The organism is Pseudovibrio sp. FO-BEG1, assembly GCF_000236645.1.
Classification (GTDB): domain Bacteria; phylum Pseudomonadota; class Alphaproteobacteria; order Rhizobiales; family Stappiaceae; genus Pseudovibrio.
The window spans coordinates 4,140,306-4,253,732 of the sequence record NC_016642.1 but is presented as its reverse complement, the minus strand read 5'-3'; the positions used below and the strand labels follow the sequence as shown (position 1 = coordinate 4,253,732).

The window sequence follows — 113,427 nt, the reverse complement described above, 5'->3', positions numbered from 1 at the left end:
CAAGGATATAAAGCAGTTGCAGGCGGTTGCTGCCAGATTTACCGAGGAATTGGGAGTTCCTACAAAGGTAGAGCTGGTTGACCCAGAGTTGCCAGACAAGTTCCAACGTGCGGCTTCAACTGGTGATGGTCCAGACCTGGTGATGTGGGCCCATGATCGCTTTGGTGAATGGGCTGCCAGTGGCCTACTGCAACCAGTAGAGCCGACATCGGAGTTTAAGGCAGGCGTCCTACCAACCGCGTGGGATGCGGTGAGCTTTAACGGTAAGGTGTGGGGATATCCGATTGCGATTGAAGCGATAGGTCTGGTTTACAATAAAGACCTGATTTCAGAACCTCCTAAAGACTTTTCTGAGTTTGCACATTTGGAACTACCTGAAGGCGTAAAACCTATCCTCTGGGATTACACCAACACCTACTTCACGATGCCAATGCTGATGGCAAATGGAGGCTACTCCTTTAAAAAAGTCGATGGTGTTTACAACGGTAAAGAGACTGGCGTGAACAATCAGGGTGCGATTGAAGGCGCAGAAGTGCTGGCGAAGCTCTTTGCTGATGGCATCATACCAGACGGTGTTGATTACGGTGTGATGGATGCTGCCATGGCCCGCGGTGAAGTGGCGATGGTCATTAATGGGCCGTGGAGCTGGAAAGCTTATGAAGAGGCAGGCCTGAATATCGGCGTCGCACCTATTCCGCAAGTCAACGGAAATGTTTCACCTCCATTCATTGGCGTTTATTCTGTAGCTCTCAATAGCGCTTCTCCAAATGCTGACCTGGCAAGTGAGTTTATTGAGAACTACATGCTGACTGACGAAGGCCTTGCTGTATGGAACAAAAACCGCGCTCTAGGTGCGCTCGCGGATATCTCAGCAAGTGAAGCATTGCACAGTGACAAAATCTCAGCCACTTTGAAGAACGCTTCAACCGGTGTCCCGATGCCGTCAAACCCTGAAATGGGCGCATTTTGGGCGGCTATGGCACCGGCGCTTAGTAACATCACAACAGGCAAACAAACTCCAGAAGAAGCTCTTAAAGACGCGGCTTCCCGTATTCTTGGAGAATAAGCAAGACTTTGTCGCACCGGGATACTCACTCGGTGCGACGTAGCTTGATTGCAAAGAAAGTTGCCTCTGATGACCTCTCTTAGCTCTGAAGACACAAACCAGATATCAGGCTTCAAATTGCGACGTCTTTTACCTGTTGGTTTGTTGATCACTGTTTTCACAACGCTGTTCTATTCGGCATTCCTTTTGTTTCTTGGAAACCAGCCAGTCGTCGGCCTTCTCGTGCTGGTTGTTGCCGTATGTTTTGGGATAGTGTTCTCAACCAAGCGGCTTTATGCGCATCGTTTCATTCTCCCAGGAATTGCTGCGGTGCTACTCTTTATTGCCTTCCCGGTTGGATACACAGTTTATCTCGGGTTCACGAACTTCAGTTCGTTCAACTTGCTCAGCCATGAACGTGTCCGTGAAATCCACCTTGCCAAGAAAATAGTCGATAAGGAAACCTCGAGAGATTTTAGTGTATGGCAGCAAGGCGATACGTATCGCCTTTACATTACCGGTAAAGAAAACGGCTACCTGAGTGAACCGTTCGAGAAAAATGTAACGCAGCACACCATAAAAGCAGAAGCGGCTCCCATACCGAGCACCGAAAAGTTGAGCATGCGTGATACTATCAAGCTCCGCAAATCTCTTGGAGAGATTTCTGTTCAACTGCCAGACGGTGTCATTCTCAAAAACTCAGGTCTAAGAAAGTTCGCTGCCCAGATGCCGGAGTTCCGTGAGACGCCCGAAGGAGTGCTCATCTCAAATTTAGATGGTTCACGGTTATTTCCAAACTCTAAGACTGGATTTTACACCAATGAGATGACTGGGGAGCATGTCTCTCCAGGCTGGAGAGTTAACGTCGGACTTGCCAACTTTAAGCGGATCTTTCAGTCTGAGGGCATTCGTGCCCCCATGTTCTCTATCTTTCTCTGGACTTGCCTTTTCGCACTGCTTTCAGTTGGGTTGACGTTTATTTTAGGCTTGGCACTGGCTGTTACTTTGCAATGGCCCCATCTTCGCGGCAAAGCAGTCTACCGCATTCTTTTGATACTGCCCTATGCAGTTCCAGCTTTCATTTCGATCCTGATTTTCCGCGGTTTGTTCAACCAGAATTTTGGTGAGATCAACATGATCCTGAATGCGCTCTTTGGCGTTCGTCCAAGCTGGATGACAGATGGAGGCATGGCGAGAACAATGCTCGTTATTGTCAATGTCTGGCTCGGCTATCCTTATATGATGCTGCTCGCGATGGGCTTTTTGCAGTCAGTCCCTGAAGATCACAAAAAGGCAGCCACACTTGAAGGAGCAAGTGCTTTTCTAATTTTTCGCAAGATAACATTTCCGCAAATTCTACCACCGTTCCTTCCGCTTTTAGTCGCAAGCTTTGCCTTCAACTTCAACAATATCGTACTTGTTCTTCTCCTGACACGCGGACTACCTGATATTCCGGGCACAATCATCCCTGCAGGCCAGACGGATATTCTTGGATCGTTTACCTACCGCATCGCTTTCCAAAATGCAGGTCAGGAGTACGGCTTAGCAGGCGCAATCACACTCATCATTTTTGTTATCGTTGCTGCGTTGGCCTACGCCAATTTTGTTGCCATGCGTCGCCAAGCAGCTAAGAGGGCAGCGTAATGATCGTAGAGCATCCAAGAAAACTTCAGTTGCAGAAGATCTTTGCTCATACATTCCTTTTGAGTTTTCTGGCCCTTATCCTTTTTCCCTTTTTGATGGTCATATCAATTAGTTTTCGGGAGGGGAACTTTACAACAGGTTCGATTGTTCCAGAAAGCTTGACGCTCGAACACTGGGCACTGGCACTGGGGTTGGATTATACGCGAGCAGATGGAACAGTTGTTGAGCCTGCTTTTCCTGTTTTGTTATGGATGTGGAACTCGATCAAAATCGGATTGATTGCATCTATCGGCGTGGTCACTCTTTCTACGATCTCAGCTTACGCGTTCAGCCGCATTCGTTTCAGAGGTGCGGGGATAATGCTAGATTCAATGCTGATCATCCAGATGTTTCCAACCACACTGGCTTTGGTAGCTCTCTTCGCAATCTTTGATGGCCTCGGAGAGGTATCGCCTGTGCTCGGTATCGATAGTCATTGGTCGTTGGGCCTGGTGTATCTATCAGGCATCACACTACACGTTTGGACCATCAAGGGGTATTTCGATAATCTGGACCCAGCCATGGACAAGGCAGCGCAGGTTGATGGTGCAACACCATGGCAAACCTTCCGGTTCATCTTCCTGCCATTGGCAGTCCCAATCATCGCTGTCGTCTTTGTCCTGTCGTTCATTGGCATAATAAACGACTACCCCTTAGCATCTATTCTTCTACGCTCTGAGGAGAACCTGACACTTGCTGTGGGATCGCGGCTGTACCTTAATGAGTTCAAGTACCTCTGGGGAGACTTTGCCGCCGCTGCCATCTTATCAGGCCTCCCCATTACGGTAGTTTTTATGATTGCGCAGAAGTACCTTGTAGCAGGTCTCAGCGATGGAGCGGTAAAGGGGTAGGTGGCCTAGTTAAAGACAAACAGCAGATGGTGGCGAAATAGACAATGGTTGAGGGGGAACTCTAGTCGCTGAGTTTGTGATGATCGTTGATTGCCAGCTTATAGTCGTCAGGCTGAGTTGGTTTAGATCCCACAAGAGCTAATGGGAATTTTCGTAGTAGAAAATCTAGTTCCACTTGATGGAGCAGCCCATGCTTGGGATCTGATGCTCTGGACCACGGCCAGTTTTGGCAACCTGACGCATTGCATTGAGCAGCTCAGGCGTACGGTTGGTTGGGTCGTTGAACCCGGCATCATCTAAACGGCCACGATATTGCAGCTCGCCCTTGTTGTTGAAGCCGAAGAAGTCTGGCGTGCACACCGCATCGTAAGCGCGGCCTACCTCTTGCGTTTCATCCACCAGATACGGGAACTCAAAGCCAAATTCTTTGGCAACCTCTTTCATGAAGCGTGGCGCATCCGCAGGTACATAGCGGTAGTCGTTGGACATAACTGCCAAAACGCCAAAGCCTTCCGCTTTCAGCTGCTTGGTATCTTCTGCCAAACGATCCGCAATAGCCTGCACATATGGGCAGTGGTTGCAGATGAAAGCAATGAGCAGGCCATTTTCGCCAATGTGGTCAGACATGGTGAAGCTGGTGCCATCGGCATCTTTGAGCGTGAATTCTGGTGCTTTCCAGCCAAAGTCACAGATTGGTGTGTTCAAAAGCATGGGGGTCTCCCGAGGTATCTAATGGAATGAGTGAGTGTATGCGGCCTTACATATGCAACTGATGGACTGCGCCGAGCCCGTCAGTTACATCAGTTTTTGCGCAGCTTATTTGCCTGGAACCGGGAAGCGCATTACGTAGAACGGAGCCTCGGCACCATTTACACCTTGATTGAAGGCCGGGTGTTTGTGCAGCTGGTTTTGAGTGACATAGACATAACCGTCTTTGGCAACATCAAAGCCGTCAGGCCAGGACAGGCGCTTATCCTGAATGAGGACTTCGTACTTGCCTGCTGTGGTGAGGCCAATAGCAGCGTTCTCGATGTCAGAAACGATGAGGCCGCCATTTGGATTGAAGGTCATGCCATCGCTTGGCTTTTTCGGGCCGTATTCTTCAATAGACGCCGCCAGATCCTCAGACTTTGCTGAATGATCTGCCAGTTTCGCGGCTGAAATGCGGAAAATCTGTTCACCGTTTACAGTACCGAAGTAGACCCATTCGCTGTCATCAGAAATAGCGATTGGGTTCAGACCAAAGCGTAGTTTGTTGAGAGAGCCATCTTCGCCTTTGGCTGCCATCAGGCCACCATCAATCACCACATCGCGGTCTGGAGAGATGAGTTGCTCAGCAGCTTCCAGCAGGCGGTGGGCTTCACCGGTCTTCAGGTCCACAACCACGATAGCTGGTTTGGACGGACCTGCCAGATTGCCGAGGGTCATGTCTGCGATGTAGATCTGGCCGCGCTTTTCATCAATGGCAAAGTCCTGCAGAAAAGAGTTTGCAGCCAGAGCGGATTTGTCGATCTGCAGATCAGCGTGCAGGCTGTTGGTTTCAGAGTTCCAACCCAGCAGGCGCGGTGCAAAGGCTTCGCTGCCCATGTCGAGCATCCAGACAACGCCATTGGAATCGGTGTCGATGCCGATCACAGCGGAGAGGCCCAGTTCACCAGCTTCTGGACCATCTGCCCAGTCCTGCGTTGGGAAGGGCGCTTTGCTGCCGTCTTTCAGCACTTCAACCACTTTCAGCGCCGGGCCATCCAGTGGTTGCATGCTCACAATCATGCGGCCATTGGGAGTTACGGTGATGTTGCCCGGGCGAGTTTCGGTAAAACTTGCGACTTCTTCCAGCTGAAGTGGCTCGCCAGCCACCGCTGCCAGAGAAATAAGAGAAAGTGCAGATGCTGCGAGCACAGATTTCAGCATGAATAAAAATTCCTTATTGATTGTTGATGTTCTATGAGACATATGGCTAAATACGAGAAATTAGTAAAACTAGAAAAATAAATAGGTTCTATGAGTACTGCTAATAGATCTCCATTCCGGCTTGATACAGACCTGATTGTGTTGCGCTCTCTGGTAGCTGTGGCCGAAGAGGGAAGTTTCTCTGCTGCCGCTGAAAAAGTTGGCCGTACTCAATCGGCCATCAGTCTTCAAATCGCAAAACTGGAGGAGCGGCTAGGCGTGAAGCTGTTTGAGCGCACGAGCCGCTCTCTATCGCAAACCAGTGAGGGTGAGGTCTTTATTGGGTATGCCCGAAAGATTTTGGAGCTGGCGGATGAAGCTGTTTTGAGCGTTTCTGCGCCCAAGGAGCAAAGCATATTACGTGTGGGGTTTGCAGAGTACCTCGTGCCTCAGCATCTACATATTCATTTGGCTCGCTTTAAACGGGCACATCCCACTTGTGATCTCAACCTGATCCTCGGTGGGGGAGCTGACCTGATAAACTTGTTGAATGCCGGGGAACTTGATGTGGTGTTTGCAGGGCCAGAAGCTTCTGGTGGTAAGCAGCTGTGGCAAGAACCGCTCGTGTGGTGTGGGCAGTTACCTGCCTCCGATAAGCCTCTGGAGTTGATTTTGATGCAGGAGCCTTGCAGCTATCGATCCATAGCAATCTCTGCAATGGAAGCTGAGGTCTCTGACTGGAAGATCTCAATCACGGCAAATTCAATTCAGGCAGTGCAGTCTGCTATCAAGGCCGGACTTGGTGTTTCAGTTCTGCCGTATTCTGCATTACAGGAGGACATACCCGTGATTGAAGGAGTGTTACCTGAACTTCCAGCAACAAGCGTCTTAAGCTATCTCCCTGCTCAGGAGGAAAACCAATTGGCACAGCGTTTCATAGATTATTTGTTGTGCTATCTGGAAAAGACCGGTGCTCTACACGCTGCTTAGTTTAGTGAAGGTGATCAAAAAGCAGGATGCTTAATCCTTAAAACGCAAAAGAATGTCGCCCCAATATGCACCTTTGTCTGGGAGGATATGGCTGCGAAGGAGACTTTTTGCTTCCTGGACATCGCTGCTTTGAAGGGCTTTTAGTATACTCACATGCTGTTCATAGGAGCGTTGCATGTGCTGTTCGTTACTACCAGATAGTTTCGAGCTGTCGCCATTCGAGTAGCAATGAGTGCATATGCTTGAGCAAAATATGCGTTGTCGCAAAAATCAATCAGTACCTGGTGAAACTCGTTGTCCAGTCCCAGATATTCAAGCGTGCCGTTGCGTTCCATACACACGCTCATCTTATCCAGTATGTACCGAATGCTCTGGCACAGTGCTTTGTTATTCTTTTCAAAAGAAAGCTGCATGGCCTGAGATTCAATATAATACCGGAACTCGAGTAACTCATTAAACTCAGTTTGAGAAAGACTGAAAACGAACGTTCCGCTTTGAGGCTTGATCTGAACAAGCCCTTCGCTCTGAAGCCGTTTTACAGCATCGCGTATCGGAGCTTTTGTTGCTTCCAGACGTTTTGCTAAGACAGTTTCAGATAACTTGCTGCCCATTGGTAAAGTGCCATAGATGATCATTTCACGAATGCGCTTGTAAACAACATCTTTGAGCAAATCTTGGGCCATCGGAATCTCGGAAAACAGTTCAGAATAAAGAGTGATGGAAAGTAACTATCACCTTCCATCACCCAATTTGCCTTATAATACAGTTTGTTATTTTGGCAAAGTTTCCTGTCATCCGTCCTTAATTGAGTAAGGAAGGCAAGAACATCGTTACCTGCGGTAGGTAGGTGACAATCATCAACATCACGAACATCGAGAAGAGGAATGGTAAGATCGCCTTAACAAGGCTTTCTAGGGAGACCTCTGCTACACCAGTGGCAACAAATAAATTCGCTCCCAAGGGTGGCGTGCAGAACCCAATTGCAAGGTTCACTGTCATGATGACACCAAAATGGACCGGATCCACTCCCATGTGTTGAACAATCGGCAGCAGTATCGGCGTGAAAATAATAATCGATGCAATTGTTTCCATGAACATGCCAACGATCAGAAGCATGATGTTTATAAGGAGCAGAACGATAATTGGATTGTCTGAGAGCTGGATAATCATATCGGCGACTTCTACCGGGACACGTTCCAGTGTGAGCAAACGCCCGAAAGATGCAGCCATCACCACCATCACCAGCACTGTTGCAGATGTCAGGCCCGAGTTCAGGAACACAGAGCCAAGATCACTGAACTTCAAGTCTCGATAAACAATCAAGCTAACAAACAGAGCGTAGACGACCGCAACACCAGCTGCTTCTGTTGGGGTGAAAACTCCTCCGTAAATTCCTCCAAGGATGATTACTGGAATAATCAAAGCCCACAGCGAATGTTGACGCCACCCGGATCGCTTGGTTTTCGCAGTCTTTGTTACTCGATCCAGTTGCGACCCTGCATGTACTTTGGGTGTATAATTTTTAGAGATGATGCATCGTGCAACCACCATGTAACCCAAACCAAACAGTATTCCTGGAACAATGCCTGCAAGGAATAGCTTTCCGATCGATTGGTTTGCTGTGACGCCATAAATGATCAGTGGAATGCTTGGAGGAATCATAACACCAGTGATCCCAGCCGCCGCCGTAATCGCTGCTGAAAAGGATCTGCGGTATCCAAGACGTTCCATTTCCGGGATCATATTGGAACCAATTGCAGCAACAGTTGCAGGGGATGAACCCGAAATTGCTGCAAAGAACATACTTGCCAGGACGTTCACATAGGCCAGACCTGCTTTAAAATGGCCAACCAGCGTAAAGGCAGCGCCGACGATGCGGGTAGATAGACCGCCACGTTGCATGACCTCGCCAGCCAAGACAAATAATGGGATGGCAACTAAAGGGAAAGAGTTGCCACCCATGACAGCACTCTTTGCAAGTAGTGTAATGTTTGGCGTGCTTGGCAGATACTCCAATACTACAAGAGATGCAAAGCCAAGGCAGATTGCAACAGGTGCTCCAAGGAAGACCAGAAGAATGAATGTGCCGAAGAGGGTGAAGGAAACCATTTTCAGTTACCTCCTGCTTTGAGTTGAAGCGGACTTTTGATCTCGAGAGGAGTTTTGAGCGCAATCAGATCTTCGATGATGTTTTGGACGAGGCGAAGTGAGCTTAGCAGAGCGCCAACTGGGAGGGATGCATATAGCCATTGCATACCAACTCGTAGATCAGAGAGTGGCCAATAAAGTACGATGGATGATTGTCTGGTGATTATGGGACTTGAGACTTGCTGCCATCCGTAAAGGAACAGCTTTATCATGCACCATAAAACGAGAAGATTTGTAATGATACCAATCATCGTTTTGACTTTTGGTGGCAGGCCATTAATGAGTGCAGTTACGCAGATATGGCGACGTGTCTTGAAACCGTAGCTCACTCCTACCCAGATAAACCAGATGAAACACCATCTGACAAACTCCTCACTCCATGGCAATGAGCTTGAGAAGATGTAGCGCATAATGACTTGCACAAAGACCCAGAGTACGATGTTAAATAGTAAGAAGTTTATTAGATAAGCCTCTGCATTTTTTTCGACAAATCTTAGTAATGACATAGCCCACCTCTTGTCACCCGACAGGTGGGACCTGCCGGGTAGGTTTTATTTTCTTATTTCTTGAGAGCTTGGATGAGTTGGCTATCGACCAGTTCAAAATACTTGTCGCGAATTGGCGCGGTTACTTTCTGGAACTCACCGACCTCCGCATCATTCAAATGAGTTACATTTACGCCAGCTGCTTCAATTGCTTTCAGCTGGTCCAACTCTTCTGAAGCGATCACTTCCTGTTGGTAATCAATCGCACGCTTTAATGCAGAATCGACAAGTTTCCGGTTCTGCTCAGAGAGATTATTGTAGAAGTCCATGTTTGCCAGAACCATATGCGTTGAGTAAACGTGGCCAGACAAGGTCAAGAACTTCTGAACCTCGTAAAAACGCGAGGAGTAGATATGCCCGAGCGGATTCTCTTGCGCATCAACAACGCCTTGCTGAAGAGCGGAGTAAACCTCATTAAATGACATTGGGGTTGGGTTAGCACCCATGGCTGCAAAGGCATCCATATGGGCTTCGACCTGCATGGTGCGCAGCTTTATTCCTTCCAGATCTGCTGGCTTTTCAATCGGGCCAACATTGCTTGTGATGTTACGTATGCCGTTTTCCATCCATCCCAAGCCTTTGATGCCGTAGTCTTCCACACGGGCAAGTAGCATATTGCCAAACTCACCGTATAGAGCATCAAGGGCGTCGGCTCGGTTTGCAAAAGTGTAGGGAAGACCTGGAATTGAGAAAGCTGGATCCCAACCAGCCATCACTTCCACAACTGGCGCTGTCATATCAATGACACCAGACTGTACAGACTCGGTCAACTCCCGGTCACCACCAACCTGACCGTTAGGAAAGATGTCTACTCGCATCTCGCCTTTAGATTCAGTTTCGATGATTTTTTTGAACTCAACCCACGCTTTGTGCATGTGATAGGTGTCGGCTGCTCCGTGACCTACTCGAATTGTCGTCTCTGCATTGGCCATCCCAGCAAATGAAACGGAACATACTAAAGCAGCAAACATTGCTGTCTTATTCAGAAACATAACAACACTCCCAATTAACATTTCAGTTATGTGTTCTATATTTTTCTGAAATTTTAGATATTCAAGCGTAAATTTACGTATCTAAATATTATCCACAGTGAAAACGCGACGTAAATCGCATTATTTTTAGTGTGCTTTATTTTTTTCTTGCCATTTTTTCGATCTCAATCTTTCTTATATCCCATAACTAACATGTCACTTTTGGGGCAAATAATGAAAAAGATCGTGGTCATTGAGCCGGGTTACCTGAGCTATGAAGAAGAACAGACGGTGCTTCAGCGACACAATGCAAAGATTGTCGTGTTACCTATTGGAACTGCCCGATCCGAAATCGAGACTGAAATTGCTGATGCCAATGCAATTTTGGTACGTGAAGCACAGGTAGATGCTGAACTGATTTCACTTATGAAGTGCTGCCAGGTCGTAGTCCGTTATGGGGTGGGTGTAGATAACATCGACTTGGAAGCGGCGAAGAGCAAAGGGATCTACGTCGCCAACGTGCCCGACTATGGCTCTGAAGATGTTGCTGAGCACGCCGTCTCACTCATGCTTTCCGCAACCCGAAGAATTCCAAGCCGCGATCAAGATGTGCGTTCAGGCAAATGGGGGATTGGTCAAGCTGAACCAATGGTCCGTATGGCAGGAAAAACACTCGGGATCGTTGGGTTTGGCCGAATTGCCCGGTGCTTTGCTCAAAAGACCGAGGGGCTTGGTTTCTCACGCACGCTAGTTGCCGATCCTGCATTGTCACCAGAAGCAGCTTTGGAGGCAGGCGTAAATCTAGTCAGTCTCCAGACGCTTTGTGCAGAAGCCGACTTCATCTCACTCCATGCACCTTTGAACGCCAAAACCAGACACATGATTGATGCCAAGGTTTTGGACAAAATGAAGCCCAATGCGGTGCTCGTAAACACGGGCCGAGGAGGCTTGGTTGATGAAGATGCACTTCATGACGCACTGACTAAGAAAAAGATTTTTGCGGCGGCCATCGATGTTTTTGAGCAAGAGCCCGTGCGTAAGGACCACCCGCTGCTCACTCTGCCAAACACCATCTGCACAGACCATACCGCTTGGTTCACTGAAGAATCTGTCGTCGAACTCCAACACAAGGCAGCTGTTGAAGTGCTGCGCGTGTTCGACGGCGAGCAACCCAAGAATTGGGTCAACTCATAAGTTCCTCCAAACTGAAGGCTAGTTCCATGTACAGCAAAGAAATTATCGAAGGTTACCGTGCCATTTTCTCCACCGCATCCATCGCCGATGCTTGTGATCAACTCATTGGCGAAACGATGTTTCTGCCGTTCAGCATTAAAAATCGTATCAACGAGAAGAAAATCGTTGGTCCTGCTGTAACCATCCTTGAAGATGTAACAGAAGAGAAGCTTCCTCCTCAACATGCTCTAGATGCAATCGATGAGTCCGAGGAAGGGTCTGTTATTGTAATCACTGGCTGTGAAGCTCTGGAAACAGTTGCGGTCTGGGGTGGTTTGATGACCGCTGGCGCAGTCGCAAACAAGCACGAAGGTGCTGTGCTTGATGGTGGCTTGCGTGACATTGCAGAAATTCGCCGTGACTATGACTTCCCTGTCTACTCGAAAACCGTAACTCCAGGCACCACGCTTGGTCGCTTCAAAACAATTGACGCAAACAAACCTGTCCAGATTGGTGGCGTAACCATCACCCCCGGTGACCTAATCATTGGTGATGTTGATGGTGTTGTGTGCGTTCCGAAAGACAAAGTTGAAGCTGTCTTGGAGCTCTCTCAGTCCATTGATGAGCGAGAACTTGAGCAAGCCAAGTTGATCATCGACTCCGGCTCTCTACGCGACGGCTTGGCCAAGTACGGCCGCATCTAACTTTATAGCTTGTAGCGGTGGCTCCCTAAGGGCCGCCGCATTTTGGAGTACCTTATGTCCATCGATATTGTTTCTTTCGGTGAACCTCTTCTCGAGTTCAGTCAGCTTCCGGGGCAGGACAAACCAGTTTCCTATCTCAGTGGTTATGGTGGAGACACTTCTAACTTCGCGGTAAGTGCGGCACGTCAGGGCGCCAAAGTCGCGATGTTTGCCCACCTTGGTTCCGATGTGTTTGGTGACCAGTTTGTTGAGCTATGGAAGGCGGAAGGTGTCTATGTTGACTGGGTTCAACGCCACCCGAATGCCCCCACTGGCATCTACTTCATTTCACATGATGAGCATGGTCATCACTTTACCTTCTATCGCAAAGGTTCGGCTGCATCCCTCGTAACCCCAACAGACCTGCCAGAAGATCTAATTGCTGGCGCAAAACTCTTACATACTTCAGCGATCACTCATGCCATCAGTAATGGTTCTTGTGATACCGTATTTGAAGCGATTGATTTAGCGAAGAAGCATAAAACGCTGGTTTCATTCGACACTAACTTGCGCCTCAAGCTCTGGACATTGGATCGTGCAAGGGCAGTCATTCATGAAACAGTTCGTCATGTCGACTTCTGCATGCCGAGCCTTGATGAAGCTCAACAGCTTACAGGGCTCAATGACGCAAATGAAATCGCAGATTTCTACCTTTGCCTTGGTGCAAAAACTGTTGTGCTCAAGATGGGGCCTGAAGGTGCGATGGTCGCGACTGCCAGCGAACGCTTCACAGCAAAAGGCCACAAGGTTGAGACTGTTGACGCAACAGGTGCTGGAGACTGTTTTTCAGGTGCATTTCTCAGTCAGATTGTTGCGGGGAAATCCCTGCGTGAAGCGCTGGTTTATGCCAACTGCGCTGCAGCGCTGACCACAACAGGCTATGGCGCAGTTGTGCCAATTCCTACTGCGGCGCAAGTCGCAGCTTTTCAAGAAAAAATATCATAAAGCGGACTTCTACGGAAAGGGAGAACCCATGAAGATCGTCTCAAAGCTGCTTGGTGCAGCTGCACTTTCACTTGTTGCATCTACGGCATTGGCTGGTCCAAAACTGGAAATCGTTACTGAGTGGAACTCACTGCCTTACGAAGTGCAGGATGCAGAAGCAAAAGCGACCTGGGAGAACAGCAAGCTCTTCGGTAAGTCTCTTATGCAGGGCGTGAAGGTAGACAAGCAAAGCAACTTGTATGTTTCAACTGCTCGTTGGGGTGGCCCCGAGATTCCAGCAACGCTTTCTAAATTGAAAGATACCTCGGAAGGAAAAGTGCTTGTTCCATATCCCTCTGAGGAAATGAACAGCATGGATAATGCGAAGGGGTTAAAAGCTGTTCTTGGCTTTGAGATTGATCGCAACAACATCATGTGGATTCTGGATCAGGGACATGTTGCAGGTCAGCCAAGCAAAGCTGGTGATGAGAAGCTTGTTCTTTGGGACATTGATAAGAACCAAGAGGTTCAACGTTATGAGTTCAGTGAAAAAGACAGTAATCGTCGGTGCTCTTTCCTGAATGATCTTGTCATCGATAACGATAGCGGTTTTGCATACATCACCGATTCAGGAATCTTCTGTCAGCCCTTAGATGGCGGCTTGATTGTCTATGACAGCAATACAAACACAGCGCGTCGGGTTCTTGCAGGTACCAAGTTCACCAATAACGAGAAGAACTTCTTCTTCAACATCAATGGTGAACCAGTACTCTCCAAAAATCCTATGCTAACAGGTGCTGATGGTATCGCTCTGTCTGGTGATAAAAAGACCCTTTACTGGACTAATCTGACTGGCAACACGCTGTATGCTATCGAGACCGCATTGCTGCGAGATTTCAGCCGTTCTGAAGATGTGCTGCAAGCAAGTGTTCGTGTTGTGACTACTCTACCTTCCAACACTGATGGCATGACTGCCGACCGGGATGGAAACCTTTACATGACAGGCCTGACACTCAACGGGCTCATGCATCGTGATGCTGAAACCGGTGACGTCACTCGTCTAACCTATGACAAAACTATGGTTTGGCCAGATACACTGGCATGGGCCCCGAATGGTGATCTTTATATTGCATCCAACAATCTACACACTTGGGTTGATGGGAAAATGAATTTTGAGAACCCCGAAACCTCTAACTTCAAGATCTGGCGTTTGAAGGTTGGTAAAGCCTCTTACTTGCAGCCTTAAAGGGGACAAATGCCAGTAGGTTCAGGGGGATAACTTCCCCTGAACTTTCTCAACTCGATTTCTGGATTAAGCATGACCAACAATGTCCAAGTACTGGAAGCCTATAAGGTTGTCCCTGTTATTCAAATCTCATCCCTTGATCAAGTTAGGCCGCTGGCAGAGCAGCTGATCACTAATGACTTGCCTGTTGCCGAGATAACTTTAAGAACGAAACCATCTCTCACTTCACTTGAAGTCATTGCAAAAGAGTTTCCGGAGATTTTGCTGATTGCGGGAACTGTCCTGAATAATCAGCAGGCTCATTCTGCATTTAATGCAGGTGCATCGATGATCGTTTCTCCCGGTTTTAGTCCTCAAACCATACGTTTTTGCTTGGATAACGGTTTGGATATCATACCTGGAGCTATGACGCCTGGTGAGATGGAGCAGGCACTAGATTTTGGCTTGAAGACGATAAAGTTTTTTCCAGCAGAAGCCGCGGGCGGCACTAAAATGCTCAAGGCAGTCTCCGCTCCCTATAAAGAACTCCGCTTCATGCCAACTGGTGGCATTCATCCAGCAAATGTCAATGATTACCTTGCGCTATCTTCGGTTGTTTGTTGCGGGGGTTCATGGATGGTGGATCCCAAGTTGATGGCAGATAATGATTGGCCCGAAGTTGGCCGCCTGATCCGACATGCCCGTACCTTGACCTCTAACAACTCTAACTAGCTCCCACATTATAGCTGAGGATTTAAACTTTATGGATGTGGGGTTAGCCGCCAGCTTAACGGGTGCTTTCTGTCAGGCTGCAAACTACGTTCTGACGCAAAAGTGCCGCGATGTAGTCGATGTTTCTGGCATGCAGATGGTTATCGCCGTACATATCGGGATGGGTATTCTGGCAGCGGTTCCGTTTATTGGCTTCAAACTATGGAACACTGTGCGTTTTGATCATGTGATACCGCTGCTTATGGTCAACATTCCCTACATCAGTGCACAGATTTTGCTCTTAGCTGCAATCCAGAAAAGCGGAGCTTCCATAATCTCGCCGCTGCTTGCTCTAAAAATACCAATTCTAGCAGTACTCGGCTTCGTGTTGATGGATGACGTGTTAAATCTTCAGCAGTTGCTTGCAGTATTAAGCATTCTTGCTCTTGCAATCTGCCTTTCCAAAAGTGCCGGAAAGATTGCCTGGGTGCCACTGTTCCTGACCTCACTTGCATGTTTGGGATATGCTATTTCTGATTACTCAATCAACCACTATTCTAAATCTTTGCAGAACTTCTCTGAGTTTGATCAGGTATGGGTTACCGTTTCTATCAACTATCTGTTTTGCGGGTTAATCTGCCTTATTCCGGCATTTCCATACAGGGTTGGTCACCACCTTATCTTTGAATGTAAATGGATTTCCATCATTTGGTTGATGGCTGTTACACTATTGGTCTTGGGCTTTAAAAGTAGTGGTGTGCTGCAAGCCAATGTCGCGCAGTCTCTTCGAGGTGTTTTTGGTGTTATCCTTGCCTACATATTTCTCCGAACAACGTCTGCGTCATCCACGCTATCGGCCCCACGAAAACTATCAATTGCGGCAGGAATGGTCGGCGCAGTTGCTTTATTTTTCTCTTGAAACAAATAGATGAACCCAGAAAAAAGACGGTGATATTCATCTGATATCGCAGATAGAGAACTCTTTATACCGAAACTCAATAGTGAACGAATGACTGTTTTTCGTTCTCCGGCAAGCTGAGTTAGGCCATTTATAGTGGCATCGTAGAAGTCTTCGGATGAACCTGTCTAAAGCACAGTTGGTAGTATCTTGAAGACGGCTTAGTTCGTCCTTCAAAATTAAGCCTTCACCCACATCGTGCGGCGCTACAGCAAAGTTATTTTCAGCAGAACCTCTCCCCGGTTTGCGATAGGCTAACGAGATGTCCGTAATTATGAGGCTCTGAGATCTAATGGGGGAGATTATGGGGTGTGATCTGGCGCTTCTGGGAGAGCTTTGCTTCAAAGATGCTTTCTGCAGGTTTTTATTTGATCATGATGAAGTAAGCGATGCAATCTATCGCGCCAGTGAAGTTGCCTCTGTGTTTGATTGGACATTTGATGGCATTTGCTCCTACTTCGCTAAACCGTCACCTGGGTGCTGGCCTGTTGCGGCTAATCTTAAAGCCCTTACCAAGAGCCACAAAAAGCCTATCCGAGCAGAGTGTTTCAATGATGCATGGTTGATGGAACTTCTTGAGAGTGGCAAAGCTCCCCGAAAAGCCGAAGAAGAACTAGCCACCAAGCTGATCTTTCAAACGTATCTTTCTCTGATCTCTGGTTTGCAGAGTGGTGAGTTGATAGCCAAAGGACGTGAGAGTGCTTTGAGGACAGCTATCGATGTGCCAACTTCACTTTGGTTTTCTGAGTTTTCTTTTGTTTCTCTGCGAAGAAATGAGTTGTTACATGTTGATGGGGAGGTTTGGAAAGTGGTTGCAGAAGACCTGAGAGTTCATTCCGCTGATAGCTTTGTGACTGATGAGAAAGACCGCATAGTGTCGCCAGGAGGGCGCCCCCAGAAGTATCCGTGGCAAGAGGCTTTTGATCGACTCGTGGTACGTCTTGGGAATGAGGGGCATAGCGAAAAGGGTTCAGAACTTTCAGAGCGTTTCCTAGACTGTATGTCAGATGCTGGAGTGACTAATCTGCCGAACAGAAGCCAAGTATCTGAATGGCTTCGCAACAACTATCCGCGCCTTTGGGCAGCTTCAAAGCAATAGAGTCGAAAACCCTTTTCAACCCTTTTCGGTATAAAAAAATTCCATTCACCTCATCCTTTCCTCATCGCAATTGAGCGAAAGGGAACGCAATGAGGACGGAACTGAACAGCGCTGAGAACGCTTTGATTACGGAAGCGGCAGCAGCGGACTATCTCGGGATTTCTATTCGAACCATTCAGGCGTGGCGGGTGCGCGGTGGCGGGCCCAACTACGTCAAGCTTGGCAAGGCGGTGAGGTATCGGCCTTCCGATATTCAGGCCTGGATTGAAGCTCATTTGACCAGCTCCACGAGTGATGCGGAGGCCCGGTTATGAGACGTCGCTTTAAGCCAAAGCCTCGGATTGCCTTTCAGCGTGTTGCCAGATCAGCTTTGCTGCATGGGGATGCGATCTGTCGGCAATGGTTGCCTGGAGGCAAGCTTTCAGGCTCTGAGTATTCAGTTAAAAACCCGCGCCGGATGGATCGGCGGGCGGGCTCCTTCAAGATCAACATCGATACAGGCTTGTGGTGTGACTTTGCCACCGGCGAGGGTGGGCGCGACTTTATCAGCCTTGGGGCTTATCTGTTCTCGCTCTCTCAAAAGCAAGCGGCCTGTAATCTGGCAGATATGATTGGAGTGGATGCTTATGAATGATCCGTTTGCTCCAATCACAGCAGATCAAGCAACCAAATCTAAACGAACGCAACCGTGCAAGGTGATTGTAAACCCGGTGCCAGATGAGGCACCGGAACCACCTGCTTTTCATCCTAAGCTTGGAGTGCCGTCATATCGATGGACTTACCGAGATGCGAGCGGTGCAGTGCTTGGCTATATCTGCCGGTTTGATATCGAAGGTGAGGACAAAAGCTTTCGTCCTTTGTGTCTGTTTCGAGTTGAGAAGAAGCTTCGGTGGCGATGGGAGACATGGCCGCAGCCGAGGCCTCTTTATGGTTTGGATCTTCTAGCTAATGCTCCAGATGCACCTGTTGTCATCGTTGAAGGTGAGAAGGCTGCTGATGCTGCACGGCAATTGCTACTGCAACATGTTTGTATCAGCTCACCTGGTGGTTCCAATGCAGCTAGGAAAGCGGATTGGTCAACCCTTCATGGGCGAGATGTGGTTATCTGGCCGGATGCTGATGAAGCAGGAGAGAAGTTTGCAGGTGAGGTGAAATCCTGCCTTGAGGAGATGGGCGTTGCATCTGTTTTGGTGCTGGATGTACCGGAGGATACTTCAAAAGGCTGGGATGCTGCTGATGCTTTGAGTGATGGCTGGACCTGCGAGCAAGCCGATGCCTTTGTTTGCTCCGTGAGTGGGGCTAAGCCTTCAGATGGTGATGATCAAGAGGAGTTAGAACCAAAGCGGCCTGCATCTCGTTCAAGCTTGCTTGCTGTCGCGGAGGGGATTGAACTTTGGCATTCCCCGCAGAAGGAAGCTTTTGCCACGCTAAACATCAAAGGGCACCAAGAACATTGGGCCATTGGCAGCACACGTTTTAAGCATTGGCTTGTGGGGCGATACTATGAGGAAACAGGCGCTGCCGTTTCTTCTCAAGTGCTCAGTGATGCGCTGCGGGTGTTTGAAGTTCGCGCCATAGAGCAGGGGGCTTGTTATGAGCCCTTTTTGCGAACCGGTTGGGCGCAAGATGCGAGCTGGCTGGACTTAGGTGACGAAAGCTGGCGGGTAGTTTGTATCACGCGAGATGGTTGGGAGGTCGTGGATAGTCCGCCGGTGAAGTTTGTTCGCAAGCCAACCATGACTTCTCTGCCGGAACCGTGCAAAGGGCAGATGATTGAAGAGATGCGGCATCTCATCAATGCAGAGGATGAGGATTACAAACTTATCATTGCCTGGTTGATCGCCTCGCTGTGGGGGCGGAGCAATAGCTATCCAGTCCTGGCACTTGGGGGAGAGCAGGGCAGTGGTAAGAGCACGATGGCGCGGTTGCTGCGTTCTCTGAGTGATCCTTGTGCGGTGGCTGCATCGTCCTTGCCTAAGGATGAGCGGGACCTGATGGTGATGGCGCAGAATGGGCATGTTTTGAACTTCGATAATGTCTCCAAAATGGAAAACTGGCTTTCTGATGCGATCTGCCGGATGGCGACAGGAAGCGGGTTTATCTCTCGCAAGCTGCACACGGATGGGGATGCTTACTGGTTCCATGGCTCAAGGCCTGTTCTCTTGAATGGCATTCCCACGCTTACTGAGCGAGCTGACTTAGCTGAGCGCGCCCTTTCTGTTCGCCTCAAGAGGATTGATGAAGCGGGCCGTCAGCCGGAGGACCTGTTCTGGCACGAGTGGGAGTGTCTCAAACCGGGAATGCTGGGAGCTTTGCTGGATGGCTTGAGTGCTGCGATCCGCAACATCGATCAGGTGCATCTGGACCGGCATCCACGTATGGCGGACTTTGCGCGGTTGATGGTTGCTGCATCTTCAGGTCTGGGTTGGGAAGACGGGGAGTTTTTGGAGGCTTATGAGAGCAACCGGCGAGGCACGGCGGAGGCTGTGTTTGAGGGCGACCCGGTTGCGGTGACACTTCATGAGTTTCTAATGGTTCGGCAAGGTGGTGAGAGCTGGGTGGGCACTGCAACTGAGCTGTTGGCTGAACTCAATATGATTGTGAGTGACCAGATCAGATCTTCACGGTTCTGGCCGACAAAGGTGAATGCGTTTGGCAGTGCGGTAGATCGAGCTTCTCCGCTGTTGAGGCAAAAGCGTATTCAGGTGCTGAAGAAGGCGACGGGTTTCAAGCGGTTGATCTATCTGGATGTTATATGATGTTTTCTCGCGAGTGTTCGTTTGATCGAAGATCTGAGATCCAATGTATTGTTACCGGCGAGACTACAATCGTATAATTGCGATATGATCAAAGATTTTTTCGAAAAGCTAGAAAGATCAAAGTGGTCGCGTTGGATCGGCCTATCGATATTTGGGACTTTTTTGATACTCGGAGTTCTCAGTGGGGAGATCAAAGGAGTTTTAGGGTTGCTGGCTTTGCTTGGGAGTTTGTATGCGGGTCTTTTCGTTGGAGCTCATACGGGCGGTTTTCTGGCCGCTCGTGTTTTGCGTTTATCGACATCGTATTCAGATCGTTTCAAAGTAGGTTGTGCTGCCTTTGGTTTCTTATTCCTGCCGCCACTCGTGTCTTCCTTTATGATCGAACACTTTGCTTTTGAGATTGAGATGAGATCTTTACCAACACATTTTGTGGGGGCTTGCATAGGCGGGCTGATTTTCTTTTGTGTCTCACCTGAGCAACCCAAAAAATAGGTTGAGCAAGTAAGTTGTTGCATGAACGTAAAAATGCCTTAGCAACAGTCGCGTGTTTCTCCATTCACCAAGCTCATAGGTTACACGGGTCCTTCTTAGGTCTTTGCTTGCCTACGGGTAGTTCGAGACCACGGCGAAAGCGCCTATGTGGTTTTCGCGAGGGCTTGGTGTTTATGTTCATGTTGTTGTTCTCCCTTTACATCGTCTAGTTTGGCCCAGTTAATCCCATGGGTTTGTGGAGGAATTCAGTTTCCCTGCATTGACACCTTGCGTTGTTCATCGCATGGTCAGCTTGAGGCGTCAGAACCTCTTTTCAAGTAGCGGTCACCGCAGCCGTTAGTCAGCGGTCTTTTGTGTTTGAGGGTAGGTCTTCAAGCGCAAACTCTCGCTTATGGGCGGGAGGGCGGTGAATACAATACCCTTTGCGGGGGAATAAACCCGCCTGTCTACTTGCAGGTTCTGAACCTCCCGCTCACCAGTGGGCCGTCAGAAGCCTTCTGCTGAGTGGTTCTTCAAAACCCAAAGTAGAGGGCTTGAAATGACAGATACTGGTAAAGAGAAATGTGCCCATACGTCCCTTCGCAATGAAGTGGATCAGCTTCGCCTCTCCAGCAACCACCTTAAAAATTTGATGTACTCCATGAGCGTGGTGATGAGTGAGCGCATGGAGCACACACAGGAATATGAAGCGCTGCTGACACTGTTTGATACTGTGCGCAATCAAGTCGAAAACGTGGAAACCAGCGCAAACGCAATCTCTGAGTTTGTAGAGATCTGCGCCCCGGAAGCACCTGCTTCCAAATAAGCGGAATGAAGGGGCAATACGCCTCTGATGAAATGATATCTGGGCCTGAGAAGCGGTGTGCTTCTCAGGTCTTTTTTATGTCAGATGCTTGGTCGATAACCCACAATTATGTTTTGTTCATTGACGCTCTCGACACGAACGCGCAGCCAGTTTTCTACATCTGACAAGGCCCACTCCGCGATTTTGGGATCTACCCGTTCAGTTTTATCAAAACTTGGCAATCTTTCCCCTGTCTCTAGATCGGTGGCCTGAATTTTAATCTCTGGTCTTAATGCGACCAGTTTGTCAGTAATTTGTTGTAGAGTACTTCGTTTATCGACGTCGTCTGCAGGGAAGGTAGCTCTCATCCAAAGTGTCTGATGTAGGCATTCATTGTCATAGCCAGCGATTTTGATGCTTCGACCTACATTCTCAAGCCGCTTGTCTATGTAATGGGATCTTGCGAACGTTGGTGGTGGGCACTGAAATCCTATGCAAGATAAGTCTACTACAAGTGAATTAGAACATAGATCTTCAAGCCAGACATTTTGGGAAACTTTTGCAAGCTTGGATGCGGACGGTTTGACACCAAATATGATTGTGGGATCACTAGTTTCAAACTCAGCGGCTGTATTTCGTAAAACAGCCCCAACTATTTGATGATCATTATCTCTTATAGTCTCAACGAAGTATGCTTCTTCTAAAATGTTGTGCGCAATGGTAGCTGCATGTTTTGCAGTTTCTACCGTGCATTCCATATAGAAATCATAAAAACTTGAGGCGCCGCTTAAGTCCAACCAGCCGTTCTTACGCATTTCAGGAAGGCTTGGCATTGGTGGTTGCATGCCATTTATGGTTATTCCTGCAATGGAGCATAGTTGACCCAGTGACATCGCGCCGTGAAGTTTTGGTCCCAATCCTGCTGCAAGGATTAGGTGTCCATTGTTTAGTGGGTCTCCATCTGGTTCATTGCTTATCTCAACTGACAGATAGCCACCCCGGTACCTGCAGTAGATATTGTAGCCTTCCTGCGTTTTTCCTTCAAACTGTGATGGAGCCCAACCGCCACCATCCAAGCTTATGCAGTCCAAGTTCAGAGGTGTTACTTTGGGTGGAGTGTGAAATTGGTCAGGGTCGAAATCGGGCATGTTTTACCTGTCAGATCGGATCGTTAGCGCCAAATAGAACTGGAGTTGGAGCTTGTAACTCCATCTAATATCAAACGTCTCTGAACTCAGGCTAATATGTTTTGATCGGCCCGGCTTCTTGCGAGGTTTGAAAATGTCGAGGTTGTGCCTTTCATATCCTGATTGAATATCTCGCAAAGTAAGATTTGCGATCATAAATAAGGATGGTGTTGAGTTTGACGGCTACTGACAACTGCTTGCCAACTCTTGCCTCTCCAAAACTCTCAGAATGCCTTGCTTCTGACGACTAGTGACGGCATTCACAGCTTTTCCAGTATTAAGTTGAAAGTGTGCAGAGGGGTGCCTGTAAGGTGCAGATCCTGCTGAGGATTTCGCACATTTGCTTACATATTGCTTACACGGAAAGGAAAGTAGGCTAGAAAAGCAAAAAGCCTCCCGAAGGAGGCTTTGAAAAACTCTTGAAAATCAAGAGAGTAACGATGGTGCCGGCAGCAGGGATCGAACCCGCGACCCCCTGATTACAAGTCAGGTGCTCTACCATCTGAGCTATACCGGCGTCGCCTTCGTTGGAGGGGTATTTACGGGCGCTGGCGGGGTTTGTAAATCCCAAAAATGCAAAAATTTGGAAGAATTCACAGGGGAGGGAATTTTTCGGGTCAATTTGGGCTTGATCTGGTGGTTTTGAGGGTTCTTTTCCACATGTGGCGGGTGCAGCCTATTGATATTGATAGAAAAATTAGCGGGATGCGCGTTTGCGTTGTTTTGTGCGTTTGTTTGCGTTGCTTGCGATTTTTCTGCGTTCGTGTGTGAGGGATCTCAGAATTTTGGTGTGTGTCTGGCTGAAGCTGAAGAGAGTGGTTTGCTTGAGGGGGGCTATGCACTTATCCCCCTGTGGTGCAAGTGGAGTGGTATCAGTGTTAGGTGTCGACTATTGCCTATGAAGAGTAGGAGGCATGCATATGCAAAATCACACCGCCGGATTGATTGAGCGAGATTGCCGCTTAGACAAGATTGTCGATTAGACGGGATTGCTGCTTAGCCGGGAACAGCGTTTGGATAAGGTCGCCGTTTGGTAGGGTGTATCGTTTGATTGGAGTTGAGGTGTTGCTGTGATGGTCGGCTCAAGTCTTTCGGATTTGAGTGTGGCGCTGTGGTGATTGGCGCAAGTCTTGGAGATGTGGGTGTATTGCTGTGGGGCGGCTCTAGTCTTGCGAGTGTGAGAGTGGTTGCTGCGGTGGTTGGTTGATGTGAGTGGCGCGGTCGCGGGGCTTTGGTGTGAGGCGGTGTGGCAGTGGAGTTAGCGGAGCTGACGTGTGATGCAGTCCTGCGGTGCTGCTGGTGAAGTGTGGGTGTGGTGCGGCTTGCTTGGCAGGGCTGAAATAGGACGTCGCTTTGTTGGTGGTGCGGTGAGATAGGTCTTGACGGAGCGGGTGGCCTGTTGGATTGCAAGCTCGATAGCTCGATAGCTCGATAGCTCGATAGCTCGATAGCTCGATAGCTCGATAGCTCGATAGCTCGATAGCTCGATAGCTCGATAGCTCGATAGCTCGATAGCTCGATAGCTCGATAGCTCGATAGCTCGATAGCTCGATAGCTCGATAGCTCGATAGCTCGATAGCTCGATAGCTCGATAGCTCGATAGCTCGATAGCTCGATAGCTCGATAGCTCGATAGCTCGATAGCTCGATAGCTCGATAGCTCGATAGCTCGATAGCTCGATAGCTCGATAGCTCGATAGCTCGATAGCTCGATAGCTCGATAGCTCGATAGCTCGATAGCTCGATAGCTCGATAGCTCGATAGCTCGATAGCTCGATAGCTCGATAGCTCGATAGCTCGATAGCTCGATAGCTCGATAGCTCGATAGCTCGATAGCTCGATGAGTTTCTTCTTCTTAAATACTCCAGCTTCTTTTCGCGTGAGAGGGCTTGCCTTGCGGCGTGTGGTCAGCCGCGGGGCTGAGGTATGAAATGGTCACCTTGTACGGGAAGGTACTTATAAGTCTTACTTCCGCAATAATTTGATTAAATATGGCATAATTAAGATTATTCATCTCATATACCCTGTATAAGTTATATGAATTCAAATATTATTGGGAATAACCTGTAGATATATATATTATCTAAAATGCAATGAAAAAACTTTCATAGAGACACGTTCTTTGAATCAAGTAATGACTCTGTCTATACTTGAAAACTCTCTCTGACTCCGAGTATGTCCGCTAGATATATCAGAAAATGATATGCTTGGCGGAGAAAATGAAAATGGCCACAGTTGGCACACTGAATGAACTTTCTGACTATTTGGAAAGAGGTTACTGGGGAAACCCAAACTACTTTAATCTGGGCGATACTGGCGATAACGCCAAGTTTGGCAAGCTCACTTATAATGTGACGGGTGACTACAAAGATGCAGATGGCTTGGGTGAACAAGCCGCTGAGCGGGTTCGGGAGGCGATGGACTATATCTCGTCTGTAACCGGCATCGAGATAGTTGAAACGACAGACCATAATGCTGAATTTCGTTTCAGAGACACAGGTAAAGGCGCTCATGCGAGCCACTAAGGTGGAAAATGGCAGCGCGATCAAAAGGTGTTTTACTCTGATTACGCGATCATCAATCTACCTGCTGGCGGTGGGCATGGTCGGCATGATGACGATACAGGGCATTTTGTTCATACGGTTCTGCATGAGATTGGTCATGCGCTCGGTTTGGGTCACCAGGGGCCGTACAATGGTGTCCGACCCAATTATCCAAATGGTGTGAAGTTCCTGAATGACTCCCGGCATGTTTCTGTCATGTCCTACCTCAGTCAAGACAAGAACTACACATCAGGCGCTACAAGTGCGTATCCGCAAACTTTTGCTGCTGCTGACCTGTTGGCGTTGGATAAGATTTACGGTGATCAAAGTTATAACGGCAAAACCTTTGGTACCAAAAATGCGTTCCTCGGGGATACCGTCTATGGCTTCAACACCAATATCTCAGAGGAAAATAACTTCCGAATGGTCAATCTGGCCAGGTATGGAAACAATAATGCCTACACGCTCGTCGATGGTGGCGGGAATGACACGCTGGACCTGTCTGGCTTCAGAAAGGCAACGATAGATCTGCGTGTCACGCAGGCCGATGACACCTCTCCTTACTCCTCTTCAGTTGACCGCGAGAAAAAGAACATCAGCATTGCGGTGGGGACTGTCATTGAAAATGCGGTCGGGACCCGCGGCAATGACAAGATTACCGGCAACTATGCGGATAACCATCTGTGGGGTGGTCGCGGCAATGACAAGATGTATGGCCTTGAGGGGGATGACCATTTCTACCTTGAAGCTGGCAATGACGTTATGGACGGCGGCGAAGGATCGGACTGGCTGCATATCGATACTGATGCTGACATGACCGTTGATCTCAATCGGGAAGAGCTCGTCTCTTCATTCGGACGTGACAAGATCATCAGTATTGAGAATGTTGACAGCGGTTCTGGTGATGATCGCCTTATCGGCAATGAGGCTGACAACAAGCTGCAGGGCAATGATGGCAATGACACCCTTTATGGCAATGGTGGCAATGATTACCTGAAAGGTGGCAATGGCGATGATGAGCTGCACGGAGGTGCAGGGAATGATCGTTTTGATCTGGATGCGGGTGATGACCAGATTCACGGCGGTGAAGGAACGGACATCATTTATTTCTATGGTCATCAGGGTTCGCGTGTCGATCTGACTGAAAACACCATTGAAACGGCCTATGGCAATGATACGATTTCCGGGATCGAGAGTATTTGTGCCGGTCACGGGGATGACTATCTTCGTGGTAATGAAGAGAACAACAGCATTCGCGGCAACGGTGGTGATGACATCATCCTTGGTGAAGCTGGTGATGATTATCTCAGCGGCTCCCACGGCAATGATGAGCTCTATGGCGGAACCGGCAATGACACCTTGAGCGAAGGTTCTGGTGATGACCTGGTTGAAGCTGGTGCTGGCAATGACCGCATTATCCTTGGTGATGGCAATGACATTCTCGATGGCGGTGATGGCAATGACCGGATCACCATCAGCAATAAAAAGGGTGCCCGTATCGATCTTGCTGTGACGGCTGTGCAGGATACCGGCTACGGCATGGACAAGATCACCAATGTAGAGAACATCACCGGCAACAAACATGATGATGTGTTTGCGGGCACGGATGGTTCCAACTCCCTGCGTGGCATGGGCGGCGATGATGTGATCGATGGCCGTGGTGGTGATGACTCGCTGGAAGGCAATGACGGAAACGACAAAATCAATGGTGGTGCCGGAGATGACATCATCTTTGGTGGTGAAGGAAATGATGAGCTGTCCGGTGATGATGGCAATGACCGACTGTACGCCGGTGGTGGAGACGATGTCTTCCTTATAGGGCAGGGCAAAGACCTGCTGGACGGTGGTGCCGGGCATGACATTGTGCGGGCTTCTGATGATGAGGCTCTGATCGTTGATCTGAAGCATACCCGTCTTGTGACGGCTTCCGGTGTCAAAATTCTGCGCAACATCGAGGGTTTTGAAGCTGGTGGTGGAGATGATCAGCTGATCGGTACAGAGGGTGACAATACTCTGATCGGCAATGCAGGTGATGATGTGCTGTCCGGCCTGGGTGGCAATGACCGCCTTGATGGTGGTGATGGTAACGACAAGCTTGATGGCGGTGCTGGCGACGATACCCTTGTTGGTGGCGGCGGGGATGATATCCTAGAAGCTGCTGAAGGGAACAACGTACTGCATGGAGATGCTGGCAACGATGTTCTGACCACTGGTGTTGGTGATGATGAGCTGCATGGCGGTGCCGGTGAGGACAAGCTGACCTCAGGTGACGGCAGCGACAAGCTGTTTGGTGATGACGGTTCTGATGAACTGCGCGCCGGAGCCGGAGATGACGAGCTGCATGGCGGGGATGGTGATGACATCCTGCGTGGTGAAGCTGGAGATGATGAGCTGCACGGTGATGCTGGAGATGACAACCTGATCGACACAGAGGGGAACAATGCCCTGTTTGGTGGTGATGGGGATGATTATCTTGAAGCTGGTGACGGCAAAGACATTCTTGATGGTGGTGCCGGCAATGACACCATTCTTCTCTCCCGAGGCCGCGACACCATTCGTGGTGGCGACGGGGTTGATCATCTGATTGCTGATTATGAAGAGAACCTGTCGATTAATCTGTCTTACACATCTGCGCGGAACACCGGGATTGGACAGGCATCTATTACTGGCATTGAGAACGTCACCACGTCTTCTGGTCGGGATCGGGTGATTGGCAATGATGCAGACAACATCATCAAAACCCATGCCGGTGAGGACACTCTTAATGGTGGTGCCGGCAATGATAGCCTGTGGGGTGGTGATGACCGTGACTTGTTAAACGGCGGTGATGGTAATGACCTTCTGGAAGGTGAAGCTGACAATGATACGCTGAATGGCGGTACTGGTGATGATGTGGTCAATGCGGGTGACGGCAATGACAAAATTACCCTTGATGAGGGCAATGACATCATCCGTGGTGGTGAAGGTGAAGACAGGCTGATTGTATCCGGCTCAAAAGCTGCCCGTATTGATCTGAATGTGAGTGGTGCTCAGCAAACCGGTTATGGCCTTGATGTGATCTCTGGCATTGAAAACATCAGTGGCGGTGATGGGGATGATCATCTGACCGGTAATGACCTTCGCAATGAGTTCCATGGCGGAAACGGCGATGATGTGCTGATCGGTGCCGGTGGTGATGACTACCTGCAGGGTGGTGATGGAAATGACACGCTGCTTGGCGGTCTTGGCAATGATAACCTGATTGGTGGAGCTGGTGATGACACTGTCAATGGCGGTGACGGTTCTGATTTGATCACGCTCGGCTCAGGCACGGATATCATTGATGGTGGCGATGGCCGGGATTCTCTCAGATACGATGGTTCTGAAAGTATAACGGTGGACCTGTCCCATGCGGACTTCCAGAGCACTGGCATTGGCCAGCTGAAGGTTTCCAATGTTGAAGTGGTTGAGGGTGGTTCTGGTGATGATGTGCTGATCGGTGATGAGGTTGCCAACACGCTGCGAGGCGGAAGTGGAGCTGATACACTGCAAGGTGGCGGTGGCCGGGACTATATTGTTCTAGGCAATGATGATGCGGTTGACCGTGTGGTCTACACATCCGTTTCTGACGTTACCCTTGAAGGTGCTGCTGAGCTGGTTAGTGGATTTGACAAGGGGGAAGATCTTTTCGACTTCCGTCAGATTGACGCCAATACCGACAATGATGGTGATCAGGCCTTCCTGTTTAGTGACGATGGCGCCGCTGCGAACTCCGTGTGGGTCACCGCTTATCGCTCCACTCAGTATGTTTATGCGGATGTGGATGGGGATGCCCAGGCTGACTTCAAGATTGCAGTCAGCAAAGCAGATGCGCTGAGCGCTGAGGACTTCCTCCTCTAAGCATCAGCCTTGATACAAAAGAACCGCCGCGGCTTTCTGCATTTTGCGGGAGCTGCGGCGGTTTTGTTTTGAGATGATCTGTTCTGACTTTATGCCGGGCTGAGATGTCAGCGGCAGATCGTCAGGACAGGCCCATTTTCATGCGGGCGACATAGAGGGAGAGGATCGCGGCGTTGGAGACGTTGAGCGATTTGATCTCTCCAGGCATGTCGAGGCGGGCGAGGGTGTCGCAGCTTTTGCGCACGCCTTCGCGCACACCTTTTCCTTCAGAGCCAAGTACGAGCAGGGTCTTATCTGTAAAAGCGGTGTTTTCGACAGCTTCGGGGCCTTCACTATCCAGAGCGATGGCCTGATAGCCCTTGTCGCGCATTTCTTCCACGAAGCGGGCCATGTTCTGAATGCGGACGTGTTTGATCATGTCCAGCGCGCCGCTAGCGGTTTTGGCAAGAACCGGACCTTCTTCAGGTGCGTGGCGGCGGGTGGTGACAACGGCGTCGGCATTCAGCGCAACGGCGGAGCGCAGGATCGCGCCTACATTGTGCGGGTCGGTGACTTGATCCAGTGCGAGGACCAGCTGGCCGTCTTTGAGTTCTTCCGGACCGTACTCGGGCAGGGCGTCAACCAGAAGGGCCGCGCCCTGGTGGACGGCGTCTTTGCCGACGAGCTTGTCGATGTCGCGCGGGCTGGCGTCTTCAACCGGAACATCAATCTTCAGATTGCGTTCTTCCAGTCGGCGCAGGGCGTTTTGCGTCACAACGAGCTTGTGGCGTTTGCGTTCCGGGTTTTTGAAGGCTGCTTCAATGGTATGGAGGCCATATATATAGAATGGGCCATCTTCAGCAGCTGATTTCTTCTGCCAGGGCTTGCCTTTTGAAAAGCTGCCGCCAGATGATTTTCCATCCGGGCGCTTTTTCTTATAGGGCCGGTCGTTGCCCTGTGCCGGGCTCCAACGGCTGCCGCCTGTGCTCTTTTGATTTTTAAAGTTGCTCATAGGCTCTCGATACTCTGGTCAAGATCAGGCTTCAAGGGAATAAAGAGGGGAGACTAAACATTCCTTTTTTATGCCTTTGAGAAAAAGAAAGTGCGCGGCCTTTTAAATGGGTTGAAGAAAGGGGTGATCAGATCGTTTTCCAGAAAAAAGAATTTACGTCAAAATTGCCGGGTTCACTGTGAAGAGCTGTGATTTAGCAAGGTTCTACGTAAAATCCGTCGGTTAGTTTTCCGACAAAAAAGGGGGAAAACTATCTGCCTTGTTGATTTTGCACAGGCACTTGCAAAAGAGGCGTTGACAGATGGCGTTCTCAGCGGCATAAACCGCGCCACAGGACGCGGCGCAACTGCTTGTCAGTTAAGCGGCGTGTTTCGCAAAACGAGTTTCAAAAAGTTCTCTTTTGGAGAATTTTTCGTCGATCTCGGAGGAGTGCCCGAGTGGCTAAAGGGGGCGGACTGTAAATCCGCTGGCTATGCCTACGTTGGTTCGAATCCAACCTCCTCCACCATCGACAGGAAATTGGTATTGCGGGTGTAGCTCAATGGTAGAGCAGAAGCCTTCCAAGCTTACGACGAGGGTTCGATTCCCTTCACCCGCTCCAAGATCTCGAAAGTCGCTTTGAGAATTTATCCTAAAGAATCCTTGGGGTCCTCATTTGGATGGCTCCGAGCCTTGATCGACGGAACTACGATTAAATAGAGAGCTACGCCCATGGCGAAGGAAAAATTTGAACGTAATAAGCCGCACGTCAACATCGGCACAATCGGCCACGTTGATCACGGCAAGACTACGCTGACTGCTGCTATCACCAAACAGTTTGGTGACTTTAAAGCATATGACGAAATCGACGGTGCTCCTGAAGAGCGCGCACGTGGTATCACCATTTCCACAGCGCACGTTGAGTACGAAACCGACGCTCGTCACTACGCACACGTTGACTGCCCGGGCCACGCTGACTATGTGAAAAACATGATCACCGGTGCTGCGCAGATGGACGGCGCGATCCTCGTTGTTAACGCTGCTGATGGCCCAATGCCACAGACTCGTGAGCACATCCTGCTTGCACGCCAGGTTGGCGTTCCTGCACTGGTTGTCTTCATGAACAAAGTTGACCAGGTTGACGATGAAGAGCTTCTCGAGCTCGTAGAAATGGAAGTTCGTGAACTTCTGTCTTCCTACGAATTCCCAGGCGACGATATTCCAATCATCGCTGGTTCTGCTCTGGCAGCTCTGGAAGATCGCGATGCAAACATTGGTTCCGAGAAAATCGCTGAACTGATGGCTGCAGTAGACGAGTACATCCCAACTCCAGACCGTCCACGCGATCAGGCATTCCTTATGCCAATCGAAGACGTGTTCTCCATCTCCGGTCGTGGTACCGTTGTTACCGGTCGCGTTGAGCGCGGTATCATCCACGTTGGTGATGAAGTTGAGATCGTCGGCATCAAAGAAACAGCTAAAACCACTGTTACTGGTGTTGAAATGTTCCGCAAGCTGCTCGATCAGGGTGAAGCTGGCGACAACATCGGTGCACTGATCCGTGGTGTTGGTCGTGAAGAAGTTGAGCGTGGCCAGGTTCTGTGTAAGCCAGGTTCCGTTACTCCTCACACCAAGTTCAAAGCTGAGGCATACATCCTCACCAAAGAAGAAGGTGGTCGTCACACCCCATTCTTCACCAACTACCGTCCACAGTTCTACTTCCGTACAACTGACGTGACTGGTGTTGTTTCTCTGCCAGAAGGCACAGAAATGGTGATGCCTGGTGATAACGTTGCTGTTTCAGTTGAACTTATCGTGCCGATCGCTATGGAAGATGGTCTGCGCTTCGCTATCCGTGAAGGCGGCCGTACCGTCGGCGCTGGTGTGGTAGCTGAAATCATCGAATAAAGACTTTTTAAGTCTTTACATATCGTGCCGCGGTGTGTATTGCGGCACGGTTCCTTCCGGCGAAATGCTTTGTTGGTAGGAAAAAGGTTTTTGTCCCGAACGGGACATTGTAGGGGTATAGCTCAGTTGGTAGAGCGACGGTCTCCAAAACCGTAGGTCGCGGGTTCGAGCCCTGCTGCCCCTGCCATCTCTTCTTATCGAGAAAAATCTTGATTAATCGAAGTTGGTGGCATATGAAGAGTTTTTCAGGGATAGGGCGCGTGGAAGAATCTACGCGCCCACCTGTCGTGTAATGGGCCGGGACCGGATGGCAAAAACCAATCCTTTTACATTTATCCAGCAAGTTCGTTCGGAAACTGCGAAGGTAACTTGGCCGACGCGTAAGGAAACTGGTGTGACCACGCTGATGGTTTTCATCATGGTTTTCCTGGCGGCGATGTTCTTTCTTGCTGCTGACCAGTTGATGAGCTGGGGTATCAGTCTAGTGCTTGGCTTTTAATAGCATTTCAGGCAATTCTAGTAGGAACAGGATTTAAGATGGCTAAGCGCTGGTATATTGTTCACGCTTATTCGAATTTCGAGCGTAAAGTTGCTGAAGCGATTAAAGAAAGAGCTCAGCAGCAGGGTCTTGAAGATTCATTTGACGAAGTTCTGGTTCCGACCGAGAAATTCGTAGAAGTACGTCGCGGTCGCAAGGTTGATTCCGAGCGCAAGTTCTTTCCAGGCTACGTTCTGGTGAAGATGGAAATGAGCGACGATGCTTATCACCTGATCAACGATACGCCGAAAGTTTCCGGCTTCCTTGGTAACGACAAGAAGCCAATGCCGATTTCTGAGGCTGAGGCGCAGCGTATTCTTAATCAGGTTCAGGAAGGTGTCGAAACTCCGAAACCTTCTGTCAGCTTTGAAGTGGGTGAGCAGGTTCGCGTCAGCGATGGCCCGTTTGCTTCCTTCTCTGGTCTCGTCGAGGAAGTCGATGAGGAACGGGCACGTCTGAAAGTGACTGTGTCCATCTTCGGCCGGGCTACCCCGGTTGAGCTTGAATACGGACAGGTCGACAAAGTCGGTTAAGTCCGGGTTGGGGCGGCAGGTGAGGTGCACTTTCGTCAGTGTGCCGGAAGCCAGACCGCCCGCTCTCTTATCCAGTGAAGCGCCTTTGGTGACTTCACAGATCCATTCTGGAGAGAATTATGGCGAAAAAGATTGAAGGCTATCTAAAGCTTCAGGTGCCAGCAGGTTCTGCTACACCATCCCCACCAATTGGTCCTGCGCTGGGTCAGCGCGGTCTGAACATCATGGAATTCTGTAAGGCGTTTAACGCTAAGACCCAGGATGTTGAGAAGGGTGCTCCTTGCCCAACCACCATCACTTATTATTCCGATAAGTCTTTCACATTTGAGATCAAGACTGCTCCAGCTTCTTTCTTCATCAAGAAAGCTGCTAAGATCAAGTCTGGCTCTCAGACACCTGGTCGCGGTACTGTTGCGTCCATCACTAAAGCTCAGGTTCGTGAGATCGCTGAAGCTAAGATGAAAGACCTCAACGCTAACGACGTCGAAGCAGCAATGCTGATGATCGAAGGCTCCGCCCGTTCCATGGGTGTGGAAGTTACGGAGTAATAGATCATGGCTAAAGTAGGTAAGCGCATTAAAGCTGCTCGCGAAGGTGTAGATCGCAACAAAGAGTACGCAGTTAGCGAAGCTCTCGAGCTGATCAAGTCCAACTCCACTGCGAAGTTTGACGAGACTGTTGAAGTTGCAATCAACCTTGGTGTTGACCCACGTCACGCTGACCAGATGGTTCGTGGTGCATGTGTTCTGCCAAACGGTACCGGTAAAACCGTACGCGTTGCAGTATTTGCTCGTGATGCGAAAGCTGACGAAGCTAAAGCTGCTGGCGCTGACATCGTTGGTGCAGAAGAGCTGGTTAAAGAAGTTCAGGGTGGTACCATCAACTTCGACACCGTGATCGCAACACCTGACATGATGCCACTGGTTGGTCGTCTTGGTAAGGTTCTTGGCCCACGCGGCATGATGCCAAACCCTAAGGTTGGCACTGTGACCCCAGACGTGACCAAGGCTGTTAAAGACGCTAAAGGTGGTTCTGTACAGTTCCGCGTTGAAAAAGCTGGTATCATCCACGCTGGCGTTGGCAAAGCTTCCTTTGAAGCTTCCAAGCTCGAAGAGAACGTAAAAGCTCTCGTTGATGCAGTCATCAAAGCTAAGCCATCTGGCGCGAAAGGTACCTACGTTAAGCGCGTAGCACTTTCATCCACGATGGGACCAGGCGTAAAGGTTGAACTCGGCTCCATTACCGAGTAAACACCTCGCCTATAAGAGTTACCTCCCGCTTTTATGTGGGAGGTTTTACCGCTGAAAGACTGTTATGGTCCTTCGGCATCCCTGTCCGAGACTGCAGGTGCCAACATTCGTTGGTTTAAGTTTTCGCTAAGAAAGGCCTGCATAGATGGAGAAGAACTGATTTGGTTGATATGCACACTTGCACTTCAACCTTGCGGTTCGAACCAAATTGCCTTGCTGCGTCTCTCCGGCGCGTAAGGGGACAGGACCCTAATCGTCGTTGTCGAGGTTGGGTTTAACCCAATTTTGATGCGGCAAAGGCAAACCGGCGGCAATGAGAATTGCTGCCAACTGGAGAAGGCAAGTGGAAAGAGCGGATAAGCAAAAGTTCGTCAGCGATTTCAACGAAGTGTTGTCTAACACTGGTGTTGCTGTCGTTGCGCACTATGCGGGCCTTTCAGTTTCTCAGATGACTCAGCTGCGTGCTGATGCTCGTGAAGCTGGCGGCACCGTAAAGGTTGCTAAAAACCGTCTTGTCAAGCTTGCCCTTCAAGGCACTGAACTTGAGCACATCAGCGACCTGTTCAAAGGCCCAACTGTCATCGTTTATTCCGATGATCCAGTTGCTGCGCCTAAGGCTGCTGCTAACTTCGCTAAGGCTAACGAAGACTTCGTAATCCTTGGTGGTGCTCTTGGTTCAACTAACCTGGACACTGCTGGTGTTAACGCACTGGCAACGATGCCGTCTCTGGACGAGCTTCGTGGCAAGCTGGTTGGAATGATCCAGACCCCAGCTTCCCGTATCGCTCAGGTTACAAGCGCACCGGCCGGGCAGCTTGCTCGCGTCTTCAATGCGTACGCCGAGAAGGACCAAGCCGCGTAAGGCGGAACCACACAATTTTTGTCAAAACCGAAAACGGTTCGAACAACAAGGTAATGAAAAATGGCTGATCTCGCAAAGATCGTAGAAGAACTCTCTGCACTGACCGTTATGGAAGCTGCTGAGCTGTCCAAAATGCTCGAAGAAGAGTGGGGCGTTTCCGCTGCTGCTCCTGTAGCTGTTGCTGCTGTTGCTGGCGGCGAAGCTGCTGCTGCTGAAGAAAAGACTGAATTCGACGTTGTCCTGGCTGACGCGGGCGCGAAGAAGATCAACGTAATTAAAGAAGTACGTGCGATCACCGGTCTTGGCCTGAAAGAAGCTAAAGAGCTCGTAGAAGGCGCTCCAAAGCCAGTTAAAGAAGGCGTAGCAAAAGACGAAGCTGAAGAGCTGAAAAAGAAGCTCGAAGAAGCTGGTGCAAAAGTAGAACTCAAGTAATCCTGAGTTCTTCAGATATTGGTCCCGGAGCGATCCGGGACCTTTTCCGTACCCTGGCGGGTTTCCCGGCCGGGGTAAACGTCCCGACGGGGGAGGGTGCCGCAAGGTGCCTTTAGTGGACGGTTCTGAGAAGCTACGTTTTCTGCCGTGTGCAGGGCGTCGTTTTTCTGAACCGTCACCTTGAGTGATACGAGGAGCGACAATGACGCAGACGTTCAACGGTCGCAAGCGGGTCCGTAAATACTTCGGATCCATCCGCGATGTAGCGGCTATGCCAAATCTTATCGAAGTGCAGAAGGCGTCTTATGACCAATTCTTGCAAGTTGATAAGGTAGAAGATAGCCGCGTTGACGAAGGCCTAGAGGCCGTATTTAAGTCCGTATTCCCCATTTCGGATTTTGCAGGCAATTCCCTTCTTGAATTCGTAGATTACGAATTTGAAGCACCAAAGTATGATGTGGAAGAGTGCCGCCAGCGTGATATGACTTACGCTGCGCCACTGAAGCTGACGCTTCGCCTTATCGTGTTTGATGTGGATGAAGATACTGGCGCAAAATCGGTTAAAGACATCAAAGAACAAGATGTCTACATGGGCGATATTCCGTTCATGACCGATAACGGTACCTTTGTGATCAATGGTACAGAGCGCGTTATCGTGTCTCAGATGCACCGTTCCCCGGGTGTATTCTTCGACCATGACAAAGGTAAGACCCACTCTTCCGGTAAATTGCTGTTTGCCGCACGTGTGATTCCTTACCGTGGTTCCTGGCTCGACATCGAATTCGATGCGAAGGACATTGTTCACGCACGTATCGACCGCCGTCGTAAGATCCCAGTGACATCCCTGCTGATGGCGCTTGGTCTGGATAGCGAAGACATCCTGAACACCTTCTACAAGCGTATCGATTACGTTCGCTCCGGCGAGAACAGCTGGTCTGTTCCGTTTGACGGCGCTCGTCTGAAGGGCACCAAAGCCGTCAACGACATGGTTGATGCTGCTTCCGGTGAAGTGGTTGTAGAAGCCGGTAAGAAAATTACCGCTCGTACAATCCGTCAGCTGACTGAAAAGGGCGTTAAGGCTCTTAAGGGCACTGATGAGGATCTGTACGGCCAGTACCTTGCTGAAGACATTGTCGACATGGGTACCGGTGAGATCTACGCTGAAGCTGGTGAAGAGCTGACTGAAAAGCTGCTCCACGAGCTGATCGAGCGTGGCTACCACGATCTTCCTGTTCTGGATATCGACTACGTTAACGTTGGTCCTTACATCCGCAACACACTTGCAGCCGACAAGAACGACAGCCGCGAAGGTGCTCTGTTTGACATCTACCGCGTGATGCGTCCTGGTGAGCCGCCAACCCTCGAAACAGCTGAGGCTATGTTCCAGTCTCTGTTCTTCGATGCTGAGCGCTACGACCTGTCCGCTGTTGGTCGCGTGAAGATGAACATGCGTCTTGACCTTGAGTGTGAAGACACTGTTCGTGTTCTGCGTAAGGAAGACATCCTGTCTGTTATCGGACTGCTGCTTGATCTGCGTGATGGTCGCGGCGAAATCGATGACATCGACAACCTTGGCAACCGTCGTGTTCGTTCTGTTGGCGAACTGATGGAAAACCAGTACCGTGTTGGCCTGCTGCGCATGGAACGTGCGATCAAGGAGCGTATGAGCTCTGTTGAGATCGACACTGTGATGCCTCAGGATCTGATCAACGCAAAACCTGCTGCGGCTGCTGTGCGCGAGTTCTTCGGTTCTTCCCAGCTGTCCCAGTTCATGGACCAGACCAACCCACTCTCTGAAGTCACGCATAAGCGTCGTCTCTCAGCGCTTGGCCCAGGTGGTTTGACCCGTGAGCGCGCAGGCTTTGAGGTTCGCGACGTTCACCCAACTCACTACGGTCGTATCTGTCCGATTGAGACACCAGAAGGTCCGAACATTGGTCTGATCAACTCACTGGCGACTTTCGCGCGTGTGAACAAGTATGGCTTCATTGAGAGCCCATACCGCCGCGTGATTGACGGTAAAGTGACCAAGGACGTTGTCTATCTCTCCGCTATGGAAGAGAGCAAGTACTACGTTTCTCAGGCAAACGCTGAGATGAACGAAGATGGTAGCTTCGTGAACGACCTGGTCCAGTGTCGTCACGCAGGTGAAAACATCTTGGTCACCTCTGACCGCGTTGATCTGATGGATGTGTCTCCGAAGCAGCTGGTTTCCGTTGCTGCGTCGCTCATTCCGTTCCTTGAGAACGATGATGCGAACCGCGCACTGATGGGTTCCAACATGATGCGTCAGGCTGTGCCGCTCGTTCGTGCGCAGGCTCCATTTGTTGGTACCGGTATGGAACCAATCGTTGCTCGTGACTCTGGTGCTGCTATCGGCGCACGTCGCGGCGGTGTGGTTGACCAAGTTGACGCAACACGTATCGTTATTCGTGCAACGGAAGATCTGGATCCTTCCAAGTCTGGCGTAGACATCTACCGCCTGATGAAGTTCCAGCGTTCCAACCAGGACACCTGTATCAACCAGCGTCCGCTGGTGAACGTGGGTGACCGGGTTCGCAAGGGCGATATCATTGCAGACGGTCCTTCGACTGATCTGGGTGATCTGGCACTTGGCCGTAACGTTATGGTCGCGTTCATGCCTTGGAACGGCTACAACTTCGAGGATTCCATCCTTCTGTCCGAGCGCATCGTTCGCGATGACGTATTCACCTCTATCCACCTCGAAGAATTCGAAGTGATGGCGCGTGATACGAAGCTTGGCCCTGAAGAAATCACTCGCGATATTCCTAACGTTTCTGAAGAAGCGCTGAAGAACCTCGACGAAGCTGGCATCGTGTATGTTGGTGCTGAGGTGAAACCAGGCGACATTCTCGTTGGTAAGATCACTCCAAAGGGCGAAAGCCCAATGACACCAGAAGAAAAACTTCTGCGTGCGATCTTCGGTGAGAAAGCTTCTGACGTTCGTGACACATCCCTGCGTCTGTCTCCAGGTGTTGTCGGTACTGTTGTTGAAGTTCGTGTATTCAACCGCCACGGCGTTGAAAAAGACGAACGCGCAATGGCTATCGAGCGCGAAGAGATTGAACGTCTTGCGAAAGACCGTGACGACGAACAGGCAATTCTTGACCGTAACGTCTATGGCCGTCTGGCTGAGATGATCATGGGTCATGTGGCTGTTGGTGGTCCGAAGAACTTCCGCAAGGGTGTTGAGATCGACGGAAACGTTCTGAACGAGTTCCCACGTTCTCAGTGGTGGCAGTTTGCTGTCGAAGACGAGCAGCTGATGAGTGAGCTGGAAGCGCTTCGTGGTTCTTATGACGAGAGCCGTAAGCGTCTTGAGCAGCGCTTCATCGACAAGGTTGAGAAGCTGCAGCGTGGTGATGAGTTGCCACCTGGCGTAATGAAGATGGTTAAGGTCTTCGTTGCGGTTAAGCGTAAGATTCAGCCAGGCGATAAGATGGCTGGTCGTCACGGTAACAAAGGTGTGGTCTCCAAGATCAACCCATGTGAAGACATGCCATTCCTTGAGGATGGTCAGCACGTGGACATTGTTCTGAACCCACTGGGCGTGCCGTCCCGCATGAACGTTGGTCAGATTCTTGAAACGCACCTTGGCTGGGCTTGTGCCGGCATGGGCCAGAAGATCGGCGAGCTTTACGATGAATATCGTAAGTCTGGCGAGATCGAACAGCTCCGCGGCAAAGTTGTCGAAATCTACGGCGATAACCTGAAGGGTGAGCCGGTTAAAGAATACGACGACGAAGGCATTGCGAAACTTGGTGAGCAGCTGCGTCATGGCGTTTCCATCGCGACTCCGGTCTTCGATGGTGCACGTGAGCCAGACGTTGTTGACATGCTGAACATCGCTGAGATGAAGCCATCCGGTCAGTCAACTCTGTTTGACGGACGTACCGGTGAGCAGTTCGACCGTCAGGTCACTGTTGGTTACATCTACATGCTCAAGCTTCACCACCTGGTTGACGACAAGATCCACGCGCGTTCTATCGGACCTTACTCTCTTGTTACTCAGCAGCCGCTGGGTGGTAAGGCACAGTTCGGTGGTCAGCGCTTCGGTGAGATGGAAGTGTGGGCGCTTGAAGCTTATGGCGCAGCGTACACCTTGCAGGAAATGCTCACAGTTAAGTCTGATGACGTGGCTGGTCGTACCAAGGTTTACGAAGCAATCGTCCGGGGTGACGACACATTCGAGGCGGGCATTCCAGAGAGCTTCAACGTTCTCGTCAAGGAAATGCGTTCACTGGGCCTCAATGTCGAGTTGCAGGATAAGGAACCGCGTCATTCGACCAATGATGACGCTGAAGCAATCGATGCCGCGGAATAAGACCTTTCAAGGTATTTCGCTGTAAGTCATGTATTCATGCCGGAAGAGGGGAGCCTGCTAACTAGCACGCTCCCCAAACCGCGCATTTTAGGAGAGAGCTGATGTCGCAAGAGGTCATGAACCTGTTCAATCAACAGGCTCCCGCACAGACCTTCGATCATATCCGCATCTCGATCGCCAGCCCGGAGAAAATTCTGTCCTGGTCGTTCGGTGAGATCAAAAAGCCGGAGACGATCAACTACAGAACTTTCAAGCCAGAGCGCGACGGGCTGTTCTGTGCTCGGATTTTCGGTCCTATCAAGGACTATGAGTGCTTGTGCGGTAAGTATAAGCGCATGAAATATAAAGGCGTTATCTGTGAGAAGTGTGGCGTTGAAGTCACCTTGTCCCGTGTACGCCGTGAACGTATGGGCCACATTGAGCTTGCTGCTCCTGTTGCGCATATCTGGTTCCTGAAGTCGCTGCCATCTCGTATCGGCATGCTTCTGGATATGACGCTTAAGGATCTTGAGCGCATCCTGTACTTCGAGAACTACGTTGTTATTGAGCCAGGCCTTACTCCTTTGAAGCTGCGTCAGCTGCTTTCTGAAGAAGAGTATGTTGCTGCTCAGGACGAATACGGTGAAGACAGCTTCACTGCTATGATCGGTGCTGAAGCGATCCGCGAGATCCTTGCAAGCATGGATCTGCAGCGTGAATCTGAAAAGATCCGTCAGGAAATCGCAGAAGCAACCACTGAGCTGAAGCCTAAGAAACTGGCGAAGCGTCTGAAGGTTGTTGAGGCGTTCATCGAGTCCGGAAACCGTCCTGAATGGATGATCCTGACTGTTGTTCCAGTCATTCCACCGGATCTTCGTCCGCTGGTTCCACTGGACGGTGGCCGTTTTGCGACGTCTGATCTGAACGATCTTTATCGTCGTGTGATCAACCGTAACAACCGTCTGAAGCGTCTCATTGAACTGCGTGCGCCGGATATCATTATCCGTAACGAAAAGCGTATGCTTCAGGAGTCCGTGGATGCGCTGTTCGATAACGGTCGTCGTGGCCGTGTGATCCAGGGTGCAAACAAGCGTCCTCTGAAGTCCCTCTCAGACATGCTGAAGGGTAAGCAGGGTCGTTTCCGTCAGAACCTTCTTGGTAAGCGTGTGGACTACTCCGGTCGTTCCGTTATTACCGTGGGTCCTGAACTGAAGCTGCACCAGTGTGGTCTGCCTAAGAAGATGGCGCTTGAGCTGTTCAAGCCGTTCATCTACTCCCGTCTTGACGCGAAGGGCTATTCTTCCACTGTTAAACAGGCGAAGAAGCTCGTTGAAAAAGAGCGTCCGGAAGTTTGGGATATCCTTGATGAAGTGATCCGTGAGCACCCAGTTCTTCTGAACCGTGCGCCTACGCTTCACCGTCTTGGTATTCAGGCATTCGAACCAACCCTGATTGAAGGTAAGGCAATCCAGCTGCACCCGCTCGTCTGTTCCGCGTTTAACGCTGACTTCGACGGTGACCAGATGGCTGTTCACGTTCCGCTTTCTCTGGAAGCGCAGCTTGAAGCCCGTACCCTCATGATGTCTACCAACAACATTCTGCACCCGGCGAACGGTGGTCCGATCATCGTGCCGTCTCAGGATATTGTTCTTGGTCTCTACTATCTGTCCATCATGGCAGAAGGTGAGCCAGGAGAAGGCATGGCCTTCGGTAACATGGGTGAGCTGCATCACGCGCTTGAGAACGGTGTTATCACTGTTCACTCCAAGATCCGTGGCCGCTTCAAGACTGTTGATGAGCTGGGCAACCCAACCTCTGAAATCTATGAGACCACTCCAGGTCGTCTGATGATTGCAGAGCTGCTGCCTAAGCACTTCGAAGTTCCGTTCGACGTCTGTAACAAGCTGATGACGAAGAAAGAAATCTCTAAGATGATCGACACGGTTTACCGTGCTTGTGGTCAGAAAGAGACAGTCATCTTCTGTGACCGCGTTATGCAGCTGGGCTTCAAGAACGCATGTCGCGCTGGTATCTCCTTCGGTAAGGATGACATGGTTATCCCTGGCACCAAGGCGAAGCTGGTTGATGACACCGCAGCAATGGTTGCTGAATACGAGCAGCAGTACAATGACGGTCTGATCACCCAGGGCGAGAAATACAACAAGGTTGTTGACGCTTGGGCGAAATGTACTGACAAAGTTGCTGATGAAATGATGGGCCGCATCTCTGCGACCGAGTTCGAAGAGGACACAGGTCGTCAGAAGCAGATGAACTCTGTTTACATGATGGCTCACTCCGGTGCTCGTGGTTCTCCAGCACAGATGAAGCAGCTCGGTGGTATGCGTGGTCTGATGGCGAAGCCGGACGGCTCCATCATCGAAAACCCGATTATCGCGAACTTTAAAGAAGGTCTGTCGGTTCTCGAGTACTTCAACTCCACCCACGGTGCCCGTAAGGGTCTTGCCGATACGGCGTTGAAGACTGCGAACTCCGGTTACCTGACCCGTCGTCTTGTTGACGTGGCGCAGGACAGCATCATTCTTGAAGTTGACTGTGGTTCCGAAGGTGGCATCACCGTTCAGCCAATCGTTGATGCTGGTAACGTGATCGCGACCCTTGGTATGCGTGTTCTGGGCCGTACGGCTGCAGAAGACGTGGTCAACAACAAGACCGGTGAAGTGATCGTTCCTAAGGGACGTTTGATTGACGAGAAGGACGTTGAGCAGATTGAAGCTGCCAAGGTTCAGATGGTCAAGATCCGCTCCGTGCTGACCTGTGAAACCAAGACCGGTGTATGTGCGACCTGTTATGGCCGTGACCTTGCACGTGGTACTCCGGTGAACATCGGTGAGGCTGTTGGTGTTATCGCTGCGCAGTCCATTGGTGAGCCTGGTACTCAGCTGACCATGCGTACGTTCCACATTGGTGGTACGGCACAGGTTGTTGACAGCTCCTTCATCGAATCCAACTTCGAAGGTACTGTGACAATCCGTAACCGCAACGTGGTTCGCGACTCTGACGGCAACAACATCGTCATGGCACGTAACATGTCTGTTGTGATTGTCGACAGTGACGGCAACGAGCGTTCTTCTCACCGTCTGACTTACGGTGGTAAGGTCTTCGTTGACGAAGGCGACACCATCAAGCGTGGTGACCGTATTTCCGAATGGGATCCATACACCCGTCCGATCCTGACCGAAGTTTCCGGTCGTGTAGGCTTCGAAGATCTGGTTGATGGTGCATCTGTTCAGGAAACCGCCGATGAGGCGACCGGTATCACCAAGCGTGTGGTCATTGACTGGCGTTCTGCTCAGCGTAGTGCTGATCTGAAACCTGCGATGGTTGTTCAGGACGAAAACGGTAAGATCAAGAAACTGGCTCGCGGTGGCGATGCACGTTCTCTGCTCTCCGTTGACGCAATTCTGTCCGTTCAGCCGGGCGACATGGTTTCTGCTGGTGACGTTCTTGCACGTATTCTTCTGGAATCTGCGAAGACGAAAGACATTACCGGTGGTCTGCCACGTGTTGCGGAACTGTTCGAAGCACGTCGTCCGAAGGATCACGCGATTATCGCTGAGACTGACGGTACGATCCGCTTTGGCCGAGACTACAAAAACAAGCGCCGTATCATCATCGATCCTACCGATGAGAGCCTGGAGCCTGTTGAGTACCTCATTCCGAAGAACAAACACTTCCACCTGCAGGAAGGTGACACCATCGAGAAGGGTGAATACCTGATCGACGGTAATCCGGCACCGCATGACATTCTGGCGATTAAGGGCGTTGAGGCACTGGCTGCCTTCCTCGTCAACGAGATCCAGGAAGTTTACCGTCTGCAGGGCGTGGGCATTAACGACAAGCACATCGAAGTGATTGTTCGTCAGATGCTCCAGAAAGTAGAGATCACCGATCCGGGCGAGACAGAGTTCTTCTCTGGTGAGCAGGTTGATAAGATCGACTTCGAAGAAGCAAACCAGCGTGCAATCGATAATGCACGTGACCCTGCTAAGGGTGTTCCAGTTCTGCTGGGTATCACCAAAGCAAGCTTGCAGACTCGTTCGTTCTTCTCTGCTGCATCGTTCCAGGAGACAACTCGCGTTCTGACTGAGGCAGCTGTCTTCGGTAAGATCGATCCTCTGGATGGTCTGAAAGAGAACGTGATCGTTGGTCGTCTGATCCCTGCGGGTACAGGCGGAGCGATGAACCGCACTCGCAAGATCGCGACCCTGCGTGATGATCTCATTCAGGATGCTCGCCGTGCAGCTTCAACTGCAAACACTGCGGACTCCATGCTGGAAGATTTCAGCCGCGGCGAACAGTTCTAATGGTTCGGTAAAATACAATTCCGGTGAAGCCGCCCTTCGGGGCGGCTTTTCCATTTTGATGCGTGATTGGTGATTTAGATGAGTATGCCGATCCGCGATGAAGGAAATAAGATGTCTGATCTGAACGAAATCGAAAACGGCGAAGACACTCCTCCAGTTGTCTACCTGATCATGGGTCGTGCCTGGAAAGAGGAAGACGGCGAAGAAGAAGATGGTGTTCCATTCCACGTCATGGTGACTGCGCCGGATGATGATGGTGCCGTTCGCCGTGCAGTGGAAGCGCTGGGTGAACAGGGTTATGCGGATGCAGCTCTGGATCAGCTCGGATATATCACTGAGGTTCCGGAGGAAGAGTTCTTCGTGCAGCCTTACAAAGATGCGCTGGCGGGCAACGTCTCCGTCATCACCTTCTAAGGTGTGTCGGGCCTGCGCTTTTAAGTGATGTGATCGATCCGATTTTGGATTTTTGAAAAGGAGAGGGCGACCTCTCCTTTTTTGTGTTTGGGGGAGAGGGGCAGGGTGGTGCGTTGCCGGTGCAGTATTTGCACTTAAGTGGCTAATTGAAATCCGGTTAAAGCCATAAGAATCAAATGGCTTGGGCAGGTGACGATGAGTCAGAGTAGGAATGTGCTTAACTTCCTTTTAATCTTCAGAGTCAAACTGAAATGAACACTTAAGCGCTTCCAAATTTTGGGGTCTTTTGCGAGGAAATAGCTGAAATTGCCTGAATCTTGGGATACACCGCATGAATCTGAGAGTCTTCGGCCAAGAATCTCTTGGAAGGGACTTGACGAACAGTGTCTTGATGAGTAGTTTCCGCGCAACCTTATGGCAGGCAGTAAGCAATGTCCTTCTCCTGAGGCGCCTCGCCTCGGAGTACTGAAGCTTAAACGCTGTCGGGTTCAAAGGCGAATACAAGTCGAATGCAAGACCGCGGACCTGTCCGTGGTCCTCTGGTTTCGCAGCGCCCTCCGCGGATGTTTTGTTCGTGGACTTGGTGCGCGTGCGTATGTCTACCAGAAACTGCGTCCGGTCGAAGAGCAAAAGTAGTTAAAGGGCAAATTATGCCAACGATCAACCAGTTGATCCGCAAGCCGCGCCAGGTGCCGGCGAAGCGGAACAAAGTTCCAGCGATGGAAGCATGCCCGCAGAAGCGCGGCGTGTGTACTCGCGTTTATACCACCACTCCTAAGAAGCCAAACTCAGCGCTTCGTAAAGTGGCTAAGATCCGTCTCACCAACGGTTTCGAAGTTATTGGTTACATTCCGGGTGAAGGTCACAACCTGCAAGAGCACTCCGTTGTCATGATCCGTGGTGGTCGTGTAAAGGATTTGCCAGGTGTTCGTTACCACATCATCCGCGGCGTTCTTGACACCCAGGGTGTTAAAGATCGTAAACAGCGTCGTTCCAAGTATGGCGCTAAGCGTCCGAAATAATAGGATATAGACCGATATGTCCCGCCGTCACGCCGCTGAAAAGCGCCAAGTTATTCCGGATCCAAAGTTCGGAGACATCATCGTTACTAAGTTCATGAACGCAGTAATGCTCGATGGTAAAAAATCCACCGCAGAACGCATCGTATACGGTGCATTCGACGCGATCGAAGCTAAAGCTAAGGCTAACCCACTCGAGATGTTCCATCAGGCGCTCGAAAACGTTATGCCGCAGGTAGAAGTTCGCTCCCGTCGTGTTGGTGGTGCAACCTATCAGGTTCCAGTCGAAGTTCGCGCAGAACGTCGTCAGGCACTTGCTATCCGCTGGCTGATTTCTGCAGCTCGCGGTCGTAACGAAACCACAATGGTTGGTCGTCTTTCCGGCGAACTGCTTGATGCAGCTAACAACCGTGGTAACTCCGTTAAGAAGCGCGAAGACACCCACCGGATGGCTGAAGCTAACCGTGCGTTCTCGCACTACCGTTGGTAATCTGTCTAGATAGAGGCTGACGCTATGTCACGTTCGCACAAAATTGAGGACTACCGTAACTTCGGCATCATGGCACACATTGATGCTGGTAAGACGACTACTACAGAACGTATTCTGTACTACACAGGTAAGTCCCACAAAATCGGTGAAGTTCATGATGGTGCTGCTACCATGGACTGGATGGAGCAGGAGCAGGAGCGTGGTATTACCATTACCTCTGCTGCTACCACTGCGTTCTGGAACGACAAGCGCCTGAACATCATTGACACCCCAGGCCACGTTGACTTCACCATTGAAGTTGAGCGTTCCCTGCGTGTGCTTGATGGCGCTGTTGCTCTTCTGGATGCGAATGCTGGTGTTGAACCTCAGACTGAGACCGTATGGCGTCAGGCTGACAAGTACAACGTTCCACGCATGATCTTCGTCAACAAGATGGACAAGCTCGGTGCTGATTTCTTCCGCTGTGTAGAAATGATCGAGAAGCGTCTTGGCGCGACCCCGCTCTGCCTGCAGCTGCCAATCGGCGCTGAGTCCGAGTTCCAGGGTGTTATCGATCTGCTGAAGATGAAAGCACTGGTTTGGAATGGTGAAGCTCTCGGCGCAAGCTGGGATGAGCTGGACATTCCTGCTGACCTTGCTGACCAGGCTGCTGAATACCGCGACAAGTTGGTTGAGACTGCAGTTGAAGTCGACGAAGAAGCAATGGAAGCTTACCTGGAAGGCGAAGAGCCATCCTTTGAAAAGCTTCAGGAGCTGATCCGTAAAGGTACCATCGCCGGTGAATTCGTTCCTGTGCTTTGCGGTACCGCATTTAAGAACAAAGGTGTTCAGCCTCTGCTCGACGCAGTTGTTGACTACCTGCCTTCTCCAGTTGAAGTTCCTGCTATTAAAGGCATCGACGCTAAGACTGAAGAAGAAACCGTACGTGAATCTTCTGACGAAGAGCCACTCGGTATGCTCGCATTTAAGGTAATGAACGACCCGTTCGTTGGTTCCCTGACCTTCGCTCGTATTTACTCTGGTGTTCTGACAAAAGGTTCTTCTGTCATGAATACCGTTAAAGGTAAGCGTGAGCGCGTCGGTCGTATGATGCAGATGCACTCAAATTCCCGCGATGACATTGATGTAGCTTACGCAGGCGACATCGTTGCTATCGCAGGCCTGAAGGACACCACCACTGGTGATACTCTTTGTGATCCTCTCAAGCCGGTTATCCTGGAGCGCATGGAGTTCCCTGATCCGGTTATCGAGATCGCTGTAGAGCCTAAAACCAAGGGTGACCAGGAGAAGATGGGTATCGCCCTGAACCGCCTGGCTGCTGAGGATCCGTCCTTCCGCGTTAAGACAGATGAAGAATCCGGCCAGACCATCATTGCTGGTATGGGTGAACTTCACCTGGATATCCTTGTTGATCGCATGAAGCGTGAATTCAAGGTTGAAGCAAACATCGGTGCACCTCAGGTTGCTTACCGTGAGACCATCACCAAGCCTGCAGATGTGGATTATACCCACAAGAAGCAGTCCGGTGGTACTGGTCAGTTTGCTCGCATCAAACTCTCAATCGAGCCGAATGAAATCGGTGCTGGTTTTGCGTTTGATAACACGATCGTTGGCGGTAACGTTCCTAAGGAATACATCCCTGGTGTTTCCAAAGGTATCGAATCCGTCATGTCTTCCGGTCCACTCGCTGGCTTCCCGATGGTCGACATTAAAGCGGTACTCACCGATGGTGCTTACCACGATGTTGACTCTTCTGTGCTCGCGTTTGAGATCGCAGGTCGTGCAGGTTTCCGCGAAGCTGTGGCTAAAGCAGGTCCAAAGCTTCTCGAGCCTATCATGAAGGTTGAGGTTGTCACTCCAGAAGACTATATGGGTGACGTGATTGGTGATCTGAATTCCCGTCGTGGACAGATTGCTGGTACCGAAAACCGCGGTGTCGTGACCGTTATCACTGCTATGGTTCCGCTGGCTAACATGTTTGGCTACGTAAACAACCTACGTTCCATGTCCCAAGGACGTGCGCAGTATTCCATGGTGTTCGATCATTACGACCAAGTCCCGCAGGCTGTTGCTGACGAGGTTATGGCGAAATACGCCTAACCTCACCACAATTAGTCAAAGGGATTCAAGAGAGAACGGAGAGATCCGATGGCAAAAGAAAAATTTGAGCGTAATAAGCCGCACGTCAACATCGGCACAATTGGCCACGTTGACCACGGCAAAACTACTCTGACCGCTGCGATCACCAAACAGTTTGGTGACTTCAAAGCATATGACGAAATCGATGGTGCTCCTGAAGAGCGCGCACGTGGTATCACCATTTCCACAGCGCACGTTGAGTACGAAACCGACGCTCGTCACTACGCACACGTTGACTGCCCAGGCCACGCTGACTATGTGAAAAACATGATCACCGGTGCTGCGCAGATGGACGGCGCGATCCTCGTTGTTAACGCTGCTGATGGCCCAATGCCACAGACTCGTGAGCACATCCTGCTTGCACGCCAGGTTGGCGTTCCTGCACTGGTTGTCTTCATGAACAAAGTTGACCAGGTTGACGATGAAGAGCTTCTCGAGCTCGTAGAAATGGAAGTTCGTGAACTTCTGTCTTCCTACGAATTCCCAGGCGACGATATTCCAATCATCGCTGGTTCTGCTCTGGCAGCTCTGGAAGATCGCGATGCAAACATTGGTTCCGAGAAAATCGCTGAACTGATGGCTGCAGTAGACGAGTACATCCCAACTCCAGACCGTCCACGCGATCAGGCATTCCTTATGCCAATCGAAGACGTGTTCTCCATCTCCGGTCGTGGTACCGTTGTTACCGGTCGCGTTGAGCGCGGTATCATCCACGTTGGTGATGAAGTTGAGATCGTCGGCATCAAAGAAACAGCTAAAACCACTGTTACTGGTGTTGAAATGTTCCGCAAGCTGCTCGATCAGGGTGAAGCTGGCGACAACATCGGTGCACTGATCCGTGGTGTTGGTCGTGAAGAAGTTGAGCGTGGCCAGGTTCTGTGTAAGCCAGGTTCCGTTACTCCTCACACCAAGTTCAAAGCTGAGGCATACATCCTCACCAAAGAAGAAGGTGGTCGTCACACCCCATTCTTCACCAACTACCGTCCACAGTTCTACTTCCGTACAACTGACGTGACTGGTGTTGTTTCTCTGCCAGAAGGCACAGAAATGGTGATGCCTGGTGATAACGTTGCTGTTTCAGTTGAACTTATCGTGCCAATCGCTATGGAAGATGGTCTGCGCTTCGCTATCCGCGAAGGCGGTCGTACCGTCGGCGCTGGCGTTGTAGCTGAAATCATCGAATAAGAATTGAGTTTGGGCTGCGGTTCGACTTTATGTTGAACCGCAGTCGCCTTACTCAGTTAAGGATTAGTCATGAACGGTCAGAATATTCGGATCCGCCTGAAGGCGTTTGATCACCGTGTTCTTGACGCTTCCACTAAGGAAATCGTGAACACGGCGAAACGGACCGGCGCGCAAGTGCGTGGGCCAGTTCCGTTGCCGACGCGGATTGAGAAGTACACCGTACTTCGCGGACCGCATGTTGATAAAAAGAGCCGCGATCAGTTCGAAATGCGCACTCATAAGCGCCTTCTCGACATCGTCGATCCAACACCACAGACAGTAGATGCTTTGATGAAGCTCGACCTGGCTGCTGGCGTTGACGTCGAGATCAAGCTCTAAGTGCGGCAAGGGGACACAGTAATGCGTTCTGGAGTGATCGCACAGAAGGTGGGTATGACCCGTATCTATAACGAGGCAGGTGAACACGTGCCCGTTACAGTACTGCGTCTAGACAACTGTCAGGTTGTTGCTCACCGGACGGCAGAAAAGAACGGCTACACTGCGCTTCAGTTGGGCGTAGGTGCAGCAAAAGTTAAGAACACGAACCGCGCAATGCGTGGCCACTTTGCAGTTGCAAAGGTTGAGCCTAAGCGCAAACTCGCTGAGTTCCGTGTTTCTGAAGAAAACATGATCGAAGTTGGTGCTGAGCTTACTGCTGACCACTTCCTTAACGGTCAGTTTGTGGATGTAACCGGCACCTCTATCGGTAAGGGCTTTGCTGGTGCGATGAAGCGTCACAACTTCGGTGGTGGTCGCGCTTCTCATGGTGTGTCTATTTCACACCGTGCGCACGGTTCTACCGGTCAGTGTCAGGATCCAGGTAAGGTGTTCAAAGGCAAGAAAATGGCCGGTCACCTTGGTGCAGAACGCGTCACCACTCAGAACCTGAAAGTTGTACGTACTGACGTAGAACGTGGTCTGATCATGGTTGAAGGTTCCGTTCCTGGTTCTAAAGGCGGTTGGATCCTGGTTCGTGATGCAATTAAGAAGTCTCTGCCAGAGAACGCTCCTGTACCAGGTGCATTCCGTCAGAACTCTGCTGTTGCAGCGGCTGAAGCTGGGAAGGAAGGTGAGTGATGGAACTCGAGGTTAAAACCCTCGGCGGCAAAGCTGCGGGTTCGATCACAGTGTCTGACGAGATCTTCGGTCTCGAGCCACGTATTGACCTGATCCAGCGCGTTGTTCGCTGGCAGCTTGCAAAGCGCCAGGCTGGTACTCATAAATCTCTGGGTCGCTCAGAGGTAAACGGTACCACCAAAAAATTCGTACGCCAGAAAGGCTCTGGCGGCGCACGTCACGGTAACCGTAAAGCTCCTCAGTTCCGTGGTGGTGGTAAGGCATTTGGTCCAGTTGTGCGTGAACACGCTCACGATCTTCCTAAGAAGGTTCGTGCTCTGGGTCTGAAACATGCCCTGTCTGCAAAAGCAGCTTCCGGCAATCTCTATATTGTTGAAGATGCGAAAGCAGCAGAAGCCAAAACCAAGGCTCTGAAAGAACAGCTCGGTTCTCTCGGTTTGACCAGTGCGTTGTTCGTGGACGGTGCAGAAGTAGATGCAAACTTCGGTTTGGCTACCCGCAACATTCCACTCGTAGATGTACTGCCAGTTCAGGGTATCAACGTTTACGACATTCTTCGTCGTGATACGCTTGTCCTGACCAAAGCGGCAGTTGCAGCTTTGGAGGAGCGCTTCTAATGAGCAAGCTCGTTCACTACGACAAAATCGTATCTCCGGTGATCACTGAGAAAGCTACTTTTGCTTCTGAAGAGAACAAGGTTGTTTTCAAAGTTGCTCTCACCGCAACTAAACCGGAAATCAAAGCAGCTGTTGAATCTCTGTTTGGCGTTAAAGTCAAAGCAGTCAACACACTGGTTCGCAAGGGTAAAACCAAGCGCTTCAAAGGTGTTGTCGGCAAGCAGAACGACTTCAAAAAAGCTGTGGTCACTCTGGAAGATGGTCAGTCCATCGACGTGACGACCGGTCTTTAAGGGGTAGGACAAAATGGCACTTAAGACATTTAATCCGACATCTCCTGGCCGTCGTCAGCTGGTCCAGGTAGACCGTTCTGATCTTTGGAAAGGCAAGCCAGTCAAGAAATTGACTGAAGGTCTGTCCAAGTCCGGTGGTCGTAACAACTACGGTCGTAAGACTGCAAACAACATTGGTGGTGGTCACAAGCGTACCTACCGCCTGATCGACTTCAAGCGTCGTAAATTCGACGTTGTCGGTACTGTTGAGCGTCTGGAATACGATCCAAACCGTACCGCTTTCATCGCTCTCATCACTTATGATGATGGTGAGCAGGCATACATCCTGGCTCCACAGCGTCTTGCTGCTGGCGACAAGATCATTGCTGGTGAAGCTGTGGACATCAAGCCGGGCAACGCTATGCCACTGGCTTCTATCCCAGTCGGTACGATCATTCACAACATCGAGATGAAGCCAGGTAAAGGCGCGCAGATCGCTCGCTCCGCTGGTGCTTACGCTCAGATCGTTGGTCGTGACGCTGGTTACACTGTAATCCGTCTTCTGTCTGGTGAGCAGCGCCGTGTACTCGGCACCTGCATGGCCACAGTTGGTGCAGTATCAAACCAGGATCACGCTAACATCAACCTGGGTAAAGCAGGTCGTTCTCGTTGGCTGGGCCGTCGCCCACACGTTCGCGGTGTTGCTATGAACCCGATCGACCACCCGCACGGTGGTGGTGAAGGTCGTACTTCCGGTGGACGTCATCCGGTTACTCCTTGGGGTAAACCGACCAAAGGTAAGCGCACACGACGTAATAAAGCTAGCGATAAGTTTATCGTACGCTCACGTCATGCGCGGAAGAAGTAAGGGGAACGGATCGTGGCACGTTCGATCTGGAAAGGGCCGTTCATTGACGGTTACCTCCTGAAGAAAGCGGAAAAGGTTCGCGAGTCCGGCCGTAACGAGGTCATCAAGACCTGGAGCCGCCGCTCCACCATTCTTCCGCACTTTGTGGGGTTGACTTTTGGCGTCTACAACGGTCAAAAGCACATTCCTGTTTTGATCAGCGAAGACATGGTAGGTCACAAGCTGGGCGAATTCGCTCCAAGCCGCACCTACTACGGTCATGGCGCTGACAAAAAGGCGAAGAGGAAATAAAGATGGGCAAGCAGAAGCATGAGCGGACGCTCGCCGACAATGAGGCTAAAGCAGTAGCTCGTATGCTGCGCGTTTCTCCACAGAAACTCAATCTCGTTGCTGCATCGATCCGCGGTAAGAAGGTTGGTACTGCTCTTGCTGACCTGACCTTCTCACGCAAGCGTATCTCTGGCGATGTCAAGAAATGCCTGATGTCTGCTATTGCAAACGCTGAAAACAACCATGATCTCGACGTCGACAACCTTGTCGTCGCCGAGGCATTCGTTGGCAAGGCGCTTGTAATGAAGCGTTTCCAGCCACGTGCCCGTGGTCGTGTTGGACGGATTCTGAAGCCGTTCTCCAACCTGACCATCGTGGTTCGTGAAGTTGAGGAGGCAGCCTGATGGGTCAGAAGATTAATCCAATCGGCCTTCGTCTTGGCATCAACCGGACCTGGGATTCCCGCTGGTTCGCGAGCAAGAACGAATATGGCGATCTTCTTCATGAAGATTTCCGCATTCGCGAATACCTGCTCAAAGAACTGAAGCAGGCTGCTGTTTCTAAGGTTGTCATCGAACGTCCGCACAAAAAGTGCCGCGTAACTATCCACTCTGGTCGTCCAGGTGTTGTTATCGGTAAAAAAGGTGCAGACATCGAGCGTCTTCGTAAGAAGCTGTCCGCGATGACTAACTCCGAAGTACACCTCAACATCGTTGAAGTGCGCAAGCCGGAAACAGATGCAGCGCTTGTTGCAGCATCTATCGCTCAGCAGCTCGAGCGTCGTGTAGCGTTCCGTCGTGCCATGAAGCGTGCAGTTCAGTCTGCAATGCGTCTTGGCGCTCAGGGCATCCGTATTAACTGCGGTGGTCGTCTGGGCGGTGCGGAAATCGCACGTATCGAATGGTACCGTGAAGGTCGCGTGCCACTGCACACTCTTCGTGCAGACATCGACTATGGTACCGCGACTGCACACACCGCTTACGGTGCTTGCGGCGTGAAAGTCTGGATCTTCAAGGGCGAAATCCTTGAGCATGATCCAATGGCTTCCGAACGTCGTGCGACCGAAGGTGGTGGCAAGAGCGAACGCCAAGGTGGCGGTCGTCGTGAGCGCGCAGCATAAGCTGCGCCTCCAACGGCTAAACTAGTTAAGCGAGAGAAAAGCTATGCTGCAACCAAAGCGTACTAAGTTCCGCAAGCAGCACAAGGGCCGCATCCATGGCAACGCCAAGGGTGGTACGGACCTCAATTTCGGCGCCTACGGCCTTAAGGCCATGGAGCCAGAGCGTATCACCGCTCGTCAGATTGAGGCTGCCCGTCGTGCAATGACCCGTTACATGAAGCGTGCGGGTCGCGTGTGGATCAGAATCTTCCCGGATGTTCCTGTATCCTCCAAGCCGGCTGAAGTCCGTATGGGTAAGGGTAAAGGTTCTCCTGAGTACTGGGCGTGCCGGGTTAAACCTGGTCGCATCATGTTCGAAATGGACGGTGTGTCTGAAGAAATTGCTCGTGAAGCAATGCGTCTGGCCGCTGCAAAACTCCCAATTAAGTGCCGGTTCGTCCAGCGCATTGGCGAGTAATCGGACATCGAAAGGAAAAGGCCATGAAGGCTACCGATGTAAGAGCTAAGACCTCTGATGAGCTCAAGGCAAACCTGGAAGAACTGAAAAAAGAACAGTTCAACCTGCGTTTCCAGCGAGCCACCGGTCAGCTCGAAAACACCGCTCGTGTTCGTCAGGTTCGCCGGGACATCGCGCGGATCCAGACAGTACTGCGCGAGAAGCGCGTGTCTGACAACGCATAAGGAGCTAATGATGCCAAAGCGTATTTTGCAGGGTGTCGTTGTTAGCGATGCGAACGAAAAGACAGTAACGGTTAAGGTAGAGCGTCGCTTTACCCACCCATTGCTGAAAAAAGTTGTGCGCCGTACGAAGAAGTATCGTGCACATGACGAAAATAATTCTTACAAGGTTGGCGACACAGTTCAGATTGAAGAGTGTGCTCCAATCTCTAAGAATAAGAAATGGACCGTTGTTTCTTCGGAAGCAGCGAGCTAGTGAACGCATCCAGCATTTCTAATTTTTAGATTGCTGAGAAAGAACAAGGCGACGAGTCATGATTCAGATGCAAACAAACCTCGACGTTGCCGATAACAGCGGTGCGCGTCGTGTCATGTGCATCAAAGTGCTCGGCGGCTCCAAACGGAAGTATGCTGGCGTTGGCGACATCATTGTTGTCTCCGTCAAAGAAGCAATTCCGCGGGGTCGTGTTAAAAAGGGCGACGTGATGAAAGCGGTCGTCGTGCGCACGGCTAAAGACATCCGTCGTGCAGACGGCAGTGTGATCCGCTTCGACCGCAACGCGGCTGTGCTGATCAACAACAACAAAGAACCGATCGGAACACGTATTTTTGGCCCAGTTCCTCGTGAACTGCGTGGCAAGAATCACATGAAGATCATTTCGCTTGCGCCGGAGGTGCTCTGATGCCCGCGAAGATCAAAAAGGGCGACAAGGTCGTCGTAATTGCCGGTCGTGACAAAGGAAAGACTGGGGAAGTTCTCCAGATGATCCCATCCGAAAACCGCGCTGTCGTGCGTGGCGTAAATATGGTGAAACGTCACCAGCGCCAGACCCAGCAGAGCGAGGGTGGCATCATCACAAAGGAAGCTCCAATTCAGCTTTCCAATATTGCCATTGCTGATCCTAAGGATGGCAAGCCGACCCGCGTCGGTTTCACGACTAATGAAGCAGGCAACACTGTACGCGTTGCCAAGCGTTCAGGAGACGTGATTGATGGCTGACGCTACTTACACTCCACGGCTGAAAGCGCACTACAATGATGTAGTGCGTGGCCAGCTTCAGGAGAAGTTTAACTACACCAACCCAATGATGATCCCTTCGGTCGAAAAGATTGTTTTGAACATGGGTGTTGGTGAAGCTGTTGGTGACAGCAAGAAAGCTCGTATCGCTGCTGAAGATCTGAGCTTGATTGCTGGTCAAAAGGCGGTTATTACCCGTGCTAGAAAATCTATCGCGACCTTTAAGGTTCGTGAAGATATGCCACTGGGTACTAAAGTTACACTTCGTCGTAACCAGATGTTCGAATTCATGGATCGTTTGATCACCATCGCGCTTCCGCGCGTACGTGACTTCCGCGGCCTGAATCCGAAGAGCTTCGACGGACGTGGCAACTACGCTATGGGCCTTAAAGAACACATTGTCTTCCCAGAGATTGACTACGATAAAGTAGATCAGATGTGGGGTATGGACATTGTTGTTTGTACCACAGCGAAAACCGATGACGAAGCGCGTGAACTGCTGCGCGCGTTCAACTTCCCGTTCCGCAAATAATAGCGGTATACGGGAAAGGAACGAGGACAGACGATGGCGAAGAAAAGCGCGGTCGAGAAAAACAAGCGGCGCGTAGCTCTTGTTAGCAAATTTGCTGACAAGCGTGCTGCCCTGAAGGCCATGGCCAAAGACGAGAGCTTGTCCCTTGAGGAGCGTTTCAATGCACGGCTTAAGCTTGCTAAGCTGCCGCGCAATTCCGCGCCTACACGGGTACGCAACCGGTGTGAAGTCACAGGTCGCCCACGCGGTTACTACCGCAAGCTTAAGATGTCGCGTATTGCGCTTCGTGAGTTGGGTTCCCTGGGCAAGATCCCGGGTCTCGTGAAGTCGAGCTGGTAAGGAGTTACTGCTATGTCGATTTCCGATCCAGTCGGGGATATGATCACGCGCATCCGTAATGCGCAGATGCGTCGCAAATCTAAAGTAAGCACACCTGCTTCTAAGTTGCGCGCTCGCATCCTGGACGTTCTGATTTCTGAAGGTTACATCCGCGGTTACACCGCTGTTGACTTCGGTGCAGGCAAGTCCGAACTTGAAATTGAACTGAAGTACTTTGATGGCGAACCAGTGATCCGCACCATTGAGCGCGTATCTAAGCCTGGTCGTCGCGTGTACTCTTCAGTCAAGAACATCCCACACGTTGCAAACGGCTTGGGTGTATCTATTCTGTCAACTCCTCAGGGCGTTATGGCAGATCACGATGCACGTGAGAAAAATGTGGGTGGTGAAGTACTCTGCCGCGTCTTCTGACGCGGCATTGCACGATTTAACAAAATAACAGACAGGTTGATCTTATGTCTCGAATTGGCAAGAAGCCAGTCCCTGTGCCTAGCGGGGTAACGGCAACGATCAACGGCCAGGATGTTATCGTAAAAGGCCCGAAGGGGGAACTCTCCTTCGTGGTCAACGATCTCGTTTCGGTCGAAATGACGGATGATGGTATCCGTCTTGATCCGCGCAACCAGTCCAAGACTGCGCGTTCTATGTGGGGTATGTCCCGCACCATGGTCGCTAACCTCATCACAGGTGTGACCTCCGGCTTCGAAAAGCAGCTGGCGATTACCGGTGTTGGTTACCGTGCACAGGTTCAAGGCAAAACTCTTAATCTTGCTCTTGGTTTCTCTCACGATGTCAAGTTTGACATTCCTGAGGGTGTAGAAATCAAATGCCCGAAGCCGACAGAAATTGTCATCAACGGCATTAACAAGCAGCAGATTGGGCAGGTAGCCGCGAACATTCGTGAATATCGCCCACCTGAGCCATACAAAGGCAAGGGTATTCGTTATGCGGACGAGTTCATCGTTCGTAAAGAAGGCAAGAAGAAGTAACGGTACGGACCATGGCGAATGGAAATTCTTTCGAACGTCGTCGCGCCCGTGTGCGCCGTTCGATCCAAAAGGTAGCGAATGGTCGTCCTCGACTGTCCGTTTTCCGCTCATCCAAGCAGATTTACGCTCAGATCATCGACGATTCCAAGGGTGTGACCCTTGCTTCTGCGTCTACCATTGAGAAAGACGTAAAAGTAGAATACGGCGGCAACAAAGATGCTGCTGCTGTAGTTGGTAAGCTGATTGCTGAACGCGCTATTGCTGCTGGCATTAAAGAAGTCGTGTTTGATCGTGGTGGTTACATCTATCATGGCCGTGTAAAGGCCCTGGCAGATGCAGCACGTGAAGGCGGTCTGAACTTCTGATCGGCGCCTGTAGGTGCTCCTAGAGAACGGGAAACATTATTATGGCGAGACAGGATAATCGGGATCGTGAAGAGCGCGACAGCGAATTTGTCGATAAGCTTGTTCACATCAACCGCGTCGCTAAAGTAGTTAAGGGTGGCCGTCGCTTCGGCTTCGCTGCTCTTGTAGTAGTAGGTGACCAGAAGGGCCGTGTAGGCTTTGGTCACGGTAAGGCTCGCGAAGTGCCTGAAGCCATCCGCAAAGCAACTGAAGCTGCTAAGCGTACTATGGTTCGTGTACCACTTCGTGAAGGTCGTACTCTTCACCACGATGTTGAAGGCCGTCACGGCGCAGGTAAAGTTGTACTTCGTGCAGCTCCTGCTGGTACCGGTATCATTGCTGGTGGTCCAATGCGTGCGGTGTTCGAAACACTTGGTGTTCAGGACGTTGTTGCGAAGTCCCTCGGTACTTCCAACCCGTACAACATGGTTCGTGCAACCTTCGATGCGCTGAAAAAAGAAGACAGCCCGCGTTCTGTTGCAGCACGTCGTGGTCTCAAGGTATCTTCCTTGCAGGCTCGTCGTCGTGACAACGATGATGCGGCACCAGTAAAGGCTGAGGCGTAAGCCTTAGCTTTGCTGACTGAAGAACAAGGGTTAGTGTCATGGCTAATACTGAAAAGACTGTAACAGTCGAACAGATCGGTAGCCCGCTTCGCCGTCCTGCTGATCAGCGCGCAACGCTGGTTGGTCTGGGCCTGAACAAGATGCATCGTCGTCGTACTCTGAAGGACACTCCAGAAGTACGTGGCATGATCCGCAAGGTTCAGCATCTGGTTCGCGTTGTAGACGAAGCATAAGCGGACCGGGAGAACTATCATGAAGCTCAACGAACTCCGGGATAACCCGGGTGCAAGTCAGGATCGTACCCGCGTAGGTCGCGGTATCGGTTCTGGTAAGGGCAAGACCGGTGGCCGTGGTGTCAAAGGTCAGAAGTCCCGTTCGGGTGTTGCTATCAAGGGCTTTGAAGGCGGCCAGATGCCATTGCATCGTCGTCTTCCTAAGCGCGGCTTCACCAACATCTTTGCTAAGGACCTGAACATTGTGTCCTTGGGTCGTGTTCAGACAGCTATCGATGCAGGCAAGCTTGACGCTTCCGCACCGGTTACTGTTGAAGCACTTGTAGCAGCTGGCGTTGTTCGCCGCGTTCTGGATGGCGTTCGTCTGCTGTCCGACGGTGAACTGAAAACCGCTGTAACATTCGAAATTGCTGGCGCTTCCAAAACTGCTGTTGCAGCAGTTGAAAAAGCAGGCGGCAAGGTCGTAATCAAGGAAGGCAAGGCTTAACAGCCTTGTCTTTTTTTCGGGGTGTATCCAAACTGACCGGAGCGCGGAATGGCTTCTGCAGCCGAGCAACTTGCTTCAAACCTTAACTTTTCTGCCTTTGCTAAAGCCGAGGAACTGAAGAAGCGAATCTGGTTCACGCTAGGCGCGCTTTTGGTTTATCGATTCGGAACCTATATCCCTCTGCCTGGAATTAATCCTGACGCGCTCGCACAGGCCTTCGGAAACGTACAGACTGGCATTGTTGGCCTGTTTAATATGTTCTCCGGTGGTGCTGTCGAGCGTATGGCTATTTTTGCCCTCGGCATCATGCCTTACATTTCTGCGTCGATTATCATCCAGCTGATGACTTCCGTTGTTCCTACACTGGAACAGCTGAAGAAAGAGGGTGAGCAGGGCCGGAAAAAAATCAACCAGTACACACGTTTTGGTACAGTGATTCTGGCGACCTTCCAGGCTTACGGAATTTCCGTTGGTCTTGAAGCCGGCACGAACATTGTTATCGATCCGGGCTGGTTCTTCCGTATTGCAACAGTTCTTACCCTTGTTGGTGGTACTATGTTCCTGATGTGGCTGGGTGAGCAAATCACTTCACGCGGCATTGGTAACGGCATTTCTTTGATCATTTTCGCCGGTATTGTTGCCGGGCTTCCTTCTGCGATTGCTTCCACTTTGGAACTTGGTCGTCAGGGCGCTCTTGCAACTCCGATCATTCTGGCAGTTGTTATTCTGTCAGTCGTGGTTATCGGCGTTATCGTATTCATGGAACGTGCACAGCGTCGTTTGCTGATTCAGTATCCACGTCGTCAGCAGGGCAATAAGATGTTTGAGGGGAACACTTCGTTCCTGCCACTCAAACTCAATACGGCAGGTGTTATTCCACCGATTTTTGCAAGCTCCTTGTTGCTGGTACCAGCGACTGTTTCCAGTTTCCAGACCGGTGATTCCACTGGTTCTATGGCGTGGTTGACGACTGTCACTGCGTTGCTGGGTCACGGTCAACCAGCCTACATGGTTCTTTATGCAGCACTAATCATCTTTTTCTGCTTCTTCTACACTGCGATTGTTTTCAATCCGTCGGAGACTGCAGACAACCTCAAGAAGCATGGTGGCTTCATTCCAGGGATCCGTCCAGGCGAACGTACTGCGCAGTACATTGACCATGTGCTAACTCGCATTACGGTTGTCGGTGCAATATACATTACTCTCATTTGTTTGTTGCCAGAGTTCCTGATCTCAGCAACGGGTGTGCCGTTCTACTTCGGTGGTACGTCTCTGCTCATTGTTGTTAGCGTCACCATGGATACCGTTTCTCAGATCCAGGGACACCTTCTTGCTCATCAGTACGAGGGCTTGGTGAAGAAGACGAAGTTGAGGGGGAAACGTAGATGAGATTGATTCTTCTTGGCCCTCCTGGTGCTGGTAAAGGCACTCAGGCAGGTCGACTTGTTGCGGCGCATGGTATTGTTCAGCTTTCCACTGGCGACATGCTTCGTGCAGCTGTAGCGGCTGAAACCGAAGTCGGCTTGAAGGTCAAAGATGTTCTGACACGTGGTGAACTGGTATCTGATGACCTGATTTGCTCCATCATTTCTGATCGTATTGATCAGGCTGATTGCGCAAAAGGTTTTATCCTTGACGGTTTCCCACGCACCATTGCTCAGGCTGACGCTCTTGGCGAACTGCTTGAGAAGAAGAACCAGAGACTTGATGCTGTTGTTCAGCTGAAAGTTGACGAAGGTATCCTTCTTGAACGTATTGAAACCCGTGCTCGTGAGAGTGCTGAGGTGCGTTCCGATGACAATGCAGAGTCTTTGAAGAAGCGTCTTGCAGTGTACAACGAGCAAACAGCTCCTCTCATTCAGTACTACGGTGAGCGGAACATGCTGATGACCGTTGATGGCATGAAGTCCGTTGACGAAGTCGCTGCAGAGATCGATACGATTTTGAGCACGGTTTAATCCGTGCTTTTTGAAGGCAGGCGCTTGCGCTTGCCTTTATAATAAAGTATAGCCGGCGCACATCGACACCATAATCGATTGGCGCCGGTTTTCCTTGGGAAACCGAGGCTGATCTTTTTGCTGTGTGATGGTGCGCCTTCAACCTGCCAGGTTGTTGGTGTGTTATCGGCAAAAAATGGGAGAGGGGACAACCGTTCCCTCGTAATTGGAGAAAATAAACGTGGCACGTATTGCTGGCGTCAACCTTCCGACGAATAAGCGCGTAGTTATCGCGCTGCAGTACATTCATGGCATTGGCGCGAAGTTTGCGCAGGAAATCACCGACAAAGTTGGTATTGCTGCAGAACGTCGTGTTAACGAACTTTCTGACGCAGAAGTTCTGAAAATCCGTGAAGCAATCGACGCTGAGTACACCGTAGAAGGTGATCTTCGTCGTGAAACTGCAATGAACATTAAGCGTCTCATGGACCTTGGTTGCTACCGTGGCCTTCGCCACCGTCGTGGTCTTCCTGTTCGTGGTCAGCGCACTCATACCAACGCTCGTACCCGTAAGGGTCCTGCAAAAGCGATCGCTGGTAAGAAGAAGTAATTAGCCGGTTATCCGGTGGAGCCGCCGCACTACGGCGGTGAAGATATCGAAGTTAGGAAATAGAATGGCTAAAGATTCGACGCGTGTGCGTCGTCGCGAACGGAAGAACATTTCTTCTGGTGTCGCGCATGTGAACTCTACGTTCAACAACACCATGATCACCATCACCGATGCTCAGGGCAACGCGATCTCTTGGTCGTCTGCCGGCGCGCTCGGCTTTAAGGGTTCTCGTAAGTCTACCCCTTATGCTGCACAGGTCGCTGCCGAAGACGCTGGTCGTAAGGCTGCTGAACACGGCATGCGTACTCTCGAAGTAGAAGTACGTGGTCCAGGTTCTGGACGTGAATCCGCTCTGCGTGCGCTTCAGGCTGCAGGTTTCGTTATTACATCTATCCGTGATGTAACTCCGATCCCGCACAACGGTTGCCGTCCACGCAAGCGTCGCCGCGTCTAACAGTTCGTTAGGCAAGTTTTCCACCCAGGCAAGGAATTGTTGGCCATTAGGCCTACGGGATAGCCAGAGGGTATTTAAACGTGACAATTCAGAAAAACTGGCAAGAGCTTATCAAGCCAACCAAACTCGACATTCGTGCTGGCGATGATGCACGCTTCAAAGCTTCTGTGATTGCAGAACCGCTTGAGCGTGGCTACGGCCTGACTCTTGGTAACGCACTGCGCCGCGTTCTGCTTAGCTCCCTTCAGGGTGCTGCAGTGACCGCAGTTCAGATCGATGGCGTTCTCCATGAGTTCTCATCTATTCCTGGCGTTCGTGAAGATGTGACCGACATCATCCTGAACATCAAGGAGGTAGCGCTTCGCATGGAAGGCGAGGGACCAAAACGTATGGTTCTGCGTAAGCAGGGTCCAGGTGCGGTCTACGCTGGTGACATTGAAACTGTAGGTGACATTGAGGTTCTTAACCCAGGTCTGCTGCTGTGTAACCTTGATGAAGGTGCGGAGGTTCGCATCGAATTCACTGTTAACACCGGCAAGGGTTATGTTCCTGCTGCCGCTAACCGCCCAGAAGACGCTCCAATCGGCCTGATTCCGGTTGACAGCCTGTATTCTCCGGTTAAGAAGGTTTCTTACAAGGTTGAGAACACCCGTGAAGGTCAGGTTCTTGACTATGATAAGCTGACTTTGACTGTAGAAACTGACGGATCTGTGATCCCTGAAGATGCAGTAGCTTTCGCTGCTCGTATCCTGCAGGATCAGCTGTCTATCTTCGTTAACTTCGAAGAGCCACAGCGTGAAGTTCAGGAAGACACAGTTGCAGAACTTGCGTTCAACCCAGCACTGCTGAAGAAGGTTGATGAGCTCGAGTTGTCTGTACGTTCGGCAAACTGCCTGAAGAACGACAATATCGTATATATTGGCGATCTCATTCAGAAGACAGAAGCAGAAATGCTTCGCACACCGAACTTCGGTCGTAAGTCTCTCAACGAGATCAAAGAAGTTCTGGCGCAGATGGGTCTGCATCTCGGTATGGAAGTGGCAAACTGGCCACCAGAAAATATCGATGAGCTCGCTAAGCGCTACGAAGACCACCAATATTAAAGGAACAGGAGCCGAGTGCTTTGCATGAGGTTCCGGCGGTCTGAAGCAGATCGCAATTGACTTAACAAAGGAGAGGGCCATGCGCCACGGTAAATCCGGCCGCAAGCTCAATCGGACGTCAAGCCACCGTAAAGCGATGTTCGCTAACATGGCAGCTTCGCTCATCCAGCATGAGCAGATTGTAACGACGCTTCCGAAAGCAAAAGAGATGCGTCCAATCATCGAAAAGCTCATCACTCTGGGCAAGCGCGGCGACCTGCATGCACGTCGTCAAGCAATTTCCCAGATCCGCGACACTGCAATGGTATCCAAGCTGTTTGATACCCTCGCAGAGCGTTATGCGGACCGTCAGGGTGGTTACGCTCGCGTACTGAAAGCTGGTTTCCGTCATGGTGACAACGCACCAATGGCTGTTATCGAGCTGGTTGACCGCGACGTAGAAGCTAAAGGCGCTGCAGACCGTGCACGCGTTGAAGCAGAAGAAGCTGCGGAAGCAACTGAAGCTGCTGCATAAGCTTTTCGCATAAGCGATTTTAAAAAGGGTGCCTCCGGGCACCCTTTTTTATTGCCTGAACGAATTTCACCTTGAGGACGCCTGAAATCGAGAATCCTGAAGGGATCACAGGGTCGCGTTAGGGCAGTTTTATCAGGTGGAACGGGATCTGCGTGTGGTGCACACTGTGCGCTAGGCATTGCAACTTAGGCTGGTGGAGAAAGAGACTAGCCGCGTGAAGAAATTCGGCTAAATGGCTTTGGTATTTTAAGATTTCTTCGATTTGAAAAGCATTTAAATATTTGTTTTAAGCAGAGATTAACACTATGGCCTGACTATGCTCCCAACGTATTACTCGGGGGCTAATATGCGTTCTAAATCTGATGAGAGCGGCTCTGTATCCTCACCAAGAGTCAAAAATTATTTTAATCGTATTGCTGTTCGTCTTCCATTCATCATGGTTGGACTTGCAATTATTGCGAGTGCCGTCGTGGCATTCCTTGGGTATACGCGTGCGGAAAGCGCGCTGACTGAAGCAAGCAAGAAACAGCTGGTTCTTGTGGCTCAGGCTCGTCGGGATACGCTCGACGAAAAGCTTGAGCGTGTTGATAGTGATATCAAACGTCTGGTTAAGAGTAACGCCATGCGCGTTGCGATGACCGACTTGCTGGCATCCATGGACTCTCTGAGTGCTGACAAGGAAGACATCCTTGGCTACTTCCAGAAGAGTGGGTCTTCAGCAGCTGAGCGTTTGCAGTTGACCGGCAACGGTAACAAGACGCTTTACTCATGGCGTCATGCGGTGGTTCACCCAGACTTCGTTGCCAGCGTCACTGGTGGCGGGTATGCGGATATTCTGATCATGGACGCAAATGGTCTGGTGATCTACTCCGCAACCAAGTCCTCAGAGTTTCTTGAGAGTGTGAAAGAAGGAAAGCTTTCTGGATCTCTGTTGAGCCAGGAGTTCAACAAAGCAGCGAAAGCCTCTGAAGGCGATGTGATCTATTCCGAGATTGCTCAGTATGAGCCGGATGGAAATGCTGCTTCCCTTCTGATTTCTGCGCCAGTGTTTGTTGAAGATTTCAGTCAGGTGGTCTTCAAAGGCGTGATCACTGTACGTCTCGACTCCTCGTTCTTCGATAGCGTTCTGCAAAATCGTGAGAACATGGGTGAGACTGGTCAGACCTATCTGGCACGCATCGATGGCACCATCCTTTCCAACCAGGCACTTTCTGATGTTCCAACTGCGTTGGTGAAGAAGGATGATCCTGAGGTTGTTGAGAAGGTTGTTGCAGATCTGCGTGCGAACCCAGAAACCAATGTGGGCTTTGCGGAAGTTCAGGAGCAGTTCGTTCTGGCACTGCCACTTGGCTTCGAGAAACTGCCAACCGTTATTGTCGCAAAGACAAGCGTGAGCGAAGCATTGGCTGTGGTTCATGCACTTGCCAAAGAGATCATCATCAGCGGTCTGATCGTTCTGGCTATTGTTGCTGCGATCGGCATCTTCATGGCGCGTAGCCTGTCTACTCCGCTGAACCGTCTTTCCTTCAACCTGAAGCAGATCGCTAACGGTAATCTGGATGTTGAAATCATCTCTGCTCAGCGCAAGGATGAGATCGGTGACATTGGCCGTGCAGTGAAATCCTTCCAGGCTGGTCTGGTTCGTGCAAAAGAGCTGGATGAGAAGCAGGAGAGGGAACAGCAGGAACAGGAAGAACGTGTGAAGCGTGTTGATGCTCTCAATGAGAGCTTCGATGTGGGCGTTCGTGATATCCTGACCACTGTGACTGATGCAGGTGGCAATCTGGAAAGCACTGCGAAGAGCATGGCAAGCATCTCTGAGCAGACCAACACTGAAGCGCAGACTGTGTCTTCTGCTTCTGAGCAGTCTCTGATGAACCTTCAGGCTGTTGCTGGCGCTGCTGAAGAGCTTTCTGCAACGGTTGGTGAGATTGACCGTGAGGTTCGTCGTTCCGCTGACGTGTCCAAGCAGGCAGCTGAGAAGGCTGCTGCGGCTGAGGTCTCCGTCAACGGTCTGATGGAAGCTGCTCAGCGTATTGGTGAAGTTGTCTCCCTCATCAATGACATTGCGGACCAGACCAACCTGCTGGCACTGAATGCTACCATTGAGGCGGCACGTGCTGGTGAAGCTGGTAAGGGCTTTGCGGTTGTTGCATCTGAAGTTAAAGGACTTGCGAACCAGACTGGTCAGGCAACTGGCGAGATCAGTGTTCAGATCCAGTCCGTTCAGGCTGAAACCGAGAAGGCTGTTGAAGCCATCAAGGAAATCAGCACTGTTATTGCGGATGTGAATGAAGCGGCCACCGCGATTGCTGGTGCTGTTCAGGAGCAGGCTGTGACTGCAACTGATATCTCCAGCAACATTCAGCAGGTGACTTCCGGTAGTTCTGAAGTGGCTCAGGCCATCACCCGTGTGAGCATGATCGCAAGTGATGCTGGTCATGAAGCGGAGAATGTTCTTGGTGCTGCAAACCAGCTGACCCATCAGTCTGAAGAGCTGAAGGTGATGGTTGAAGAATACCTAGAGAACATCAGAGCAGCGTAACACCTGCCAGTTCTGATTAAGATTAGTGAAGCGCCGGGGAGACCCGGCGTTTTGCGTTTGTGGAGGCATGGGTGATTGGTGCCAAGCAAAATGCCATAAGCTGTAAATCCACATGGAGTTTTCGGGGATACGAGCTGGCTGCCTAAAACCGACAGATTGGCCTTTTCATTTCCATATTGCAGACTTATCTGTAACCTGCTGCTCCCGAATTTTTTGAAAGAAAATCATTTTGACGTGGGGGCTCTTGCCGAAGGGATTTAAGAATGGGTCAAATCAGGAAGTCTGCTGCTCACTTGGTTCTTTGTGCGGTTCTTGGTGCATCTGGCGTGGTTGCGTCACAAGGTGCAGGCGCGCTGGCCAATGAGAAGACTGTTCCCACATCACAAGCTGAGATTTCGCTTTCCTTCGCCCCAGTTGTGAAGAAGGTGGCGCCGGCGGTGGTTAACGTTTATGCCAGCCGCACTGTTCAGGAGCGTCGCAGAGTTTCTCCGTTCTTTGATGACCCGTTCTTCCGTCGTTTCTTTGGTGAACAGTCAGATCGCTTTGCCCCACGCTCCCGTAGCCGTGTTCAGAGCTCTCTGGGCTCTGGTGTAATCGTTTCTGAGGATGGAACGATCATTACCAACCATCACGTGATTGCGGGTGCGGATGAGGTTCGCGTCGCGCTTTCTGATCGCCGCGAGTTTGATGCGGACATCATTCTCATGGATGAGCGCACTGACCTTGCTGTGCTCAAGGTGCGAGATCCTGATGGAGCCTTCCCGGTTGTACCATTCGCTGATTCTGATGGGCTTGAGGTTGGTGATCTTGTGCTTGCCATCGGTAACCCGTTTGGGGTTGGCCAGACTGTGACGCAGGGCATTGTATCTGCTGTGGCGCGAAATCAGGTGGGTGTCTCTGACTATCAGTTCTTCATCCAGACCGACGCTGCTATCAATCCGGGTAACTCCGGTGGTGCACTGGTTGATCTGAAAGGGCGTTTGGTTGGTGTGAACACAGCGATCTTCTCTCGTTCTGGCGGTTCCAATGGTATCGGCTTTGCAATTCCGGCGAACATGGTGGAGGTGGTTGCCTCTGCTGCGGATGATGGCGGTATCGTACGGCGCCCATGGGTTGGTACAAGCGTGCAGCCTGTCAGCTCCGATATTGCGGCGAGCTTAGGTCTGGAGCGTCCGAGCGGTGTGCTTGTGACGCGAATTCAGGATGGCAGCCCGGCTGACCGTGCTGGGATTCGCGTCGGTGATCTGATCCTCTCTGTTGGTGGCACAGAGGTTGATGATCCGGATGCCTATGGCTATCGCCTTGCCACCAAGAAGGTTGGTGGTACCACCAAATTTGAGGTGATGCGCGGTGGGGAGCCGTTCATGGTTGAAATCAGCCTGGAACGTGCGCCGGAAACTGTGGCAAGAGACACACGGGAGATCAAAGGGAACTCGCCATTTACGGGTGTTCGGGTTATGAATCTTTCTCCGGCAGTGGCTGAAGAGCTGCGTATGTACAACGAGTTCTCTGGTGTGGTGATTGCTGATATTCAGGCGCGTAGTAATGCTGCCTATGTCGGCTTCAAACCCGGTGATATCGTGGTTGAGATCAATGGTGCAGAAGTGACAAGCACCAAAGGCCTTTCCAAGCTGACAGCCAAGCGTCAGCGTACGTGGAACATCACCTTCAAGCGTGATGGTCAGCTGCGGCAGGTAAGTTTGCGATAATGCAGTCCTGAAGCGTTCATAGCTTCATGGCTTGCGCAGAGGAATATTGAGAGACCATGAGTGATCTGTTTTCCGCCAATGGGATGGATCAACTGGAAGACAGGCCGCTTGCTGACCGCATGCGGCCTCGTGTTCTGGAGGATGTTGTCGGGCAAGGCCATCTGCTGGGTGAAGATGGTATTTTAAGCCGTATGCTGCGTTCCGGCTCTCTTGGGTCTCTCATTTTCTGGGGTCCTCCGGGGACTGGCAAGACCACCGTGGCCCGATTGCTTGCTGATGCAACGGATCTGGAGTTTGAACAGATCTCGGCAATCTTTTCCGGTGTTGCGGATCTGAAGAAATGCTTTGAACGCGCCAAAGGGCGACGGATCTCAGGTAAGCGGACATTGCTGTTTGTAGACGAGATTCATCGCTTCAACCGTGCTCAGTTGGATAGCTTTTTGCCGGTGATGGAAGATGGCACCATCACGCTGGTTGGGGCGACTACCGAGAACCCAAGCTTTGAGCTGAACGCAGCGTTGCTGTCACGCTCTCATGTGCTCACCTTTCAATCCCTCAATGAAGATGCTTTGATTGACCTGCTCAAGCGGGCTGAAGAGGAGATGGGCCGCGAGTTGCCTCTGGATGAGGAAGCGCGTCTTTCACTTGTCCGGATGGCCGATGGGGATGGTCGTTCAGCGCTGACATTGGCCGAAGATGTCTGGCGGACGGCTGGTGAGGATGAGGTGTTTGATACTGAACGCCTTGCTGAGGTGGTTCAACGGCGGGCACCGATCTACGACAAGACCAAGGATGGTCACTACAATCTCATCTCAGCGCTGCACAAATCCATTCGCGGGTCAGATCCGGATGCGGCGCTTTATTGGATGTGCCGCATGCTGGAGGGCGGGGAAGATCCGCTTTACATCATCCGCCGCCTGACGGTGATGGCCTCTGAAGACATTGGCATGGCTGATCCGAATGCGTTGGTGCAGGTGAATGCGGCACGTCATGCCTATCAGCTGGTTGGCTCTCCAGAAGGCGAGTATGCGCTTGCGCAGGCTGCGGTTTATCTGGCGGCAGCTCCCAAATCCAATGCGTCTTATCTGGCCTATAAAGCTGCGCGTATGGATGCGCGGGAGCATGGATCTTTGGTACCGCCAAAGCATATTCTCAATGCGCCGACGACCATGATGAAGAAGATGGGTTATGGTGCGAGCTACCGGTATGACCATGATGAGCCGGATGCGTTCTCTGGTCAGGACTATTTCCCTGAGAAAATGGGCCGGCAGAAATACTATGAGCCGAATGCTCGTGGGTTTGAGCGTGATATTCAGAAGCGCTTGAGCTATTGGGATCGATTGAGAAAAGAACGCGGCAACCAGTAAGGCTGGCCACTTGTTTTAGCGAGGGCCAAAAGCACTTTGCAGGCAAACACATAAACTACACGTAACTTTGTTTGGGTTTCCCGTTTGCAATCGGGCATCCTTCTTCGCACACTGACATGAAAGAGAATCTGGTGTGTGGAATGAGGCAGCTTGAACTGAGACTTGGACTGGTGCTGTATGGCGGGGTTTCGCTTGCCATTTACATGCACGGCGTTACTCGTGAGCTGCTCAACCTGCAACGCGCCTCTCATGCTTTGCATCAGTTCCGCCGCGACCGTGAGCGCGGTGTTGAGAGCGACGTTGAGCTGGAAGGCTCCGCGAAATCCTACTTCGATCTTCTGGAGAGTTTTGGCCCGCAGCTGGATCTGCGGGTTGTGATTGATGCCATCTCGGGCGCTTCTGCTGGCGGTGTCAATGCCATCATGTTGGCGCGGGCGCTGGCGCATGATCTTCCACTCAAGCACCATAGCGATTTGTGGCTGTCGCTCGCCGATGTGGACAAGCTGGCCAATGAAACCTCCGGGGTAAGCAAGCATGCCAAACGTGTTTTGGCGCCTATTCTGGATAAGCTGCTGGTGTTTCTCGGCACCGATGTTCCGCACAACAAAGAGACACGTACCAAGCTGCGGGACTTCATCAGCTCCCGTTGGTTTACGCCTCCGTTTTCAGGCGAGCGTTACTCCGGTTGGCTGGTGGATGCTTGCCGTGCCATGGATGAGTATGACCGTGGTGAGACGTTGATCCCTTATGGTCAGCGGTTGGAGCTGTTTGTCACACTGACGGACTTTCATGGTGTGCTGCGCCGGATTGCGCTGCATGATCCTGAGTACATTGAGGAGCTGGATCACCGCCGGATAGTGAACTTCAATGCCATCCATCGGGTTTCCAGTGGTTTGCACAGCCAGATGAGCGCGGAGTTCATTCCTGATCTGGTGTTTGCTGCACGGGCCACCTCCAGCTTTCCCGGTGCTTTCCCGCCGATGAGTGCTGCGGAGATGGATGGGGTGCTGGAACGTCAGGGGCTGGAATGGAGTGGGCGCGAAGCATTCATGACGAATGTGCTTCATGCCAACTGTGATGCGGAAGGGGAGCGGATCTTTATCGATGGCTCCCTGGTGATGAACAAGCCGTTTGAGCCGCTTATTGAATCCATCGCGCAGCGACCGGCTGCCCGTGAGGTGGTGCGCCGATTGCTTTATCTGGATCCGCTGCCGTTCTCTCATCGTGATGTGCCAACCGATCCAGAACCTCCGGGGTTCTTCAAAAGCATCTTTGCTTCACTTGCTCATATTCCACGCAATGAGCCGATTGGCGATGAATTGCAGGAGATTGAGCAGATCAACATGAAGGTGCGGCGCATTCAGGAAGTGGCTGATGCAGCTCTGCCTATGGTGCGCCGGGAAGTGCAGAGGCTGCTTGAAAAGCATGGCAGCTTGCCTGAGACAGAAGGTGATTTTTCTGTTGTGCGGCAAGGGGCTGAGCTGAGTGCGATGGAGCAGTCTGGTTTTGCCAATGCTGGATACTTGCAGCTGCGACTGGGGCATCTTGCACACCGGGTTGTTTCTTTGATCTCCAACCTTTCTGGAGTGCAGCAAGAAGGCTGTATTGAGAAAGGGGCGGAGGTCGTTCAGTGGTCCTGGGAGAGCGTGGAAGAGGTTGTTGTAAAAGCGCTGACCTTTTCCAAGGAGGAAGACGGGGAGGCGCAGCGGGATCAGGCCAAGAGCCTCAATGAGCTGAAGAGCCTCGATGTCGACTATCGCATCCGCCAGCTTCGCTTCCTGATCGAGCAGATCAACAAGTTCTACCATCACGAAGAGATTGCTGGATCTGTTGAGTTCGCCCGTCATCTGGATGTGTTTAAACGCGAGCTGTATGGGCAGATTGCCAACTTACGGAACCGGTGGTCAGAGGAGTTCTACGGCACCGAGACCATTCATCTGGCCACACTGCTCAAAGAGCCGTCTCCGCAGTTGGAGACTGTGCGCAAGGTGCTTGGTGTGCTCAGCCTGCGTATGGGGCTCTCTGATCTGGATAAGCTGACAGATTCCATTGTGTTTGAAGGTGTTGGTAAGCTGGGGGATCTGAAAGCTGCACAAGGCATTTTGGAAGGGTATATCGGTTTTCCGTTCTTCGACACCAGTATGTTTCCGGTTCAGCAAGCGCTTGATGCATTTGAGCTGCGGAAGATTGAAGTGGGGCGGATCAGCCCTAAGGATGCGCAGCTGTTGAGCCCGGGCGGTGTTGATCTGAAAGGGGCGCAGCTGCAGATGTTTGGTGCGTTCTTCAATCGAGGGTGGCGCGAGCATGATTATCTGTGGGGTCGACTGAACGCAGCTGAGCGTCTGGTGCGGTTGCTGCGTGATGTTTACCAGCAGTGCCACGGTTCAGCCCGTCCCATTGCGCCGGGGGATGATATGAACCTGCGGGCGATCTTCCTTGATATCCTTGAGGAGGAAGAGGGACATCTGGAGGATCATGCGGAGCTGGTGCAGGCATGCCGTGATAAGGTTGATGAGGTCTTCTCTAAGGGATGTTAGCTACACAGCACTTTGTACAAGACACACTCACCAAAATCCGATAGGGAAGAGGCATGAAAAATCTCATCCTGATTGCACTTGGCGGCGGGGCAGGAGCGGTTTGTCGGCATCTGGTTTCAATGGCCGGCCTACGTCTTCTCGGGCCTTCTTTTCCTTGGGGCACTGTCACCGTAAACATTCTTGGTTCTTTGCTGATGGGGATCTTTGTTGAGGTTCTCGCACAGCGTCTGAATGCTTCTTCTGAACTGCGTTATCTGATTGCTACGGGTTTCCTTGGTGGCTTCACCACTTTCTCAACGTTCTCGCTGGATGTGGCGGTGTTGTGGGAGCGGGGCGAGCCGATCGCGACTGTTGCGTATGTGCTGGTTTCGGTGATCTTGTCTGTCTCAGCCTTGTTTGCTGGTCTTTACATCACGCGGCAGGTTCTCGCCTGATTTTGCAAGTTGGCAGCAAAAACTCATAGAAACTTGATGGTTTTTCGTTTTTGACGCGCTGAATCAGCGTGAAAGGCTTGCATGTTTGGGCGGCACCTGCCAAATGAGCGCCAACAGATTTAATAGGAACGGCTGGCGCACCCTTCGTGCTGCCGCCGCGATAAAGGTCAGGACCTTCACTCATGAGTGGCTCCCAGAAAAAAGCAGCGCCTCAGAACAAGGGTGGCAGCCCCGTCAAGATTGAGATGCGCCGCGTTGATGAAGACGACGCAGGCATCCGTCTGGACCGTTGGTTCAAAGAAAATTTCCCTGAACTTGGCTTTGGCCGTCTGCAGAAATTGCTGCGGACAAAACAGGTTCGTGTTGATGGCAAACGTGCTGAAGCTTCCACCCGTTTGGAAGCTGGGCAGGAAATCCGCATTCCACCTCTCGGTGTTGAGCTTGCTGCGGATGACCGCAAGAACGCAAAGCCACGTGCCCGTAAGCTGGTTGACAGTGACCGTGAAGCCATTGAGCAGATGATGCTCTTTGAAGATTCTCACGTCATGGTGCTGAACAAGCCTGCTGGCCTTGCCGTGCAGGGTGGTTCCGGCCTTAAGCGTCACGTGGATGGCATGCTGGACGCCTTCACCAACCAGAAAGGTGATAAGCCGCGTCTTGTGCACCGTCTGGACCGTGAGACCTCCGGTATTCTGCTGGTTGCGAAGACACGCCGTGCGGCGCAGGAGCTGACGAAAGCGTTCCGTCACCGCAACACACGCAAGATCTACTGGGCGATGGTGGCTGGTGTGCCGAAGCCTCGTCAGGGCCGCATCTCGACTTATTTGGCACGTGATGAGGGTGAAGAGCGTATGCGCGTTGCCCGTCATGGTGATGATGAAGCGCAGCACGCAGTCAGCCTGTACAACGTGGTTGAGCAGTCCGGTCAGAAGCTTTCATGGGTGACCCTGAAGCCGGTGACAGGTCGTACGCACCAGCTGCGTGCGCATTCTGCTCATATTGGTCATCCGATCATTGGTGATCCAAAATACTTCAACATTCAGAACTGGGAGCTGCCGGGCGGCATTCAGAACAAGCTGCACTTGCTGGCACGCCGGATTGTTATTCCGCATCCATCAGGCAATGGTGTGATTGATGTTTCTGCGCCTCTGCCTCCGCATATGCAGCAGACCTGGAACTTGCTTGGTATGGATGTGAAGGACTATGATCCTGAAGTGAATGAACCAGAATAAGCAATAGCAAAATAACGGGCTGATCTTCATGTATCTCATTGTGTTCGACTGCGACGGCACGCTCGCGGATAGCCAGGACAATATCATGATTGGTTTTACCGCAGCATATCGCTCCGTCGATCTGCCGTTGCCAACGCGTGATGAGATTCTTGAAACAGTTGGTCTGACGCTGCATGTCGCCTTTGAAAAACTGTTGGGCCGGAAAGATCCTGAGCTGATCGACAGAATGGTCAAAGGATACCAGCAGGTTGTTTGGGAAATGCGCTCCAAGGGCCGGGATTATGATCCGCTCTATGAAGGTGCAATTGAGGCTTTGAGGGAACTGGCTGACCGGGAAGACGTGCTTCTTGGTATCGCGACTGGCAAGCATTCCCGCGGAATGAAGCATCTGATCAGCTTGCATGAGCTGGAAGGTGTCTTCACCACAATGCAGACCGCGGATGTTGCGCCGTCCAAGCCGAACCCGGGCATGATTTTTCAGGCGATGAGCGAAACCGGCGTCGATCTTGAAAACACGATTATGATTGGTGATACGACCTTCGATATGCAGATGGCCCGCAATGCAGGCGTTAAATCTGTTGGGGTTACATGGGGTTATCACAGTGCCGACGATGTGAAGAGCGCTGGTGCCACCTATGTCATCGATCACTTTAAGGAACTCATTCCAGTGCTGAGCGAGCACTTCAAGTGGAATAAGGAAGTCGCATAATGCGTGACATTTTTGAGCAGATTGCAGATGACATTGCAAAAGGGCCTGTTGATGCTGTTCAGGCTGCGCGTGAGCACACGAAACGAAACCTGCCAAAGCGGTTTTATGAGCGTGTCAGCGTTGAACTGAAAGACGACGTCTATGCTGTTCTGCTGGATGGTCGCTCCATCAAAACACCTGGCCGTAATGCTCTGGTGTTCAAAGATGAAGTGATTGCGGAAGGTGTGGCTGCTGAATGGGAGCTGCAGGAAGAAGAGATTGATCCGGGCACAATGCCGCTGACCCGCATTGCCCATTCCGCGATTGATGCCGTTGAAGAGAAATTCGCCGACGTTGCAGATGAGATCACCCGTTATGCCGGGAACGACCATCTCTGCTACCGTGCTGACTCTCCTGCTGAACTCGTTGGTCGTCAGACTGCCCAGTGGGATCCTGTTCTGGGCTGGGCGGAGAAGCTGCTTGATGGTCGCTTCAAGCTGGTTGAAGGGATCATGCATGTTGCACAGGATGAGGCTGTGACTGCAGCTTATCGTGCTGAGCTGGACAAGTATGATGCGTTGCAGCTGGCTGCTATCCACACAGTGACATCCATTTGTGGCTCTGCCCTTCTGGCATTGGCACTGGCTGAGAAAGCGTTTGATGCAGACGCTGTCTGGTCAGCTGCCCACGTTGATGAAGATTGGAACATCGAGCAATGGGGACAGGACGAAGAAGCTGCTCGTATTCGCCGATTCAAGAACGATGAGTTCAATGCTGCTGCTCTTATTCTGGTGGGAGCGCCAGAAGAAAGCTAAGCAGTTTCTGACTGAGATCTGAAGTTTAAAAGCGCAGTCGATGGCTGCGCTTTTTTTGTTGGCTGGCTCCTGCATATCGTAGAAAGAAATCAATAGTTTGTAGTATGTGGGCAATGGGATTTTATTTGCCGTGATACTGTCGAATCTGTTCAACTGTGTGCTGCAGCCATCCGGCATAAGAATAATGTTTAAAACGACACATCGCCAAACACGGTCATAATCACAAAAATTGAGGAATTCCGCCGATGAAACATAATGAGAAAGTTATTGAGCGGCTTAACGAGGCTCTGAAGCTGGAGCTTGGTGCCGTCAATCAGTACTGGCTGCATTATCGCCTGCTGGATGACTGGGGCTTTGGAAAACTGGCGCAAAAGGAGCGTGAGGAATCCGTTGAAGAGATGGAACATGCGGACAAGCTGATTGAACGCATCCTCTTCCTTGGTGGCCACCCAAATATGCAGACTGTTGGCGCTCTGAAGATCGGTACAAACCTGAAAGAGGTTCTGGAAGCTGATCTGGCTGGTGAACATGAGGCGCGTGAATCTTACAAGAAGAGCCGCGAGATCTGTGATGCCGAAGGTGACTATGTTTCCATGAAGCTTTTTGATGATCTGCTGGCAGATGAGGAAGGGCATATCGACTTCCTTGAAACACAGCTTGAACTTCTGGAGAAGATTGGCGAGCAGCACTACGGTGCGCTGAATGCCAACTCGGCTGATGCGAGCGAATAATCGCGCTAACTGATTGTTTTGATTTGAAAGAGCTGCCCATTGGGTGGCTCTTTTTTGTTGGGTTAAAGTTGTTTGCTTCCAGCTAGAGTGCGCAAAAAAAACTTATCCTCCTTGCCGAAAACCTCCTTAAGCTTGTTCTTGTGCCCACGCATTCGGGCAGGAGTGGACCGTCCATTCCGTGGCGTGGGCGGGGTTGGGCTACCGGCATGAGGTAACGTATCGTGTCGGGAGGTCCGGTGAAGCGCCATACCCTATTGAGACCACAGTGGTAGTAGGGAGCTTGGGGTCGTTCCGGAGGGCGTCCGGTGGTGGCAGGAAACTGCCGATGGTACAAAAGCGTATCAATGATGCGCAGATGTGCCAGTCGCGTCTGTTCGAGAGGGAGCCCGCGTGTTCATGAGAAAAGGCCCGGGCGAGGCGAACAGCCAATGCCGAAGAAACATTTCTAACAAGTAGCGCAGGCAGAGCCTGTTCGCCTTGCTCCACCCGTTTTAGCGGGAACTCTAATTCTCCAACACCGCCTGTTACCAGCGCGGTGCTATAGGTGCTTTAGAGTGTCTTGCCGAAAAGCGCCTCCAGTTTCCAATTGGAATACGCGTAAAGCCAAAGTTTAAAGCTTGGCGCGTGAATTTAAATGAATGCGGCATGCTTTAGGCTTCATTAGGAACGATCGGGGATTTGGGTTGGCGGTGTGCTGGGCTGAACTATGTTTATGGGGTCAATACTCGTTTGGGGGACGGTTCTGAACGAGTTGCATTTTCATCTGCATTCCCAAAGGAGCAGTGCGCGCACTGAGATCTCATGAAAGCAAAAGACGGTGTCATTGAACGTTTGAACAAAGCCCTTTCCATGGAGCTCGGGGCTGTCAATCAATACTGGGTGCATTTCCGGCTTCTTGAAGATTGGGGCTACACAAAGCTTGGCAAAAAAGAGCGAGCCGAGTCGATTGAAGAAATGCAGCATGCTGACCGTTTGGTTGAGCGCATTGTGTTTCTGGAAGGTCATCCGAACCTGCAGACCATCGCTCCGCTGCGTATCGGCACATCTGTGAAAGAAGTGCTGGAGGCTGATCTGGCCGGAGAGCGTGAGGCGATTGAGTATTACAGCGAATCCCGTGTGTTCTGTGAGCAGCAAGGGGACTTCGTGACCATGGCACTTTTTGACAGTTTGCTGGCTGATGAAGAAGGACACTGCGATTTTCTTGAGACTCAGTTGGAGCTTCTTGAGCAAATAGGCGAAGAAAAATATGGATTGCTCAATGCGGGCAGTGCGGATGAGGCCGAGTGAGATTTGCTGATTTATCGGCAAAGAATGCTTGGTTTCCCAAGGGTTATGGCGTGTTGGGTTGAGGTGGTTTGCGGTTGCATCGTAAGAAGCTTCTCAATCCAACGGCTTACTAGTTTTTTTGCTTAGGGGCGTGTTAGGAGATAACTCAGTTAGATTGGGAGCTGAGATATCTTATGAAGGAAGTTCTAGCTGAATTAGAAAAAAGACGTGATGAAGCGCGGCTTGGTGGGGGACAGCGCCGAATTGATGCGCAGCATAAACGCGGAAAACTCACCGCACGAGAGCGCATTGAAATTCTGCTAGATGAAGGTTCCTTCGAAGAATTCGATATGTTCAAGCAGCACCGCTGTACCGAGTTTGGTATGGAGGAGACGCACTTCCCAGGTGATGGTGTTGTTGCTGGTTGGGGTACGGTCAATGGCCGTACGGTTTACCTTTTCTCAAAAGATTTCACCGTGTTTGGTGGATCGCTTTCTGAGACCCACGCAGAGAAAATCATGAAGATCCAGGATATGGCGCTGCAGAACCGCGCGCCGATCATTGGTATTTTCGATGCAGGTGGTGCTCGTATTCAGGAAGGTGTTGCGGCACTTGGTGGATATGGCGAAGTGTTCTGGCGCAATATTCAGGCGTCTGGTGTCATTCCGCAGATCTCCGTGATCATGGGCCCATGTGCTGGTGGTGATGTGTATTCCCCTGCGATGACCGATTTCATCTTCATGGTGCGCGATACATCCTACATGTTCGTGACCGGTCCGGATGTTGTGAAGACCGTGACCAATGAGACAGTGACGGCTGAGGAGCTGGGCGGTGCGAGCATTCACACCACTAAATCCTCTATTGCGGATGGTGCGTTTGATAATGACGTGGAAGCGCTGCTGCAGATCCGCCGTCTGGTGGATTACCTGCCGATGAACAATCAGGCGCCGCTGCCTGAGCTGTCTGTTTACGATGATCCGTCCCGTCTGGATGAGAGCCTCAATACGCTTGTTCCGGATAATCCGAATAAGCCTTACGATATGCGTGAGCTTATTCTGAAGACCGTGGATGAGCAGGATTTCTTCGAGATTCAGGAGAGCTTTGCCGGAAATATCATTACGGGCTTTGGCCGCGTTGAAGGGCGTACCGTTGGTATCGTTGCCAACCAGCCGATGGTGCTTGCTGGCGTTCTGGACAGTGATGCAAGCCGTAAAGCGGCGCGTTTTGTGCGCTTCTGTGATTGCTTCAACATTCCGCTGGTTACATTTGTGGATGTTCCGGGCTTCTTGCCGGGTACAGCGCAAGAATATGGCGGGTTGATCAAGCACGGCGCGAAACTGCTGTTTGCTTATGGTGAGGCAACTGTTCCGAAGATCACTGTGATCACGCGTAAGGCTTACGGTGGTGCTTATGATGTGATGAGCTCCAAGCATATCCGTGGTGATGTGAACTACGCTTGGCCCTCTGCTGAGATTGCAGTGATGGGCGCGAAAGGTGCGGTTGAGATCCTGTATCGCAATGAGCTGGGTGATCCTGAAAAGATTGCTGAGCGGACGAAGGATTATGAAGATCGGTTCGCGAACCCGTTTGTAGCGGCAGAGCGTGGTTACATTGATGAGGTGATCATGCCTCAGTCCACGCGGATGCGGATATCTCGTGCGCTGGCAATGCTGCGGACCAAGAACCAGCAGATGCCATGGCGTAAGCACGACAATATTCCGCTCTAAGAGAGAAATTTGATTTTCTGAAAAAGAAAACCCCGGCCTTCGTGAGAAGGTCGGGGTTTTGTTGATAGGGGAGAGGGGGACTAACTTGAGGCGAGTTAGATCTTAGTTTTCGTCGTTCTCAACCACACAGGTGTAACCGATGAGGGAATGGTTGGAATCTTTGGTTACAACGTAGGCGCGCTGTGTTTCTTCGTGTGGGCCACAGAAGGAGCCATTTGCAACGTAGCGATCGTAAAGACCTGGACCAGTTGCCAGAACGACTGCGCCTTTATCCTGAACCAGAGCTTTCACCTGGGAGCCTGTGAGGTCAGTTGTGCTTGTGAGGGGAACATTCATTGCCTGAGCAACGGAAGCAGCAGAAACGAGGCCGAGTACGGAAAGGGTTAGTGCGATCTTTTTCATTGTATTAGCTTTCGGTTTTTAACTCTTATGGGAACTTGGGGAGGGAAAGGCCGGAGGCACAGCCTTTCCCTGGGGCTTTGTGATGGGCGTGCTTCTAACTTGGGGCGAGTTAGAAAATCAGCTGTTTTTGTTGTCGACCACGCAGGTGTAACCAATGAGGGAATGGTTGGAGTCTTTGGTTACGACGTAAGCGCGCTCTGTTTCTTCGTGGGTTGCGCAATAGGAGGCGTTTGCAACGTAGCGATCATAGAGACCAGGGCCAGTTGACAGCACGATTGCGCCTTTGTCCTGAACGAGTGCTTTTGCTTCAGAAGCAGTCAAGTCACCAGTGTTGACCAGAGCTGCCTGAGCGATGGAAGCAGCGGAAACGAGGCCGAGTACGGAAAGGGTCAGAGCGATCTTTTTCATTGGGATTACTTTCTATTTTTACAATATGCGTTGTTTTTTTGAGAGGGAAAGACTGGGGAGGAACAGTCTTTCCCAAGGGGGCTGATGGGGGAGCTCTCTAACTTGAGGCGGGTTAGAGGCTTAGTTGTCTCTGTTTTCAACTACGCAGGTGTAGCCGATGAGGGAGCTGTTGGAGTCTTTGGTTACGACGTAAGCGCGCTGTGTTTCTTCGTGGGAGGCACAGTAAGAAGCGTTTGCGACGTAGCGGTCGTAGAGGCCTGGACCAGTTGCGAGCACGATAGCGCCTTTGTCCTGTACGAGTGCTTTTGCTTCAGAAGCGGTCAGGTCACCAGTGTTAACCAGAGCTGCCTGAGCGATGGAAGCAGCAGAAACGAGGCCGAGTACGGAAAGGGTCAGAGCGATCTTTTTCATTTGTTTTACTTTCGAATTTATACAGTTTTGGTCATTGTTCAGAGGGAGAGACTGGGAGGAGCAGTCTTTCCGATGGGATTTTGCCGATCTTCATTATTATTTCGGCGCGTCTTTTGAATTTAGACTGATGGAAGGCAGTTTCTTGCCCTCTTACATCTTTCTGTCTTTAGTTATTGTTCTCTTTATCAAGCTAATTTTTGAGTTTTTACTCTAAATCGTTTGCTTGGTGTGTGTTGTTGTTCGTTGATGATTGTATGTTTACTGGAATTTTTTGAGTAAGATGTGTTCTGAAACACAAAATTATATTTTCGCAACTTTGAATTTTGGTTGGTAACGAATTCGTGTCTTCGTGTTCTTGGGGATTACTTGCGTGTCTGTGATCAAACTCACACTTTTGCTTGTGAGTGGTGCGAAAAAGTTGCCGCAACCACATGTTGGTGGCATGCGGGATGTGTCTGGCAAGTTTGAGGATGTGGATTATGGATTCGACAGCATTAGAAGAGGGACGGGAAAGCTGCCTCTTTTTCCATGTGTGGATGTTTTGTCGTTCTTAATCGAAGATGTCGGAGCCGAAGGGACCTTCACCGCTGTTGTAGCCGGGTTCACATGAATAGCCGATGAAGCAGCGTTTCTGATCCTTCGTGGGAACCCATCGGCTCATTAAGCGCTCATAGGGTTGGCAGAATTGTAAGCCTGCTACAAACCGGTCGTAAGTTCGGGCACTTGTGCTCAAAACGATGCCGCCGGCACGCTGAACAACTGAGCGCGCTTCCAGGCAGGACATTTGGCGAGTGTCGGGGCGGGCAAATGCAGAGGTAGAAACTATGAGGGCCAGAGTGCTCGTTAATACGAGTAGGGTCGATGTTCTCATAGCTTCCTCCTTCTTTACTGGTTCTGCCGTGTGCGTGGTGAGCAGCGATAACCGATCTGGCAGGCGTTGCTGTCTTTGGTCGGAGCCCACTCCCGGCGCAGGACTTCATTATGAAGGCAGTATCTGATGTCACTGACAAAACGCTCGTAGGTGCGTGGTCCTGTGGTCAGGACGACGCCACCGCGGCTGTTGACCAGCTGTTTGGCTTGTTCACATGTCAGGTTGCGTGCATCCGGTCTGGCCTGTGCGTTGGCTGAGCCTACCCACATCAGGGTTATGAGGCTACCGGCAATAATAGTGGCGGAGGCATTTCGCATGGGATCTTTTGCCTTACAAAGCAGATAAAGTGAGGCTGACAATCAAGCCGCGTTCCATCCGTTTTGCAGGCAAATGCCCAAAACTGCGAGTATCAAGGTGAGCCGTGGTTAGCCGGCTCTAAAGAAGAAATGACTGATTTAACCGTTTGCGGCAGGGCGGGCGCGGGTAACTTCCACACCAAAGCCACCGGTATGAACGGGCACCGGAGCAGATGGCTTGTTCACTTTGACGGTGATTTTGGAGATTCGCGCATCCATGGCGAACACTGCATCGCAAATAGCTCCTGCAAGGCGCTCCAGCAGGTTAAAGCGGGAGTTGGTCACAACATCCTCTACTGTTTTGGCCAGTGTGCCGTAGCAGATGGTGTCTTCATAATCGTCTGAAACAGTTGCTTTTTCAAAGTCAGCCCAACAGGTGAGGTCGATGATAAAGCGTTGGCCTAACTTGGCTTCTTCATCATGCAGGCCGTGGAATGCAAAGAATGACAGACCTTCCAGAAATATCTTGTTTTCATTCATTGTTTGGCTCCTGAGGGGATCTTTACTTTTGGAGACCTGTGTTGCCAGAGCTGGCTCAGAAACACAATGTCTTTCCTTGGGAAATGCGCTGCATATAGATGAAAGAGCAGTTCAATTTGTGATTTGATAGCATCTATTGCCCCTACGAAAGTGCGATGGTTCTTCGCCCTATTGTGAGGTTGCGGAAGTGCGTAGAGATGCCTACAACCCTGCACTGTAAATAAAGAAGGTGTGTATGTGGGATGGGCATGTTTTCAAAGATTCTGATCGCAAACCGTGGGGAAATCGCTTGCCGTGTTATCAAAACGGCGAGATCGATGGGGATCAAAACGGTTGCTGTTTACTCTGATGCGGACCGGGATGCGCTTCATGTGGAGATGGCTGATGAGGCTGTTCACATTGGTGAGCCGGCTGCAGCCAAATCATACCTCGTAATCGACAAAATTATTGATGCATGCAAACAGACCGGTGCTGAAGCTGTTCATCCGGGCTATGGCTTCCTTTCCGAGCGCGCAGAGTTTTGCGAGCGCTTGAAGCAGGAAGGTATTGTCTTTATTGGGCCGAACCCAAAAGCAATTGAGGTGATGGGAGACAAAATCACCTCCAAACGCTTTGCCGCTGATGCTAACGTTTCTACCGTACCAGGCTACATGGGCCTGATTGAAACCCCAGAAGATGCCAAGCGCATTGCCTCTGAAATCGGATATCCGGTGATGATCAAGGCCTCCGCCGGTGGTGGTGGTAAAGGCATGCGTATCGCCTGGAATGATGAAGAAGCCATGGATGGCTTTGATCGCGCCAAGTCAGAAGCTGTCAGCTCCTTCGGTGATGATCGTATCTTTATTGAAAAGTTCATCGAGAACCCGCGCCACATTGAAATTCAGGTGATGGGTGATAAGCACGGCAATGCGATCTATCTGGGTGAGCGTGAATGTTCCATTCAGCGCCGAAACCAGAAGGTTATCGAAGAAGCGCCATCTCCATTGCTAGATGAGGAAACTCGTCGCAAGATGGGCGAGCAGGCCGTTGCTCTGGCCAAGGCTGTAGACTACGACAGTGCTGGTACTGTTGAGTTTGTGGCAGGGCAGGACAAGAGCTTCTACTTCCTTGAAATGAACACTCGCCTGCAGGTGGAGCATCCGGTAACTGAACTGATCACCGGCGTAGATCTTGTTGAGCAGATGATCCGTGTTGCTGCTGGGGAAGAGCTCGCCATCAAGCAGGATGAGGTGAAGCTGAACGGTTGGTCGGTTGAGAGCCGCATCTATGCAGAAGATCCTTACCGCAACTTCCTGCCGTCTATTGGCCGCCTGACACGTTACCGTCCACCTGTTGAAGGTGAGCATGACGGGTATGTGGTTCGTAATGACACCGGTGTTGTCGAAGGCTCTGAGATCTCCATGTTCTACGATCCTATGATCGCGAAACTGGTGACTTATGCGCCGACCCGTGCTGAAGCTATTGAGGGTATGAGCACTGCGCTTGATGAGTTCCAGGTGGATGGCATTCAGCATAACGTGCCGTTCCTCGCATCCTTGATGAAGCACCCACGCTGGCGTTCTGGTCAACTTGCTACGAGCTTTATTGCTGATGAATATCCGGATGGCTTTGAGCCAGCGACACCGGATGCGGAGGCCCGCAGTGTGTTGGCGTCTGTAGCGCTTTCCATGCACCTGATTGAGCGTGAGCGTCTGGACCATCTGCCGGGCCGTCTACGTCCGCATCATGGCGGTGTGCGCCGTGAGTGGGGTGTACTGATCAATGGTGAGAAGCTGGATGCTGAGCTGATTGAAGGCATGGCTGTGACGCCGCTTGATATAGATGTTTGTGTCGAAGGCAGTCCACGAGCCCGTGTTGCTTCTTCCTGGGTTCCAGGTGACATGCTCTGGAAAGGGCAGGTTGGTGAGCGCAACGTGAGTGTTCAGGTGCGCCCGGTTGAAAACGGCTATCAGCTGGACTGGCAGGGCTATTCTGTTGTTGCCAAGGTGATGACACCTCGCAATGCTGAACTTGCTGCTCTGATGCCTGAGAAGGTTGCTCCGGACACATCTAACCTGCTCCTTTGCCCAATGCCGGGTCTTGTTGTCTCGCTTCATGTGGAAGAGGGGCAGGAAGTGAAAGCTGGCGAGCAGCTGGCGATTGTTGAAGCCATGAAAATGGAAAATGTGCTTCGGGCAGAACGTGATTGTGTGGTAAGCGCTATCAAGGCTGCTCCGGGCGACAGTCTGGCGGTTGATGCCGTTATCATGGAATTTGAATAAGGAGTTGGCGCGAAGCCAATTCCTATATTGAGGATTTGGCTTTGCGCACTCTGCTTTTTGATCTGGATGGGACGCTGACAGACCCTTTTGTCGGCATTGTAACGAGCGTTCAGTATGCGCTTGAGAAGCTTGGCCGCGATGTTCCTCCAGCTGAAGACCTCGCCTTTATTATCGGCCCTCCTCTTACAGAAACGTTCCGCCAACTTCTGAATACAGAAGATGAAGAGCTGATCCTTGAGTGCATTCGCTTGTATCGGGAGCGTTTTACGACTGTCGGTCTTTACGAAAACGAGCGCTATGAGGGGATTATTGAACTCCTTCAGGCTGCCAAAGACCGTGGAGATCGACTGTTCGTGTGTACCTCCAAGCCTTGGGTTTATGCCGAAAAGATCATTGCTCATTTTGAGATGGATGGTCTGTTTGAAAAGACCTATGGCTGCGAGCTGGATATGACCCGCGGCAACAAAGTGGATTTGCTTGCTTACTTGCTGGAGCAGGAAAGTCTGGATGCATCTCATTGCATTATGATTGGTGATCGCAAGCATGATATTATTGCTGCGAAAGAAAATGGTGTGCAGTCTATCGGTGTGCTCTGGGGTTATGGTTCCGAAGAAGAGATGGCCGATTGTGGTGCTGATACTGTTGTCTCCTCTCGTGAAGAGTTGGCTGCTCACCTCGCCGACACCCTTGTTGCCTGATCTCTTTTGGAATGAGTTGAACTGATGCCGATTTATTTTGCTTATGGCCGTCTAATGAATCCGAAGATCATGGCAAGTCGCTGCCCGCAAGCCAAGCCGCTGGGTCCAGCCTCCATGGATGGCTATCGCTTTATCATCACCACTGAAGGTGTCCCTTCCATGGTGAAGGCCCCAGGCAAGCGAGTGCATGGTGTCCTGTGGGATTGCCGCATCGGTGATGTGACCGTTGTCGATGGAGCTGAGGCGCTTTTCCGCAAAGGGCTCGACAAGGTCTTCCTTCCGGTGCGCAGTGGCGGGCAGAACAAGTCAGCGATTATCTACCTGAGCCGGACTGCCAGCACTGGGAAGCCGCATGCCAAAGCGTGGGAAGGTGTGATGGAAGCCGCTGAGCATTGGGACTTTCCAGAAACGTACAGGGAAGAGCTGCGTCAGTGGGATCTGCGCTAGAGTTTTGCAAGCTGTAGAAGTGCATTTGTGGGCTGATAGACCGTTCACAAATGTGTTTTCAGTTAGACTGAAAGACAACTCGCAATTTCCTGAGAATCTGTTAGAAAACAAGTCTCCCAAAGTTGGGAGATAATTCTCAGGGCGGGGTGAAATTCCCTACCGGTGGTGATTGTCCTTAGGGGCATAAGTCCGCGAGCGCCTTCTTTATTTAGAGAAGGGTCAGCAGATTCGGTGAGAATCCGGGACCGACGGTTATAGTCCGGATGGAAGAGAATGTAGGTGAGGGGTGTTCTGATGAACGCTGTTTGCTTGCGCGTCCTGATTCAATGAAACTTGGCGGTTTGCCGTCCTTTGGATCAGAAAGAATTCTTATGTTTAATCTGTTTTTGAATAATGATTACGAGGTGCGTGTATGAGTACATCACGCAGTTCAACACGCGCGTCTGCTGCTGTTGTGGGCGCAAGCTGGATGGTGTTTGCTGGTGCAGCGTTTGCTGTGACCAACTCTGCTATGCAGTATCTGACCATGGTGCAGGGGCTGAGCTCCACCAGTGCAACCTTCTGGCAATACCTGATTTCGCTTGTTGCGATGGTGCCGGTTATCTGGCGCATTGGTGTTGATGGCTTGCATACCGAGCAATTGGCTCTGCACATCTTTCGTGTCTTTCTGGCTGCGCTGGGCGTGCAGTTCTGGGTTGCTGGTTTGGCAAACGGTGTGCCGATCTGGCAGGGCATCGCGCTTTTGATGACATCCCCGTTCTTCGTGACAATTGGTGCTGCTGTTTTCTTGCGTGAAAAAGCGAGCGGGCAGCGCTGGGTGGCGACAGCGGTTGGCTTTGTGGGCGGGATGATCATTCTCAGCCCGTGGGACGAAGCGTTCCAGTTGGTTGCGTTCCTACCGATTATTGCTGCGCTGCTATGGGGCTCTTCCATCCTCTGCATGAAGAAGCTGGAAGAAAGCGAAAGTCCTCAGTCGGTTACGCTTTATCTTCTTCTGCTGCTGACGCCAGTTAATCTGGTTCTGGCACTGCTGGCTCCAGGTGGTCTTTCGATACCTGACGGCATGAACATGTGGTGGTTGATCATTCTGGCAGGCCTGTTGGGTGCGATTGCACAGGGCTCGCTGGCGATGGCCTATGAGAAGGTGGATGCGGCTTACCTGCAGCCGTTTGATCACTTGAAGCTGCCGCTTAATGTTCTTTGTGGCTTCATCGTCTTCAGCTGGGTGCCTCCGGGCAATCTGTGGCTGGGAGCCGCGCTGATCATTGGCGCGTCGCTGTACATTGTGCATGTGGAGCGCGAGCGAAACTAATCAGAAAGCCCGGCCAAGTTGCCGGGCTTTTCTTTTGTTTATGAACTAGTTGAACCAGACAGCGAAGGCGCCGAAGTTTCTGCTTAAAGGGCGGCTTAAGGTGCGCATGAAGTTACCATCCCAGACTTCGCCTTGCTCGATGTAACTCACGGCGTTTGGTCCGGTGATAAAGAGAACAAGGTCGAAGCTCTCTGCTGTGTCAAAGAACGACTTCATGTTGATCCCGCCGTCAAACACCATGTGAGGGATCAACACTTCACCATTCAGTACTTTTTCTGAGGCTTTCACTGCTTCCAGCCAACTGTCGATGGTTTGCTGTGTGACTGGGAGAGCCTGAAACGGGCTGGTCTGGTTGGGGTTGGGGAGCCATTCGTGGTTGTCGTCGGTTTCCTTCTGAATGAGTTCCCAGGTTTCATAGTTCAGTTGCATAACCTGCAGAAGGTTCTGGCGGGTTGCTTTGAGGCGATCGGGGTTCACTACAGTCCAGTTGATGGAATGCAGGAAAGTGATTGGGGTTGCGAGTGCGGCTAGATCACGTGGGCCACCTTCTTTTCCTTTTTCCTGCAGCTGTTTGCCATAGGTGGTGGCATCTGGGCCAAAGACGCTATGGAACGTCATGTCGTAGGTGCTCTCATAATCGAATGCGAGCAGGAAATTACCCACTGACATGAGGAGGTTAGAGTAGCCTTGCAGCCACTTTGCGTCTGCCAGATCAAAGGTGATAGGAAACGTTGTTGTATCATCCTCAAGAGTGAATGGGCTGCGTCTGGAAAGGCTTGAGAGGATTTCTGCGATGTTTTCGTAGGGTTCAATGGTGCCGCTGTTGTCTGCATCCAGATTGATCTTCAGAAGGTCAACTTGCAGTTTGACTGGTTGATCAGAGACGCCTGCCAGAGTGTCGTTGGCTTCTTTCAGCTGAGCGACGAACCGTTCCAGCATCTCCCGTGTTTTTTGATAGGTGACTGGCTCCGGGGTTGGATTGGGAGCGACTGGAACGCGGAAAATCGGGAGGAATGCGCGTAGGCTTCTGTTTGGGGAGGTGTTTCCTGCGCCGTATTTGTAAAGATCCTGCTGCAGACCTTGGAGGGCGTTCAGGAACTGTAGGGCGCCCAAAGCGAGTTTGGCCTGATTGTTTTCAGGACTCTGTGCAGTGTTTTTGCTGAATGTGGCAATACCGGTCTGGTAGTCCGCGGCCTCAATGATCACATTGAAATCACTGGTATAATCAGTCTGTGAGAGGGCTTGTGTCGGTAGAAGTGCCGTGGCTGCGGATAAAGAAAGTGCAGTCAGGCGGGATTTGAGAAAATTCATAAAGTCTCTCCTAAAGGTCTACCTATTAGATATGGGAATTGATGTTTTTTTATGGCTTGCAATCTAAGGCTGTGGCGAGGTCGAGCAGTGTTGCCGGTTTCGTCGTCTGAAACGAAAAGGCTTTGTTTGTGAAGGCTTTAAGCGCACCGGGAGATAGCAATGAAGACCACACACTTTTCCATCACGGGATTGGTGCAGGGTGTTGGCTATCGGGCCTGGCTTTATAAAAAGGCCGGGATGCTGGGTGTTTCGGGCTGGTGCAAGAATAATGAAGACGGATCAGTGGAGGCAGTTGTTACCGGTGATCCGGAAAAGGTAGATGCCTTGCTGATGGCTGTTCAGCAAGGCCCTGTTGGTGCAGAAGTTGAAGCGGTCACGCTTTTGGGCGAAGCCCCTGAAGAGAAGGGCTCGTTCCGCATCGAGTACTAGTTATTCACCCTCTGGCTTTTGCGCCAGACCGGATGGACCGATGGAATGCGTGGGGCCGAAGATCTCTTCGAACTGCTCGCGCAGAATGATATCCACCTCAGGCATCGTCAGTGGCAGGCCCAGATCAACGAAGCTGGTGACGCCATGCTTTTGCACGCCGCAGGGGACAATGCCGGTGAAGTGTTCCAGATCAGGATCGACGTTCAAAGAGATGCCGTGGAATGTTACCCACTTGCGCAGGCGGATGCCGATGGCTGCGATCTTGTCTTCAACATCTATGCCCTTTTTCGGGCGCTGAACCCAGACGCCTACACGATCTTCCCGTCTTTCCCCGCGTACGTGGTGTTGCCATAGGGTGTCGATGAGCCACTGTTCAAGGGCTGCTACGAACGCGCGCACGTCTTGCTGGCGGCGCTTCAAATCGAGCATAACATAAGCAACACGTTGTCCCGGACCGTGATATGTATACTGCCCTCCGCGGCCTGTTTCATAAACAGGGAAGCGATCTTTGGCGATCAGATCAACAGGATCGGCGCTTGTGCCCGCAGTATAAAGAGGCGGATGTTCCAGAAGCCAGACACGCTCGTTAGCTTCGCCAGCAGCGATAGCAGCAACGCGCTCTTCCATTTCTTTCTGTGCAACATCGTATGGCACGAGCTCGTCATCAATCACCCACTCAACAGGTGGAGAACCTTCCAAGGGTAAGAAGTCTGTTTTAAGGGTTTGACGATCAGCCATGTTGTTATCCCAAAATGATCTGCGGATTTCGGTTAGTTGGTTTGCCCTAATGAGATGTAAGCGTCTACACTAAAAATAACAGGGCACCAACTCACAGAGTAGGGACTGGTGCATTTTATTCCCTCTGATGGAGCAGGACATAGATGAACAGGTTCGATGATATCTCCGTCGATATTTCGGTGGTGCTGGGTAAATCTGAAATGCCAGTGCACCAGTTGTTGCGCATGGGACGTGGTGCGGTGATTGAGCTGGACACCCATGAAGCAGACGATGTGACGATTTTGGCAAACAATACGCCGGTGGCCGAGGGGCAGGTGACTGTGGTTGGCGATAAAGTTGGCATTGTTATTACAAAGGTTCTGCAGCGTGCTGTGGAAATGCGGCCCGTAAACATGGAAGATCGCATCTGAAATATCGCGTGCAGTGGATAAGTCCCCGTCCAAAAGAGGTTTTTTCGATTTTTTTCCTCTGCACTGTGAATTTTTGAAAAAGGGTACTTGCGCAGGTTCGAGGGGTTGGCTATATCACCGCTCACCGGCCGACGGGGCGAGGCAAACAAGCCAGACACTCCAACGGCAAGCCAAGGTTTTGCGGCCGTGGCGGAATTGGTAGACGCGCAGCGTTGAGGTCGCTGTGGGGTAACTCCCGTGGAAGTTCGAGTCTTCTCGGCCGCACCAAAAGCCCCGAGCTCTTTTAAGAGCCGGGGTTTTTTGCTATCTAAGCCTCTGTTTTTTCTCAGTATATATAAATGCAGGATCGCTTTATCGGGCGAGGGATCACGTGTTTTGCGTTGGTTTGCGTTTTTGTGCGTCTATTTGCGTTTTCTATGGTTTGAGTGCGTTCTTATGTTTCCTCTGGATTTCCTGAGGGGCGCCTAGGCCTACCCCAAAAAGAACGCAGTTTGATGTAAATCGTGAATTCTTCGCAAAAGGATTGCACGGTCAGAGAAGGTCGCTATAAACACAAACCTGTGCACAGGGACCTTGGTACCAGAGGCATTTCAATTTTCAGCAATACTGAAGGACGATGCTCACGTTAAGCATTTGACTGAACAACCAGTGGAGGTCTCGTGACCCAATCGGAAAATCCCGGTGCGCTTCATGCTGCGCCCCCTCCACCACATGTTCGAGATGCCAGCGGACACCTTGATACGGACTTTGTAACGCGCGTTGAAGAGGCTCTGGATACACGTGATGCTGCTGTTGTGCGCGAGCTGGCGGGTAATCTGCACGAAGCAGATATGGGTGACCTGCTGGAGATGCTGCGCGAAGACGATCGCGTTCTTCTTATTCAGCTGCTGGGTGAAGAGTTTGACTTCGCCGCTTTGACCGAAACCGAAGAGCCTGTGCGTGCGCAGGTTCTGGATGCATTGCCGGATGGTGATGTTGTTGAAGGGATTGGCGAGCTTGAGTCCGATGATGCGGTTTATCTGCTTGAGGACATGGAGCAGGAAGAGCAAGAGAAGATCCTTGCTCAGCTGCCCAATGTGGATCAGGTTCAGATTAAGCGGGCGCTTGAATTTCCTGAGGATTCTGCTGGCCGTATTGTCCAGACTGACTTTATTGCAGTACCGCCGTTCTGGACAGTGGGGCAGGTGATTGACCATCTGCGCAGCTCCAAAGATCTGCCGGACAGCTTCTATGAGCTTTATGTGGTTGATCCGGGGTTCCGCCTGTTGGGTGCTGTGGCGCTGGACCGGTTGCTGCGCACCAAACGCTCTAAGAAGATCTCCAAGATTATGGAGGAGACCCGCCATTCTGTTCTGGTGACTGATGACCAGGAAGACGTGGCGCGTTTGTTTGAGCGCTATAACCTGGTTTCTGTTGCTGTGACCGACACCTCCGAGCGACTGGTCGGTATCGTCACGGTTGATGATATTGTTGACGTCATTCAGGAAGAGGCTGAAGAAGACATGTTGGCGATGGCTGGTGTGGGTGATGAGGAGATCTCTGACAGCGTGCTGGAGATTGCTAAGTCTCGCATTTCCTGGCTATCGGTGAATGTGTTCACCGCCATTTTTGCCGCGTTTGTTATCTCCATTTTCTCGGCCACCATTGAGCAGATGGTGGCATTGGCTGTGTTGATGCCGATTGTGGCGTCCATGGGAGGGAATTCCGGAACGCAGACCATGGCCGTTACCGTGCGCGCGATTGCCACTCAGGAACTGAATAGGCGAAACATTCTCAGAGTTTTGCGGCGTGAGTTGTTGGTGGGCATCATCAACGGCGTCGGCCTCGGAGTACTGATTGGCGCTATTGCGGGGGGCTGGTTCCTCAACCCAGAACTTGGGGTGGTTATTGGCAGTGCAGTTCTGATTAACTCTATCTGTGCTGGTTTGTTTGGATTGCTGGTTCCAATGGGCTTAGAGAAAATTGGAGTGGATCCTGCCATTGCTTCTTCAGTTTTTGTGACCACCATAACGGACGTTGTTGGCTTCTTTACATTTTTGTTCCTGGCTGCATGGTGGTTCGGTCTGCCGTTTTAGCCAATCAGGAGGTTAGAATGGATGCACCGGGTATCAATGGAATTGTAGAAACTGCTGTTTATGTTGATAATTTTGCCGAGTCGCATCAATTCTACGGCGACCTTTTAGGGCTGAACCGTGTCGTTGAGGGGGAGCGTATGCATGGCTATGATGCAGGCCCCAACCAGATGCTTCTGGTTTTCCGGCGCGATGTGTGTGGCGATGATGTAGACAGCCCTTTCGGTATGGTTCCCGGACACAGCACGAGTGGGCCTTCGCATTTCGCCTTCGCCATTTCCCGCAGTTCTTTGATTGAGTGGCGGGAATATTTGGAAGACAAAAAGATCCCGATCAGCAGTGAGGTTCGTTGGCCGCAAGGCGGGGTGAGTCTGTTCTTTCATGATCCTTTTGGCAATGTGGTGGAGCTGGCAACGCCAGGTCTTTGGCCCAATTATCAGGATTAGACCCTGCTTCTGCTGATGGCCTGAACTGCCATGATTTGCTGATCCTTAGAGTGGCCTTGTGAGGGGTATCTTTCCTTTTTGCCTGTACACTCTTCCGGCGGCAGCTGTGCGGCTTGCCGGGAGGAGGATGTCATGGTTCAGCACTGCAAGATCATCATCAGAAACCGAAGCAAAACGGCCCGTCGTTTCTATCTGTTCCAGCTGCAGCCGGCCTATGTGGTTGTGGGTGGTGAAGTGCCTGAGGTTCACTCCTGCTGTGTCTGTGCTGGTGAGGTTGAGCCTTACAGTATGTCCGGTGCTGAGCTGGAGTTCGCTTTCAAGGAAGTCGTGCTGGCTGGTGCTGTTCATGAGAAGAGCGCTTCTGCTGGTGCTCGCCGTTTCGCTTCACCTACTGGGAATGATGAGAGTGATGCACTGGCGTTTGCCATGCAGCGGGTGGTGGGAACGCAAAGTTCTGAAGATGCAGTTTCCATCAACAGCACGCGTTTGAGCGTGGCGCCGCTGGGCCTATCTCCCTCAATCAACGAAGCTGGTGTGACTCTGCGTAGTTTCAGAGTGCATACGCCTGCGGTTCTTGATGAGGAGCTGGTGGATGTTTACTGCGGCAATGCCATTCAGCATCAGGATGGGCAGGTGGTGCTTTCCAGTTTCGTCAGGCCTCCCTCAGACAGTCGGGTGGACTGTGCCCCGCTGTTTGCCTTCTGGCTTGATACCGGAAGTTTTGAGGAAGGGCAGGTCGTGCCGTCTAATCGGTCTGGCTCGGCGCCAGTTCTTATCGAGTTTGCCTTTGATGGGCCTCAGGTGGTGATCGCAGACTACAATGAGGATGGGACATTCTCGCCGGGGGATTAACTTTACTCCGTTGTTTCAATAGGATGAGCCGGAGTTTGAAGTTGAGAGCTGATTTGAGGAAGGGAGCTTTACAGATGACAGAGCGTGGCGGAACGGACTTGCAGGACCTGCTGGCGTCCATGGAGGCTTCTCTTTCGGAAGAAAGCTTCGTGTTTTGCACCTTTCCCAATGGCAGCATTGAGGCTTTGGCAGAACATTCCCCGCTTGGGCTGTTCTGGGAGCAAGAAGGTCTGACAGCGATCCTTTCCATTGAGAATGCAGGTAAAGCTGGCGTTGAAACCGAACCTTGCTTCCGCCGTATCTCCTTAGCTGTTCACAGTTCCCTGGAAGCCGTCGGCCTCACCGCCGCCCTCTCCAAAGCCCTCGCCGAAGCCGACATCTCCGCCAACGTCGTCGCCGCCTTTTACCACGACCACATCTTCGTGCCAGAAGAGAAGGCAGAAGATGCTCTGGCGGCGCTGGAAGAGTTGAGCCGCTCTGCGAAGAGGGGTTAGGCCAGGATGCCGAGTTGGGAGGCTGGGGCTCTTGGGGGTGGGGCTATGGTTTGTTGGCCATTCAAGAGGCACTCGAAGGTTTCCGGTGCGACGGCTGGGGAATACAGGTAGCCCTGATACTCGTGGCACTGCAGTTTCTGGATCTGGCGGAGCTGTTCTTTGGTCTCGATGCCTTCTGCCACCAGTGTGAGGTTAAGTAGGCGGCCCATTTGGACGATCATCTGTACAATCGGCCAGCGTTTGGTGTCGGCGATGAAGGATCGGTCGATCTTCAAGGCTGTTACCGGGTAGCGCTGGAGGTAGCCCAGGTTTGAGTAGCCTGTGCCGAAGTCGTCGATTTCCAGCGTAAAGCCCAGATCACGCAGGGCGTTGAGTTCTTTCAGCGTTTCATTGGCATCGCTGAGCAGGGCGCTTTCGGTGATTTCTAGCCGGATTGATCTGGCTGAAGCACCAGTCTCAATGAGGATGCGGTGCAGACGCTGGGATATGCGGCCACGGCGGAACTGGGCCGGGGACAGGTTGATGGAGATCGCGATGTCATGGCCAGCCTGTGCCCACTGCTTTTGCTGCAGCATGGCTTCGCGGGCAACCCAGTCGCCGATCTCATCAATCATGCCTGCTTCCTCTGCAATCTCAATGAAGCTTGCTGCTGAAACAAGGCCGCGGGTTGGGTGATGCCAGCGCAGCAGGCCTTCTGCACCTACAATGCGGTTGGTGGCGACGCAGACGCGTGGCTGGTAGTGAACAGCGAGCTCTTTGTTGCGCAGAGCCTGACGCAATGCGGTTTCCAGACTGACGCGCTCTTCTGCTTCCCGGGACATGGAGATGTCGAAGAAGCAGATGCGGTCGCGGCCCAGATCTTTGGCTTTATACATGGCAAGGTCGGCCTTGCGCATGAGGGTGTCCAAATCAACGCCGTGTTCCGGGTAGGTGCACACACCGATGGATGGGGTGACCTGCAGCATGTGGCCGCGCACTTTGCACGGCTTGGACAGGGCTGTTCTGATTTCGCGGCTGATATCGTCCAGCAGGTCGTAATCTGCAAAGTTGGCGATGAGCACAACGAACTCATCCCCGCCGAGGCGGGCGACAAAGCCGATGCCTTCGACGACTTCCTTCAGGCGTTTGGCAATGACGACGAGCAGGTCGTCGCCCACCAGATGGCCGAGGGTGTCGTTGATTGTTTTAAAGCGGTCGAGATCAATGAAGATGAGCGCGCCGGGATTGCCGGTGATGCGGGTTTCATCCAGATAGCGCTCGGCTTCAATCTCAAGAAATGTTCTGTTGGCAAGGCCGGTCAGCGTGTCGTGGTGGGCCAGGTAGCGGACTTCGTGTTCTGCTTTCAGGCGTTTGGTGACATCTGAGGCGCTGAGCAGGATTGCTCTGGAGCCAGAGAATGGGTCGTATCCGCTGCGGGCGTTCAGGTCGAACCAGCGTTCTCCTTGAGAGGAGTGCATCAGGGCGACGAGGTTTGCCTTGCCTGTTTTGCGCAGTTCATCCAGCAGCGCGTCGAAATCGCGGCGGTTGCACATGCGGTTGATCAGGTCTTCGCAGCCGTCAGGCCGGTTGAGGCGGCTTGCCGGGTTTTCAAAAATCAGTTTGCCGTTCTCATCGAACATGCTGATCATGGAGGTGGTGTAGAGCAGCACCTGTGCGCTGCGCACCTGTTCTGGCTCGTTGCCGACCTCTGAAATGACCTGAACCAGCAGGCCCGGATTGCCAGAGACGAGTGGCTGAGGGGATATGGAGCAGTAGACGGAGACCGGCTGAGCGTTTGGGATGACAGTGATGCATTCGGTGATGCGGCCTTCTTCCCGTACACGGGTCAGATAAGACTGCAGCTGTCGCTCATAAGAGGGATCATCAAACGGGGCGGGCAGTTCAATTCTGAAGGCGCCGGTCTGGTCGATACAATTCTTGAGGGACAGGCCGAGGAACGTCAGACCTGCGGCGTTGGCCCAAACCAATTTGGTTTGGGAGACGTCGACAATATACATAGGGACGTCGACACGGGCGAAGGCGCGTTGGTCTTCTGTTGGGACAGGCGAGTGATATAGGACGTTGGCATCCAGCGTTTCAATAAAACCAGTCAAACCTGAAAATCCCTTTGTGCTGTGTCCTAGGACTAGACACCATCCCCTGCATGTCTATATCAGCTATAGGTAGATCGTTATTTTTACCGATTATGTGAGTTGCAAGGTTATTAAAACGTTATTCCTTTGCCTTTAAGTTGGAACAAACGAACTGAAAATGTGCAAAATGCATTGATTTAGAGGTGGAGAAACGGCGGTCTAGCGAAGGACCTACCAAAAGTGAGGGGAGAACACCCTCTTTTTCCTAGGGAATTTCTGTTAGGCTATGACTTTGCGTGTTTGCGGTCTGCCGCAGTATCTTTTAGTTATGTTTGATCAGAGTCTGCCGCGTGGGGCGGTAGCGAATAAAAGGGAGCATGTCATTCGCATGACGGACTATTGTGCTTCGACGTCAAATCGCCTTGAAGGTGATGAGGACGCGCCAAAGAATCCTGAAAAGTCCATCCCGGTGGACAAGCATCTTTTTGATGCGCGGACAGTGCTGATTACAGGACCTGTGACACAAGAGATGGCTCAGGATGTCTGTTCCCGTCTGCTTGCACTTTCCCAGGTCAGCAATGACCCGATTACCGTTATTGTTTCTTCTCCGGGTGGCCACGTAGAATCCGGTGACATGATCCACGACATGATCAAGTTCATCCAGCCGGAAGTTCGTATCCTCGGCATGGGCTGGGTGGCGAGCGCTGGCGCTCTGATTTACGTGTCTGTGCCGAAAGAGCGTCGTTTCTGCACCCAGAACACCCGCTTCCTGCTTCACCAACCATCCGGTGGTGCTGGCGGTATGGCAACTGATATCGAAATTCAGGCCAAAGAAATCCTCAAGATGCGTGATCGTCTGAACCAGATCTTCGCAGACGCAACCGGCCAGCCGCTGGAGCGCATCGAGAAAGACACCGACCGCGATTACTGGATGAGCCCGGATGAGGGCATCGAGTACGGTCTTGTTGGCAAAGTGATCAACAACGTCTCCGAGCTTAGCTAAACAAGCTCACTATATGTTTGAAGAAGGCGCTCTTTTAGGGCGCCTTTTTTTTGTTGGTCAGGTGCCGTTTGCGTCACTGTGGCTCAAATAATACAGGGTAAATACATATGGGGTGACGCACGGGTTTCCTTTTGTTTTGAAGCCTTTCCTTGGGTAGTACGAATTAATCGATAAAACCAAAGGGGCGGTTTGGAAATGAATAAGGAACTCTGTGGCTCAGCTTTGCTTTGGTCTCTGGTTGTTTGTGCATCTGGTGCTTCGTTTGCTACTGATACTGGTATTCAGGTGGATCTGGAAGGCTTGGTTCTTTCCAGTGCAGGGACTGGCGAAGGAGACCTTATTGTTAAGTACGGTACTACGGATGTTCTTAGCGCAAACAAGCTGGATAGGTTTGACTGGGCGCCAGGTGGGAGATTGAGTGTTGTAGTGCCAGGGAATGGTGAGCTGGCAGGCTATAAGCTACAGTTTTCCGGGATGTACTCCGGGCGTCTAACCTCGCAATGGAACTACTTTGACGTAGACGGGCCTATCGGTGACAGGTTCTCTGCCGCCTATGATAGTGACTATCGGGGCGCACTTATCTCTGGTCCTGACAATCCTGACTTTCGAAACTCTGATTCAGCTTATGCCTTTTTCTATGACTATCAGCGGGAGTTGTGGGGTGGGGAACTCAATCTCCAGCGTGAGACTGAGTTTTATGGTCTGACCGTCCTTGGTGGGCTGCGCTACATCGGACAACGCAACAAGCTGGGATCGGTGCTTTATGATGATGAGGCGGACTATCTGGGCACACGTAATCACATTGACCGGGTGAAACTCACTACCAACAACCATATTTTTGGTGCGCAGTTTGGTGTTGAAGGGGCTTATGAGGTTGCAGAGAAGGTTTATCTGGGTGGACGGGCGTCTGTTGGTGCTGGTCTGAACCGGATTGATTTTTCAAGCCGCCTGACAAGTGACAATAACAGTGCCGTTGATATTCGTAAGAAGGAAGGTCTGAACCACTTCGCGGCGTTTGTTGAAGTTGCGCCGAAGCTGACCTACCAGTTTTCTGAGCGACTGGCCTTCAATGTTGGTGGCTATGCGATGCTTCTGAATGGTGTTTCTGATGGTACAGAAGAGTATCACCGTGTGGGCCTGCCAGACTACGACGTGCTGGAGGGGGACGATACTCTGCTGTTTTATGGCTTCAGTGCGGGTGCATCGATCCGGTTCTGATGCTTAATTAAAAGAAAGCCGCCTTGCTGGAGAAGCTGAGGCGGCTTTTGTTTTTTAGCGCTGCCAGTTCTTGGAGGCTTCGAGCCATTGAGCGGTGCGGTGCTCGGGGTTGGTGGCGGTGGTGACGTCGGAGATGGTGGCGATGGAGTCGGCGCCTGCGGAGAAGACGTCGCTGGCGCGTTCCAGAGTGATGCCGCCGATTGCGACCAGATGCTTGTTGGTGCGCTCACGCCATTTCTTCAGAGTTTCCAAACCCTGTGGCTGCCAGTGCATTTCTTTTGAGGTGCTATTGTAAATTGGGCCAAGGGCCACATATTCAGGATCTAATGCCAGGGCTGTGTCCAGCTCGGCTTCATCATGGGTGGAAATGCCGTAGTAGATCCCCGCGGAACGGAGTGCGCGGAAATCAGCGGTTTTCAGATCCTCTTGTCCTAAATGCACATAGCCCACGTTTGCGTCATACGCTGCCTGCCAGTGATCGTTGACGACAAGCACTGCGCCGGCTTTGTCGCAAAGTTGCTTTGCTTCGCGGACCTGAGATCGGATTTCATCCTCGGACTTGTCTTTGATACGGAGCTGACAAAATTTGACACCAAGAGGAAGGACACGTGGCAGCCACTGGGTGCCATCGATGATCAGATAGAAGCGATCTAACATTGCTGGTTTTCTCGATTAAGTGCGCAGTGACTGGATGGGCTATCACTAGATGCGTGCTGCGTTCATATTTTTGAGCGAAAATATGAGTTGGGCAGGTTGTTGGCTACAAATTTCTAAAATTTGAAGCATTTACACGTCCTGCGTGTGTTGAATTGTGGAGAAAGTCTAGCAAAAAAGGCGAGGGTTTCTTGAGGGTATTCCTGTAAATGTCTGAGTTGAAAAGTAAATGATGAGAAATATTGGAATTTTTACCGTGTTTGCTTGCGGGCAGGGTAATTTTACGTGGTCTTCTTTTTCGCTCGTCTCTGGGGTGTAAATGTCTAATAGCGAGTCTTTTTCCCTCTGCGATTTAATGGCGTGGCTTTCCAAGGACGCAAAAATGCTGGGTCGTCCCTGCCGTATCTTTGCGGTGTTGGGAGAGCATTTGCAGGCGCTGGGCATTGAGGTGGATCGGATCTCCACCGGCATCTCCATTCTGGATCCGAATTATCACGGTGAGGGCTTGATCTGGGAACGTGGGGTTGGCCCGCGGGTGCGATATTTTGAGCGCACGCCTGATACAAGCGAGTCTTATAATCAAAGCCTTTGGAAGCGATCTATTGAGACCGGGCAAACGATCCGGCATAAGTTTGGTCATCATGATGAGTTTGATCAACTGATGATCATTCAGGAGCTGAAGGATCAGGGATACACGGACTATGTGGCCGTGCCCATGACGTTCTCAGACGGAGAAGTGCATGGGTTGGCATTTGCCTCCCGCGCGCCGGATGGCTTTAAAGATGAAGATGTGGCGCTGTTTGATCAGATCTCCGCTCCGCTGTCGCTGATCTGTGAGCTGTTCAACTCGCGGCAGGCTTCCGAGAGCATTCTGAATACCTATCTTGGTACACGTGCCGGACGGCGTGTGATGAATGGCGAGATCCGTCGGGGGGATGGTGAGCATATCAATGCGGTGGTGGCATTCAGCGATATCCGCAACTTCACCGGCTTTTCCAATTACCTGCCAGACACAGCACTGCTGCAATTGCTGAATGAGTACTTTGGCATTGTCACCTCACGGGTGGAGCAGCATGGCGGTGAGATTCTGAAGTTTATTGGTGATGAGGTTCTGGCGGTGTTTCCTTATACAGATGCACAAAGCGCCAGAATTGCTGCGTTTGAAGCCATGACAGCACTGCGTGAGAGTATGTCTGATCTGGCAGCCGCCAATGCGCGTGGGTTTCCTGATCTGCCGGCTATCCATGTGGGCATGGGCGTGCATTCAGGGCGTGTGTTCTTTGGTAATGTGGGTGGTCAGCGACGGCTGGACTTTACGGTTGTTGGTCCGGTGGTGAATGAGGCTGCGCGTATTGCAGACCTGTCCAAGCGCCTTAATCAGGAAATGCTGGTGTCGCAGTCCGTGGCGGAAATTCTGAACTGCTGTGAGGATACCTATGTGGGGACATACCCGCTCAAGGGCTTCCCCACACCGGTGAAGGTTTATCAGGCGCCGGAGTTGACCAGATCCTGTGCATTTGGACCTGGCAATACGGCTTTCCTTGCCTTTGAGAAGAACTGACGGCGCAGCAGCACCAGCGTGACCATCAGGGTCGTTCCGATGAAGATGAGCGGCCCTGCATACCATCCCAGGTATCCGACAGCGAAGAAGAGAGCCTGCTGGCCGCTGCTGAAGTGGCGTCCAGCCAGCGTTGCCAGTCGTGCTGCGCGCAGGGAGGCGTCCACGGCTTCCTCATTGTCTTCATGGCAATCGTCTGGAATAGAGCCCATGACGATGGTGGTGTAGTTGAACAGGCGGTATGCCCAGCCGAACTTGAAGAAAGCGTAGGCGAGGATCACCATCAGACCGAACGTCTTGGCTTCGTTTTGAAGCGGATCGTCCAAAAATGGCAGGTTGAGAGTTTGGGCGAGGGCCGTGACCTCATCCATGGCGCTTAGAAGCGTGACCGTACCACCGATGGCGAGCAGGGAGGCCGAGGCGAAGAACGCGGTGCCTTGCTGCAGGCCGGAGGCAATGTTGGTGTCTGCGATACGGACTTCCCGTCTCAGCATGGCACGCATCCAGCGGTAACGGTGCGCGTCCATGGCATGGGAGAGGGTGTGTTTGGACCACGGGCTACGATAGGCCAGCCAACTGTACAAGCCCCATGAGAAGACGAAAAAGAGGATGGCTATGAGGTTGGAAAGCTGGATCTGAAGCATTGATCTTTCTGTTTTTAAGCCTGTGTCCGGAAATCAGCCTGCGTTTTGAGCGCGGGGTTTTTATATGTTTGGCATGATTTGGGGGAAGGGGCTAGAGGCGGAGCGCCACATGCAGCTGTGTGAGCCCAGCTATTTTCGAGCGAAAACAGACTCAAGGTACGCAAAAAACACAATTGGAGTTGTCCTATACGGCACCCGGTTCTCAATAAAGTCGAGTTTTGAACGAATTTTTCTCGAAAAAAATTGGCTGAATTTTTTATGGTTATCGATAATTTTAGCAGTTCTAAAGAGCTCTAACTTGTTGGGGCTATGGGTTTTTATTGGGTAGGTATATCTGACTGGGTAATAGGTAGATAATTTTACGTAGCAAGGTGCGACGGTGCAGCCAGCCAAATTTTGCCGTTTTACTGTTGCGCTTTCATTGGAAAAGGAATATTCCGTGCGCCCTGTGCTGACGAGGTTTCCTCGGCGCGCATCTATCAACCATTAAACGGTGTTTTATGGATCACGAAATTCAGAAGTCCTGCTGGGGGTTCACTATGTGGACTGTAGCAACCCTCGGCGGCGTTATGGCGCTGCTTTACGTATTTGCAGGTGCCGGCAGTTAATCCCAAGACAACTGCCTGAAACGCGGATTTTGACGGGGATGCAGATGTGACGTCTGCATCCCTTTTTCTTTGAGTGCTTCTAACTGTTATCCAAAATCGATACTGTGCTGCTGATCACGCTCTGTACGTTAGGGCAGTTTTTGCTTGGCTCGCTTGTGCGGCTTAACTGGCGACCTGCAGCACGATCTTCCCAAGATGCTTCTTTTGCTCGAAGACTTCCTGCGCCTCTTTGATTTGAGAGAGGGGGAAGGTTTGTGAGACAAGCGATTTGATGCGGCCTGCTTCGATATGGCTGACGAGATTGGCGAACACTTGCGGCTCCAGCACTGTGCAGCCGAAGAAGCTCAGATCCTTCAGATAGAGCGTACGAACGTCCAGCTCCACCAGTGGGCCACCGATAGCGCCTGCAACGGCGTAGCGGCCTTTGGGCTTGAGAACATCCATGAAGGTTGGCCATTGCTCTCCAGCCACCAGATCAATCACCACATCAACGCTGTTGGTGCCAAGGTTGTCTGCGAGATTGTCCTTGCGATCCAGAACGCGGTCTGCGCCCAGCTCCAGCAGCAATGGAGCTTTGGAGGCAGAGGAGACGGCAATGACGTTGGCACCGCGTGCTTTGGCCAGCTGGACTGCCGCAGAGCCGACACCGCCTGAAGCGCCTGTGATGAGCAGCTGCTCACCAGATTGCACATTGGCGCGGGTGAGCATGTTTTCTGCTGTTGAGTAGGAGCAGGGGAACGAGGCGAGCTCCTGATCGCTCAGAGTGCTTTGGATTGGGTAGATGTGATGGTGATCGACTGAAACATATTCAGCAAAGCCACCGTCGCACTCGGATCCCAGGAACCATGGTGTTTCCAGTTGCTTGCCATTGGCGTAGTGCAGGCAGGGCTCAATCAGCACTCGTTTGCCGATCAGATCCTGTTTGACGTTTTTGCCTGTTGCGACGACCTGCCCGCACACATCAATGCCCTGTATGCGAGGGAAGTGGAGCGGTTGTCCGGCCCAGCTGGCATCTGCTGCATCGCTCTCTTGCTTTGAGTACCATGCCTTGCGGGTGTTGATGTCGGTGTTGTTTACGCCGGCCGCCAGAACCTGCACCAGTACGTCTTCAGGGCCGAGTTTGGGGAGAGGGAGATCTGTGCGTAGCTCCAGCATCTCTGGTCCGCCGTGGCCGTTGAGTGTGACTGCGGTCATGGTGGTGGGGAGCAGGCTCATGATGCGGTCTCCTGTGTGAGTGATAGAATTGCGGACTTGGCCCAGCTGAAGACCTCAGAGCCGTTGAGGGGATAGGTGGAGACGGCGCCTTCGTGGATAAGGAAAAGCTCTCCTGCTTTGTGCTGAAGCCCCAGTAAGGCTGCCAGTTGATCCTGTGTCTCTTGCTTGTGTCTGGTGACGCATTGAGAGACCTGCTCGCTCTCCGGGTAGGCTGAGAGCGCTGCTCGGTCCATGCAGCCATGTGGGGCGTTGGTTTGCATCCAGTGTTCAATGGTGCTGAGGATGGCCGTGAGGCGGTCCTGTGGTGCGGTCTCTGTAGCTTCCTTCAGTAGGGACAGGTATCGGCGGTGACGGACTTCCAGCGCGCCTATGATCATGTCTTCTTTGGAGGGGAAGTATTTGTAGAGCGTGCGCAGGCTCACATCAGCGCCTTTACGCAGTTCGGCAACGCCGGGTGCGGTGAAGCCGCGAGCCGCGAAAACGCCTTCCAGCTTCGTACAGATTGAGTGTTCCAGATCAGTCATGCTAAGTTGGTAGAGTGATCGTTCTACCGAGTCAATCGCGAATGTGCAGGTGGTGATCACCGATATGTTTGTGCAATGCGTTAGGTATGGGCTGTGCTATCTCTGGCAATCGGCTGAGTGACCTGCTATTTGAGCGCTATGACGTTACATCTGGTGAAACTCTGTGTTGGCGTGGAAAGCGTTGACCAGCTGCGGAATTACATTGAACAGCGACAGATTCTGGCGCTGTCCCACGGTTTGAGTGATGAGCAGATCCATACGACCCGTATGGTGCCGACTCGCATTGACGAGCTGCTGGACGGTGGTTCGCTTTACTGGGTGATCAAAGGCAATGTTCAGGTTCGCCAGAAACTGATCGACATCCGTGTTCACAAAGATGATTCCGGCAAGAAACGCTGTGATCTTGTGATGGAGCCGTATCTTCATCAGACACAACTCCAGCCACGCCGTGCGTTTCAGGGCTGGCGCTATCTGAAAGCGTCAGATGCTCCGCCGGATGTGACCGGTCCTCTGCTCGACAGCGATCAACTTGCCGAAATGCCAGAGGCCATGCGCCGCGAGCTGCAGGAACTCTGCCTGATTTAGTCGTTCCCTTTTTGCGGATTGCATCTGTAAAGGCTGGATGAGATAAACGCGTCAGGCGGCTGTCTGTCTGGGGGGAACATGCTGTGACCGAGCTTATTGCATCGATTGCCGGGCCATACCTTTTTGTGACAGGTCTTGGTTTCTTTATTTCCAGCGGTTTTTACCAGCGGATGATTGCTGCCCAATCAGATGTAAATCCGATTCTGCTCAATTTATCCGGGGCTGTGCATTTTGTGGTTGGGATGGTTGTGCTCGCCAATCACTTCGTGCTGTCCAGTGTGGCTGGTGCACTCGTAACTCTGGTTGGCGCTGCAGCTGTGCTGAAGGGGGCAAGCCTTATTGTTATTCCTGATTACATGACAAAATCGCAGCAAATGGGGAAAGCGGGCGTTCTCGCCACTGGTGCTGCTTTTAGCGCAACGGGCGCTTATCTCAGCTATGTCGGGTATTTCTAGCAGAGCTCTGGGAGTTTGAGAGTAGGTGGGCTTCCGGGCAAATGCGTTCACTTGCCCGGATAGCAATTTTAAACTTCGATGTTATCGATCAGGCGGGTCCCGCCGACTTTGGCGGCGACCAGGATGCGGGAGCCTTTGGCGTCGACCGGGGTGCCCAGATGTTTTGCGTGGCGCAGCTCGAAGTAGTCTGTGGCAAAGCCTGAGAGCTTCAGAACCGCCAGAGCCTTCTTGCGCACTTCAATCCAGTTTTCACCGTTGTGAAGCGCGTTGCGTGCAGTGGTCAGCGTCTGGGAGATAGTGATCGCGGTTTCGCGTTCCTTGTTATCCAGATACTCGTTGCGCGAGGACATGGCGAGGCCGTCGTCTTCACGTACGGTAGGAGCACCAACGATCTGAGTCGGCAGGTGCAGATCCCTTGCCAGCTGTTTGATGACGCGCAGTTGCTGGTAATCTTTTTCACCAAAGACAGCGACATCCGGCAGGACAGCCAGCAGAAGCTTGGCGACCACAGTTGCTACGCCATTGAAGAAATGCGGACGGTGATCTGTTTCCAGTCCCAGAGCCGGGCCTTCAATCTGAATAGATGTGGCAAAGCCGTTTGGATACATTTCCTTTGCGTTTGGAGCAAAAACGCCAAACACATCATGTTCCGCCAGTTTCTGAAGATCGGAGGCTTCCGTTCTTGGATAACTTTCGAAATCTTCGCCCGGCGCGAACTGTTTAGGATTCACAAAGATTGAAACAATCACGATGTCTGCCAGTTCCCGGGCCTTTTCGACCAGTGACAGGTGACCTGCGTGCAGAGCCCCCATGGTTGGAACCAGAGCGATTGTTTTGCCTTCTCGTCTCAGAGGTAATAGTGCAGCCCGCAGGTCGTCTACACCGCGGTATACGTCTGGGAGATTTCTCATAGGCGTCTCCATGTGGGAACACATCCCGTTATTTCTTGGCTTTGCAGCTGTTCTTATCTGTTGTTGGTAATGGGTTTGCCCAGAAACTGTTGAACCCAATTGCAAGCAGAAACTGATATAACCAGTTTTAGCAGATTTTATGATTATTCTCACTGCACCAATAGTGGGTATTGGTCTTTAGCGAGCGAATTAAATAATCTGTCCCAAGATTTGTTAAGTTGTTGGAATAATATGCCTTCATAACCTTATGTGAAGCGAACACAGGTGTGCCTATGTCAGACAAGTTTTCCAAAAAGACCGGATTTCTGAATAAGCATGCGGAAGACAAAAGCGAACTTTCCAGTTTTCTTGCGGCTGCCAAAGGTGCCGTTGCGGCGCCTGAAGGGAGCGAAAGAGGGCGTTTGATCTTTGCTTTGGATGCCACAATGAGTCGCCAGCCGACCTGGGATCAGGCCTGTCATCTGCAGGAGGAGATGTTCATTGAAGCGGGGCGTGTTGGTTCGCTGGATGTGCAGCTGGTGTTTTTCCGGGGCTATGGAGAGTGCAAGTCTTCGCGCTGGGTGAGTAACTCCAAAGAGCTTGGCCGAATGATGCGCAAGATCCGCGTACAGGCCGGGCGGACGCAGATTCGCAAAGTGTTGGATCATGCCTTGAGCGAAACGCGCAAGAAGCGGGTTCAGGCGGTGGTCTATATCGGCGATTGCATGGAAGAAAATCCCGATCTGATTTGCGATAAGGCCGGAGAGCTTGGGATGCTTGGGGTGCCGGTGTTCGTCTTTCAGGAAGGGCAGGACATTGTGGCGGAGCGGACTTATCGGGAGATCGCCCGGCTGAGCAATGGTGTCTATCTGAATTTCGATGAAGGATCGGCTGCGAGCCTGCGCGGATTGCTGGCTGCGATTGCCACGTTTTCCGCAGGGGGCAGGGAGGCCCTTGAGCGACTTGAGCAATCGGGGCATAAAGGTGCTCAATTCTTGATAGAACACCTCAGGTAGTACATGGGCTATTTGGTCTTAGGAGGATTGGTGCTTGCCATCCTCTATTTCTTCGCAAAGTGGCTGACACAGTCCAACCCTGCGAAGCTTGCAGATACTTTGAAAAAACTGATTGGCGGTCTTTTGCTGCTGGTCTGTGCGTTTCTCGCGGTGACCGGCAAATACGTGGTGGCCGCGCCACTTGCCGTTTTTGCGCTCTCCCTTCTGGGATGGGGATCCGCGCAGAACCTCCGGTTTCCCGGGGGCTTTTCCCTTGGTGGGCTGGGAGGTGCCTCAAAGAGCGCCGGTCAAACTTCCACAATCTCTTCCAAGTTTCTCCATATGGAGCTGGATCATGACAGCAAGAAGCTGGAGGGCAAAGTGCTCGCCGGTACATTTGCTGGCCATGCCCTGAGTTCTCTACAGGTTGCGGATCTCAGGCAGCTTTGGCGTGAAGTGCAGCCGGATGGGGACAGCGTTGCCCTACTCGAAGCTTACCTCGACAGCAGGCTCTCCAACTGGCGTGTAGACTTCCAGGCGGATTCCACAGCGGGGCAGAGAGACGCGTCGGGCTCGAGCGCTCTGACTGAGAAGGAGGCCTACGAGGTTCTTGGACTTGCGCCGGGAGCCTCCGTGGACGACATCCGCGCCGCTCATCGCCGACTGATTAAACGATTGCACCCCGATAGTGGAGGTTCTGCTTTCCTGGCTTCCAAACTCAACGAGGCGAAGGATAGGCTTCTCAACAGACATTAGACTCACCGTGACTGATACTAGTTACTGATAGACGGCATAGCAGGAGTACTTGGCCTTCTTGAGTTTGGCGCAAGCGTCCCAGGCTGCTGTTTTGGTTTCAAACCCGATGAACCGTGCGCGGTACAGGGTCTGTTTCTTGGATTTGACCGGTTCAGTGTAAATGCGCTTGTTACTCAGGGTAGAGCCTGCCGCAGCTCGCGCACTTTCCAGGATGCGGATTGCCTTATCCTGGCTGTCGGTCGCAGAAATCTGAATGTGCCAGCCAGATGTGTCGATGTCCTCTGGCTTCAGGCTTGCAATCTTGCTCGCGATTGGAGCGGAAGATGGTGCAGGCGCTGTGGCTGGCTGCTGCAGTTTCGCAGATGCGGAGACTGCAGGGGCGGCCAGAGAGTTGGCAACCAGTTCCTTACGCGGTGCAGGAGCTGGGCTTGAGGCCTGGCTTTCCAGCATTCTTGCGATCGGATCGGTTGGTTTCGAGTTCGGTGTTGCGCCATTTGCGTTGGCATAAGCCAGCAAAGTTGGCTGCTGTGCAGGGCGACCAGTCGCTTTTGCAACAGGGATTGCCGGTGCCACCTTCGGGAACTGATAGCGTGTTGTTGTGCCTGCGTAGAGCATAGGCGCGGTGCGACGACCACGGGATGCTTTTGGCAGGTACTGGTTGATCAGTTTCACCATCTGCGCATCACGGCTTTTGCCGGTGCGGCCACCCAGAACCACAGCAACGATCTGACGATTGTCGCGCTTTACGTTGGTGACGAGGTTGAAGCCGGAGGCATTGGTGTAGCCGGTTTTGATGCCGTCTACGCCGCGCACACGACCCAGCAGCTTGTTGTGGTTGCCCATGCGGCGGCCAGCGTAGGTGTAGGAGCGGGTGTTGAAGTACTTATAATACTTCGGGAAGCGATCCTGAATGGCGCGGCCCAGCAGAGCAAGGTCAGCTGCTGTGGTGACCTGCTTGGAATTTGGCAGGCCATGCGGGTTTCTAAAGGTGGTGTTCCGCATACCAATGGCGCGCGCGGTCTGCGTCATGCGGCGCCCAAAGGCTTTTTCAGAACCAGAGATGTGCTCTGCAATCACAGTCGACGCATCGTTTGCGGACTTGGTGATGAGGGCGTAGATCGCATCCTTCACGCGCAAAGAACCGCCAACTCTCAAGCCAAGCTTGGTTGGTGGGCGGCCTGCAGCGTAGCGGGACACTTTCATTTTGGTGTTGAGCGAAACGCGGCCTGCTTCCAACTCTTCAAAGAGCACGTAAAGTGTCATGATCTTTGTGGTGGATGCTGGATAGCGCCGTGCATTGGCGTTGTTGGCGTACAAAACCTTTCCGGTTTTAGCATCAACGACAATACCAGCATATTTGGAATTAGCCTCGGCAACGGATGGAGCTGTAGCGAGTGCTACTGAAACGGCAATGATGCCGACAGCTTGTCCAAATGCCTTTTTTAGGCGCCCAAATGGCCCAAATTTACGCAGACCCATGTTCTTTTCGCCCCGTGAGCAATAATGGCGGTTACGCGCTCTGTACTAAAAAAATTCGCTGAGTGCTAGCGGAGGTGTGTTCTGAAAGCCTCAGCCGCCAAAAATGCAGCAGAGGTGGCTCCCCCCGTTCGCGTCATGCCCAGAATGATGCGATTACGGTTACAATTCTGTAAATGCGCAAAGGCAGATTGCAAAAATCTTGTTTTTATCCGTTTTTTGTTTGTGGCTACGCCCCTGTCTTTTCATAATATTGCAGTGCAAAATAAGAGTTGACAAATTTTGTGCAGCGCATAATATCCGTTGCGTAAGTTTTGGAATGTGGCGTTTGCTCCCCAAGAGACAAAAACCTAATCATCGAATTACCGGCGCCGCCCAATTGATGAGGGAATTTTCATGGTCACAGGATTTGAGAATATTCAGAAGCTTGGAAAAGATAACATGGACGTAGCTATGCAGAGCTTCGGTGCCTTTTCCAAGGGAATGCAGGCGATCTCTGCTGAGGTTGCGGACTACTCCAAGAAGTCTATGGAAGATAGCAGTGCTGCGATTGAAAAAATGGTAAGCGCGAAGTCTCTCGATAAGGCTATGGAAGCTCAGGCAGATTTTGCCAAGGTGAGCTACGAAAGCATGGTTGGTCAGGCGACAAAGATCGGCGAAATGTACGCTGAAGTCGCTAAAGACGCTTATAAGCCATATGAGAACATGCTCTCTAAAGCTGCCAAGTAATCTGCTGGCATAACCGAATATGAAGCCCGGAGCGGATCATCGCTTCGGGCTTTTTGGTTTTTGGGGCGCCTTTAATTTATTGCTCCGGTTGTTTTCATTTTCAGAAAACCTATCTCTCTTCTTCAAGGCCCTCTCAAAACATTGTGATTCAGCTTTGCTCAGTGCTGCGGAATGAATGCCGGTACCCTCAAGGGGCCAGAGATGTTCATCTTACGTTGGGAGCAGGGTTTAACCCTTCGGATAGTCTGGTCATTTTCTCAGCTTAATGGTTTGCTTTTTGCAGTTTGCTCAGGGAATAATCAGTACTAAAATCAATGAGAGACACGTGCTGCTTCTAAATACCCGCAATCCCTTGGATTAGCGGTAGAAATAGGAAAGAGCGCAGACAGGTTTGAGGCTGGCCTTTGCGTGGTTAGCCTCATACTCTAGAGACAACAGACAGCGATGATGCTGCGATGAGTGTGTGAATGAAAGACCAGCGACAGGCAATGAGTGTTCTCAGGGGAGATAAACTTATGCTTCCAGTATATAATGAAACAGAAAATGAAACACTGTTTGATTTTTCTGGAGTTGTTGGTGTGCCCTATGAAAATGCATATCCCTTGAATTCGCAGGGGGTACGTTTAAATACTATAAAGTCCTCTGCGTTATACATGGAGGGACAAAGAGAACGAATGAGCAGCGATTTCGACCTGGATAATGATGATGATGGCGGGACGATAACCGTTACCAAGCCGAAGCCAAAAACAAAAAGGCCGAGTTTGTATCGAGTTTTGCTGCTGAATGATGATTATACGCCGATGGAGTTTGTGATCCACGTGGTGGAACGGTTCTTTCATTTAGACCGTGAGAGCGCAACGCAGATCATGCTTCATGTCCATCATCATGGCGTAGGGGAGTGTGGAGTCTTCACCTATGAAGTGGCCGAAACAAAGGTCACACGAGTAATGGATTTCGCCCGAAAACACCAACATCCGTTGCAATGTGTAATGGAGAAAAAGTAATAGGGGGCGCCTGTGCCGTCATTTTCTCGCAGTCTGGAGAAAGCTCTCCATCAAGCTTTGGCGTTTGCTAATGAGCGCCATCAGGAATATGCGACCCTGGAGCATCTGCTGCTCTCATTGATTGATGATCAGGATGCTGCTGCGGTGATGCGTGCATGCAATGTGGACCTCGATCAACTGCGAAAAAGCATTGTCGAATATATTGATACTGAACTAGAGAACCTCGTTGTTGACGGGGATGATGATTCAAAACCAACCGCCGGTTTCCAGCGCGTCATTCAACGCGCTGTCATTCATGTTCAATCTTCCGGACGTGAAGAAGTGACTGGTGCCAACGTTCTTGTTGCCATTTTTGCCGAGCGCGAAAGCCATGCTGCTTACTTCCTGCAAGAGCAGGAAATGACACGATACGACGCTGTCAATTATATCTCCCACGGTATTGCCAAGCGGGCTGGCTTATCTGAACCACGTCGGGTGCGTGGTGTTGAAGAAGAATCCGATAGTGGTGCTGATCCGAATGTGAGCATGCCACAGCCTCCATCTGGAGGCTCATCTGAACAAACAAAGCGGAAAACTGAGGCTCTTGAAGCTTATTGTCAAAACCTCAATGACAAGGCGTTTTCCGGTAAGATCGATCCGCTGATCGGTCGTGAAAAAGAAATTTCGCGGACCATTCAGATCCTGTGCCGCCGTGCCAAGAACAATCCGCTTTATGTGGGTGATCCGGGCGTTGGTAAAACAGCAATCGCTGAAGGTCTCGCACGCCGCATTGTTGTCGGTGATGTGCCTGAGGTGTTGAAGAGCGCAACGATCTTCGCACTGGACATGGGCTCACTGCTTGCAGGTACCCGTTACCGCGGTGATTTTGAGGAACGTCTGAAGCAGGTCGTGAAGGAAATCGAAGATTATCCGGGCGCGATCATGTTCATCGACGAGATCCACACCGTGATTGGTGCGGGTGCGACCTCTGGTGGTGCGATGGATGCATCGAACTTGCTGAAGCCTGCTCTGGCTTCCGGCACGATCCGTTGTATCGGTTCCACCACATATAAAGAATACCGCCAGTTCTTCGAGAAGGACCGTGCGCTGGTGCGTCGCTTCCAGAAAGTGGATGTGAACGAGCCTACCATTCCGGATGCTATTGAAATCCTTAAGGGGCTGAAGCCTTACTTTGAGGACTTCCATAACATCAAGTACACCAATGATGCGATTAAGGCGGCTGTTGAGCTGTCCTCCCGCTATCTTGCTGACCGGAAGCTTCCGGATAAAGCGATTGATGTGATTGATGAGTCCGGTGCATCGCAGATGTTGCTGCCAGAAGGTAAGCGTCGCAAGACCATTGGCCTGAAAGAAATTGAAGCAACCATCGCGACCATGGCCCGCATCCCGCCGAAGTCCGTTTCCAAGGATGATGCGGAAGTGCTGTCCAACCTGAAGGATAGTCTGAAGCGCGTTGTTTATGGTCAGGACCCTGCAATTGAAGCACTGTCTGCGTCCATCAAGCTGGCCCGTGCCGGTTTGCGTGAGCCTGATAAGCCAATCGGCTCTTACCTGTTCTCCGGTCCGACCGGTGTTGGTAAGACAGAGGTTGCCCGTCAGCTGGCGTCTACGCTGGGTGTTGAGTTGGTTCGCTTTGATATGTCCGAGTATATGGAGCGCCATACGGTCTCTCGCCTGATCGGTGCGCCTCCGGGCTACGTGGGCTTTGATCAGGGTGGTTTGCTGACGGACGCTGTTGATCAGCATCCTCACTGCGTACTGCTGCTTGATGAAATCGAAAAGGCTCATCCGGATCTGTTCAACATTCTGTTGCAGGTGATGGACCACGGTAAGCTGACTGACCACAATGGTAAGTCTGTTGACTTCCGCAATGTGATCCTGATCATGACCACCAATGCTGGTGCGGCTGATCTGGCGAAAGCTCCTATGGGCTTCAATCGCATTGACCGTGATGGCGATGACATGGATGCGATCAACAAGATGTTCACTCCGGAGTTCCGGAACCGTCTTGATGCGATCATCCCATTCGCGAACCTGGACAACGACGTTATCCATCGTGTGGTCGAGAAGTTTGTTATGCAGCTAGAAGCTCAGCTTGCAGAGCGTAACGTGACCTTTGAACTGACACCTGAAGCCGTGGCCTGGCTCTCTGAGAAGGGTTACGACAGATTGATGGGTGCCCGTCCGCTGGGCCGTGTCATTCAGGAGCACATCAAGAAGCCACTGGCTGATGAGGTTCTGTTCGGCAAGCTTCAGAAGGGTGGTACTGTGAAGGTCTCCGTTTCTGAAGATCTTGAAGGTCTGCTTCTGGAAAGCGTTGAGGATCGTCCAACACCTAAGGCGAAGGCTGCCAAGAAGAAGCCTGCTGCCAAGGGTAAAGGCAAGTCCGTTGTTCCGAAAACGGGTCGTGGTGCAGATGCCACCAAGCGTGGTGATGTACCGGGTATTCCGATTGCGGATTAAGACAAAGATACTTGAGAAAAAGCCGGAGCACTTGCTCCGGCTTTTTTGTATGGTGGGTCTACGTAGTCTTGTGTAGGCTCTTACCTGCTGCTGATAAGGCTGCGGTTCTGCTTCCCCCAAGCTCTCCTGTTTTCGAGAGTCTTCGAGTTCTTAAATGACCAGTTCAGAGATGAATGTTGATGAAGGAGAGGATCCTTCTGAATTTGAGGGAGGTGCCTATTGGTTCCGCCAAGGGGCTAAAGGTGCGTTTTGCCTCCCGACACTTATTTTGATGATGGCCTTTGTTGGCTTCACATCGCTGGCCCGCGAAGTTGGCCTGACACTTGTTGAAGTGTTGCTGATGAGCCTGCTGATGTGGGCTTTGCCGAGTATTGTTGTTTTGACCGGTGCCATGAGTGCCGGGGCTGGTTTGATACCTGCCGCGATTGCTGTTGCGCTTTCTGCTGTGCGTCTGATGCCGATGACGGTGGCGCTGATGCCTGTTCTGCGAGATGAGAAGAGGACGAAGACATGGCAGATGTTGTTCGTCTCTCACTTTGTGGCGGTGACGGCGTGGGTGTTTGCTATGCGCAATCTACCAAGCTTGCCGCGGGCTGCGCGTCTGCCGTTCTTTGCTGGCTTTGGGTCGACGGTGCATTTTGTGGTGCTGTGTTCAACCGCGTTGTCTTACATGGTCCTTCCTGCTCTTGAAGGGCCAATTGCGGCTGGGTTGGTTTTGCTGACACCGATCTACTTCATGTTCTCCATGTATCAGGCGTCGCGTACCAGCGGTGATAAGGCTGCGCTGATCCTGGGGCTCATTCTGGGGCCGATCTTTTATCACTTCTTTCCCGGGGCGGATTTGCTGCTGACGGGCTTTGTGGGCGGCACGGTTGCCTTTGTGGGGTGGTTGTTCGCAACGCGGAGGGCTGAGCTGTGAGTGAGATTTACGGCAGCTGGTGGTGGCCTTATGTGATGATCCTCGTTGCAGGCTTTCTGGCGACAGAGTGCTGGCGTTGGATTGGTGTGTTTGCCTCTGGCAAACTGCGGGAGGACAGTCTGCTGTTTGCGTGGGTGCGGGCTGTGGCGACGGCGCTGATTGCAGGAATCATTGCGCGGTTGGTTCTGTTCCCTGACGGGGTGCTGGGTGATGTGCCGATCTGGCTTCGTCTTGCAGCTGTTGCTGGCGGGGTGGTTGGCTACAAGCTGCTCAATGACCGGCTGATGGCAGGGATTGTCTCGGCTGAGTTTGTTCTGATCGGTGGCTGGGCGTTTTTGATTTAGCCATTCTTGCTAAGCTTGATCGCACGCATTGCTGGGCCTTGTTTCCCTCTCTAATCTACAGAGGAGAGTTGGGGGCTTGCTATGACCTATATTGCGCTGGGTGAACACAATCTTTGTGACGAACATATCTGCTGTGCGATTTCGGATAAGAAGTGCGCGCAAGGCTATCAGTTGAAGAAGGATTGGCTGGGTCAGCAGTTCGCCTCGGGCTATCAGTTCATCAAGCTTGATGAGCGGGCAAAGGTATTTATCGAGTTCGGGCCTGCAGAGGCTGGCTGGGTGCCTGTCGTGGCTCCGCGCCACTTGCTGGTGAACTGCTTCTGGGTTTCCGGCAAATACAAAGGGCAGGGGCATGGCAAGGCGTTGCTCGCCAAGGCGGTGGAGGCTGCTGAGCAAGCTGGTGCTGATGGATTGGTGACGATCGCCGGTGCTAAGAAGATGCCTTTCCTCTCAGACGGCAAATGGTTCAAGCAGCAAGGTTTTGAGGTTTGTGACAGCTCTCCTGATGGGATCGAGCTGTTGCGGCTTAGCGTTGGTGGTGCAGGTGGTTCTGCTTCATTCTCGGAGAGTGTCCAGCAGAGTGCAGGACTGAGCGGGGAGGGGCTGGTTGCTTACTACTCTAACCGCTGTCCGTTTACAGATCATCATGTGACACAGAACCTGAAAGAGGCGGCTCAGCGACGTGGGTTGCCACTCAAGATCGTTCATCTGGATACGCTGGAGAAGGCGCAGTCAGCGCCGACGCCTGCTA

Annotated in this window: 114 protein-coding genes, 5 tRNA genes, 1 pseudogene and 1 riboswitch (2 of these 121 running past the window's edge); of the genes and pseudogenes, 97 read left to right on the top strand and 23 right to left on the bottom strand. The window is 51.5% G+C overall.

Going from position 1 to position 113,427, the window contains the following annotated elements; genetic code table 11:
* From malE to malG, 3 genes are all read left to right on the top strand, one after another.
* On the top strand, positions 1-1,066 hold the 3' portion of the coding sequence (gene malE, locus PSE_RS19160; protein ID WP_014286330.1) for a maltose/maltodextrin ABC transporter substrate-binding protein MalE. It extends 104 nt beyond the left edge of the window; only the last 1,066 of its 1,170 coding nucleotides appear in the window; the start codon falls outside the window, past its left edge; it ends in the stop codon at positions 1,064-1,066.
* A gap of 69 nt (positions 1,067-1,135) precedes the next feature.
* On the top strand, positions 1,136-2,689 hold the full coding sequence (malF, locus tag PSE_RS19155; protein WP_014286329.1) for a maltose ABC transporter permease MalF: 1,554 nt from the start codon (positions 1,136-1,138) through the stop codon (positions 2,687-2,689).
* Positions 2,689-3,579: a maltose ABC transporter permease MalG gene (gene malG, locus PSE_RS19150; RefSeq protein WP_014286328.1), complete on the top strand. Its 891-nt coding sequence runs from the start codon at positions 2,689-2,691 to the stop codon at positions 3,577-3,579. The genes malF and malG overlap by 1 nt, the downstream gene beginning before the upstream one ends.
* A 165-nt stretch (positions 3,580-3,744) precedes the next feature.
* On the opposite strand, the gene PSE_RS19145 is transcribed toward malG, so the two are convergent.
* Both PSE_RS19145 and PSE_RS19140 read right to left on the bottom strand, forming a co-directional pair.
* Positions 3,745-4,290: a thioredoxin family protein gene (locus PSE_RS19145; protein WP_014286327.1), complete on the bottom strand. Its 546-nt coding sequence runs from the start codon at positions 4,288-4,290 to the stop codon at positions 3,745-3,747.
* 105 nt (positions 4,291-4,395) lie between these two features.
* Positions 4,396-5,490 (bottom strand): L-dopachrome tautomerase-related protein, encoded by a 1,095-nt coding sequence (locus PSE_RS19140; RefSeq protein WP_014286326.1) that lies wholly within the window; start codon positions 5,488-5,490, stop codon positions 4,396-4,398.
* Between the two features lie 90 nt (positions 5,491-5,580).
* Here PSE_RS19140 and PSE_RS19135 point away from each other — a divergent pair, with 90 nt between their 5' ends.
* Entirely contained in the window at positions 5,581-6,459 is an 879-nt protein-coding gene (locus tag PSE_RS19135) for a LysR substrate-binding domain-containing protein (protein ID WP_014286325.1), read from the top strand.
* Positions 6,460-6,489: 30 nt separating this feature from the next.
* Here the strand turns inward: PSE_RS19135 and PSE_RS19130 are convergent.
* From PSE_RS19130 to PSE_RS19115, 4 genes and pseudogenes are all read right to left on the bottom strand, one after another.
* A pseudogene (locus tag PSE_RS19130) lies at positions 6,490-7,142 on the bottom strand (GntR family transcriptional regulator).
* Positions 7,143-7,260: 118 nt separating this feature from the next.
* Positions 7,261-8,568: a TRAP transporter large permease gene (locus PSE_RS19125; protein ID WP_014286323.1), complete on the bottom strand. Its 1,308-nt coding sequence runs from the start codon at positions 8,566-8,568 to the stop codon at positions 7,261-7,263.
* 2 nt (positions 8,569-8,570) lie between these two features.
* Positions 8,571-9,113 (bottom strand): TRAP transporter small permease, encoded by a 543-nt coding sequence (locus PSE_RS27855; protein WP_051125938.1) that lies wholly within the window; start codon positions 9,111-9,113, stop codon positions 8,571-8,573.
* Positions 9,114-9,166: 53 nt separating this feature from the next.
* A complete protein-coding gene (locus tag PSE_RS19115; RefSeq protein ID WP_148266171.1) occupies positions 9,167-10,144 on the bottom strand; it encodes a TRAP transporter substrate-binding protein in 978 nt (325 codons plus the stop codon).
* Positions 10,145-10,357: 213 nt separating this feature from the next.
* On the opposite strand from PSE_RS19115, the gene PSE_RS19110 reads away from it, so the two are divergent.
* The 12 genes from PSE_RS19110 to PSE_RS19055 all read left to right on the top strand — a co-directional run bounded on the left by PSE_RS19110 (position 10,358) and on the right by PSE_RS19055 (position 21,012).
* A complete protein-coding gene (locus tag PSE_RS19110) occupies positions 10,358-11,317 on the top strand; it encodes a C-terminal binding protein (protein WP_014286320.1) in 960 nt (319 codons plus the stop codon).
* Between the two features lie 26 nt (positions 11,318-11,343).
* Positions 11,344-12,000: an RraA family protein gene (locus tag PSE_RS19105; protein WP_014286319.1), complete on the top strand. Its 657-nt coding sequence runs from the start codon at positions 11,344-11,346 to the stop codon at positions 11,998-12,000.
* Positions 12,001-12,054: 54 nt separating this feature from the next.
* Positions 12,055-12,984: a sugar kinase gene (locus tag PSE_RS19100; RefSeq protein ID WP_014286318.1), complete on the top strand. Its 930-nt coding sequence runs from the start codon at positions 12,055-12,057 to the stop codon at positions 12,982-12,984.
* Between the two features lie 28 nt (positions 12,985-13,012).
* Positions 13,013-14,209, top strand: a complete 1,197-nt coding sequence (locus PSE_RS19095; RefSeq protein ID WP_014286317.1) for an L-dopachrome tautomerase-related protein — start codon at positions 13,013-13,015, stop codon at positions 14,207-14,209.
* A 72-nt stretch (positions 14,210-14,281) separates the two neighbouring features.
* On the top strand, positions 14,282-14,920 hold the full coding sequence (locus PSE_RS19090) for a bifunctional 4-hydroxy-2-oxoglutarate aldolase/2-dehydro-3-deoxy-phosphogluconate aldolase (RefSeq protein WP_014286316.1): 639 nt from the start codon (positions 14,282-14,284) through the stop codon (positions 14,918-14,920).
* Between the two features lie 31 nt (positions 14,921-14,951).
* Entirely contained in the window at positions 14,952-15,818 is an 867-nt protein-coding gene (locus PSE_RS19085) for an EamA family transporter (protein ID WP_014286315.1), read from the top strand.
* A 460-nt stretch (positions 15,819-16,278) separates the two neighbouring features.
* Positions 16,279-16,956: a hypothetical protein gene (locus PSE_RS19080; protein WP_148266170.1), complete on the top strand. Its 678-nt coding sequence runs from the start codon at positions 16,279-16,281 to the stop codon at positions 16,954-16,956.
* An 89-nt stretch (positions 16,957-17,045) separates the two neighbouring features.
* Positions 17,046-17,270, top strand: a complete 225-nt coding sequence (locus PSE_RS19075; protein WP_014286313.1) for an AlpA family transcriptional regulator — start codon at positions 17,046-17,048, stop codon at positions 17,268-17,270.
* Entirely contained in the window at positions 17,267-17,590 is a 324-nt protein-coding gene (locus tag PSE_RS19070) for a hypothetical protein (protein ID WP_014286312.1), read from the top strand. The genes PSE_RS19075 and PSE_RS19070 overlap by 4 nt, the downstream gene beginning before the upstream one ends.
* On the top strand, positions 17,583-19,715 hold the full coding sequence (locus tag PSE_RS19065) for a DUF6371 domain-containing protein (RefSeq protein WP_014286311.1): 2,133 nt from the start codon (positions 17,583-17,585) through the stop codon (positions 19,713-19,715). Before PSE_RS19070 ends, PSE_RS19065 begins: the two co-directional genes overlap by 8 nt.
* A gap of 84 nt (positions 19,716-19,799) precedes the next feature.
* Entirely contained in the window at positions 19,800-20,207 is a 408-nt protein-coding gene (locus PSE_RS19060) for a hypothetical protein (protein ID WP_041768680.1), read from the top strand.
* Between the two features lie 538 nt (positions 20,208-20,745).
* On the top strand, positions 20,746-21,012 hold the full coding sequence (locus PSE_RS19055; RefSeq protein ID WP_041768679.1) for a hypothetical protein: 267 nt from the start codon (positions 20,746-20,748) through the stop codon (positions 21,010-21,012).
* Between the two features lie 80 nt (positions 21,013-21,092).
* On the opposite strand, the gene PSE_RS19050 is transcribed toward PSE_RS19055, so the two are convergent.
* Positions 21,093-22,139 (bottom strand): hypothetical protein, encoded by a 1,047-nt coding sequence (locus PSE_RS19050; RefSeq protein WP_014286309.1) that lies wholly within the window; start codon positions 22,137-22,139, stop codon positions 21,093-21,095.
* 480 nt (positions 22,140-22,619) lie between these two features.
* Positions 22,620-22,695 (bottom strand) — tRNA-Thr (locus PSE_RS19045).
* A 1,701-nt stretch (positions 22,696-24,396) separates the two neighbouring features.
* Between PSE_RS19045 and PSE_RS27565 the strand changes: the two genes are divergently transcribed.
* Positions 24,397-24,702: a hypothetical protein gene (locus PSE_RS27565; protein ID WP_014286307.1), complete on the top strand. Its 306-nt coding sequence runs from the start codon at positions 24,397-24,399 to the stop codon at positions 24,700-24,702.
* 27 nt (positions 24,703-24,729) lie between these two features.
* Positions 24,730-28,599, top strand: coding sequence for a M10 family metallopeptidase C-terminal domain-containing protein (locus PSE_RS27710; protein WP_014286306.1), 3,870 nt, complete (start codon positions 24,730-24,732; stop codon positions 28,597-28,599).
* Positions 28,600-28,720: 121 nt separating this feature from the next.
* Here the strand turns inward: PSE_RS27710 and PSE_RS19030 are convergent, their stop codons facing one another.
* Positions 28,721-29,590 carry an RNA methyltransferase gene (locus PSE_RS19030; protein WP_014286305.1) on the bottom strand — a complete coding sequence of 290 codons (870 nt, stop codon included), beginning with the start codon at positions 29,588-29,590 and terminating at the stop codon, positions 28,721-28,723.
* Positions 29,591-30,013: 423 nt separating this feature from the next.
* On the opposite strand from PSE_RS19030, the gene PSE_RS19025 reads away from it, so the two are divergent.
* The 55 genes from PSE_RS19025 (at position 30,014) to PSE_RS18750 (ending at position 78,166) form a co-directional block, all read left to right on the top strand.
* Positions 30,014-30,098 (top strand) — tRNA-Tyr (locus tag PSE_RS19025).
* Between the two features lie 19 nt (positions 30,099-30,117).
* Positions 30,118-30,191 (top strand) — tRNA-Gly (locus tag PSE_RS19020).
* A gap of 110 nt (positions 30,192-30,301) precedes the next feature.
* Positions 30,302-31,477: an elongation factor Tu gene (gene tuf, locus PSE_RS19015; RefSeq protein ID WP_008547473.1), complete on the top strand. Its 1,176-nt coding sequence runs from the start codon at positions 30,302-30,304 to the stop codon at positions 31,475-31,477.
* A gap of 111 nt (positions 31,478-31,588) precedes the next feature.
* Positions 31,589-31,664: transfer RNA gene (locus tag PSE_RS19010), tRNA-Trp, on the top strand.
* Between the two features lie 120 nt (positions 31,665-31,784).
* Positions 31,785-31,976, top strand: coding sequence for a preprotein translocase subunit SecE (secE, locus tag PSE_RS19005; protein ID WP_008547777.1), 192 nt, complete (start codon positions 31,785-31,787; stop codon positions 31,974-31,976).
* A 38-nt stretch (positions 31,977-32,014) separates the two neighbouring features.
* The gene (gene nusG, locus PSE_RS19000) at positions 32,015-32,548 is read left to right on the top strand and encodes a transcription termination/antitermination protein NusG (RefSeq protein ID WP_008548007.1); all 534 of its coding nucleotides are present in this window, start codon (positions 32,015-32,017) and stop codon (positions 32,546-32,548) included.
* Between the two features lie 119 nt (positions 32,549-32,667).
* A complete protein-coding gene (rplK, locus tag PSE_RS18995) occupies positions 32,668-33,096 on the top strand; it encodes a 50S ribosomal protein L11 (protein ID WP_008547769.1) in 429 nt (142 codons plus the stop codon).
* Between the two features lie 6 nt (positions 33,097-33,102).
* On the top strand, positions 33,103-33,798 hold the full coding sequence (gene rplA, locus PSE_RS18990) for a 50S ribosomal protein L1 (RefSeq protein ID WP_008547898.1): 696 nt from the start codon (positions 33,103-33,105) through the stop codon (positions 33,796-33,798).
* Between the two features lie 343 nt (positions 33,799-34,141).
* Complete coding sequence (gene rplJ / locus PSE_RS18985) at positions 34,142-34,660, top strand: 50S ribosomal protein L10 (protein WP_014286303.1); 519 nt, start codon at positions 34,142-34,144, stop codon at positions 34,658-34,660.
* Between the two features lie 60 nt (positions 34,661-34,720).
* On the top strand, positions 34,721-35,092 hold the full coding sequence (gene rplL, locus PSE_RS18980; protein WP_008547926.1) for a 50S ribosomal protein L7/L12: 372 nt from the start codon (positions 34,721-34,723) through the stop codon (positions 35,090-35,092).
* A 202-nt stretch (positions 35,093-35,294) separates the two neighbouring features.
* Positions 35,295-39,437 (top strand): DNA-directed RNA polymerase subunit beta, encoded by a 4,143-nt coding sequence (gene rpoB, locus PSE_RS18975; protein WP_041768677.1) that lies wholly within the window; start codon positions 35,295-35,297, stop codon positions 39,435-39,437.
* 101 nt (positions 39,438-39,538) lie between these two features.
* Positions 39,539-43,741, top strand: a complete 4,203-nt coding sequence (rpoC, locus tag PSE_RS18970) for a DNA-directed RNA polymerase subunit beta' (protein ID WP_014286301.1) — start codon at positions 39,539-39,541, stop codon at positions 43,739-43,741.
* Between the two features lie 78 nt (positions 43,742-43,819).
* The gene (locus PSE_RS18965) at positions 43,820-44,155 is read left to right on the top strand and encodes a regulator (RefSeq protein WP_244421324.1); all 336 of its coding nucleotides are present in this window, start codon (positions 43,820-43,822) and stop codon (positions 44,153-44,155) included.
* Positions 44,156-44,805: 650 nt separating this feature from the next.
* Positions 44,806-45,177, top strand: coding sequence for a 30S ribosomal protein S12 (gene rpsL / locus PSE_RS18960; protein ID WP_008548005.1), 372 nt, complete (start codon positions 44,806-44,808; stop codon positions 45,175-45,177).
* A gap of 16 nt (positions 45,178-45,193) precedes the next feature.
* A complete protein-coding gene (gene rpsG, locus PSE_RS18955) occupies positions 45,194-45,664 on the top strand; it encodes a 30S ribosomal protein S7 (protein ID WP_008547975.1) in 471 nt (156 codons plus the stop codon).
* Positions 45,665-45,688: 24 nt separating this feature from the next.
* A complete protein-coding gene (fusA, locus tag PSE_RS18950; RefSeq protein ID WP_014286299.1) occupies positions 45,689-47,764 on the top strand; it encodes an elongation factor G in 2,076 nt (691 codons plus the stop codon).
* Between the two features lie 48 nt (positions 47,765-47,812).
* Positions 47,813-48,988: an elongation factor Tu gene (gene tuf, locus PSE_RS18945; protein WP_008547473.1), complete on the top strand. Its 1,176-nt coding sequence runs from the start codon at positions 47,813-47,815 to the stop codon at positions 48,986-48,988.
* A gap of 69 nt (positions 48,989-49,057) precedes the next feature.
* On the top strand, positions 49,058-49,366 hold the full coding sequence (gene rpsJ / locus PSE_RS18940) for a 30S ribosomal protein S10 (protein WP_008547405.1): 309 nt from the start codon (positions 49,058-49,060) through the stop codon (positions 49,364-49,366).
* 21 nt (positions 49,367-49,387) lie between these two features.
* The gene (gene rplC, locus PSE_RS18935; protein ID WP_014286298.1) at positions 49,388-50,104 is read left to right on the top strand and encodes a 50S ribosomal protein L3; all 717 of its coding nucleotides are present in this window, start codon (positions 49,388-49,390) and stop codon (positions 50,102-50,104) included.
* Entirely contained in the window at positions 50,104-50,721 is a 618-nt protein-coding gene (gene rplD, locus PSE_RS18930; protein ID WP_008547526.1) for a 50S ribosomal protein L4, read from the top strand. Before rplC ends, rplD begins: the two co-directional genes overlap by 1 nt.
* On the top strand, positions 50,721-51,014 hold the full coding sequence (locus PSE_RS18925) for a 50S ribosomal protein L23 (RefSeq protein ID WP_008547868.1): 294 nt from the start codon (positions 50,721-50,723) through the stop codon (positions 51,012-51,014). The genes rplD and PSE_RS18925 overlap by 1 nt, the downstream gene beginning before the upstream one ends.
* Before the next feature lie 13 nt (positions 51,015-51,027).
* Positions 51,028-51,861: a 50S ribosomal protein L2 gene (rplB, locus tag PSE_RS18920; RefSeq protein ID WP_008547462.1), complete on the top strand. Its 834-nt coding sequence runs from the start codon at positions 51,028-51,030 to the stop codon at positions 51,859-51,861.
* A 12-nt stretch (positions 51,862-51,873) separates the two neighbouring features.
* Positions 51,874-52,152 (top strand): 30S ribosomal protein S19, encoded by a 279-nt coding sequence (gene rpsS / locus PSE_RS18915; RefSeq protein ID WP_008547370.1) that lies wholly within the window; start codon positions 51,874-51,876, stop codon positions 52,150-52,152.
* 2 nt (positions 52,153-52,154) lie between these two features.
* The gene (rplV, locus tag PSE_RS18910) at positions 52,155-52,535 is read left to right on the top strand and encodes a 50S ribosomal protein L22 (protein ID WP_008547759.1); all 381 of its coding nucleotides are present in this window, start codon (positions 52,155-52,157) and stop codon (positions 52,533-52,535) included.
* A complete protein-coding gene (rpsC, locus tag PSE_RS18905; protein ID WP_008548029.1) occupies positions 52,535-53,251 on the top strand; it encodes a 30S ribosomal protein S3 in 717 nt (238 codons plus the stop codon). The genes rplV and rpsC overlap by 1 nt, the downstream gene beginning before the upstream one ends.
* A 43-nt stretch (positions 53,252-53,294) precedes the next feature.
* A complete protein-coding gene (rplP, locus tag PSE_RS18900; RefSeq protein ID WP_008547866.1) occupies positions 53,295-53,708 on the top strand; it encodes a 50S ribosomal protein L16 in 414 nt (137 codons plus the stop codon).
* Positions 53,709-53,731: 23 nt separating this feature from the next.
* Complete coding sequence (gene rpmC / locus PSE_RS18895) at positions 53,732-53,932, top strand: 50S ribosomal protein L29 (protein WP_008547599.1); 201 nt, start codon at positions 53,732-53,734, stop codon at positions 53,930-53,932.
* Between the two features lie 10 nt (positions 53,933-53,942).
* Positions 53,943-54,185, top strand: a complete 243-nt coding sequence (rpsQ, locus tag PSE_RS18890) for a 30S ribosomal protein S17 (protein ID WP_037036314.1) — start codon at positions 53,943-53,945, stop codon at positions 54,183-54,185.
* 58 nt (positions 54,186-54,243) lie between these two features.
* Positions 54,244-54,612 (top strand): 50S ribosomal protein L14, encoded by a 369-nt coding sequence (rplN, locus tag PSE_RS18885; protein WP_008547447.1) that lies wholly within the window; start codon positions 54,244-54,246, stop codon positions 54,610-54,612.
* Entirely contained in the window at positions 54,612-54,929 is a 318-nt protein-coding gene (rplX, locus tag PSE_RS18880; protein ID WP_008547821.1) for a 50S ribosomal protein L24, read from the top strand. The genes rplN and rplX overlap by 1 nt, the downstream gene beginning before the upstream one ends.
* Positions 54,922-55,479: a 50S ribosomal protein L5 gene (gene rplE / locus PSE_RS18875; RefSeq protein WP_008547749.1), complete on the top strand. Its 558-nt coding sequence runs from the start codon at positions 54,922-54,924 to the stop codon at positions 55,477-55,479. The genes rplX and rplE overlap by 8 nt, the downstream gene beginning before the upstream one ends.
* 33 nt (positions 55,480-55,512) lie before the next feature.
* Positions 55,513-55,818 carry a 30S ribosomal protein S14 gene (gene rpsN / locus PSE_RS18870; RefSeq protein ID WP_008547545.1) on the top strand — a complete coding sequence of 102 codons (306 nt, stop codon included), beginning with the start codon at positions 55,513-55,515 and terminating at the stop codon, positions 55,816-55,818.
* A 12-nt stretch (positions 55,819-55,830) separates the two neighbouring features.
* A complete protein-coding gene (rpsH, locus tag PSE_RS18865; RefSeq protein ID WP_008548012.1) occupies positions 55,831-56,229 on the top strand; it encodes a 30S ribosomal protein S8 in 399 nt (132 codons plus the stop codon).
* A 44-nt stretch (positions 56,230-56,273) separates the two neighbouring features.
* Positions 56,274-56,807, top strand: coding sequence for a 50S ribosomal protein L6 (rplF, locus tag PSE_RS18860; RefSeq protein WP_008547719.1), 534 nt, complete (start codon positions 56,274-56,276; stop codon positions 56,805-56,807).
* An 11-nt stretch (positions 56,808-56,818) separates the two neighbouring features.
* Positions 56,819-57,172: a 50S ribosomal protein L18 gene (rplR, locus tag PSE_RS18855; RefSeq protein WP_008547748.1), complete on the top strand. Its 354-nt coding sequence runs from the start codon at positions 56,819-56,821 to the stop codon at positions 57,170-57,172.
* Positions 57,173-57,213: 41 nt separating this feature from the next.
* Positions 57,214-57,777, top strand: a complete 564-nt coding sequence (rpsE, locus tag PSE_RS18850; RefSeq protein WP_008548041.1) for a 30S ribosomal protein S5 — start codon at positions 57,214-57,216, stop codon at positions 57,775-57,777.
* 38 nt (positions 57,778-57,815) lie between these two features.
* On the top strand, positions 57,816-58,010 hold the full coding sequence (gene rpmD / locus PSE_RS18845) for a 50S ribosomal protein L30 (RefSeq protein WP_008548093.1): 195 nt from the start codon (positions 57,816-57,818) through the stop codon (positions 58,008-58,010).
* A 19-nt stretch (positions 58,011-58,029) separates the two neighbouring features.
* Positions 58,030-58,497, top strand: a complete 468-nt coding sequence (gene rplO, locus PSE_RS18840; protein ID WP_008547624.1) for a 50S ribosomal protein L15 — start codon at positions 58,030-58,032, stop codon at positions 58,495-58,497.
* Positions 58,498-58,545: 48 nt separating this feature from the next.
* On the top strand, positions 58,546-59,886 hold the full coding sequence (secY, locus tag PSE_RS18835; RefSeq protein ID WP_008547409.1) for a preprotein translocase subunit SecY: 1,341 nt from the start codon (positions 58,546-58,548) through the stop codon (positions 59,884-59,886).
* Positions 59,883-60,455 (top strand): adenylate kinase, encoded by a 573-nt coding sequence (locus tag PSE_RS18830; protein ID WP_008547880.1) that lies wholly within the window; start codon positions 59,883-59,885, stop codon positions 60,453-60,455. The genes secY and PSE_RS18830 overlap by 4 nt, the downstream gene beginning before the upstream one ends.
* A gap of 220 nt (positions 60,456-60,675) precedes the next feature.
* On the top strand, positions 60,676-61,044 hold the full coding sequence (gene rpsM / locus PSE_RS18825) for a 30S ribosomal protein S13 (RefSeq protein ID WP_008547985.1): 369 nt from the start codon (positions 60,676-60,678) through the stop codon (positions 61,042-61,044).
* Between the two features lie 64 nt (positions 61,045-61,108).
* Entirely contained in the window at positions 61,109-61,498 is a 390-nt protein-coding gene (gene rpsK / locus PSE_RS18820) for a 30S ribosomal protein S11 (RefSeq protein WP_037036234.1), read from the top strand.
* Positions 61,499-61,578: 80 nt separating this feature from the next.
* Entirely contained in the window at positions 61,579-62,601 is a 1,023-nt protein-coding gene (locus PSE_RS18815; RefSeq protein WP_008547854.1) for a DNA-directed RNA polymerase subunit alpha, read from the top strand.
* Between the two features lie 79 nt (positions 62,602-62,680).
* Positions 62,681-63,115: a 50S ribosomal protein L17 gene (gene rplQ / locus PSE_RS18810; protein WP_037036236.1), complete on the top strand. Its 435-nt coding sequence runs from the start codon at positions 62,681-62,683 to the stop codon at positions 63,113-63,115.
* Between the two features lie 346 nt (positions 63,116-63,461).
* The gene (locus PSE_RS18805) at positions 63,462-65,660 is read left to right on the top strand and encodes a methyl-accepting chemotaxis protein (protein ID WP_014286293.1); all 2,199 of its coding nucleotides are present in this window, start codon (positions 63,462-63,464) and stop codon (positions 65,658-65,660) included.
* A 263-nt stretch (positions 65,661-65,923) separates the two neighbouring features.
* A complete protein-coding gene (locus tag PSE_RS18800; protein ID WP_014286292.1) occupies positions 65,924-67,369 on the top strand; it encodes a Do family serine endopeptidase in 1,446 nt (481 codons plus the stop codon).
* A 56-nt stretch (positions 67,370-67,425) separates the two neighbouring features.
* Positions 67,426-68,736 carry a replication-associated recombination protein A gene (locus PSE_RS18795; protein WP_014286291.1) on the top strand — a complete coding sequence of 437 codons (1,311 nt, stop codon included), beginning with the start codon at positions 67,426-67,428 and terminating at the stop codon, positions 68,734-68,736.
* Between the two features lie 140 nt (positions 68,737-68,876).
* Positions 68,877-71,273, top strand: coding sequence for a patatin-like protein (locus PSE_RS18790; protein ID WP_041768676.1), 2,397 nt, complete (start codon positions 68,877-68,879; stop codon positions 71,271-71,273).
* Between the two features lie 53 nt (positions 71,274-71,326).
* Positions 71,327-71,707, top strand: a complete 381-nt coding sequence (gene crcB / locus PSE_RS18785; RefSeq protein WP_008547979.1) for a fluoride efflux transporter CrcB — start codon at positions 71,327-71,329, stop codon at positions 71,705-71,707.
* A gap of 182 nt (positions 71,708-71,889) precedes the next feature.
* The gene (locus PSE_RS18775; protein ID WP_014286288.1) at positions 71,890-72,939 is read left to right on the top strand and encodes an RluA family pseudouridine synthase; all 1,050 of its coding nucleotides are present in this window, start codon (positions 71,890-71,892) and stop codon (positions 72,937-72,939) included.
* 28 nt (positions 72,940-72,967) lie between these two features.
* Positions 72,968-73,648 carry an HAD-IA family hydrolase gene (locus PSE_RS18770; RefSeq protein ID WP_014286287.1) on the top strand — a complete coding sequence of 227 codons (681 nt, stop codon included), beginning with the start codon at positions 72,968-72,970 and terminating at the stop codon, positions 73,646-73,648.
* Entirely contained in the window at positions 73,648-74,442 is a 795-nt protein-coding gene (locus tag PSE_RS18765) for an ATP12 family chaperone protein (protein ID WP_014286286.1), read from the top strand. Before PSE_RS18770 ends, PSE_RS18765 begins: the two co-directional genes overlap by 1 nt.
* A gap of 245 nt (positions 74,443-74,687) precedes the next feature.
* Positions 74,688-75,173, top strand: a complete 486-nt coding sequence (gene bfr, locus PSE_RS18760) for a bacterioferritin (RefSeq protein WP_008548065.1) — start codon at positions 74,688-74,690, stop codon at positions 75,171-75,173.
* An 801-nt stretch (positions 75,174-75,974) separates the two neighbouring features.
* Positions 75,975-76,460: a bacterioferritin gene (bfr, locus tag PSE_RS18755; RefSeq protein ID WP_008547984.1), complete on the top strand. Its 486-nt coding sequence runs from the start codon at positions 75,975-75,977 to the stop codon at positions 76,458-76,460.
* A gap of 173 nt (positions 76,461-76,633) precedes the next feature.
* Positions 76,634-78,166, top strand: coding sequence for an acyl-CoA carboxylase subunit beta (locus tag PSE_RS18750; protein ID WP_014286285.1), 1,533 nt, complete (start codon positions 76,634-76,636; stop codon positions 78,164-78,166).
* Between the two features lie 102 nt (positions 78,167-78,268).
* Here the strand turns inward: PSE_RS18750 and PSE_RS18745 are convergent, their stop codons facing one another.
* The 5 genes from PSE_RS18745 to folB form a co-directional block, all read right to left on the bottom strand.
* Positions 78,269-78,568: a hypothetical protein gene (locus PSE_RS18745; RefSeq protein ID WP_014286284.1), complete on the bottom strand. Its 300-nt coding sequence runs from the start codon at positions 78,566-78,568 to the stop codon at positions 78,269-78,271.
* A gap of 117 nt (positions 78,569-78,685) precedes the next feature.
* Entirely contained in the window at positions 78,686-78,976 is a 291-nt protein-coding gene (locus PSE_RS18740; RefSeq protein WP_008547387.1) for a hypothetical protein, read from the bottom strand.
* A 120-nt stretch (positions 78,977-79,096) separates the two neighbouring features.
* The gene (locus tag PSE_RS18735; RefSeq protein WP_008548021.1) at positions 79,097-79,387 is read right to left on the bottom strand and encodes a hypothetical protein; all 291 of its coding nucleotides are present in this window, start codon (positions 79,385-79,387) and stop codon (positions 79,097-79,099) included.
* An 885-nt stretch (positions 79,388-80,272) separates the two neighbouring features.
* Positions 80,273-80,575, bottom strand: a complete 303-nt coding sequence (locus PSE_RS18725; protein WP_008547936.1) for a hypothetical protein — start codon at positions 80,573-80,575, stop codon at positions 80,273-80,275.
* Between the two features lie 138 nt (positions 80,576-80,713).
* Positions 80,714-81,094, bottom strand: coding sequence for a dihydroneopterin aldolase (folB, locus tag PSE_RS18720; protein ID WP_014286281.1), 381 nt, complete (start codon positions 81,092-81,094; stop codon positions 80,714-80,716).
* Between the two features lie 248 nt (positions 81,095-81,342).
* Between folB and PSE_RS18715 the strand changes: the two genes are divergently transcribed.
* The 4 genes from PSE_RS18715 to PSE_RS18700 all read left to right on the top strand — a co-directional run bounded on the left by PSE_RS18715 (position 81,343) and on the right by PSE_RS18700 (position 85,812).
* Positions 81,343-83,355 carry an acetyl/propionyl/methylcrotonyl-CoA carboxylase subunit alpha gene (locus PSE_RS18715; RefSeq protein WP_041769098.1) on the top strand — a complete coding sequence of 671 codons (2,013 nt, stop codon included), beginning with the start codon at positions 81,343-81,345 and terminating at the stop codon, positions 83,353-83,355.
* Positions 83,356-83,396: 41 nt separating this feature from the next.
* Complete coding sequence (locus PSE_RS18710) at positions 83,397-84,053, top strand: HAD hydrolase-like protein (protein WP_148266169.1); 657 nt, start codon at positions 83,397-83,399, stop codon at positions 84,051-84,053.
* 24 nt (positions 84,054-84,077) lie between these two features.
* Complete coding sequence (locus tag PSE_RS18705; RefSeq protein ID WP_014286278.1) at positions 84,078-84,500, top strand: gamma-glutamylcyclotransferase family protein; 423 nt, start codon at positions 84,078-84,080, stop codon at positions 84,498-84,500.
* A 128-nt stretch (positions 84,501-84,628) separates the two neighbouring features.
* Positions 84,629-84,779, top strand: a riboswitch (FMN riboswitch).
* Positions 84,780-84,912: 133 nt separating this feature from the next.
* Positions 84,913-85,812 carry a DMT family transporter gene (locus PSE_RS18700; protein WP_014286276.1) on the top strand — a complete coding sequence of 300 codons (900 nt, stop codon included), beginning with the start codon at positions 84,913-84,915 and terminating at the stop codon, positions 85,810-85,812.
* 45 nt (positions 85,813-85,857) lie between these two features.
* Here PSE_RS18700 and PSE_RS18695 read toward each other — a convergent pair whose 3' ends face one another.
* On the bottom strand, positions 85,858-87,123 hold the full coding sequence (locus tag PSE_RS18695) for a hypothetical protein (RefSeq protein WP_014286275.1): 1,266 nt from the start codon (positions 87,121-87,123) through the stop codon (positions 85,858-85,860).
* Positions 87,124-87,282: 159 nt separating this feature from the next.
* Here PSE_RS18695 and PSE_RS18690 point away from each other — a divergent pair, with 159 nt between their 5' ends.
* Positions 87,283-87,552 (top strand): acylphosphatase, encoded by a 270-nt coding sequence (locus tag PSE_RS18690; protein WP_014286274.1) that lies wholly within the window; start codon positions 87,283-87,285, stop codon positions 87,550-87,552.
* Here the strand turns inward: PSE_RS18690 and lipB are convergent, their stop codons facing one another.
* Complete coding sequence (gene lipB, locus PSE_RS18685) at positions 87,553-88,290, bottom strand: lipoyl(octanoyl) transferase LipB (protein WP_014286273.1); 738 nt, start codon at positions 88,288-88,290, stop codon at positions 87,553-87,555.
* Between the two features lie 143 nt (positions 88,291-88,433).
* Between lipB and PSE_RS18680 the strand changes: the two genes are divergently transcribed.
* From PSE_RS18680 to PSE_RS18655, 6 genes are all read left to right on the top strand, one after another.
* Positions 88,434-88,700: a FliM/FliN family flagellar motor switch protein gene (locus PSE_RS18680; RefSeq protein ID WP_008547981.1), complete on the top strand. Its 267-nt coding sequence runs from the start codon at positions 88,434-88,436 to the stop codon at positions 88,698-88,700.
* Between the two features lie 180 nt (positions 88,701-88,880).
* Positions 88,881-88,967, top strand: a tRNA-Leu gene (locus PSE_RS18675).
* Positions 88,968-89,359: 392 nt separating this feature from the next.
* Complete coding sequence (gene mgtE, locus PSE_RS18670; RefSeq protein WP_014286272.1) at positions 89,360-90,775, top strand: magnesium transporter; 1,416 nt, start codon at positions 89,360-89,362, stop codon at positions 90,773-90,775.
* A gap of 17 nt (positions 90,776-90,792) precedes the next feature.
* Complete coding sequence (locus tag PSE_RS18665; RefSeq protein ID WP_008547383.1) at positions 90,793-91,218, top strand: VOC family protein; 426 nt, start codon at positions 90,793-90,795, stop codon at positions 91,216-91,218.
* 132 nt (positions 91,219-91,350) lie between these two features.
* Positions 91,351-92,070: a hypothetical protein gene (locus PSE_RS18660; RefSeq protein WP_014286271.1), complete on the top strand. Its 720-nt coding sequence runs from the start codon at positions 91,351-91,353 to the stop codon at positions 92,068-92,070.
* A gap of 74 nt (positions 92,071-92,144) precedes the next feature.
* Positions 92,145-92,564, top strand: coding sequence for an ACT domain-containing protein (locus tag PSE_RS18655; RefSeq protein ID WP_014286270.1), 420 nt, complete (start codon positions 92,145-92,147; stop codon positions 92,562-92,564).
* Here the strand turns inward: PSE_RS18655 and PSE_RS18650 are convergent.
* Positions 92,561-94,657 carry a bifunctional diguanylate cyclase/phosphodiesterase gene (locus PSE_RS18650; protein WP_041768675.1) on the bottom strand — a complete coding sequence of 699 codons (2,097 nt, stop codon included), beginning with the start codon at positions 94,655-94,657 and terminating at the stop codon, positions 92,561-92,563. The two genes, PSE_RS18655 and PSE_RS18650, sit on opposite strands and share 4 nt — an antisense overlap.
* A gap of 367 nt (positions 94,658-95,024) precedes the next feature.
* On the opposite strand from PSE_RS18650, the gene PSE_RS18645 reads away from it, so the two are divergent.
* On the top strand, positions 95,025-95,639 hold the full coding sequence (locus PSE_RS18645; protein WP_041769097.1) for an ATP-dependent Clp protease proteolytic subunit: 615 nt from the start codon (positions 95,025-95,027) through the stop codon (positions 95,637-95,639).
* A 195-nt stretch (positions 95,640-95,834) separates the two neighbouring features.
* Positions 95,835-96,857 carry a hypothetical protein gene (locus PSE_RS18640; RefSeq protein WP_014286267.1) on the top strand — a complete coding sequence of 341 codons (1,023 nt, stop codon included), beginning with the start codon at positions 95,835-95,837 and terminating at the stop codon, positions 96,855-96,857.
* Positions 96,858-96,911: 54 nt separating this feature from the next.
* Here the strand turns inward: PSE_RS18640 and PSE_RS18635 are convergent, their stop codons facing one another.
* A complete protein-coding gene (locus tag PSE_RS18635; RefSeq protein ID WP_014286266.1) occupies positions 96,912-97,514 on the bottom strand; it encodes a thiamine phosphate synthase in 603 nt (200 codons plus the stop codon).
* 316 nt (positions 97,515-97,830) lie between these two features.
* Between PSE_RS18635 and PSE_RS18630 the strand changes: the two genes are divergently transcribed.
* Positions 97,831-99,072, top strand: a complete 1,242-nt coding sequence (locus PSE_RS18630; protein ID WP_041768674.1) for an adenylate/guanylate cyclase domain-containing protein — start codon at positions 97,831-97,833, stop codon at positions 99,070-99,072.
* Here PSE_RS18630 and PSE_RS18625 read toward each other — a convergent pair.
* The 3 genes from PSE_RS18625 to PSE_RS18610 all read right to left on the bottom strand — a co-directional run bounded on the left by PSE_RS18625 (position 98,997) and on the right by PSE_RS18610 (position 102,060).
* Positions 98,997-99,713 (bottom strand): DUF599 domain-containing protein, encoded by a 717-nt coding sequence (locus PSE_RS18625; protein WP_041768673.1) that lies wholly within the window; start codon positions 99,711-99,713, stop codon positions 98,997-98,999. The genes PSE_RS18630 and PSE_RS18625 overlap by 76 nt on opposite strands.
* A gap of 770 nt (positions 99,714-100,483) precedes the next feature.
* Positions 100,484-101,536 (bottom strand): alcohol dehydrogenase family protein, encoded by a 1,053-nt coding sequence (locus PSE_RS18615; protein WP_014286263.1) that lies wholly within the window; start codon positions 101,534-101,536, stop codon positions 100,484-100,486.
* Positions 101,533-102,060: a TetR/AcrR family transcriptional regulator gene (locus PSE_RS18610; RefSeq protein WP_014286262.1), complete on the bottom strand. Its 528-nt coding sequence runs from the start codon at positions 102,058-102,060 to the stop codon at positions 101,533-101,535. Before PSE_RS18610 ends, PSE_RS18615 begins: the two co-directional genes overlap by 4 nt.
* 138 nt (positions 102,061-102,198) lie before the next feature.
* Here PSE_RS18610 and PSE_RS18605 point away from each other — a divergent pair, with 138 nt between their 5' ends.
* Positions 102,199-102,645 carry a DUF1489 family protein gene (locus tag PSE_RS18605; RefSeq protein WP_008553001.1) on the top strand — a complete coding sequence of 149 codons (447 nt, stop codon included), beginning with the start codon at positions 102,199-102,201 and terminating at the stop codon, positions 102,643-102,645.
* 83 nt (positions 102,646-102,728) lie between these two features.
* Positions 102,729-103,100, top strand: coding sequence for a hypothetical protein (locus PSE_RS18600; RefSeq protein ID WP_014286259.1), 372 nt, complete (start codon positions 102,729-102,731; stop codon positions 103,098-103,100).
* 68 nt (positions 103,101-103,168) lie between these two features.
* Here PSE_RS18600 and panC read toward each other — a convergent pair whose 3' ends face one another.
* Positions 103,169-104,011 carry a pantoate--beta-alanine ligase gene (gene panC, locus PSE_RS18595; protein WP_014286258.1) on the bottom strand — a complete coding sequence of 281 codons (843 nt, stop codon included), beginning with the start codon at positions 104,009-104,011 and terminating at the stop codon, positions 103,169-103,171.
* Positions 104,012-104,283: 272 nt separating this feature from the next.
* Here panC and PSE_RS18590 point away from each other — a divergent pair, with 272 nt between their 5' ends.
* Both PSE_RS18590 and PSE_RS18585 read left to right on the top strand, forming a co-directional pair.
* Positions 104,284-105,006, top strand: a complete 723-nt coding sequence (locus PSE_RS18590) for a hypothetical protein (protein ID WP_014286257.1) — start codon at positions 104,284-104,286, stop codon at positions 105,004-105,006.
* A 30-nt stretch (positions 105,007-105,036) separates the two neighbouring features.
* Positions 105,037-105,741 (top strand): DnaJ domain-containing protein, encoded by a 705-nt coding sequence (locus PSE_RS18585; RefSeq protein ID WP_128647443.1) that lies wholly within the window; start codon positions 105,037-105,039, stop codon positions 105,739-105,741.
* Positions 105,742-105,762: 21 nt separating this feature from the next.
* On the opposite strand, the gene PSE_RS18580 is transcribed toward PSE_RS18585, so the two are convergent.
* Positions 105,763-107,220, bottom strand: a complete 1,458-nt coding sequence (locus PSE_RS18580; RefSeq protein WP_014286255.1) for a serine hydrolase — start codon at positions 107,218-107,220, stop codon at positions 105,763-105,765.
* A gap of 393 nt (positions 107,221-107,613) precedes the next feature.
* Here PSE_RS18580 and PSE_RS18575 point away from each other — a divergent pair, with 393 nt between their 5' ends.
* The 6 genes from PSE_RS18575 to PSE_RS18550 form a co-directional block, all read left to right on the top strand.
* Positions 107,614-107,946, top strand: a complete 333-nt coding sequence (locus PSE_RS18575; RefSeq protein WP_008552981.1) for a phasin family protein — start codon at positions 107,614-107,616, stop codon at positions 107,944-107,946.
* Positions 107,947-108,620: 674 nt separating this feature from the next.
* Positions 108,621-108,950 carry an ATP-dependent Clp protease adapter ClpS gene (gene clpS, locus PSE_RS18570; protein WP_014286254.1) on the top strand — a complete coding sequence of 110 codons (330 nt, stop codon included), beginning with the start codon at positions 108,621-108,623 and terminating at the stop codon, positions 108,948-108,950.
* 12 nt (positions 108,951-108,962) lie between these two features.
* Positions 108,963-111,413, top strand: coding sequence for an ATP-dependent Clp protease ATP-binding subunit ClpA (gene clpA, locus PSE_RS18565; RefSeq protein ID WP_014286253.1), 2,451 nt, complete (start codon positions 108,963-108,965; stop codon positions 111,411-111,413).
* Positions 111,414-111,567: 154 nt separating this feature from the next.
* The gene (locus PSE_RS18560) at positions 111,568-112,332 is read left to right on the top strand and encodes an AzlC family ABC transporter permease (RefSeq protein WP_014286252.1); all 765 of its coding nucleotides are present in this window, start codon (positions 111,568-111,570) and stop codon (positions 112,330-112,332) included.
* Positions 112,329-112,676 carry an AzlD domain-containing protein gene (locus tag PSE_RS18555; RefSeq protein WP_014286251.1) on the top strand — a complete coding sequence of 116 codons (348 nt, stop codon included), beginning with the start codon at positions 112,329-112,331 and terminating at the stop codon, positions 112,674-112,676. Before PSE_RS18560 ends, PSE_RS18555 begins: the two co-directional genes overlap by 4 nt.
* A gap of 81 nt (positions 112,677-112,757) precedes the next feature.
* Positions 112,758-113,427 carry the 5' portion of an N-acetyltransferase gene (locus tag PSE_RS18550; RefSeq protein ID WP_014286250.1) on the top strand. Its footprint extends 125 nt past the window's final position, so only the first 670 of its 795 coding nucleotides appear in the window; it begins with the start codon at positions 112,758-112,760; its stop codon lies beyond the right edge, outside the window.

Excerpts from the sequence above, each read along its gene's own strand:
- malG (WP_014286328.1), top strand. The coding sequence starts at position 2,689 with ATGATCGTAGAGCATCCAAGAAAACTTCAGTTGCAGAAGATCTTTGCT.
- PSE_RS18790 (WP_041768676.1), top strand. The coding sequence starts at position 68,877 with ATGAGGCAGCTTGAACTGAGACTTGGACTGGTGCTGTATGGCGGGGTT.
- rplC (WP_014286298.1), top strand. The coding sequence starts at position 49,388 with ATGCGTTCTGGAGTGATCGCACAGAAGGTGGGTATGACCCGTATCTAT.
- tuf (WP_008547473.1), top strand. The coding sequence starts at position 30,302 with ATGGCGAAGGAAAAATTTGAACGTAATAAGCCGCACGTCAACATCGGC.
- rpoB (WP_041768677.1), top strand. The coding sequence starts at position 35,295 with ATGACGCAGACGTTCAACGGTCGCAAGCGGGTCCGTAAATACTTCGGA.
- rpsJ (WP_008547405.1), top strand. The coding sequence starts at position 49,058 with ATGAACGGTCAGAATATTCGGATCCGCCTGAAGGCGTTTGATCACCGT.
- rpsL (WP_008548005.1), top strand. The coding sequence starts at position 44,806 with ATGCCAACGATCAACCAGTTGATCCGCAAGCCGCGCCAGGTGCCGGCG.
- PSE_RS18640 (WP_014286267.1), top strand. The coding sequence starts at position 95,835 with ATGAATAAGGAACTCTGTGGCTCAGCTTTGCTTTGGTCTCTGGTTGTT.
- lipB (WP_014286273.1), bottom strand. The coding sequence starts at position 88,290 with ATGGCTGATCGTCAAACCCTTAAAACAGACTTCTTACCCTTGGAAGGT.
- PSE_RS18745 (WP_014286284.1), bottom strand. The coding sequence starts at position 78,568 with ATGAAAAAGATCGCACTAACCCTTTCCGTACTCGGCCTCGTTTCTGCT.
- PSE_RS18740 (WP_008547387.1), bottom strand. The coding sequence starts at position 78,976 with ATGAAAAAGATCGCTCTGACCCTTTCCGTACTCGGCCTCGTTTCCGCT.
- PSE_RS19095 (WP_014286317.1), top strand. The coding sequence starts at position 13,013 with ATGAAGATCGTCTCAAAGCTGCTTGGTGCAGCTGCACTTTCACTTGTT.
- folB (WP_014286281.1), bottom strand. The coding sequence starts at position 81,094 with ATGAATGAAAACAAGATATTTCTGGAAGGTCTGTCATTCTTTGCATTC.
- PSE_RS18765 (WP_014286286.1), top strand. The coding sequence starts at position 73,648 with ATGCGTGACATTTTTGAGCAGATTGCAGATGACATTGCAAAAGGGCCT.
- rpmC (WP_008547599.1), top strand. The coding sequence starts at position 53,732 with ATGAAGGCTACCGATGTAAGAGCTAAGACCTCTGATGAGCTCAAGGCA.
- PSE_RS19135 (WP_014286325.1), top strand. The coding sequence starts at position 5,581 with ATGAGTACTGCTAATAGATCTCCATTCCGGCTTGATACAGACCTGATT.
- rplL (WP_008547926.1), top strand. The coding sequence starts at position 34,721 with ATGGCTGATCTCGCAAAGATCGTAGAAGAACTCTCTGCACTGACCGTT.
- tuf (WP_008547473.1), top strand. The coding sequence starts at position 47,813 with ATGGCAAAAGAAAAATTTGAGCGTAATAAGCCGCACGTCAACATCGGC.
- rplN (WP_008547447.1), top strand. The coding sequence starts at position 54,244 with ATGATTCAGATGCAAACAAACCTCGACGTTGCCGATAACAGCGGTGCG.
- PSE_RS18705 (WP_014286278.1), top strand. The coding sequence starts at position 84,078 with ATGCCGATTTATTTTGCTTATGGCCGTCTAATGAATCCGAAGATCATG.
- PSE_RS19075 (WP_014286313.1), top strand. The coding sequence starts at position 17,046 with ATGAGGACGGAACTGAACAGCGCTGAGAACGCTTTGATTACGGAAGCG.
- bfr (WP_008547984.1), top strand. The coding sequence starts at position 75,975 with ATGAAAGCAAAAGACGGTGTCATTGAACGTTTGAACAAAGCCCTTTCC.
- secY (WP_008547409.1), top strand. The coding sequence starts at position 58,546 with ATGGCTTCTGCAGCCGAGCAACTTGCTTCAAACCTTAACTTTTCTGCC.
- PSE_RS18700 (WP_014286276.1), top strand. The coding sequence starts at position 84,913 with ATGAGTACATCACGCAGTTCAACACGCGCGTCTGCTGCTGTTGTGGGC.
- PSE_RS18805 (WP_014286293.1), top strand. The coding sequence starts at position 63,462 with ATGCGTTCTAAATCTGATGAGAGCGGCTCTGTATCCTCACCAAGAGTC.
- rpsN (WP_008547545.1), top strand. The coding sequence starts at position 55,513 with ATGGCGAAGAAAAGCGCGGTCGAGAAAAACAAGCGGCGCGTAGCTCTT.
- PSE_RS19090 (WP_014286316.1), top strand. The coding sequence starts at position 14,282 with ATGACCAACAATGTCCAAGTACTGGAAGCCTATAAGGTTGTCCCTGTT.
- PSE_RS18725 (WP_008547936.1), bottom strand. The coding sequence starts at position 80,575 with ATGCGAAATGCCTCCGCCACTATTATTGCCGGTAGCCTCATAACCCTG.
- PSE_RS18615 (WP_014286263.1), bottom strand. The coding sequence starts at position 101,536 with ATGAGCCTGCTCCCCACCACCATGACCGCAGTCACACTCAACGGCCAC.
- rplP (WP_008547866.1), top strand. The coding sequence starts at position 53,295 with ATGCTGCAACCAAAGCGTACTAAGTTCCGCAAGCAGCACAAGGGCCGC.
- PSE_RS18610 (WP_014286262.1), bottom strand. The coding sequence starts at position 102,060 with ATGACTGATCTGGAACACTCAATCTGTACGAAGCTGGAAGGCGTTTTC.
- rpsH (WP_008548012.1), top strand. The coding sequence starts at position 55,831 with ATGTCGATTTCCGATCCAGTCGGGGATATGATCACGCGCATCCGTAAT.
- rpsC (WP_008548029.1), top strand. The coding sequence starts at position 52,535 with ATGGGTCAGAAGATTAATCCAATCGGCCTTCGTCTTGGCATCAACCGG.
- rplB (WP_008547462.1), top strand. The coding sequence starts at position 51,028 with ATGGCACTTAAGACATTTAATCCGACATCTCCTGGCCGTCGTCAGCTG.
- PSE_RS19100 (WP_014286318.1), top strand. The coding sequence starts at position 12,055 with ATGTCCATCGATATTGTTTCTTTCGGTGAACCTCTTCTCGAGTTCAGT.
- PSE_RS19030 (WP_014286305.1), bottom strand. The coding sequence starts at position 29,590 with ATGAGCAACTTTAAAAATCAAAAGAGCACAGGCGGCAGCCGTTGGAGC.
- PSE_RS18830 (WP_008547880.1), top strand. The coding sequence starts at position 59,883 with ATGAGATTGATTCTTCTTGGCCCTCCTGGTGCTGGTAAAGGCACTCAG.
- secE (WP_008547777.1), top strand. The coding sequence starts at position 31,785 with ATGGCAAAAACCAATCCTTTTACATTTATCCAGCAAGTTCGTTCGGAA.
- PSE_RS18590 (WP_014286257.1), top strand. The coding sequence starts at position 104,284 with ATGTCAGACAAGTTTTCCAAAAAGACCGGATTTCTGAATAAGCATGCG.
- PSE_RS18795 (WP_014286291.1), top strand. The coding sequence starts at position 67,426 with ATGAGTGATCTGTTTTCCGCCAATGGGATGGATCAACTGGAAGACAGG.
- PSE_RS19085 (WP_014286315.1), top strand. The coding sequence starts at position 14,952 with ATGGATGTGGGGTTAGCCGCCAGCTTAACGGGTGCTTTCTGTCAGGCT.
- PSE_RS19110 (WP_014286320.1), top strand. The coding sequence starts at position 10,358 with ATGAAAAAGATCGTGGTCATTGAGCCGGGTTACCTGAGCTATGAAGAA.
- PSE_RS18735 (WP_008548021.1), bottom strand. The coding sequence starts at position 79,387 with ATGAAAAAGATCGCTCTGACCCTTTCCGTACTCGGCCTCGTTTCTGCT.
- PSE_RS19065 (WP_014286311.1), top strand. The coding sequence starts at position 17,583 with ATGAATGATCCGTTTGCTCCAATCACAGCAGATCAAGCAACCAAATCT.
- rplD (WP_008547526.1), top strand. The coding sequence starts at position 50,104 with ATGGAACTCGAGGTTAAAACCCTCGGCGGCAAAGCTGCGGGTTCGATC.
- panC (WP_014286258.1), bottom strand. The coding sequence starts at position 104,011 with ATGAGAAATCTCCCAGACGTATACCGCGGTGTAGACGACCTGCGGGCT.
- PSE_RS19055 (WP_041768679.1), top strand. The coding sequence starts at position 20,746 with ATGACAGATACTGGTAAAGAGAAATGTGCCCATACGTCCCTTCGCAAT.
- PSE_RS18575 (WP_008552981.1), top strand. The coding sequence starts at position 107,614 with ATGGTCACAGGATTTGAGAATATTCAGAAGCTTGGAAAAGATAACATG.
- PSE_RS18800 (WP_014286292.1), top strand. The coding sequence starts at position 65,924 with ATGGGTCAAATCAGGAAGTCTGCTGCTCACTTGGTTCTTTGTGCGGTT.
- rplO (WP_008547624.1), top strand. The coding sequence starts at position 58,030 with ATGAAGCTCAACGAACTCCGGGATAACCCGGGTGCAAGTCAGGATCGT.
- rplA (WP_008547898.1), top strand. The coding sequence starts at position 33,103 with ATGGCTAAAGTAGGTAAGCGCATTAAAGCTGCTCGCGAAGGTGTAGAT.
- PSE_RS18560 (WP_014286252.1), top strand. The coding sequence starts at position 111,568 with ATGACCAGTTCAGAGATGAATGTTGATGAAGGAGAGGATCCTTCTGAA.
- PSE_RS18660 (WP_014286271.1), top strand. The coding sequence starts at position 91,351 with ATGGTTCAGCACTGCAAGATCATCATCAGAAACCGAAGCAAAACGGCC.
- malF (WP_014286329.1), top strand. The coding sequence starts at position 1,136 with ATGACCTCTCTTAGCTCTGAAGACACAAACCAGATATCAGGCTTCAAA.
- PSE_RS19070 (WP_014286312.1), top strand. The coding sequence starts at position 17,267 with ATGAGACGTCGCTTTAAGCCAAAGCCTCGGATTGCCTTTCAGCGTGTT.
- PSE_RS19125 (WP_014286323.1), bottom strand. The coding sequence starts at position 8,568 with ATGGTTTCCTTCACCCTCTTCGGCACATTCATTCTTCTGGTCTTCCTT.
- PSE_RS18655 (WP_014286270.1), top strand. The coding sequence starts at position 92,145 with ATGACAGAGCGTGGCGGAACGGACTTGCAGGACCTGCTGGCGTCCATG.
- PSE_RS18665 (WP_008547383.1), top strand. The coding sequence starts at position 90,793 with ATGGATGCACCGGGTATCAATGGAATTGTAGAAACTGCTGTTTATGTT.
- rpsE (WP_008548041.1), top strand. The coding sequence starts at position 57,214 with ATGGCGAGACAGGATAATCGGGATCGTGAAGAGCGCGACAGCGAATTT.
- crcB (WP_008547979.1), top strand. The coding sequence starts at position 71,327 with ATGAAAAATCTCATCCTGATTGCACTTGGCGGCGGGGCAGGAGCGGTT.
- PSE_RS18775 (WP_014286288.1), top strand. The coding sequence starts at position 71,890 with ATGAGTGGCTCCCAGAAAAAAGCAGCGCCTCAGAACAAGGGTGGCAGC.
- PSE_RS27565 (WP_014286307.1), top strand. The coding sequence starts at position 24,397 with ATGAAAATGGCCACAGTTGGCACACTGAATGAACTTTCTGACTATTTG.
- PSE_RS19060 (WP_041768680.1), top strand. The coding sequence starts at position 19,800 with ATGATCAAAGATTTTTTCGAAAAGCTAGAAAGATCAAAGTGGTCGCGT.
- rplR (WP_008547748.1), top strand. The coding sequence starts at position 56,819 with ATGGCGAATGGAAATTCTTTCGAACGTCGTCGCGCCCGTGTGCGCCGT.
- PSE_RS19145 (WP_014286327.1), bottom strand. The coding sequence starts at position 4,290 with ATGCTTTTGAACACACCAATCTGTGACTTTGGCTGGAAAGCACCAGAA.
- PSE_RS18645 (WP_041769097.1), top strand. The coding sequence starts at position 95,025 with ATGACGGACTATTGTGCTTCGACGTCAAATCGCCTTGAAGGTGATGAG.
- PSE_RS19140 (WP_014286326.1), bottom strand. The coding sequence starts at position 5,490 with ATGCTGAAATCTGTGCTCGCAGCATCTGCACTTTCTCTTATTTCTCTG.
- rpoC (WP_014286301.1), top strand. The coding sequence starts at position 39,539 with ATGTCGCAAGAGGTCATGAACCTGTTCAATCAACAGGCTCCCGCACAG.
- PSE_RS18605 (WP_008553001.1), top strand. The coding sequence starts at position 102,199 with ATGACGTTACATCTGGTGAAACTCTGTGTTGGCGTGGAAAGCGTTGAC.
- PSE_RS18715 (WP_041769098.1), top strand. The coding sequence starts at position 81,343 with ATGTTTTCAAAGATTCTGATCGCAAACCGTGGGGAAATCGCTTGCCGT.
- PSE_RS19050 (WP_014286309.1), bottom strand. The coding sequence starts at position 22,139 with ATGCCCGATTTCGACCCTGACCAATTTCACACTCCACCCAAAGTAACA.
- rpsK (WP_037036234.1), top strand. The coding sequence starts at position 61,109 with ATGGCTAAAGATTCGACGCGTGTGCGTCGTCGCGAACGGAAGAACATT.
- rpmD (WP_008548093.1), top strand. The coding sequence starts at position 57,816 with ATGGCTAATACTGAAAAGACTGTAACAGTCGAACAGATCGGTAGCCCG.
- rplK (WP_008547769.1), top strand. The coding sequence starts at position 32,668 with ATGGCGAAAAAGATTGAAGGCTATCTAAAGCTTCAGGTGCCAGCAGGT.
- PSE_RS18695 (WP_014286275.1), bottom strand. The coding sequence starts at position 87,123 with ATGAATTTTCTCAAATCCCGCCTGACTGCACTTTCTTTATCCGCAGCC.
- rplF (WP_008547719.1), top strand. The coding sequence starts at position 56,274 with ATGTCTCGAATTGGCAAGAAGCCAGTCCCTGTGCCTAGCGGGGTAACG.
- rplE (WP_008547749.1), top strand. The coding sequence starts at position 54,922 with ATGGCTGACGCTACTTACACTCCACGGCTGAAAGCGCACTACAATGAT.
- PSE_RS18630 (WP_041768674.1), top strand. The coding sequence starts at position 97,831 with ATGTCTAATAGCGAGTCTTTTTCCCTCTGCGATTTAATGGCGTGGCTT.
- nusG (WP_008548007.1), top strand. The coding sequence starts at position 32,015 with ATGGCTAAGCGCTGGTATATTGTTCACGCTTATTCGAATTTCGAGCGT.
- rpsQ (WP_037036314.1), top strand. The coding sequence starts at position 53,943 with ATGCCAAAGCGTATTTTGCAGGGTGTCGTTGTTAGCGATGCGAACGAA.
- PSE_RS18580 (WP_014286255.1), bottom strand. The coding sequence starts at position 107,220 with ATGGGTCTGCGTAAATTTGGGCCATTTGGGCGCCTAAAAAAGGCATTT.
- PSE_RS18750 (WP_014286285.1), top strand. The coding sequence starts at position 76,634 with ATGAAGGAAGTTCTAGCTGAATTAGAAAAAAGACGTGATGAAGCGCGG.
- PSE_RS18690 (WP_014286274.1), top strand. The coding sequence starts at position 87,283 with ATGAAGACCACACACTTTTCCATCACGGGATTGGTGCAGGGTGTTGGC.
- PSE_RS18925 (WP_008547868.1), top strand. The coding sequence starts at position 50,721 with ATGAGCAAGCTCGTTCACTACGACAAAATCGTATCTCCGGTGATCACT.
- rplV (WP_008547759.1), top strand. The coding sequence starts at position 52,155 with ATGGGCAAGCAGAAGCATGAGCGGACGCTCGCCGACAATGAGGCTAAA.
- PSE_RS18965 (WP_244421324.1), top strand. The coding sequence starts at position 43,820 with ATGAGTATGCCGATCCGCGATGAAGGAAATAAGATGTCTGATCTGAAC.
- bfr (WP_008548065.1), top strand. The coding sequence starts at position 74,688 with ATGAAACATAATGAGAAAGTTATTGAGCGGCTTAACGAGGCTCTGAAG.
- rpsG (WP_008547975.1), top strand. The coding sequence starts at position 45,194 with ATGTCCCGCCGTCACGCCGCTGAAAAGCGCCAAGTTATTCCGGATCCA.
- rplX (WP_008547821.1), top strand. The coding sequence starts at position 54,612 with ATGCCCGCGAAGATCAAAAAGGGCGACAAGGTCGTCGTAATTGCCGGT.
- PSE_RS19105 (WP_014286319.1), top strand. The coding sequence starts at position 11,344 with ATGTACAGCAAAGAAATTATCGAAGGTTACCGTGCCATTTTCTCCACC.
- PSE_RS27855 (WP_051125938.1), bottom strand. The coding sequence starts at position 9,113 with ATGTCATTACTAAGATTTGTCGAAAAAAATGCAGAGGCTTATCTAATA.
- PSE_RS19115 (WP_148266171.1), bottom strand. The coding sequence starts at position 10,144 with ATGTTTCTGAATAAGACAGCAATGTTTGCTGCTTTAGTATGTTCCGTT.
- fusA (WP_014286299.1), top strand. The coding sequence starts at position 45,689 with ATGTCACGTTCGCACAAAATTGAGGACTACCGTAACTTCGGCATCATG.
- clpS (WP_014286254.1), top strand. The coding sequence starts at position 108,621 with ATGAGCAGCGATTTCGACCTGGATAATGATGATGATGGCGGGACGATA.
- PSE_RS18680 (WP_008547981.1), top strand. The coding sequence starts at position 88,434 with ATGAACAGGTTCGATGATATCTCCGTCGATATTTCGGTGGTGCTGGGT.
- PSE_RS18770 (WP_014286287.1), top strand. The coding sequence starts at position 72,968 with ATGTATCTCATTGTGTTCGACTGCGACGGCACGCTCGCGGATAGCCAG.
- rplQ (WP_037036236.1), top strand. The coding sequence starts at position 62,681 with ATGCGCCACGGTAAATCCGGCCGCAAGCTCAATCGGACGTCAAGCCAC.
- PSE_RS18625 (WP_041768673.1), bottom strand. The coding sequence starts at position 99,713 with ATGCTTCAGATCCAGCTTTCCAACCTCATAGCCATCCTCTTTTTCGTC.
- PSE_RS18635 (WP_014286266.1), bottom strand. The coding sequence starts at position 97,514 with ATGTTAGATCGCTTCTATCTGATCATCGATGGCACCCAGTGGCTGCCA.